Origin of the sequence: Acinetobacter sp. yr461 (assembly GCF_900110445.1) — a bacterium.
In the GTDB taxonomy this organism is placed as follows: domain Bacteria; phylum Pseudomonadota; class Gammaproteobacteria; order Pseudomonadales; family Moraxellaceae; genus Acinetobacter; species Acinetobacter calcoaceticus.
This window is the reverse complement of sequence record NZ_FODU01000014.1, coordinates 1-84,807: the sequence shown is the minus strand read 5'-3', so window position 1 is coordinate 84,807 and position 84,807 is coordinate 1. Positions and strand designations below refer to the sequence as shown.

The 84,807-nt window shown below is 38.9% G+C and carries 78 protein-coding genes, 3 tRNA genes and 1 pseudogene; 52 read left to right on the top strand and 30 right to left on the bottom strand.

The genetic code is table 11. From position 1 onward, the window contains the following. Positions 1 to 19: 19 nt before the first annotated feature. The 7 genes from BMW38_RS16005 to BMW38_RS15975 all read right to left on the bottom strand — a co-directional run bounded on the left by BMW38_RS16005 (position 20) and on the right by BMW38_RS15975 (position 4,944). Positions 20 to 95, bottom strand: a tRNA-Glu gene (locus BMW38_RS16005). 121 nt (positions 96 to 216) lie between these two features. Then, a complete protein-coding gene (locus BMW38_RS16000; protein WP_092709883.1) occupies positions 217 to 1,116 on the bottom strand; it encodes a hypothetical protein in 900 nt (299 codons plus the stop codon). A 119-nt stretch (positions 1,117 to 1,235) separates the two neighbouring features. Continuing rightward, positions 1,236 to 2,657 carry an amino acid permease gene (locus BMW38_RS15995; RefSeq protein ID WP_092709880.1) on the bottom strand — a complete coding sequence of 474 codons (1,422 nt, stop codon included), beginning with the start codon at positions 2,655 to 2,657 and terminating at the stop codon, positions 1,236 to 1,238. 128 nt (positions 2,658 to 2,785) lie between these two features. Next, positions 2,786 to 2,861 (bottom strand) — tRNA-Glu (locus tag BMW38_RS15990). Positions 2,862 to 2,886: 25 nt separating this feature from the next. Next, positions 2,887 to 2,962, bottom strand: a tRNA-Ala gene (locus tag BMW38_RS15985). Positions 2,963 to 3,019: 57 nt separating this feature from the next. Further along, positions 3,020 to 4,528 (bottom strand): glutamate--tRNA ligase, encoded by a 1,509-nt coding sequence (gene gltX / locus BMW38_RS15980; RefSeq protein WP_092709877.1) that lies wholly within the window; start codon positions 4,526 to 4,528, stop codon positions 3,020 to 3,022. Positions 4,529 to 4,644: 116 nt separating this feature from the next. Then, a complete protein-coding gene (locus tag BMW38_RS15975) occupies positions 4,645 to 4,944 on the bottom strand; it encodes a hypothetical protein (protein WP_004639749.1) in 300 nt (99 codons plus the stop codon). A 399-nt stretch (positions 4,945 to 5,343) separates the two neighbouring features. Between BMW38_RS15975 and BMW38_RS15970 the strand changes: the two genes are divergently transcribed. From BMW38_RS15970 to BMW38_RS15930, 9 genes are all read left to right on the top strand, one after another. Continuing rightward, on the top strand, positions 5,344 to 6,342 hold the full coding sequence (locus tag BMW38_RS15970) for a sulfate ABC transporter substrate-binding protein (RefSeq protein WP_092709875.1): 999 nt from the start codon (positions 5,344 to 5,346) through the stop codon (positions 6,340 to 6,342). Between the two features lie 231 nt (positions 6,343 to 6,573). Continuing rightward, the gene (gene rsmH, locus BMW38_RS15965) at positions 6,574 to 7,497 is read left to right on the top strand and encodes a 16S rRNA (cytosine(1402)-N(4))-methyltransferase RsmH (protein WP_092709872.1); all 924 of its coding nucleotides are present in this window, start codon (positions 6,574 to 6,576) and stop codon (positions 7,495 to 7,497) included. After that, complete coding sequence (gene ftsL, locus BMW38_RS15960; RefSeq protein WP_004789835.1) at positions 7,497 to 7,829, top strand: cell division protein FtsL; 333 nt, start codon at positions 7,497 to 7,499, stop codon at positions 7,827 to 7,829. The genes rsmH and ftsL overlap by 1 nt, the downstream gene beginning before the upstream one ends. A gap of 11 nt (positions 7,830 to 7,840) precedes the next feature. Next, entirely contained in the window at positions 7,841 to 9,673 is a 1,833-nt protein-coding gene (gene ftsI, locus BMW38_RS15955) for a penicillin-binding protein PBP3 (RefSeq protein ID WP_045433434.1), read from the top strand. A 3-nt stretch (positions 9,674 to 9,676) separates the two neighbouring features. Further along, positions 9,677 to 11,176, top strand: a complete 1,500-nt coding sequence (locus BMW38_RS15950) for a UDP-N-acetylmuramoyl-L-alanyl-D-glutamate--2,6-diaminopimelate ligase (RefSeq protein WP_092709869.1) — start codon at positions 9,677 to 9,679, stop codon at positions 11,174 to 11,176. Between the two features lie 8 nt (positions 11,177 to 11,184). Further along, positions 11,185 to 12,585, top strand: a complete 1,401-nt coding sequence (murF, locus tag BMW38_RS15945) for a UDP-N-acetylmuramoyl-tripeptide--D-alanyl-D-alanine ligase (protein WP_092709866.1) — start codon at positions 11,185 to 11,187, stop codon at positions 12,583 to 12,585. Beyond that, positions 12,586 to 13,704 carry a phospho-N-acetylmuramoyl-pentapeptide-transferase gene (gene mraY, locus BMW38_RS15940; RefSeq protein WP_092709863.1) on the top strand — a complete coding sequence of 373 codons (1,119 nt, stop codon included), beginning with the start codon at positions 12,586 to 12,588 and terminating at the stop codon, positions 13,702 to 13,704. A 59-nt stretch (positions 13,705 to 13,763) separates the two neighbouring features. Beyond that, the gene (locus BMW38_RS15935) at positions 13,764 to 14,096 is read left to right on the top strand and encodes a DUF7709 family protein (RefSeq protein WP_092709860.1); all 333 of its coding nucleotides are present in this window, start codon (positions 13,764 to 13,766) and stop codon (positions 14,094 to 14,096) included. A 2-nt stretch (positions 14,097 to 14,098) separates the two neighbouring features. Continuing rightward, entirely contained in the window at positions 14,099 to 14,923 is an 825-nt protein-coding gene (locus BMW38_RS15930; RefSeq protein WP_092709857.1) for a putative RNA methyltransferase, read from the top strand. A gap of 53 nt (positions 14,924 to 14,976) precedes the next feature. Here BMW38_RS15930 and ponA read toward each other — a convergent pair whose 3' ends face one another. Further along, positions 14,977 to 17,538 carry a penicillin-binding protein PBP1a gene (gene ponA / locus BMW38_RS15925; RefSeq protein WP_139193547.1) on the bottom strand — a complete coding sequence of 854 codons (2,562 nt, stop codon included), beginning with the start codon at positions 17,536 to 17,538 and terminating at the stop codon, positions 14,977 to 14,979. Between the two features lie 161 nt (positions 17,539 to 17,699). On the opposite strand from ponA, the gene BMW38_RS15920 reads away from it, so the two are divergent. From BMW38_RS15920 to BMW38_RS15830, 18 genes are all read left to right on the top strand, one after another. Beyond that, entirely contained in the window at positions 17,700 to 18,758 is a 1,059-nt protein-coding gene (locus BMW38_RS15920) for a pilus assembly protein PilM (protein ID WP_198496579.1), read from the top strand. Beyond that, complete coding sequence (locus BMW38_RS15915; protein WP_092709851.1) at positions 18,758 to 19,399, top strand: PilN domain-containing protein; 642 nt, start codon at positions 18,758 to 18,760, stop codon at positions 19,397 to 19,399. The genes BMW38_RS15920 and BMW38_RS15915 overlap by 1 nt, the downstream gene beginning before the upstream one ends. Next, a complete protein-coding gene (locus BMW38_RS15910; protein WP_092709848.1) occupies positions 19,396 to 20,145 on the top strand; it encodes a type 4a pilus biogenesis protein PilO in 750 nt (249 codons plus the stop codon). The genes BMW38_RS15915 and BMW38_RS15910 overlap by 4 nt, the downstream gene beginning before the upstream one ends. A gap of 10 nt (positions 20,146 to 20,155) precedes the next feature. Continuing rightward, complete coding sequence (locus tag BMW38_RS15905; protein ID WP_092709845.1) at positions 20,156 to 20,683, top strand: pilus assembly protein PilP; 528 nt, start codon at positions 20,156 to 20,158, stop codon at positions 20,681 to 20,683. A 62-nt stretch (positions 20,684 to 20,745) separates the two neighbouring features. Beyond that, positions 20,746 to 22,899: a type IV pilus secretin PilQ family protein gene (locus BMW38_RS15900; protein WP_092709843.1), complete on the top strand. Its 2,154-nt coding sequence runs from the start codon at positions 20,746 to 20,748 to the stop codon at positions 22,897 to 22,899. An 11-nt stretch (positions 22,900 to 22,910) separates the two neighbouring features. After that, positions 22,911 to 23,480: a shikimate kinase AroK gene (gene aroK, locus BMW38_RS15895; protein ID WP_003653807.1), complete on the top strand. Its 570-nt coding sequence runs from the start codon at positions 22,911 to 22,913 to the stop codon at positions 23,478 to 23,480. Between the two features lie 28 nt (positions 23,481 to 23,508). Next, a complete protein-coding gene (gene aroB / locus BMW38_RS15890; RefSeq protein ID WP_092709839.1) occupies positions 23,509 to 24,591 on the top strand; it encodes a 3-dehydroquinate synthase in 1,083 nt (360 codons plus the stop codon). Positions 24,592 to 24,607: 16 nt separating this feature from the next. Then, positions 24,608 to 25,489, top strand: a complete 882-nt coding sequence (locus BMW38_RS15885) for a hypothetical protein (RefSeq protein WP_092709836.1) — start codon at positions 24,608 to 24,610, stop codon at positions 25,487 to 25,489. 461 nt (positions 25,490 to 25,950) lie between these two features. Then, complete coding sequence (gene gltB, locus BMW38_RS15880) at positions 25,951 to 30,426, top strand: glutamate synthase large subunit (protein ID WP_170834079.1); 4,476 nt, start codon at positions 25,951 to 25,953, stop codon at positions 30,424 to 30,426. A gap of 69 nt (positions 30,427 to 30,495) precedes the next feature. After that, positions 30,496 to 31,917, top strand: coding sequence for a glutamate synthase subunit beta (locus BMW38_RS15875; protein WP_092709830.1), 1,422 nt, complete (start codon positions 30,496 to 30,498; stop codon positions 31,915 to 31,917). A 172-nt stretch (positions 31,918 to 32,089) separates the two neighbouring features. After that, complete coding sequence (locus BMW38_RS15870; protein ID WP_092709827.1) at positions 32,090 to 32,977, top strand: metal-dependent hydrolase; 888 nt, start codon at positions 32,090 to 32,092, stop codon at positions 32,975 to 32,977. Positions 32,978 to 33,105: 128 nt separating this feature from the next. Continuing rightward, positions 33,106 to 33,696, top strand: coding sequence for a LemA family protein (locus BMW38_RS15865; RefSeq protein WP_003653797.1), 591 nt, complete (start codon positions 33,106 to 33,108; stop codon positions 33,694 to 33,696). Between the two features lie 24 nt (positions 33,697 to 33,720). After that, the gene (locus tag BMW38_RS15860; protein ID WP_092709824.1) at positions 33,721 to 34,794 is read left to right on the top strand and encodes a TPM domain-containing protein; all 1,074 of its coding nucleotides are present in this window, start codon (positions 33,721 to 33,723) and stop codon (positions 34,792 to 34,794) included. Further along, positions 34,788 to 35,348, top strand: coding sequence for a TPM domain-containing protein (locus BMW38_RS15855; protein WP_092709821.1), 561 nt, complete (start codon positions 34,788 to 34,790; stop codon positions 35,346 to 35,348). Before BMW38_RS15860 ends, BMW38_RS15855 begins: the two co-directional genes overlap by 7 nt. A gap of 341 nt (positions 35,349 to 35,689) precedes the next feature. Further along, positions 35,690 to 36,169, top strand: coding sequence for a pilin (locus tag BMW38_RS15850; protein ID WP_092709818.1), 480 nt, complete (start codon positions 35,690 to 35,692; stop codon positions 36,167 to 36,169). 88 nt (positions 36,170 to 36,257) lie between these two features. After that, complete coding sequence (tfpZ, locus tag BMW38_RS15845) at positions 36,258 to 36,977, top strand: TfpX/TfpZ family type IV pilin accessory protein (protein ID WP_092709815.1); 720 nt, start codon at positions 36,258 to 36,260, stop codon at positions 36,975 to 36,977. Positions 36,978 to 37,607: 630 nt separating this feature from the next. Then, the gene (locus BMW38_RS15835; protein WP_244524352.1) at positions 37,608 to 37,877 is read left to right on the top strand and encodes a pilin; all 270 of its coding nucleotides are present in this window, start codon (positions 37,608 to 37,610) and stop codon (positions 37,875 to 37,877) included. Between the two features lie 283 nt (positions 37,878 to 38,160). Further along, positions 38,161 to 39,789, top strand: a complete 1,629-nt coding sequence (locus BMW38_RS15830; protein ID WP_092709812.1) for a PglL family O-oligosaccharyltransferase — start codon at positions 38,161 to 38,163, stop codon at positions 39,787 to 39,789. A 43-nt stretch (positions 39,790 to 39,832) separates the two neighbouring features. On the opposite strand, the gene bfr is transcribed toward BMW38_RS15830, so the two are convergent. From bfr to gmk, 7 genes and pseudogenes are all read right to left on the bottom strand, one after another. Beyond that, positions 39,833 to 40,297, bottom strand: a complete 465-nt coding sequence (gene bfr, locus BMW38_RS15825; protein ID WP_005038304.1) for a heteropolymeric bacterioferritin subunit Bfr — start codon at positions 40,295 to 40,297, stop codon at positions 39,833 to 39,835. 245 nt (positions 40,298 to 40,542) lie between these two features. Continuing rightward, a complete protein-coding gene (locus BMW38_RS15820; RefSeq protein WP_004639703.1) occupies positions 40,543 to 40,737 on the bottom strand; it encodes a bacterioferritin-associated ferredoxin in 195 nt (64 codons plus the stop codon). 220 nt (positions 40,738 to 40,957) lie between these two features. Then, positions 40,958 to 41,341 (bottom strand): RidA family protein, encoded by a 384-nt coding sequence (locus BMW38_RS15815; RefSeq protein WP_002116996.1) that lies wholly within the window; start codon positions 41,339 to 41,341, stop codon positions 40,958 to 40,960. Positions 41,342 to 41,484: 143 nt separating this feature from the next. Then, a complete protein-coding gene (locus BMW38_RS15810) occupies positions 41,485 to 43,590 on the bottom strand; it encodes a RelA/SpoT family protein (protein ID WP_005038306.1) in 2,106 nt (701 codons plus the stop codon). Between the two features lie 39 nt (positions 43,591 to 43,629). After that, positions 43,630 to 43,734: pseudogene (locus BMW38_RS19375) on the bottom strand (hypothetical protein). Between the two features lie 65 nt (positions 43,735 to 43,799). After that, a complete protein-coding gene (rpoZ, locus tag BMW38_RS15805) occupies positions 43,800 to 44,078 on the bottom strand; it encodes a DNA-directed RNA polymerase subunit omega (protein ID WP_002116990.1) in 279 nt (92 codons plus the stop codon). 72 nt (positions 44,079 to 44,150) lie between these two features. Beyond that, complete coding sequence (gmk, locus tag BMW38_RS15800; RefSeq protein WP_003653783.1) at positions 44,151 to 44,780, bottom strand: guanylate kinase; 630 nt, start codon at positions 44,778 to 44,780, stop codon at positions 44,151 to 44,153. Between the two features lie 122 nt (positions 44,781 to 44,902). On the opposite strand from gmk, the gene ispH reads away from it, so the two are divergent. The 12 genes from ispH (at position 44,903) to rplS (ending at position 55,992) form a co-directional block, all read left to right on the top strand. After that, the gene (ispH, locus tag BMW38_RS15795; protein ID WP_003653781.1) at positions 44,903 to 45,853 is read left to right on the top strand and encodes a 4-hydroxy-3-methylbut-2-enyl diphosphate reductase; all 951 of its coding nucleotides are present in this window, start codon (positions 44,903 to 44,905) and stop codon (positions 45,851 to 45,853) included. Positions 45,854 to 46,024: 171 nt separating this feature from the next. Further along, the gene (locus tag BMW38_RS15790) at positions 46,025 to 46,498 is read left to right on the top strand and encodes a pilus assembly FimT family protein (RefSeq protein ID WP_092709809.1); all 474 of its coding nucleotides are present in this window, start codon (positions 46,025 to 46,027) and stop codon (positions 46,496 to 46,498) included. Further along, a complete protein-coding gene (gene pilV, locus BMW38_RS15785; RefSeq protein WP_092709806.1) occupies positions 46,492 to 47,052 on the top strand; it encodes a type IV pilus modification protein PilV in 561 nt (186 codons plus the stop codon). Before BMW38_RS15790 ends, pilV begins: the two co-directional genes overlap by 7 nt. Further along, entirely contained in the window at positions 47,052 to 48,053 is a 1,002-nt protein-coding gene (locus BMW38_RS15780) for a PilW family protein (protein WP_092709803.1), read from the top strand. Before pilV ends, BMW38_RS15780 begins: the two co-directional genes overlap by 1 nt. After that, positions 48,050 to 48,859, top strand: a complete 810-nt coding sequence (locus BMW38_RS15775) for a PilX N-terminal domain-containing pilus assembly protein (RefSeq protein ID WP_213031185.1) — start codon at positions 48,050 to 48,052, stop codon at positions 48,857 to 48,859. The genes BMW38_RS15780 and BMW38_RS15775 overlap by 4 nt, the downstream gene beginning before the upstream one ends. Positions 48,860 to 48,870: 11 nt before the next feature. Further along, complete coding sequence (locus BMW38_RS15770; protein WP_213031184.1) at positions 48,871 to 52,722, top strand: PilC/PilY family type IV pilus protein; 3,852 nt, start codon at positions 48,871 to 48,873, stop codon at positions 52,720 to 52,722. Between the two features lie 10 nt (positions 52,723 to 52,732). Next, complete coding sequence (locus tag BMW38_RS15765) at positions 52,733 to 53,215, top strand: type IV pilin protein (protein WP_092709801.1); 483 nt, start codon at positions 52,733 to 52,735, stop codon at positions 53,213 to 53,215. Beyond that, on the top strand, positions 53,212 to 53,637 hold the full coding sequence (locus tag BMW38_RS15760; RefSeq protein WP_092709798.1) for a type IV pilin protein: 426 nt from the start codon (positions 53,212 to 53,214) through the stop codon (positions 53,635 to 53,637). The genes BMW38_RS15765 and BMW38_RS15760 overlap by 4 nt, the downstream gene beginning before the upstream one ends. A gap of 147 nt (positions 53,638 to 53,784) precedes the next feature. Next, complete coding sequence (gene rpsP / locus BMW38_RS15755; protein ID WP_000260334.1) at positions 53,785 to 54,036, top strand: 30S ribosomal protein S16; 252 nt, start codon at positions 53,785 to 53,787, stop codon at positions 54,034 to 54,036. A gap of 21 nt (positions 54,037 to 54,057) precedes the next feature. Continuing rightward, positions 54,058 to 54,606, top strand: a complete 549-nt coding sequence (gene rimM / locus BMW38_RS15750) for a ribosome maturation factor RimM (protein ID WP_003653772.1) — start codon at positions 54,058 to 54,060, stop codon at positions 54,604 to 54,606. Positions 54,607 to 54,648: 42 nt separating this feature from the next. Then, entirely contained in the window at positions 54,649 to 55,404 is a 756-nt protein-coding gene (gene trmD / locus BMW38_RS15745; RefSeq protein ID WP_092709795.1) for a tRNA (guanosine(37)-N1)-methyltransferase TrmD, read from the top strand. Positions 55,405 to 55,623: 219 nt separating this feature from the next. Next, positions 55,624 to 55,992 carry a 50S ribosomal protein L19 gene (gene rplS, locus BMW38_RS15740; RefSeq protein WP_003653770.1) on the top strand — a complete coding sequence of 123 codons (369 nt, stop codon included), beginning with the start codon at positions 55,624 to 55,626 and terminating at the stop codon, positions 55,990 to 55,992. Positions 55,993 to 56,044: 52 nt separating this feature from the next. On the opposite strand, the gene BMW38_RS15735 is transcribed toward rplS, so the two are convergent. Together BMW38_RS15735 and BMW38_RS15730 are read right to left on the bottom strand one after the other, a co-directional pair. Next, positions 56,045 to 56,986 carry a lipase family alpha/beta hydrolase gene (locus tag BMW38_RS15735; RefSeq protein ID WP_092709886.1) on the bottom strand — a complete coding sequence of 314 codons (942 nt, stop codon included), beginning with the start codon at positions 56,984 to 56,986 and terminating at the stop codon, positions 56,045 to 56,047. A 115-nt stretch (positions 56,987 to 57,101) separates the two neighbouring features. After that, positions 57,102 to 58,133, bottom strand: a complete 1,032-nt coding sequence (locus BMW38_RS15730; RefSeq protein WP_092709792.1) for a lipase secretion chaperone — start codon at positions 58,131 to 58,133, stop codon at positions 57,102 to 57,104. Between the two features lie 153 nt (positions 58,134 to 58,286). Here BMW38_RS15730 and truB point away from each other — a divergent pair, with 153 nt between their 5' ends. The 3 genes from truB (at position 58,287) to BMW38_RS15715 (ending at position 60,644) form a co-directional block, all read left to right on the top strand. Beyond that, positions 58,287 to 59,192, top strand: a complete 906-nt coding sequence (gene truB / locus BMW38_RS15725) for a tRNA pseudouridine(55) synthase TruB (protein WP_092709789.1) — start codon at positions 58,287 to 58,289, stop codon at positions 59,190 to 59,192. Between the two features lie 19 nt (positions 59,193 to 59,211). Next, positions 59,212 to 59,988: a sulfite exporter TauE/SafE family protein gene (locus BMW38_RS15720; RefSeq protein WP_092709786.1), complete on the top strand. Its 777-nt coding sequence runs from the start codon at positions 59,212 to 59,214 to the stop codon at positions 59,986 to 59,988. A 212-nt stretch (positions 59,989 to 60,200) separates the two neighbouring features. Next, complete coding sequence (locus BMW38_RS15715; RefSeq protein ID WP_003653765.1) at positions 60,201 to 60,644, top strand: hemerythrin domain-containing protein; 444 nt, start codon at positions 60,201 to 60,203, stop codon at positions 60,642 to 60,644. Positions 60,645 to 60,651: 7 nt separating this feature from the next. Here the strand turns inward: BMW38_RS15715 and BMW38_RS15710 are convergent, their stop codons facing one another. From BMW38_RS15710 to serA, 3 genes are all read right to left on the bottom strand, one after another. Further along, on the bottom strand, positions 60,652 to 61,515 hold the full coding sequence (locus BMW38_RS15710) for an EamA family transporter (protein WP_092709783.1): 864 nt from the start codon (positions 61,513 to 61,515) through the stop codon (positions 60,652 to 60,654). Positions 61,516 to 61,607: 92 nt separating this feature from the next. Continuing rightward, positions 61,608 to 62,492 carry an EamA family transporter gene (locus BMW38_RS15705; protein WP_092709780.1) on the bottom strand — a complete coding sequence of 295 codons (885 nt, stop codon included), beginning with the start codon at positions 62,490 to 62,492 and terminating at the stop codon, positions 61,608 to 61,610. A 98-nt stretch (positions 62,493 to 62,590) separates the two neighbouring features. Then, positions 62,591 to 63,823 carry a phosphoglycerate dehydrogenase gene (gene serA / locus BMW38_RS15700; RefSeq protein ID WP_056482508.1) on the bottom strand — a complete coding sequence of 411 codons (1,233 nt, stop codon included), beginning with the start codon at positions 63,821 to 63,823 and terminating at the stop codon, positions 62,591 to 62,593. Between the two features lie 368 nt (positions 63,824 to 64,191). On the opposite strand from serA, the gene BMW38_RS15695 reads away from it, so the two are divergent. Further along, entirely contained in the window at positions 64,192 to 65,601 is a 1,410-nt protein-coding gene (locus tag BMW38_RS15695; protein WP_005043994.1) for an FAD-binding oxidoreductase, read from the top strand. A 64-nt stretch (positions 65,602 to 65,665) separates the two neighbouring features. Here BMW38_RS15695 and BMW38_RS15690 read toward each other — a convergent pair whose 3' ends face one another. Beyond that, complete coding sequence (locus tag BMW38_RS15690) at positions 65,666 to 66,454, bottom strand: xanthine permease (protein WP_092709777.1); 789 nt, start codon at positions 66,452 to 66,454, stop codon at positions 65,666 to 65,668. A gap of 188 nt (positions 66,455 to 66,642) precedes the next feature. On the opposite strand from BMW38_RS15690, the gene BMW38_RS15685 reads away from it, so the two are divergent. Next, positions 66,643 to 67,011 carry a hypothetical protein gene (locus BMW38_RS15685; RefSeq protein ID WP_092709774.1) on the top strand — a complete coding sequence of 123 codons (369 nt, stop codon included), beginning with the start codon at positions 66,643 to 66,645 and terminating at the stop codon, positions 67,009 to 67,011. A 44-nt stretch (positions 67,012 to 67,055) separates the two neighbouring features. Here BMW38_RS15685 and BMW38_RS15680 read toward each other — a convergent pair whose 3' ends face one another. Together BMW38_RS15680 and BMW38_RS15675 are read right to left on the bottom strand one after the other, a co-directional pair. Then, a complete protein-coding gene (locus BMW38_RS15680; RefSeq protein ID WP_092709771.1) occupies positions 67,056 to 67,370 on the bottom strand; it encodes a putative quinol monooxygenase in 315 nt (104 codons plus the stop codon). Positions 67,371 to 67,383: 13 nt separating this feature from the next. Next, the gene (locus BMW38_RS15675; protein WP_005038353.1) at positions 67,384 to 67,971 is read right to left on the bottom strand and encodes an NAD(P)H-dependent oxidoreductase; all 588 of its coding nucleotides are present in this window, start codon (positions 67,969 to 67,971) and stop codon (positions 67,384 to 67,386) included. 241 nt (positions 67,972 to 68,212) lie between these two features. On the opposite strand from BMW38_RS15675, the gene BMW38_RS15670 reads away from it, so the two are divergent. Beyond that, on the top strand, positions 68,213 to 68,578 hold the full coding sequence (locus tag BMW38_RS15670; RefSeq protein WP_092709768.1) for a hypothetical protein: 366 nt from the start codon (positions 68,213 to 68,215) through the stop codon (positions 68,576 to 68,578). A 362-nt stretch (positions 68,579 to 68,940) separates the two neighbouring features. Next, the gene (locus tag BMW38_RS15665) at positions 68,941 to 70,170 is read left to right on the top strand and encodes a chloramphenicol efflux MFS transporter CraA (protein WP_092709766.1); all 1,230 of its coding nucleotides are present in this window, start codon (positions 68,941 to 68,943) and stop codon (positions 70,168 to 70,170) included. A 38-nt stretch (positions 70,171 to 70,208) separates the two neighbouring features. On the opposite strand, the gene BMW38_RS15660 is transcribed toward BMW38_RS15665, so the two are convergent. The 5 genes from BMW38_RS15660 to BMW38_RS15640 all read right to left on the bottom strand — a co-directional run bounded on the left by BMW38_RS15660 (position 70,209) and on the right by BMW38_RS15640 (position 75,711). Next, entirely contained in the window at positions 70,209 to 70,745 is a 537-nt protein-coding gene (locus BMW38_RS15660) for a hypothetical protein (RefSeq protein WP_092709763.1), read from the bottom strand. Positions 70,746 to 70,770: 25 nt separating this feature from the next. Then, positions 70,771 to 72,921 (bottom strand): YccS family putative transporter, encoded by a 2,151-nt coding sequence (yccS, locus tag BMW38_RS15655; RefSeq protein ID WP_092709759.1) that lies wholly within the window; start codon positions 72,919 to 72,921, stop codon positions 70,771 to 70,773. A 203-nt stretch (positions 72,922 to 73,124) separates the two neighbouring features. Further along, positions 73,125 to 73,700 (bottom strand): superoxide dismutase family protein, encoded by a 576-nt coding sequence (gene sodC, locus BMW38_RS15650; protein WP_045433290.1) that lies wholly within the window; start codon positions 73,698 to 73,700, stop codon positions 73,125 to 73,127. Between the two features lie 123 nt (positions 73,701 to 73,823). Further along, positions 73,824 to 74,942, bottom strand: a complete 1,119-nt coding sequence (locus BMW38_RS15645) for an AI-2E family transporter (protein ID WP_092709756.1) — start codon at positions 74,940 to 74,942, stop codon at positions 73,824 to 73,826. A 124-nt stretch (positions 74,943 to 75,066) separates the two neighbouring features. Next, positions 75,067 to 75,711: a ParA family protein gene (locus BMW38_RS15640; protein WP_003653744.1), complete on the bottom strand. Its 645-nt coding sequence runs from the start codon at positions 75,709 to 75,711 to the stop codon at positions 75,067 to 75,069. A gap of 159 nt (positions 75,712 to 75,870) precedes the next feature. Between BMW38_RS15640 and BMW38_RS15635 the strand changes: the two genes are divergently transcribed. Both BMW38_RS15635 and BMW38_RS15630 read left to right on the top strand, forming a co-directional pair. Further along, positions 75,871 to 76,338 carry a Holliday junction resolvase-like protein gene (locus tag BMW38_RS15635; protein ID WP_004639641.1) on the top strand — a complete coding sequence of 156 codons (468 nt, stop codon included), beginning with the start codon at positions 75,871 to 75,873 and terminating at the stop codon, positions 76,336 to 76,338. A gap of 138 nt (positions 76,339 to 76,476) precedes the next feature. After that, positions 76,477 to 77,040: a hypothetical protein gene (locus tag BMW38_RS15630; RefSeq protein WP_092709753.1), complete on the top strand. Its 564-nt coding sequence runs from the start codon at positions 76,477 to 76,479 to the stop codon at positions 77,038 to 77,040. 51 nt (positions 77,041 to 77,091) lie between these two features. Here the strand turns inward: BMW38_RS15630 and BMW38_RS15625 are convergent, their stop codons facing one another. Beyond that, complete coding sequence (locus BMW38_RS15625) at positions 77,092 to 77,625, bottom strand: hypothetical protein (protein ID WP_092709750.1); 534 nt, start codon at positions 77,623 to 77,625, stop codon at positions 77,092 to 77,094. Between the two features lie 26 nt (positions 77,626 to 77,651). Then, positions 77,652 to 78,440, bottom strand: coding sequence for a class I SAM-dependent methyltransferase (locus tag BMW38_RS15620; protein WP_092709746.1), 789 nt, complete (start codon positions 78,438 to 78,440; stop codon positions 77,652 to 77,654). 127 nt (positions 78,441 to 78,567) lie between these two features. Between BMW38_RS15620 and BMW38_RS15615 the strand changes: the two genes are divergently transcribed. From BMW38_RS15615 to BMW38_RS15600, 4 genes are all read left to right on the top strand, one after another. Further along, entirely contained in the window at positions 78,568 to 79,845 is a 1,278-nt protein-coding gene (locus BMW38_RS15615; RefSeq protein ID WP_092709743.1) for a hypothetical protein, read from the top strand. Between the two features lie 413 nt (positions 79,846 to 80,258). Then, positions 80,259 to 81,692: an amino acid permease gene (locus tag BMW38_RS15610; protein ID WP_004639631.1), complete on the top strand. Its 1,434-nt coding sequence runs from the start codon at positions 80,259 to 80,261 to the stop codon at positions 81,690 to 81,692. Positions 81,693 to 82,722: 1,030 nt separating this feature from the next. Then, complete coding sequence (locus BMW38_RS15605) at positions 82,723 to 83,994, top strand: Glu/Leu/Phe/Val family dehydrogenase (protein ID WP_004639628.1); 1,272 nt, start codon at positions 82,723 to 82,725, stop codon at positions 83,992 to 83,994. Positions 83,995 to 84,130: 136 nt separating this feature from the next. After that, on the top strand, positions 84,131 to 84,807 hold a 677-nt coding region (locus BMW38_RS15600; protein WP_139193546.1), incomplete at its 3' end, for an aminotransferase class III-fold pyridoxal phosphate-dependent enzyme.

The following is an 84,807-nucleotide window of genomic DNA, read 5'->3' as shown; positions in this document are numbered from 1 at the left end:
ATACATCTGAAAAAATTACTGGCGTCCCTACGGGGATTCGAACCCCGGTTACCGCCGTGAAAGGGCGATGTCCTAGGCCTCTAGACGATAGGGACGTTTCAGAGGTGGGCGTATATTAGGTCGATTTAATAAAAGTGTCAAATAGTTTTCTGAATAAATATTAAAAAAAGCTATCAAGCGCTTAAAAATAACTCAAATTGTAGAAAATATATACATTTAGCCCTCTTTTTTCTGAAAAGGTTCAATAATTGCCTTTATCACGGAGGGATGTTGTAAATATCCTAAAATCTCATGTGGCTGGTTAGCGAAGGTAAAAATTTTCTGATTAATAATAGGTGGATCAAAGTTAAAAGGAGCCTCAGATAATGGAAATGCAGTCAGAAAATCATCTTGGGAATAAAAATTAAACCATTCACCGTGAATACAGGGTGGTCTGGCAATTGGGCTCGGGAGCTTACTTTGAATGACGCGAAAAGATAAAGGGGACGCTAAAGTTATAAATCGTTTAACTGAAAATTGATAAGATGGGTCTGAAAATAGCCGATAGGCAATGACTGAGCCGAGAGAGTGCGCAACGACAATATAATCATCATCTTCTCGCATTTTCTTTAAAATTCGCTCATTCACTTCTTGCATAAATTCAGGATTAGATAAGTACATATAAGTTTCAATCAGAAACTGCTGTATCAAACTCTCATGCAATTTTGGAAAGTTGTTTAAAAGAACAACCAATTCTTTGAGTACTCGATCCTTTACGAGTTGAGAGGTCAGATAGAGTCGTTCTGAAAAGCTTTTTTCAGCTTGATCCGTTGATGGCGACAATAAAGGAATAAATGGGGTGTGTTCTTTCGTTGGGGGATTATTCTCATGTAAATGAATAGGTAAATAATTATTTAAAAAAGTTTTAGGTAACAAGGTTGTAAGATCTAATTGATTACTTAATTGATATTTATTCATCAAATCGCCATAAAATGGCATATGAATATGAAGATCGCGTACGTTAACTTTGCAAGGCATTTGCTTTAGACCGAGCTTAAATACTTTTAACCAATGCTCTTTCAATCGATGTGCTGTGTAATTCTGTTGATTCATCCCGTGGATAAATATAATTTTCATTCTATGCAAGGAATTGTTTTTAATATAAATTTTAATTTACAACGGTATGTTATATAAAACCAGTATGTAGACAAAAAAAAGTGTAGCTTTTTGCTACACTTTCATTGAATAAGGATGGTTTAGACTTTATTGCGGTAAAAAATAAAATAGCTGATATAACATAAAGCTGTAAAAATAAGGCAGCCTACAAAACCAGCACGCATTTCAGGGTCTGCTGCCATACTTAAACAGGTAATAAAGCAGAAAATAAAACCTAAAATCGGGACGATAGGAAATAATGGGGCAGCATATTGTAAGTCTTTAACTGTATGGCCAGATTTGTACCATTGGCGACGGAAATTAAATTGACTTAAACAAATGCTCATCCAGACAATAACCATAGTAAATGCTGCAACGCCAAGCAGATTTTTAAAAATAGTCTCTGGGGCAAATTGCTCTGATAACAAGCCTGGAATTGCTCCAAACATTGTTACAACTAAGGCAACAATAGGTGTTCCACTTTTTGAGAGCGTAGCAAATACGCTAGGTAATAATTTTTGTTCTGACAGTGACCACATCATACGTGAAGCGGCATAAAGGCCTGAGTTTGCTGCCGAAAGTAGGGCTGTAATAATTACAAATCTAATAATATCATCCGCATATGGAATGCCAATATAATTAAATACGGTAACGAAAGGGCTACTACTTACGCTTTCACCGCCTAAACCTGCAAGCTGGAAAGGAAGTAAAGCACTAATAACAATAATAGTCCCTACAAAGAAAATAAGAAGACGCCAAATCGCTGCATTAATTGCTTTGGGTACATTTTGAGCCGGATCTTTGGTTTCACCTGCTGCTACGCCAATTAATTCGGTTCCTGAGAAAGCAAAGTTAACAATCAGCATGGTGGTGAAAATAGGAATTAAACCATGCGGGAACCAGCCTTGAGCTGTAAGATTGCTAAATAGTGGTGCAGTTTGGCTACCATGAAAAGGAATTAAACCAAAAATTGCTAATAGGCCCAGTACAATAAAAGCAATAACGGTAATTACTTTAATAAGAGCTAGCCAAAACTCAGACTCAGCAAAAATGCGAGTTGAACTAATATTTAAACCAAAAATAGTGATTGCAAAAACAATTGTCCAGATCCACATTGAAATATGTGGGAACCATTCCTGCATGAGTAATGCTGCGGCTGTGAATTCAGTTCCAAGCGTTGCAGTCCAGGTCAACCAGTACATCCAAGAAATCATATAGCCTGTACTGGGGCTGATATATTTTTTGGCATAGGCACCAAAAGAGCCTGAAACAGGCATATGTACAGCAAGTTCTCCTAGGCAGAGCATGACCATATAAGCGATCGCGCCACCAAGAATATAGGCAATAATTGCGCCAATAGCTCCAGTTTGTGAAATGACTTCCCCTGAACCTAAAAATAAACCAGTTCCGATTGCCCCGCCTAGTGATAGCATAACAAGATGGCGAGTACTCATGGCTCTTTTTAAAGGTGCAGTACTGTTCTGATGCTGATGAGCATCTAGTTGATTGTCAGATGGCTGCATATTACACATTGAGAGAATTAAGAAAGACGCTATTTTAGATAAAATAGACAAATGTGCAATCTAGAAAGAGATAAAGAATAAACAGTAAGGTGACGATAGAGTCTTTTTATAATTTTTAAAGCAGAATATGGCGTCCCTACGGGGATTCGAACCCCGGTTACCGCCGTGAAAGGGCGATGTCCTAGGCCTCTAGACGATAGGGACTTGATGAGGCAAACACAAAGGAGCGTGGTGGAGTCAAGCGGGATCGAACCGCTGACCTCTACAATGCCATTGTAGCGCTCTACCAACTGAGCTATGACCCCAGTTTGTGTGAGCGCAATATTAGGTTGAATGCGCTCACACGTCAACTAAAAAATGAATTAAACTTCGCTAGTTGCTTCATTTTTCGGCAATTTTAAGCTCTCATTGAGTTTTTCCCAATTTTTAACTTCTTTCTTGCTTGGTCCACCCACAATTTCTAAAGCGCGACGTAAACGAGCGAAAGTTAAATCAGGTCCAAGGGTGACCATTGACTGCATTACAGGTGTTGAGCTGGTTGAACCTGCAATTGCGATAAAGAACGCAGGCATGAAATCGCGTAATTTAATCTCCATCTGGTTCGCAAGATCCATCAGAGTTTGGCTAACAGTGTCATTGTTCCATGTAAATTGGCCTTCAAGACGCCATATTGCAAATTGAAGACTTTGACGAACCTGTTCAGAAGTCAATTTTTTACTTTCAAACATTTCTGCTGTGATTTGTGGCATATGGTTAAAATAGAAACCAGCCCAATTTACTGCTTCTGAAAGCAAATTAATACGCGGTTGAATGGCAGCAGCAATATCTTCTAAAGTGCTGCGATCACTCTTCCATGTTAATAAACGGTCTAATAGTTGGCCGGGAGTTAAACCTTTAATCCATTGACCGTTAAGCCAGTTTAATTTTTCAACATCAAAAATCGGACCGCCAAGTGATACACGTTGAATATCAAAGTTATCCATCATGTCTTGTAGCGTAAATACTTCTTTTTCGTCCGGCATTGACCAACCCATACGGCCTAAATAATTTAACAAGGCTTCTGGTAATACACCGATATCACGGTAGTAGTTAATTGATGTCGGGTTTTTACGTTTAGATAATTTTGATTTATCTGGGTTACGTAACAACGGCATGTGGCAAAGTGTCGGCATTTCCCAACCAAAATATTGGTAAAGCAACTGATGCTTTGGTGCAGATGGAAGCCATTCTTCACCGCGCAATACATGAGTGATTTCCATTAAATGGTCATCAACGACATTGGCTAAATGATAAGTTGGTAATCCATCATTTTTAAGAAGAACTTGCATATCGACTTGCGCCCAAGGAATTTCAACTTCCCCGCGTAATAAGTCATTAAATTTACAAATACCTTCTTCAGGTACTTTCATACGGATAACATGTGGTTCGCCCGCTTCCAAGCGACGTGTCACTTCTTCTTGAGAAAGTTTTAACCCACGACCGTCATATTTTGGTGTTTCACCACGTGCTTGTTGTTCTGCACGCATCTGGTCTAGTTCTTCGGCTGTAGCAAAACAATAAAAAGCATGACCTTTTTCAACAAGTTCTAACGCGTATTGCTTATAAATTCCCATACGTTCAGATTGGCGATACGGTGCATGTGGCCCCCCCACATCTGGACCTTCAGACCAATTTAGGCCTAACCAACGCAATGAATCCAAAATCATTTTTTCAGACTCTGGTGTAGAGCGAAGTTGGTCTGTATCTTCAATCCTTAAAATAAATTCTCCGCCATGTTGTTTCGCAAAACACATGTTAAATAAGGCGATGTAGGCGGTGCCGACATGAGGAAAACCAGTAGGGGAAGGTGCAATACGAGTACGAACTTTCATAGGTAATGGGTCAAAATAAAAATTGAAACTATTATAACGAAAAAGCCCAGTATTCTGACGTTTTATTTAACATCAGACTGGGCTAAAACTGAAACGGTGAGGGGGAGTTTCAGAATTTAAGATGCATGTGGCTGGAAGATCGCCTGAACAAAACGTGAAAAACGTTCGTGCTGAGCAGCAAGAAAGTTTTGAGTGGGGGTAACGCGAATTGAATTGAGTACTTTAAGTTCATCATTTGTAGAAGGTAATACAATAGGATTACGTTTCTGCTGATCTAAAGCTTTTTCAATAAGCGAAGTCTGCTTATCTGACCCAGTTTTGTTTGGAGTATCTTTAAGTACTGCAGCTGCAGAAAACTGTGATGCCAAACCCAGCACCAAACTTAAGCTTAACGCTTTTCCATAATGAATTTTCATTATTAATCATCCCCTCTGTTCATTACATTTCATCTATTTTTTGAGTTTAACGAAATGTAAAATTACGGTAATGCTACGATTTAAACATAAATCTTAATAAAAAAGTGGAACTGTGTCACACTTTTTACAAAAATTATCTATATTTTAATCTGGTCGGCCCAAATGTAGGCCATATGTATCCTTTGCGCTTCATTATTTAACAAATTAATGTGTAGATAAAGTGAAGGCCCTCATTAAGTTGTAAGAATAATTACAAAACTTTTCAAAAATGAAATAACTTAGACATCTTAATCTATATATTTTAAAGAGATTAATAAAAAATATATTAATATAAGTAATTGATTGTAAATTATAAAATTAAAAATATAGTAAAACTAAAACCAATGATGGATTTTGTAAATGAAAAAAATATCAATAATGGCTGTAGCGGTGTACTTGGGAATGGCAACAGCAGCTCAGGCAGCTACTTCTTTTTTAAACGTTTCTTATGATCCGACTCGAGAATTTTATCAAGAATATAATCAGGCCTTTGGTAAGTTCTGGAAACAACGCACAGGGCAGGATGTTGAATTTAAACAGTCGCATGGTGGATCTGGTAAACAAGCTCGGGCGGTGGCTACTGGTTTAGAAGCTGATGTTGTAACGTTAGCGTTAGCTAATGATATTGATGAGATTGTGAAAGCAGGCTTTATCCAGCCGAATTGGCAAAAAGAATTTCCGAATAATTCTGCACCTTATACTTCTACAGTGGTATTTCTAGTACGAAAAGGGAATCCGAAAAATATACGTGACTGGAATGACTTAACAAAACCAGGCGTTGAAATTATCACTCCTAACCCTAAAACAGGTGGCGCACCTCGTTGGATCTATTTGTCTGCATGGGGCTATGCCTTAAAGCAACCAGGTGGTAATGATGCTAAAGCTCGTGAGTTAGTTAAAAAACTTTATCATAATGTAAAAGTACTTGATTCGGGCGCACGTGGTTCATTAACAACATTTGCTGAACGTGGAATTGGTGATGTTTTATTATCATGGGAAAACGAAGCTTTATTGGCAACGAAAGGACCTGATAAAGATAAATATGAAATTGTTTACCCATCAATTTCAATTTTGGCAGAGCCATCAGTCGCAATTGTAGATAAAACCGTTGATAAAGATGGGAATCGAACTTTAGCAAAAGGCTATTTGAACTTTTTATATTCACCGTTAGGGCAAGAGCTTGCTGCTAAACATTATTTCCGACCGCGTAATGCTCAAGTGGCTGCTAAATATGCAGCCCAATTCCCAAAAATTAAATTATTTACCATTAATGATGTTTTTGGTGGTTGGGCGAAAGCTCAAAAAACTCACTTTGCTAATGGTGCGATTTTTGATCAGATTTATGATGGTAAACAATAAGAAAACTATTGAAATAGATTATCGTTTTTTAGATTAAAACTGCATTCAATTTATTTATAAGTCGGCAAGCGTGCCCTAAAGGTACGTTTGCCTTTTTATTTTGCTTAAAAAATGCTAACAAAACGGTTTTATCTATGAAAAATTAATATTTTCCTACAAAAAGCAGTTTGGCGTTGGTCATAAACAAGGTGATAATGTGCAGTTACATTTTCACGCTATGATTTAACACCTATGTCGCATATTTCTGTCTTACTTTCCGAGACCATTGAGAGCTTATTGGCAGATCGCACAACTGGGGTGTATATCGATGCAACCTTTGGAAGAGGTGGGCATACCCGTTTATTGCTTTCTAAACTTGATGAAAATGCGCGAGTGTATGCATTTGATAAAGACCCTCAAGCATTGGAAGTTGCTGCTACTTTGGCACAAGAAGATTCAAGATTTACCATCATTCATGCCAGTTTTGCTGATATCAAAGAGAAGATGCAGGAAATTGGTGTGATGAGTGTTGATGGAATTATGGCTGATCTAGGGGTTTCATCTCCTCAACTTGATCAGGCAGAGCGTGGTTTTAGTTTTATGCAAGATGGTCCGTTGGACATGCGAATGGATAATTCTAAGGGCTTAACTGCTGCCGAGTGGTTACTTAAAATTGAAGAAGAACAATTAGCAAATATTATTTATCAATATGGTGAAGAGCGTTATAGTCGACGTATTGCTAAAGCCATTAAACTAGCTGGAAAACTAGAAACGACCGCTCAATTGGCGGAAGTTGTTAAAACTGCTCATCCAAAATGGGAAAAACATAAACATCCAGCGACACGTGCATTTCAGGCTATTCGAATTGCTATTAATAAAGAGCTAGAAGATATTGAACTGTTTTTGCCGCAAGCTGTAGACTTACTAAAACCGGAAGGACGTTTGTCTGTTATTAGTTTCCATTCTCTTGAAGATCGACTGATTAAGCAGTTTATTCAAAAAGAATCTACGTTAGCAGAAGATTTCGGTTGGGGAATGCCTGAGCAGCGGGTAGATACAAGAAGATTAAAGAAAATTTCGCGGGTTCGTGCGAGTGAAGAAGAAGTAAAAGCGAACCCTCGTTCACGTAGTGCATGGCTTCGGGTTGCTGAACGCTTGGAAGAAAAAGGCGCGTAATGAAAAGCAGTGATGAAATCGCAACCACAGAAAACAAAGTGGTGAAAAAAGTTGTTGTGTATACAGTATTGGTGGCGCTTGTTTTTATAAGTGCCATGATGGTGGTATTTCAAGTATTTGAATATCGTCATGATTATAGAGAGCTTAGCTCTTATATGCGTGAACGTGATGATCTCAATGCTGAATGGGGGCGTTTGCTCATTGAGCAACAAACCTTTGGTGCAACAGCACAGATTGGTACGCGTGCTGTAACTCAGCTACGGATGTTTTCTCCACCGGCTGCAGAAACGGTGGTAATTTCTTTACCAATGACCTCAGAGCAAAATAAGTAAGGCCTTGCTGTATGGTAGATAAGCGAACAAAACAAACACGGAAAAAACAGCAGTCTATTTCGGAAAAACCAACTCTTGCATTTGATATGTGGCGGTTTTATCTGCTCTGGGCAGTAGTGCTGCTCTGTTTTGTTGTTTTAATTGCACGTGCATTTTATGTACAAGTAATTAATAAGGATTTTTTACAAAACAAGGCCAATGCCAATATTTTGCGTACTGAGCGTGTGGAAGCCATGCGTGGCGTGATTAGTGATCGCCACGGGGTACCTTTGGCAATTAGTACACCGATCATGAAAATCGTAATGGATCCACGTGATTATTTCGATACGAAGCACTTATATGACCAAATTACAGAAGAATTAAAGAAAGATCCGAATAATCGTAAATTAAAAAGACAATTACCCGATAAAAACTTGAATCTTGATGAGTTGGCGGATGTTGTTGGTTTAGACCGTGCCGATCTTAAAAAACAGATGAATGCACGACCGCGTTCTCGTTATCTGGTTTTGAAAAAAGAAATACCACCGCAACAGGCAGACCTCATTACGAAGGGTAACTTTCAAGGGGTATATGCCGAGAAAACGTATAAGCGTTATTATCCTCAACCACAGCCAAATGCCCAGATTATTGGTTTAACCAACAGTGAAGGCCAAGGGATTGAAGGCTTGGAAATGCAGCTCAATAAACAGCTGTCGGGTGTGGATGGTGAGCAAAAAATTATTCGTGATAAGCGCGGAAACCGTCTAAAAGTTTCAGAGGTTATTCGTGAGGGTGAACCGGGCGAAAACATCACTTTAAGTATTGACTCCCGTTTGCAGTACATTATGTACCGTGAATTAACGGCTGCTGGTGTTGCAAATAACGCTCGCTCGGCAACAGCTATTGCTGTAGATGTTAAAACTGGCGAAATTTTGGCAATGACAAGTTGGCCGTCATATAACCCAAATGACAAAAACGGTTTATCTAATAAAGATGCCATGCGTAACCGCGGTGCGATTGATATGTTCGAACCGGGTTCAACCATGAAGCCATTTACTGTTTCTGCGGCACTGGAAACTGGACAATATACGCCAAATACCATTGTAAACACTTCTCCTGGTTCAATGCGTTTAGGTTGGCATACGATTCGTGATACTCATAATTATGGTGCATTAACTGTAAGTGGCGTGATTATCAAGTCTTCAAACGTGGGTTCTGCAAAAATTGCATTGTCGCTTCCAAAGCAAACATTGCCGAGCTTCTTTAATCGCGCTGGCTTTGGTAAACGTTCGGCTGTGAAGTTCCCGGGTGAAAGCTCAGGTTTGGTGCTACCGGTAAGTAAATTAAATTCTTCCCAAATTGGTACCATGGCTTATGGTTATGGTCTAAATGCGACTATTCTCCAGTTGGCGCAAGGCTATGCAATGCTTGCAAATCATGGCGAGAAAATGCCTTTAAGTCTGCATAAGTTAGATCAGGCACCTAAAGGTGAACAAGTTCTAGCTCCAAAAATTGCCGATCAGGTTTTGCTCATGCTAGAGCAGGTAACTATGCCTGGTGGTACTGCAAAACAAGCTAATATTCCGGGTTATCGTGTTGGTGGTAAAACTGGTACGGCGCATAAACTTCGTGCAGACCGTAAAGGTTATTCAAATAATGAATACCGTGCTTTATTTGCTGGTGTAGCTCCAATTAGTGACCCGCGTTTAGCTGTTATTGTTGTGGTTGAAAACCCGCAAGGCCGTTATTACGGTGGTTTGGTTGCTGCCCCTGTTTTTGCACGCATTATGCAAGAATCATTGCGCTTAATGAACGTACCGCTTGATAAACCCCTTGATACTCCAGAAAACCCTATTCGCAGGTAAGCTATGTCTGTTTCTTTTCAAGAAATTAATCCAGTCGAGATTGATGCACAGTGGTCTAAGCAGCCTTTTCATGGCTTTAGTTTAGACAGCCGTAAAGTTGATTTAGGCCAAATCTTTATCGCCTTGACCAGTTATAGCCAACCTGAAAAAACGCGTATATTTGCTGAGTCAGCTTTAGCCAATGGTGCACTTGCTATCATTAGCGAGACTGAGTTGGGTTTGGAAAATGAGTGGGTATGTCCTGATGTACGTCAGCGCATGGGTGAGTGGCAACAGCGTTATTTGCAGCAGATAGATCCAGTTGCACCAGCACGTATTGTTGCAGTGACAGGCACAAACGGTAAAACGACAATTTCACGTCTAATTGCCGAGTTAATTAGTTCGCAACAACAGCAATGTGCAGTGATGGGAACTACGGGTAATGGTATTTTGCCAGACTTAACACCATCAACGCATACCACACTTGATGCTTTACAATTACAAAATGCGTTACATGACTATGCTAAACAAGGTGCAACTTTTGCGTCTTTGGAAGCAAGCTCACATGGTTTAGAGCAGGGCCGTTTAAATGGTTGTGCTATTGAAATTGCCGTTTATAGCAATTTGAGCCGTGATCATCTGGATTATCATGGCACTTTAGAGGCTTATGCTGAAGCTAAGGCTCTTTTATTCCGCTTCAGCTCTTTAAAAGTGGCTGTTATTAATCTGGATGATGAGTATGCTGCTCTAATGGTAAATGCAGCAAAACAAAATCCTGCTCAGCCAAAGATTCTGACGTACTCGCTTACTCAAAATACAGCAGATTATTATATTAGTGACCTAAGTTACAGTTTGGTAGGGGCGACTTTTAATTTAGTCAGCCAGCAAGGTTCTTTTGCTGTTCAAAGTCCATTATTGGGACATTTCAATGTCGAAAACTTGATTGCAGCACTTATTGCTGCTGAGCAAGCAGGTTTTGATTTAGAAGCATTAGTCGCTTTTGTCCCTCAATTGATTGGTGCACCAGGACGAATGCAGGTCATTCGTGATGGTGAGCGTTTATTTGTTGTGGATTATGCGCATACGCCAGATGCTTTGATTCAGGTACTTAAAACTCTAAAACGTCATGTATCTAATCAACTTTGGGCTGTATTCGGATGTGGTGGAGATCGTGACCGTGGTAAACGTCCACTAATGACTCAAGCCGCTTTAGATGGTGCAAATCCGATTATTTTGACTTCGGATAACCCAAGAACTGAAGACCCTGAACAAATTTTTGCTGATATGAAGCAAGGAATCGATTTTTCAGGGCACCGTATGCATGAAATTCATGACCGCCGTGAAGCAATTAAATTTGTTGCACAGCAGGCTCAGGCTGGTGATATTGTTGTTATTGCTGGTAAAGGTCATGAAAACTATCAAGAAATTAATGGTGTGCGTCACTGGTTTGATGATGTTGTTGAAGTTCAATCAGCCATTGCTGCGCAACACCATACTGTAGACGCTGCTTACCCTGCACAATAGGACAAATTATGCATACTTCAACCACCAGTACCGTGCCTTTGGAACCGTGGACAGCTCAGCAATTACAACAGGCAACACAGGGCTACTGGCATAAAGACCAGATCCCTCAAACTGAAATTAAACGTATTTTGACGGACTCACGTCATGCGGAAGCTGGGGATGTTTTTTTAGCACTTAAGGGTGAACGTTTTGATGCGCACGACTTTGTAGCTCAGGTTGCAGCGAATGGTTGTCAAATCGCAATTGTTGAACGCCCTTTGGATGTAGCTATTGCACAGTTGGTTGTTGCCGACACTCGCTTGGCTCTCGGGCTACTTGGCGCTTATCGTCGTGAGCAAAATACACAACTAAAAGTGATTGCCTTAACAGGAAGTAGTGGCAAAACTACAACCAAAGAAATGCTGGGTAGTATTTTATCGCGCTTAGCACCGACACTAATCACTCGAGGCAATTTAAATAATGACCTCGGTGTACCCATGATGTTGCTTGAACTGAGAAAAGAACATCAGTTTGCTGTTATGGAGCTGGGTGCAAGTCATCAGGGTGAAATTGATTATACTTCTAAGTTGGTTCAGCCGCATGTTGCGGGCATTTTAAATATTGGGACAGCTCATTTGGGTGAATTTGGTGGACGTGAAGGTATTTGCCGCGCTAAATCAGAAATTTATCGTCATATTTTACCAAATGGCGTTGCAATCGTTCCACAACAAGATGACTTTACTACTGAAATTCATAAAGCTGCGCAAGCACATCGCATTTCTACATTTGGTGTAGGGGGTGATATTTATGCAACAGATATTGAATTATTGCCTCAATCAACAAATTTTACTCTACATACGCCGCAAGGGACGAGTACCGTTAAACTCCCCTTTGCAGGTGAGCATAATGTGCAAAATGCCACTGCGGCTGTAGCCTTTGCTTTGGCGCTTGGTATTGGACTTGAAGATATTGTCCAAGGCTTAGAGCAAGCTCAGGGTGCTAAAGGTCGTCTAAACTTTATTCAAAAATCTCCTTACTTATTTATTGATGATACTTACAACGCCAATCCGACTTCTATGCGCGCTGCTGCACAAGTGTTGTTACAGCAACAAGGCATAAAAGTGATGGTAATGGGTGATATTGGTGAGTTGGGAGATAGCAGTTGGCAAGAGCATCAGGATTTAGGCCATGATCTCGCTCAGCTTCCTTTAGATCATATTATTGCAGTTGGGCAGTTTGCTTCAGCCGCTCTCGAGGGTGCAGACTCTCATTCCAATAAAGTGAAAGCATTTCAGACACAAGCTGAGGCGCTTCCATTTCTAATCAATCTAATCCAAACACATCAACCCCAGTCCATGAGTTTCCTGTTTAAAGGTTCTCGCTTTACTCATATGGAAACGTTGATGGCTGATTTGATGGAGAAACTTTAAATGCTGTTATGGTTGTTTGAACAACTTGCGGGCTATCACAGCTCGTTTCAGGTCGTTCGTTATTTAACATTACGTTCTTTACTCAGTGTATTAACGTCCCTGACCATTGGTTTGGTCCTCGGACCGATCATGATTCGTAAATTACAAGCGTTAAAATACGGTCAGGCAGTAAGTTCATTTGCTCCTGAAAATCATGCTAAAAAGATGGGTACACCAACGATGGGCGGGATTTTAATTCTGCTTTCAATTGGGATTAGTACTTTACTCTGGGCTGATTTATCTAACCCTTATGTCTGGATTGTGCTTGGTGTAATGGTTGTGTTCGGTGCTGTAGGTTGGGCAGACGACTGGATTAAAATTCGCTATAAAGACAATGCAGGTTTACCTGCACGTAAGAAGTTTTTCTGGACTTCTGTTGCATCCCTTGGTGCTGGTATTGCGTTATATTTAATTGCAACTCAACAGTCCAATGCAGAACATACTGCAAATATGCTGGATTTATTGATTCCTTTCTTTAAGAATCTTTCAATTCCACTCTCAATTGTTCCTTTAGGCTTGGCATTTATTGTATTTACCTATCTGGTGATTAATGGTGCCTCTAACGCGGTTAACTTAACCGATGGTTTAGATGGCTTGGCGATCATGCCTGTTGTAATGGTAGCTACAGGCTTAGGTGTATTTGCTTACTTGTCTGGTGACATCCGTTTCGCTAACTATTTACATATTCCATATGTAAAATATACCTCTGAGCTTGTTGTGGTCTGTTCTGCCATGATTGGCGCAGGTTTGGCATTTCTTTGGTATAACGCGCACCCTGCCCAAATCTTTATGGGTGATGTTGGCGCTTTAGCTTTAGGCGCGATGCTTGGAACAATTGCTGTCATGGTGCGCCAAGAAATCGTATTTGCGATTATGGGTGGTGTATTTGTAATGGAGGCAGTATCTGTCTTCTTGCAAATTGGATCGCTGCGAATGCGTAATAAACGCGTATTCTTAATGGCGCCGTTGCATCATCACTATGAAAAGCAGGGCTGGAAAGAAACCCAAGTTGTGATTCGTTTTTGGATTATTACAATTATATTAGTAGTTTTAGGTCTAATGACTTTAAAATTGCGATAGATCTTATTTTAGTGTCAATATAAAGCCAGTTCTACTGGCTTTTTTTATTGGAGAGATGAATGACAAAAGTTGCTGGTCTAGACCAATTATCTGTAATTAATCAAAAAGTGGTTGGTGAGGGTGAGGTGTTACCTCAGGTCTTACTTAAAGATGGAAGCCAGGTACAAACAGGAACTGTCGCTACAATGTTGCATAATATTGAATTATATAATGCAGGGCAAAGAGGACAGATTGAAGAGGAATTAAAGATCGCAATTCCAACTTTAGTCAAGGTTGGTCTGTTTGATTTATTTCAAGTAGATGAATGGATTAATGGAACAAATGCAGGGCGTACATTTGTGGGAATGCAGGCAAAGACTTATTTACAGCAAAAAGAACAAGAGAATAATTAAAAGTGACTAAGCAAATTTTAATGTGTCCTGTGTGCCGTCAATCTCTGGATTTAAATGAAAAAACTTGGCGATGTGGACAAGGGCATAGTTATGATGTCGCTAAACAAGGTTATGTCAATTTACATGTTGTGCAACATAAACACAGTAAAAACCCCGGAGATACGCCAGAGTCAGTCGATGCGAGACGAGCTTTTTTACAAGGCGGTTATTACCAACCCTTACAACATGCTGTAGTCGCTTTGTTGAAACAACTCGATGTAAAAACTGTACTTGATATTGGGTGTGGTGAAGGCTATTACACAAGTGCCATGCAGCAAGTGGTTGAGCAATGTGTTGGCGTTGATATTGCAAAAAATGCGGTACAGCGTGCAGCAAAGCTCAATGCTGAAGTGACTTGGGTTGTGGGAACTGGTGCGACTTTACCTGTGCTTGATCAAAGCATGGATGCATGTACCAGTTTGTTTAGCCCAATTCCACAAGCAGAAATTGCACGTGTTTTAAAAGATGATGGCTATTTAATTGTTGTCACGCCTGCCTCTGAACATTTATATGCAATGCGTGAAGCTTTATTTGAACAAGTTAATCCTCACACGCCAGAAAAGTTTGTGGAGCAGTTGCAAGATTTGTTTGAGCTCAAGCAAGAGCAAATTATTGATGCCCCTTTTGTGCTTGATCAGCAGGCCTTAAAAAATCTAATTGCTATGACGCCTTATGCTTATAAAGCTTCTCCCGAACGTCGTTTGCAGTTAGAGCAGCAGTCGCAATTAGAAGTAACGGCCTCTTTTCAAATTTATGTCTTTCAGAAGCGTAATAAAGAAGCTAGCTAATAGACTATTTTTAAAGCGTAAAAAAAGCCATCTAACGATGGCTTTTTTATTATTTATTCAATCTGATTAATCAGATTTTCTAGTTCATCTTTTTCTCGCTTAGGCGCAGGTTCCTGTGAAGGTCTCATGGCCGGAGGTGCAGCTTTTGATGGAATAACAATTTCTTCGCCAGGTAAATCGGCAAAGTCATTGTTATTGTTGAGCTTCGGTTGCGGTGGTGCTGGACGATATAGTGGACGAGCCAATGGTGGAGCCGCACGATAAGTTTTCTTGTCGCTAACTTCTACTACCGCTTGAGTTTTGTCACGTGAAATAGGTGCTTGAGCATCTTTGTCGAGGCGAACCCAAGCTGATGGTGTACCTTCCAATGCTTGACCCATAAAGTTGATCCAGATCGGTAATGCAGCAATACCACCGTACTCACGACGACCTAGTGTCGTCGGTTGGTCAAATCCAACCCACGTCACAGTAACTAACTTGCCATTGAAGCCAGCAAACCATGCGTCTTTTGCATCGTTGGTTGTACCTGTTTTACCGCCTAAGTCATTACGACCAATTTTAAGCGCAGCACGGCCTGTACCATGTTCAATAACGTCTCGTAAAATATTAGCCATGTCATAGGCAGAACTTGATTTTAAAATACGCTGCGCCTGACGATATTCACTGTTCGCTTTATCAGTCTGTTTAAGATTAAGTTGCTTAGCTGCCTTTTCTTTCTGCTCTACATCTTTATTAGTAACTTCAATCACTTCATCATCTGTTGTTGTCGTTTTTTGCTCGTCATCAGTTGTGTCAGGCGCGTTAATACATGGAATACATGCATATTCTGGCTTAGCTTCATAAATCACTTTACCGTATGCATCTTCAATACGTTGAATAAAGTGCGGTTGAATGCGATAGCCGCCATTGGCAAAAGTCGAATATCCCGTTGCCATTTGAATTGGTAAGACTTGAGGAGTACCTAAGGCAATGGTGTAGTTACGTGGAATTTGATCTTCTTGTAAACCAAAATCCATAAATAACTGGCGAGTACGTTCAATTCCGACTGTCTGTAAAAGACGTACAGATACGGTGTTACGAGATAAATACAACGCACGGCGTAATGGAATCATTCCTAAATAACGACCGTCTGAGTTTCTCGGTGTCCACTTACCAATCGTAATAGGACTATCATTAACCATACTGTACGGTGTCATACCGCGCTCTAGTGCCAATGCATAGACAAAAGGTTTAATCGTTGAACCCGGTTGGCGCCAGCCTTGTAAAGCACGGTTAAATTTCGATTGATAGAAGTTATAACCACCTACAATTGCTTCAATTGAGCCGTCATTAGGATTGATTGCAATGAGTTGACCTTGAACTTTTGGAACCTGAACTAAAGACCATGCTGTTTTTGCTTCATTTGGACGTAAGCGAACAATATCTTTAACTTGAACAATTTGAGATGCACGGGAAGGAGCACCACCTACACTATTCGCATTGCGATAGGGACGGGCCCATGACATACCTGACCACTGTACAGTAACTGTTGTGCCATCTTGCATTAATGCTTCAAAAGAGCTGCTATTTACCTTGGTAACTTGTGCAGGGTAGGTGTTGGCATATGCTCTAAATTCACTTAATGGTTTGTCATGTGCTTCAGCACCGCGCCAGCCATGACGACGGTCATAAGCTTCAAGACCATCTTGCACAGATTTTTCAGCAATCGCTTGGCGTTTAGCATTGATGGTTGTATAGACTTTATAGCCAGAATCAATTGCTTGTTCGCCAAAATGTTTTACCAGTTCTGAACGAACCATTTCACCTGCATAAGGGTGAATATTATTTAGATCCCGATTGGGCATATTGAGGTTGATCGGTTCAGCCACAGCTTTTTGGTATTCTGCTTGAGAGATATAACCCAGCTGTAACATACGACCTAAAATCCAGTTACGACGTTCAAGTGCACGCTCTGGATTAACCACAGGGTTGTATTTAGAAGGCGCTTTTGGCAAACCTGCGATCATTGCCATTTGAGCAATGCTTAGCTCATTAATACTTTTGTTGTAATAAATTTTGGCTGCTGCTGCGATACCGTAAGCATTTTTTCCTAAGAAGATTTTATTCACATAGAGACTGAGAATTTCTTCTTTGGATAAATTTTGCTCAATTTTTCGAGCTAAAAAGATCTCGGTTATTTTGCGTTTTAATGTTCTTTCTGGACTCAAATAATAGTTCTTTGCAACCTGCATAGTGATGGTTGAACCACCAGTTTGCACATCAGAACCAGTCACACTTTCACTTAAAGCACGCCCTAAACCCTTAAAACTGATCCCGCTATGTTCAAAGAAAGAAGAGTCTTCTGCTGCTAAAAAGGCATGAATAAAAGCAGGAGGAATTTGTTTGTATTCAACTGGAATAGACAGCTTACCACCATACTCGGCAATCAGTTGATTATCTGATGTGTAGACCTGTAGTGGTTTTAAAAGCGGAGCTTTTTTTAGTGAACTCATTTCTGGGAGCGATGGGGCGATATAGAGATACATGCCATAAAAGCCCATCGGAAGTGAGACTAAGATAATAATAATGATCAAAAAAATTGGACGCACGAAGCCCAAACTGGATAGCTTTTTCATGATAAGTAAGCTTTAATAAGATCGAATACAAACTAATTGTGGTCAGTATAGCCTTTAGACATGCGGATTGTTAGATGAGATATTGTATCCGTGTAAAAATAAAGACCTAGATTATTGGTTTGTAATTTTTTTTGGGGATAAAAAAATAATAGGACAATAGTGTGCTCAGGTTATATCGTAAACCGAATAAGGGGTTAATGGGTGTCGATATTAGTTCGACTTCTGTTAAGTTGTTAGAGCTCTCTGTTAAGAACGGTAAATATTGGGTAGAAAGCTATGCTTTGATGCCTTTACCCGAGAACAGTGTAGTTGAAAAAAATATCTTGAATCCAGAGGCAGTTGCGGAAGCTTTGGAACGGGCGATGAATTTAGCAAATCCCCAAACCAGTAACGCTGCAATTGCTGTTCCAACATCGACGGTTATTCATAAAACCATCGAAATGGATGCAGATATGAATGATGATGAGCGAGAAGTTCAGATTCGATTAGATGCGGAACAGTATATACCGTTCCCTTTGGATGAAGTGAGCCTTGATTTTGAGGTTTTACCAGATCGACTGCCTAATCCAAACCGCGTGAATGTACTTTTAGTTGCAACAAGAACAGAAAATGTTGAAACGCGAGTAGAAGTGCTGGAACTGGTGGACTTAACTCCTAAGCTTGCTGATGTAGAAAGTTATGCTGTCGAGCGTGCTTTTAGTGTATTTGCTGATAGCTTGCCAATGGGTGCAAATACCATTGGTATTTTAGATATCGGCCATACCATGACTACATTATCGGTTATGCAAAGTGGCAAAATCATTTATACCCGTGAACAAGTCTTTGGTGGCAAACAGCTGACTTTGGAAATTCAAAGCCGTTATGGTTTGTCTTTAGAGGAAGCGGGACGGGCTAAAAAAGAGCGCTCTTTACCAGATGATTATGACATCGAAATCTTAGAGCCATTTCTTGATGCTGTAGTGCAGCAAGCAGCTAGATCTCTACAATTTTTCTTCTCTTCATCACAATTCAATGAAATTGACCATATTTTACTCGCTGGTGGGAATGCCAATATTCCTGGGCTTGCTAAATTGTTGCAGCAAAAACTTGGTTACCGTGTGACCATTGCCAATCCGTTTTTACAAATGGGTTTTTCTCCTCAAGTCGATGTTCAAAAAATTGAAAATGATGCTTCTTCGTTAATGGTGGCATGTGGCTTGGCTTTAAGGAGTTTTGATTAATGGCAACAATTAATTTACTCCCTTGGCGTGATGGGCTTAGGGAACAGCGCAAAAAGCAATTTATTATTTTCTGTTTTGGGGTAGTTGTTCTGGGGATCACCACTGTATTTTCTGGGTGGTTTTATTTGAATCAAAAATTAAATGATCAAGAACAAGCTAATCAACTCATCACCAGTACAAACCAGAGTCTAGATCAAAAACTTAAAACCTTAAATGGTCTGCAAGAACAGCGTGACGCTATTATCGAGCGTATGAAACTTATTCAGGGATTACAAAGTCAGCGCCCTGTTGTCGTTCGTTTGGTAGATGAATTGGTACGTGTTACTCCTGCTACAATGTATTTGACTAAATTTAGTCGAACTGGAGATAAATTTACCATTGAAGGTAAAGCGGAAAGTCCAAATACGGTTGCGGAGTTATTACGTAATCTCGAAGGATCATCATGGTATCGCAACGCTTTTATGAACTCTTTCTTAGCGACTGAAGAGAAAAAAGATAAGACTGCGAGTTCGCTGCTTCCTCGAGTGGAAGATAGCTATGGCAGTTTTGTTGTGACTGTTGATTTGGGCGAAATGGGGGTGACTACAACAGATGATACCGCCAATACGTCTGTAAGTACGGATAAGGGGGCGGTTAAATGAGTCCGGATGAACTTCATGAGTTGTCGTTAGAGCAAGCTCCATCTAAGAAAAAAAAGATCACTTTAGAAAAATTTCTTCAGCAATTTAACACACTAGATATGAACAGCTATGGTAGCTGGCCATTATCTGTGAAAATTACTTGCTGGATTTTTATTTTCTTTGCTGTGTTGGCTTTGGGATATTTTGTTGTTATTCAGCCAAAGCTACAAGCAATTGATAATGCACAGGCACAAGAAAGTAATTTGTTGAATGAATTTCGAGAAAAAGATTCAAAATTGCGTAACTTGCAGCAATATCAGCTTCAACTTCAAGAGATGCAAGCAAACTTTAATCAGCAGTTAGAGCAACTGCCAAAAGAAACCGAAATTCCAAGTTTGGTTGAAGATATTAATTTAACTGGGGTGAATTCTGGCCTGAAGTTTAAAAATATCCGTTTAGAAGATGAAGTGAAGCAGGAAATTTTTATTGAACAGCCTATTACGATGGAAGCAACCGGCGATTATCACGCTTTTGGTGCTTTTGTCAGTAGTATTGCGGCATTACCACGTATTGTGACAATGCATGACTTTGTTGTAGAGGCTGCATCTGTTAAAGATAGTAAGTCAGATATTCCTGTACTTAATTATTCTATTAAAGCAAAAACTTATCGCTATATGGGCGCCGCAGAAAATGCTGAACATCCGGAAAACAACGCTTCGGCTTCAGTAGCACCTGTTTCCTCTACTGCTAATACACAGTCGAAATAGGAGCATTACAATGAAACTTAAGCAAATTTCTTTTTCTATTTTGACATGTTTAGTTTTAGTCGGATGTGACTCGAGAATTGACGCTGTAAATCAGCAAATGGCTGATATACGTAACCAGCCACCACAGCAGATAGATCCAGCACCGGTTTTCACACCTGTGCCACAGTTTAATTATGCGGCTCATCAGCTAAAGAGTCCATTTTTACCAAGCTCACTTGCTGCTGAGCTCAAAATTATGGCAGGAAAACGGGTATATCCGAATTTCTCACGTGCACCTCAGCCTTTAGAAAGTTATGCATTAGAATCCTTAAATATGAAAGGAAGCATACGTAATAACCGTGGGCAAGTACTGGCTCTTATCCAATCACCTGATCAGCAAATTGAGCGAGTGCAGGTGGGGAACTATATCGGGATGAATCAAGGGCGTATTACCCATATTGGTCCAACCCAGATTGATCTGGTGGAAATTGTCCCCGATGGGCGCGAAGGCTATGTGGAGAGACCAAGAACCTTAGTGTTAATTGGACCCGCACCCTAAAATTTAGGGAATAACAAAGAAAAAGTATTTTTAAAGATTATTTAATTGGGGATGGTCAGACAATGAATCACGTATTCCGTCAGTTTTCTATGGGGGCTGTAGCCATTGCAGTTATGCAGGTTGCATCTGCACAGGTCAGCATGACCAATATTGTACCGACACAAATTGCAGGTCAGGGTACAGAAATTAGAGTTATGTTTAATGGTTTGCCGCCACAACCACAGGCATATCAACTTGAAAATCCTTCACGTTTGATTTTGGATTTTAATAAAGCTCAGCAGACTTTAACACAGTCAAAAGTGGCAATTGGTACAAATGAAGCGAGTTCGGTCGATGTCAGTTCTGACGATCAGCGCTCACGTTTAACTGTAAATTTAAAAGAGGCGGGTGCGTTTACAACACGCATAGAAGGCAATACTTTTATTTTAAAGATTAATTCAGCTCAAGCAGCTATTAAACCTTTACCAACAAGTACGATGCAACCCCAAGGTGTTTCAAATATTGGCTTTCAGCGTGGTGGTCAAGGTGAAGGGTTAATTGTTATTGATTTATTGGGAAGTAATACCCCTGTTGATGTTCAACAACAAGGCAGCAAAGTTGTAGTGAGAACACTAGGCTCTAAAATTCCCACTCATTTAGCTAAACGCTTAAATGTGAACGATTTTGCGACCCCTGTTTCTACCATCGAATCTTATAATGAAAAAGGCAATGGCGTTATTACGATCCAATCTACTGGTAGCTATGAATATATGGCCTATCAAGCGGAAAATAAACTCACCATTAGCTTAAAGCGTCCACAAGACAAAAACGTAACTTCTTTATATAAGACGCCTAATTACTCTGGTAATAAGCTTTCTCTCGATTTCCAGGATATTGAAGTTCGTAGGGTTCTACAGTTACTTGCCGATTTTACGGGCATTAATATGGTGGCCGCCGATAGTGTTCAGGGTAATATTACTTTGCGCTTGAAAGATGTTCCGTGGGATCAGGCACTTGATATTATTTTAAAAACTAAAAATCTGGATAAACGCAGAAATGGTAACGTTATTTGGATTGCGCCTGTTGCAGAGTTGATTAAGGCTGAAGAGGAAGAAGCTAAGGCTGTTGCTCAAAGTGTCAAACTTGCACCCTTACAAACTGAGTATATTCAACTTAAATATGCGCAAGCTCAGGATATTATGGGTTTAATTACTCAAGGCTCAAATAATAGTAATGGTTTACAACGGACTTCTGCTGGCGGAACATCAACTTCTACTAACTTAAATACGGGTGTTGATAGTTTAGGCAATAATGTTGGGAGTTTGTTGAGTCCACGTGGAACAATTACTCAAGATGATCGAACCAACACCTTAATTATTAATGATACAGCACAGTCGATTGATCAAATTCGTAAAATGATTGATTTGTTGGATGTGCAAGTCAAACAGGTCATGGTTGAGGCGCGAATTGTAAGAGCCTCTACTTCATTCACCAAAGAGCTTGGCGTTAAGTGGGGAATATTATCGCAAGGGATTACCAATAATAACAATTTGTTGGTGGGGGGTAGTGATACGACGCTTTGGAATTTAAGAGAACCAGATGACAAAGGTAAATACACGATTGAACGGCCAGATAATTTAAACGTTGATTTGGGTGTTACCTCAGCCGGAGCCAGTAGCATAGCTTTTAGTTTAATCAGTATGTCTGATTTTATGTTGGATTTAGAGTTGTCAGCATTGCAGGCAGATGGTTATGGTGAAGTGATTTCAACCCCAAAAGTCATGACTGCTGATAAACAACGAGCTAGAGTGGCAACAGGTCAGCAAGTTCCATATCAAACTACAACTAATTCTGCTTCTGGTTCAACTGCCACAACTTCTTTTAAAGATGCACTTTTAAGTTTGGATGTTACGCCAAGTATTACACCTGACGGTAAAATTCAAATGAAATTGGATATTTCAAAAGACTCGGTTGCCGATAGTGCTCCTAATGGCGAGTTAATTTTGAATAAAAATCAGATTAATACCAATGTATTGGTGAATAATGGGGAAACCGTTATTTTGGGTGGAGTATTTGAACAGGCAACTTCTAATTCACAAACCAAAGTTCCTTTCTTGGGAGACCTCCCTGTAGTTGGCCGTTTATTTAGAAAAGATGTGAAATCTGATGATAAACAAGAGTTACTGATTTTCGTTACGCCACGAATTGTTAATGACACTTTGGTGAGAAATCATTAATATATTTTTCAATGAAAGCAATTGAAATAGGTGGCGCCTTGCCAAGCAAAGCGTTTGAAACCCTGCCAAATATTTATTTGGTAGGGCCCATGGGGGCAGGAAAAACAACCGTTGGACGTCATTTAGCCGAACTATTGGGGCGTGAATTTTTAGATAGTGATCATGAAATTGAGCGCAAAACGGGTGCTACTATTCCTTGGATTTTCGAAAAAGAAGGGGAAATTGGATTTCGTACTCGTGAAACCATCGTTTTGAATGAGTTGACTTCTCGTAATGCCTTGGTATTGGCAACTGGCGGTGGTGCCATCACTCAAGCGCCAAATCGTGAGTTTCTAAAGCAGCGCGGTATTGTTGTTTACCTCTACACTCCTGTGGAACTTCAATTACAACGAACGTATCGCGATAAAAACAGACCTCTATTACAAGTTGAAAACCCTGAACAAAAATTGCGTGATTTGTTAAAAACACGTGATCCTTTATATCGTGAAGTTGCTCATTATACGATTGAAACCAATCAGGGCGCTGCTCGTGATCTTGCTCAAAAGATTTTGCAACTTATTTTGTCTAACACGCTAATATAGCCAAACTTACTCGTGGTTTTATAAATTCATGCAAACTTTACATGTTGAATTAGGCGAACGCCGTTACCCTATTTTTATTGGCAGTCAACTTGATCCTAAGCAGTTGCTTGAGCCTTATATTCATGGTCAACAGGTCATGATCGTGAGTAACGAAACGGTCGCTCCTTTATATTTGTCTCATTATCAAGAAGCGTTAAAAAGTTTGGGTAAAACTATAGCTACTTGTATTTTGCCTGATGGTGAACAATATAAAGATATTCAACATTTAAATTTAATTTTTGATGCATTACTTGAAGCTGGTTTTAACCGAGACTGTACGGTTTTAGCTTTAGGCGGTGGTGTTATAGGTGATATGGCTGGCTTCGCCTCAGCATGTTTCCAGCGTGGTGTATATTTTGTTCAGGTTCCTACCACACTTCTTTCACAGGTAGATTCAAGTGTGGGTGGTAAAACTGGAATTAACCATCCACTGGGTAAGAATATGCTTGGCGCATTTCAGCAACCTCAAGTTGTCTTGGCTGATATGGCTCAACTCAACACTTTACCAGATCGTGAGTTGTCTGCTGGATTGTCTGAAGTCATTAAGTATGCCTTGTTAGGTGATGCAGATTTTCTAGTTTGGTTAGAACAAAATATGGATGGGTTGGTTGGTCGAGATGCCAATCTTTTAGCAGAAGCAGTCTATCGTTCATGTGCTCATAAAGCCCGTATTGTTGCAAACGATGAAAAAGAGCAAGGCGAAAGAGCTTTACTCAACTTAGGTCATACGTTTGGTCATGCTATAGAATCTTACCTTGGTTATGGCACTTGGTTGCATGGTGAAGCAGTTGCTACCGGCATGGTCATGGCAGCTGATTTATCGCAGCGTTTAGGCTGGATTTCAAGCGATGATGTGGAGCGTACAAAAAAAATTATTCAACGCGCTAATTTGCCGATATCATGTCCAAAAATTCCATTGGATGAATTCCTTGGATATATGGCACATGATAAAAAAGTCCTCAATGGTCAATTACGTTTAGTGTTGTTAAAGCAACTTGGACAAGCGGTAATTACTAAAGACTTTGATGTTGAACTCATGAAACAAGCTATTTTGGCAAATCAACACGGATAATAAATTAAGGTAACACATGACTGTATCACGTACACTTTGGCAGAATGTTCAACAATATATCTGGTTGGTGGGTGGTATCGTCTGCTTGTTTCTGGCTTTTATTTTCTGGGTAATGACTGATAGTAAGAAGCTTGTCGAAGTTGAAAAAGCAGCCGATTCAGACACACCAGTGCAAATTCAGCCAGAAAAAGTGGCAACAACGGCTAACTTGGGGGCTTTAGCTGATGAAGTTAGGCCTCTTGATTTAACGACTCGGACGGTTGTATCTGGTCAACATGAGGCAGAGTTCCGCGGTACAAAGTTTATTAACGAAAACAAGAAACAATGGACGCTTGAGCTGTTCCGTGCATCTGACGAAGATATTATTAAAAACTTTTTAAAGAATCGTTCAGACCGAAATAAATTTATCTACTTCCGATTAAGTGGAGAAAAGCAATCTGAACAATATGTTTTGACATATGGCGTATTTAAACGTTCTGAAGATACAATTCAGCAGTTAACACAACTGAATCTTAATTTGCCTGAATCAATTAAGCCGCAACCTCAACAATTTTCGACTTATGTGCCACTCGTCAATGACTTAGGTGCGGATGAAATGAAAGGTGGGATTAGCCAAACTTATGAAGTGCGGTTACGCCCAGCTGCCTTACCTAAAATTGATGAGTCTTTGCTTATGGGCGCAGGTGTAAATGGGGCTATAAGTACGCAACCTAAAGTGGCTGCTCCGGCAACAAATTCTACAACTCGGACAACCATTATTCGTCGAGATGCCGAGGGGAATGTTGTAGATGTACACCAGTCTAATTCTGCTGTTGATACTGCTAAAAAGGCTCAACAAAATCGTGCAACTGAAGCTCCTCCAAAAAATGCAACAAATGAGGGCACAAGAGGAAACTAAAGGTAAGAATAATTTGCACAAATATAGTGCAATAATAAGAAATACATATACTCTTTGATCAAGTGTGGTGCATATTTGGTCATTTATTAAAATGATAGCCTGAATAAAACTGATCTATTTTTAATAAATATAAACACTTAGGTTGAAAAAAACATATTGGCATAGTTTTTGCTTTATTCTTGTGCTTATTAATGTACTGCTAACTATTTTGGCGCTCTAAAGAGTGAAGTCTATGCAGAGTCGTGGGGTCGAACTGCTTTAAAAGAGTGCGAAATAAGTCAAAACATTTTTCTAGCAAAAACCAGTGTACGCATTTATGGAACAGCGTATATTGGCTTATCAGCCCAAAATTTTTTTTTGCGAAACATTGAGCTAACTATCGTCCGTAGGCAATATCGCAGAAATAAGTTGTTTGTTTGACGCTCGAAAGAGCCTTATTGAAAGAAGGGTACGCTATGCACATGCCATCGCCTAATACTGTAGCTCCCGCTCAAGGTTTATATCAGCCTGATGAGTTTAAGGATAACTGTGGTTTTGGACTGATTGCCCATATGAGGGGTGAATCAAGTCATCATCTTGTAGAAACCGCGATTCACAGTTTAAGTTGCATGACGCACCGTGGTGGTATTGCCGCAGATGGCAAGACGGGAGATGGGTGCGGCTTATTATTGGCGATGCCAAAGCAATTTTTTCGTGATGAAGCAAAAAAACTGAGTGATATTACACTGAGCGAAGTTTTTGCTGTGGGTACGGTATTTCTAAATATTGATCCGGCATTAGCGCAACATTCTAAAAATATTTTAAATAAAGAAATTGAAGCAGAAGGCTTACGCGTACTGGCTTGGCGTGTTGTGCCTACAAATAACGATGCACTAGGTGAAATTGCACTTCAATCTTTACCTGCTTTTGAACAGGTCATTGTGAACTGTCCAATGGGTGTAACCGAAGTTGAGTTCAACCGTAAGCTATTTTTGGCGCGTCGCCGTGCGGAACAACAATTACAAAAAGATCCGTTATTTTATGTGACTACGCTTTGCTCTACAGTGATCACTTATAAAGGCTTAATGATGCCTGCTGCGATTGCTGAGTTCTATACAGACTTGGCAGACGAACGTTTAAAATCACATATCGTCGTGTTCCATCAACGTTTCTCGACCAACACTTTACCACGTTGGCCGTTGGCTCAGCCTTTCCGTTATCTTGCTCATAATGGTGAAATTAACACCATTACAGCAAACCGTAACTGGTCATTAGCACGTACTCCTAAATTTGAAAATCCATTGTTGCCGGGCTTAACTGAACTTAACCCGATGGTGAACCGTACTGGTTCAGACTCATCAAGCTTAGATAATATGCTTGAGATCTTGGTCGGCGGCGGTATGGATTTATTCCGTGCGTTACGTATGCTCGTACCACCAGCTTGGCAAAACGTAGAAACTTTAGATGCGGACTTACGCGCATTCTATGAGTTCAACTCTAAGCACATGGAAGCTTGGGATGGTCCTGCAGGCTTGGTAATTCAAGATGGTCGTCATGCAATCTGTATGCTTGACCGTAATGGTTTACGTCCTGCACGTTGGGTAATTACCAAAAATGATTACATTACCTTAGCATCTGAAATTGGTGTTTGGGGCTATGAACCTGAAGATGTGGTTTCTAAAGGCCGTGTAGGTCCAGGCCAAATTTTGGTAGTTGATACCTTAACAGGCAAAGTGCTTGATACTAAAGATGTAAACACTCATCTTAAAAACATGCGTCCGTACCGTGAATGGTTGCGTGATCATGCAATTCGCTTAAAGGCTAATCCTGAACTTGAAGAACAATTAGTTGATCAAGGTTTAACTGGCGATGCTTTAAAAGCAGCTCAAAAAATGTTTATGGTGACATTTGAAGAGCGTGACCAGTTATTGCGTCCCATTGCTGAAAGTGGTCAGGAAGCTGTAGGTTCTATGGGTGATGATACGCCAATGGCTGTATTGTCTCGTCAAGTACGTCATGTGACTGATTATTTCCGTCAACAATTTGCACAGGTGACTAACCCTCCAATCGATCCATTACGTGAATCGATTGTAATGTCCCTTGAGACGTGTTTAGGTCGTGAGCAGAATGTATTTGAGCAAGGTCCAGAGCACGCAGATCGAATCATTATTTCGAGCCCTGTTCTGTCTAACTCAAAAATACAGCAAATCCGTAGTATTGATCGTGCAGGCTATGAGTCTGTTGACATCAATTTGAACTATGCTGAAGAAGAGGGTTTGCAAGCGGCGATTACACGTATTTGTGAAGAAGCAGCACAAGCCGTTCGTGATGGTAAAACTTTAATTGTTTTAACTGATAAAAATATTCGCCAAGGTTTCTTGCCTGCAAATGCAGCACTTGCAACAGGTGCGGTACACCATTACCTCATTAAAACTGGTTTGCGTACTGATGCAAACATTATGGTTGAAACTGGTTTTGCACGTGATCCGCACCAATTTGCGGTATTACTTGGTTTCGGTGCAACCGCAGTTTACCCATACCTTGCATATGACGTGATTAATGATTTGATTGCTAAAGGTGAGCTTTTAGGTGATCCAATCCATGCGCAAGCGAACTTCCGTAAAGGGATTGAGAAAGGCTTATTAAAAGTTCTTTCAAAAATGGGTATCTCTACAGTTGCTTCGTATCGTGGCGGTCAGCTTTTTGAAGCAGTAGGTTTGTCATCTGAAGTCGTAGACCAGTGCTTCTTGGGTGTTCCAAGCCGTATTCAGGGTGCAACATTTGCTGACCTTGAAAAAGACCAGAAAAAATTAGCAGCTACAGCATGGTCAAATCGTAAACCGATTGATCAGGGTGGTTTGCTTAAATTCGTATTTGATAAAGAATACCATGCGTTCAACCCAGACGTGATTAACTCATTACATACGGCTGTTCGCTCTGGTAAGTATGAAGACTTTAAAGTATATGCTGAGTTGGTTAACAACCGTCCGGTTGCAACCATTCGTGACTTATTTAAGTTAAAAACAACGAATTCGATTCCGGTTGAGCAAGTTGAATCAGTTGCAGATATCTTGCCTCGTTTTGACTCGGCAGGTATGTCTTTAGGTGCTCTTTCTCCAGAAGCACATGAAGCAATTGCAATCGCGATGAATACGATTGGTGGTCGTTCAAACTCTGGTGAGGGTGGTGAAGATCCTGTTCGCTACGGCACAATTCGTAACTCGAAAATCAAACAGATCGCATCTGGTCGTTTTGGTGTAACACCTGCTTACCTAACTTCTGCTGAAGTATTGCAAATTAAAGTTGCTCAAGGTGCAAAACCAGGTGAAGGCGGTCAGTTACCAGGTGGTAAAGTAAATGGCTTAATTGCACGTTTACGTTACTCTGTACCGGGTGTAACGCTGATTTCACCTCCACCACATCACGATATTTACTCAATTGAAGATTTGTCTCAGTTAATTTTTGACTTGAAACAAGTTAACCCGAAAGCAATGGTGTCAGTAAAACTGGTATCTGAACCGGGTGTGGGTACAATTGCCGCAGGTGTTGCTAAGGCATATGCAGACTTCATTACCATTTCTGGTTATGACGGTGGTACAGCAGCATCTCCACTTTCATCAATTCACCATGCGGGTTCTCCATGGGAGTTAGGTCTGAGTGAAGCGCACCAAGCACTCCGTGTTAATGACTTACGTGGAAAGGTACGGGTACAAACTGATGGTGGTTTAAAAACAGGTCTTGATGTGATCAAGGCAGCAATTTTGGGCGCTGAGAGCTTTGGTTTCGGTTCAACACCAATGATTGCTTTAGGTTGTAAATATCTACGTATTTGTCACTTGAACAACTGTGCAACCGGTGTTGCAACTCAACAAGATCACTTACGTCAAGAGCACTATATTGGCGAGCCAGAAATGCTCATCAATTTCTTCCACTTTATTGCGGAAGAAACGCGTGAATGGTTGGCAGCTTTAGGTGTTTCTTCATTGAAAGACTTAATTGGTCGTGTTGATTTACTTGAAGTATTACCGGGTGAAACTGAAAAGCATGCTCATCTTGATTTAAGTGCATTGTTAACCTCGCATCCATCTGCTGACGGTAAAGCACAGTACTGTGAAGTACAAGGTAATGCACCATTTGATAAAGGTGTATTGGCTGAGAAAATGGTTGCAGAAATGCTTCCTGCAATTGAATCAAGTGCTGGCGGTCAGTTCAACTTTAAAGTTGTGAACTGTGACCGTTCGATCGGTGCTCGTGTATCAGGTGAAATTGCTCGTCGCTACGGCAACTTAGGCATGGAAGTGCATCCTGTTGTAATGAACTTAACTGGTACTGCTGGTCAGTCGCTTGGTGTATGGAACGCTGGTGGTTTACACATCCGTCTTGAAGGTGATGCAAACGACTATGTGGGTAAAGGTATGGCAGGTGGTCGTATCTCAATCTTCCCACCACAAGGTTCGCCTTTCCAAACACAAAACACAGCAATTATTGGTAATACCTGTTTGTATGGTGCAACTGGCGGTAAGCTTTTTGCAGCGGGTACAGCGGGTGAGCGTTTTGCAGTTCGTAACTCTGGTGCATTTGCTGTAATTGAAGGCGCTGGTGATCACTGCTGTGAATATATGACAGGTGGTGTTGTGACTGTACTTGGTAAAGTAGGCCATAACTTTGGTGCGGGCATGACTGGTGGTTTTGCTTATGTACTTGACCTTGACAATGATTTTGTAGATTACTACAACCACGAATTGATTGATTTAAATCGTATTTCAACAGAATCTATGGAAGATCATAAAGAGTTCTTGTTGCGTATTATTGATGAGCATATCAAAGAAACAGGTAGTGCTTGGGCTTATAAAATCCGCAATGAGTTCGATTTCTACAGCCGTAAATTCTGGCTTGTGAAACCAAAGGCTGCTAATTTGCAAACGCTTTTGAAAACAACACAAGCTGATCCACAATAATTCCACGACTGCAACGACATAGGCAGGTGCGGGCAACAGTGAAATCCGCGCCTACCCACGGAGAGAGACATGGCAGAACGCCTAAATAATGACTTTCAATTTCTGGATGTAGCACGCCAAGATCCAGAGAAAAAAGATATTACTGTCCGCAAAGCAGAATTTGTGGAAATTTATAAACCTTTTACATCGGAAACTGTCGCTAATCAGACTCACCGTTGTTTAGGTTGTGGTAACCCATATTGCGAATGGAAATGTCCTGTACATAACTACATTCCAAACTGGTTAAAACTCATCGCTGAAGGCCAAATTTTCCAAGCTGCTGAGCTTTGCCATCAAACCAACACATTACCTGAGGTATGTGGTCGTGTATGTCCACAAGACCGTTTATGTGAAGGTGCTTGTACCTTAAATGATGGTTTTGGTGCCGTGACTATTGGTAATGCTGAAAAATATATTAACGACACAGCCTTTGCTTTAGGTTGGCGTCCAGATATGTCAGGCGTGAAATGGACTGACAAAAAAGTTGCAATCATTGGTGCTGGCCCAGCAGGTCTAGGTTGCGCGGATATTTTAGCTCGTGGTGGTGTCAAGCCAGTTGTATTCGATAAGCGTCCTGAAATTGGTGGCTTACTTACATTCGGTATTCCAGAATTTAAAATGGAAAAAGATGTAATGAAGCGCCGTCGTGAAATTTTCACAGGTATGGGAATCGAATTCCGCTTAAATACTGAAATTGGTACAGATGTCACCATTGATGAATTACTTGCGGAATATGATGCTGTATTCATGGGTATGGGAACTTATACCTACATGAAGGGCGGTTTCCCAGGTGAAGATCTTGCAGGTGTTTATGATGCACTTGATTTCTTGATCTCTAACGTAAATCGTTGCCAAGGTTGGGAAAAAGATCCAAGTGAATACATTAGCTTAGATGGTAAAAAAGTGATTGTACTTGGTGGTGGCGACACTGCGATGGACTGTAACCGTACTTCATTACGTCAAGGCGCTCATGATGTAACGTGTGCATACCGTCGTGATGAAAGCAACATGCCAGGCTCTGCACGTGAAGTAAAAAATGCCTATGAAGAAGGTGTGAAATTCTTGTTCAATCGTCAACCGATCGAAATCGTAGGCGAAAATGGCAAAGTGACAGGCGTTAAAGTCGTAACGACTCAAATGGGTGCACCAGATAGTCGTGGCCGTCGTAGCCCTGAACCAGTTCCAGGTTCTGAAGAAATTTTACCGGCTGATGCTGTTTTACTTGCATTCGGTTTCCGCCCAAGTCCAGCTGACTGGTTTGGTAACGTGAATATTAATCTTGATGGTTCAGGCCGTGTTGTGGCAGCTGAAAAGCAAGAGTTCAAATTCCAGACATCGAACCCGAAAATCTTTGCTGGTGGCGATATGGTGCGTGGTTCAGACCTTGTCGTGACTGCGATTTGGGAAGGCCGCCAAGCTGCTGAAGGAATTTTAGACTACCTCGGTGTTTAAGCTAAAAAACTATTTTTAAAGTTTTTAATAAAGCCTGCTTGATGCAGGCTTTATTTTTACCGCTAGTCACTTTGACGTTTTTGGCAAATACAATAAGCTTTTTTGCCCTTTTTAGCCTTCCAAGCTCGCGACATACTCAAAGCTTCCTTCTTCAATACAATAGGTGTTGAATATGAACATCGCAGGTATGACGGCAGAAAAATCATATTTAAATCGTCGAAAAGCGTTGGGTATTACTGTGCGTCGCCTTGAATTTAATCCTAAGGCGATCAAGCGGCACTATTTCGCGAATTCTCCTCTTATGTCTCACTTTTTAACTGCACTATCTTCAACGTTTCCTGTAGGAGAGCAGTTTTTCGTAAATAGCGTGCGCAATGTACGTGATAAGGTTTCCGATCCACAATTACAGGCTCAAATTGCCGCTTTTATTGGGCAAGAAGCAATGCATTCTAAAGCGCATGATGAGTTTAATGAAGCTTGGCGGCGTGATGATTATAATCTGGACAGTTTCCAAAACTGGCTAAATCAGCGTGATAAATATTTAAGAACGATTCCTCCTAAACTGCAATTGGCCCTTACCTGTGCTTTTGAGCATTTTACTGCTCTACTTGGAGGATATGTTTTACAGCACCCAGAGTTATTAAAAACGTTAGATCAAGATGCACTAAAACTTTGGGTATGGCATGCGATTGAAGAAATTGAGCACCGTTCAGTGGCGTTCGATGTCTATCAGCATGTGTATGGGGATGATCGTATTCGCCGCTTACTCATGCGTAGTGTTACTACAGGATTTGCCAGTATTGCTTTTTATGGAACAACCCGCTTATTTTGGCAGGATAAATGGAATAGCTTACCTAAAATTGGAGGTAATTTATTTGGTTTATATTTGCTGGTTAAAATGCTTGTCCAGCTCATGCCGGAATATTTCGCATATTACAAAAAAGATTTCCATCCAAGTCAAAAGGATTATGGCCGTATGGTTGATTACTGGAAAAGTTCTTTGGCAGATGAATATCGAATGGCAAGTTTTCAACAAGAAAAAGATCAATTATTAAGTTAATGAATAACCGGATTGAAAGATCCGGTTTTTAAATCAATAAAATAAAAGCAACACAATAATGCCAAAATCATCATACAATCGAGGAAAGAGGTTAAAAATATAAAGAAAAACTTGAGGATAATGTGACGATGAAAACATTGAAACAACTCGCGATCGCGACGACACTTGCCAGTACCTTATTGTTTTCAGGGTGTGGCTATAACACTTTACAAGTAAAAGATGAAGCAGTAACGGCAGCTTGGTCTGAAGTTCAAAACCAATATCAACGTCGATCAGATTTAGTACCAAACCTTGTGAATGTTGTAAAAGGTTATGCTAAGCATGAAGAACAAGTATTAACCGAGGTTACACAGGCACGTTCGAATGTTGCTGGTTTGAAGGTTGATAAAGAAGTTCTAGAAGACCCAGCTTTACTTGAAAAATACCAACAGGCTCAAAGTCAATTAACAGGGGCTTTATCTCGTCTGATTGCTGTTTCTGAAAATTATCCAGATTTAAAAGCCAATACCCAATTCCAAGAGCTACAAGTTCAACTAGAAGGAACAGAAAACCGTATTGCTGTGGCTCGTAATCGTTATATTACAACAGTGCAAGACTACAACGGATATGTACGCCAGTTCCCGCAAGCAGTGACTGCAAAAGTAATTGGTATGCATCCAAAAGCCAATTTCTCTGCCGAAGCATCTGCACAGCAGGCACCAAAAGTTTCTTTTGATTAATTTTAAGAATCAAAGGAGTGCTGCATGAGAAATAATATATTGCTTCAGCTTAAGCAAATTAAGGTATTTGTTATTACCTTAATTTTGCTCTGTTGCGTTGTTCTTTTTCAGAGTGCAGCATGGAGTGAGACTAATATTGCAACTGCTACTGATGAAACTGGCACCATTGTAGCGGGCAAAATTATTCAGAAGCAGCAGGCTCAAGCTTCCACTTCTAAAAGTGAACAGTCTGCTTCTGGCGTAGCTCCCCAAGCTCAAGTCGCCAACGATATGGCAGATGGTGAATCGATTCGTGGTTTGCCAACCTTAAATCAGCCTGTTATTGATCAAGCAAATATATTAAGCGAGGCAGAGAAGCAGCAGCTCGACCAAAAAATTCTAAGTTTATATCAACAAGGCAAAGCACAAATCGGTATTGTTATTGTTCCTACAACAGGGCAAGAAGATATCTTTGATTATGCACTACGTGTAGGTGAAAAATGGCAACTTGGTTCAGCGAAGCGCGATAATGGATTGCTCATTGCGGTTGCGGTAAATGACCGCCGTATACAAATTTTAACCGGATATGGCTTAGAGGGCGTATTACCAGATATTGTCTCGAGTCGAATTATTAGAAACCAAATCACACCCTATTTTAAACAAGCCCAATATGCTCAAGGTTTAAATGCAGGCATTGATGAAATCGGAAGAATTCTTAATCTTGATCCAGAAGTCGCTCAGCAAGCTGCTCAAGATTTAAAAGAACGGCAACACCAAGCCGCAGAAGAGCAACAAGCCAAACAAACAACCCTCACAATGGCTCTATTTATTCTTGTTGCCGGAATTGTAGGGTCATTTATTGTAGGACGACCTCTTAGTGCATCTACTGCGGGCGTTGCTGCTGCGGTAGCAGGTTTTGTAAATGGTGCAGGTCTAGTGACTAGCTTATTACTTGGTTTTGGAATCTTCTTTTTACTCATTACCTCAATTGCTCAACTTATTTTACAGGCCATTCTGAGTGGCTCCGGTGGTGGTGGACGTGGAGGAGGCTTCGGTGGCGGAGGCTATGGAGGCGGGGGAGGTCGTTTTGGCGGTGGAGGTGCTTCAGGCTCATGGTAACAACATCAGAAACAACACAAATTATTACTCAGCCAAAAATTGAGGAATCTGTAGAGCCAAGTCTAAAACGCTGGTTTAAACATTTCTGTTACTTGCCAGCCAGTAGCCGTTATTTTTCAAAACAAGATAAGCAGACGATTGCTGATGCGGTACAACAAGCAGAACATGGACATGTTGGCGAAATACAGGTTGTAATTGAAGGCCATATTCCATGTTCACAGGCCTATAGACAAAATACCCGATTGAGAGCGCAACAATTGTTTGCAGAGTTAGGGGTCTGGGACACCGCGTTAAATAGTGGAGTACTACTTTATTTAAACTTATGTGAACGTACAGTAGAAATTATATTTGACCGCGGTATTAGAAATGCCACTAATGATCAAGTCTGGCAACAGATTTGTGATTCTATCGTGCAACAACTTAAACAAAAACAATATCAGCAAGCTGTAGTGATTGGTGTTCATCAAATTGGAGAGGTGATGTCACGTTTTTATGATGAAAACATGCCAGATCAATCGAATGAATTGGGAAATGCCCCGATTATTATTAATTAAATTATTGTCTAAAATTTCTATATCTCATAGTTTTTATTTTTTAAAGGTGATTGACAAAAAATGTCACCTATTTATTTATTTTTAAAGAGAATTTGTTCACAAAACTAATATAAAATTTGATGAGTTTGGTTTACTTTTTATGATCTGTGATAAGTTGTAGTGAAAAGATATATGACAATTTTTGTCAGTTATTTACAGTGATTTTGTATTTAGTAAATTGAAAAATTAGTATAAGTTTTTGTTTTATAAGTAAAATAAAAGTTGGCATGGATGCTGCAATATAGTTAATAGCTGAAAAAGCTTAAATAAAAACATACATACAATCTTTGGGGAAAAAGGCTATGAATGCACAAAAAGGTTTTACATTAATTGAGCTCATGATCGTGGTTGCGATTATCGGTATTTTGGCGGCAATTGCGATTCCTTCTTATCAAAATTATATTGCACGTTCACAAGTAACACGTGTTATGGGTGAAGCAGGTAACATGAAAACAGCAGTTGATAACTGTTTGTTGAATGGCAAGTTAACACTTGGTCAGGCTGGTAATGAGTGCCAATTAGATGCAACTGGTTCTAACCTTCAGACCGGTGCTAAACAGGATGGTTCTACAGCAGTTGCTACAGGTACAGGTGTAGCGCAGGTTACTTCACCATTAGTTACTGCTGCAGCTAACACAATTGTTGCTACATTTGGTAACGGTGCAGCGGGTGATTTACAGACAGGAAGCCAAAATACTTTAACTTGGACGCGTGCGGTTGATGGTACATGGTCTTGTTCTACGACTGTTTTATCAAAATATCGTCCAGCATCTTGTCCATAATTTGGAACTAGAAATAAACAAAACCAGCTATTAAGCTGGTTTTGTTTTTATAGCGTCAATTTTAAATTATGAAATATTTAAGGTTTATATGTCTAGTCGATTAAAATTTTTTTTGGTTCATTTTTCTTGTTCTTTGTTTAGTGCTCTATTATTACTTTTTTGGGTTTTTAAGGTATGGTATCCATATCCATTAGCTCAGGCTTTAGGTGTTACTAATATTGTAATAATGATAGTGATAATAGATTTAATTATTGGGCCAATCTTATGTTTTATTATTTATAAGGTTGAAAAAAAAACATTGAGATTTGATTTGTCAGTGATAATTTTTTTCCAAATTGTCGCATTTTTATTTGGGTTTTATAACTTATCACAAGGTAGACCTGTTTGGCTTGTATATAATCAAGGTAATATTGATTTGGTTCAAAGAGTTGAAATTATTAAGGACGATATGGGGAAGGCTCTACTTAAGTTTCAAAAAATACCTATGTTTGGACCTGAAATTGCTGCGGTCAAAACAATGAATCTTAATGAAATGAATGTAAATAAAGAAAAGGCTAAAGCTATTTCATTTATTCAACAACCTGAAAAATATATTTTACTTAAAGATGAATATGTAAATATTAAAAAAAATATTCATAACATTAATGAATTATATAAAAAAAACCAAAAGAAAAAAATTGATGATTTACTTTTAAAATACCCCAACGCTCAAGGGTGGCTTCCTTTACGGGCTACAACACAGAATATGGTTGTATTAATGAATATTGATAAGGCTCAGATTATGGCGATAGTAGATTTAAAATTTTAGAAATGACTCTAGGTAATAATTAAATTTTAGTTAATTCTTTTAAATTTTAGATTGGTTAACCATAACCAATCTAAAATTATATTCTTATGTGAAAACTGATTTTTTGTATTTTAAAGTTCTCTGGAAAATTCGGATGGAGAGCATTTAAGGCTTACTGCAATGCGATACTGGGAAGGCTTTCACTTAAAAAGCATAAATTTGATATCTTGCTTCTTTCCTAAATTAATCTTAGTTGAACGTCATTGGAGTATTTAAGAAAGAAAAATTTTATCTATCATAGAGCCAGTTCCTTTTGTCGCTTGAAATATGAAATTCTTTCTCCTGCTTTTAGCGAGTGTATTTATTGCACTAGCATGGCTTTTGCCTATTCATTACCGTCCTTGGGTAACATATACAGGTGAGTTATTTGCCTTTTTATCACTCTTAGCACTGGCTGTGCTCTATTTAAAAGAAAAATTAAACTACCTGTTATCCGTTTACCGTTAGTAATCTTGGCGATTGTACCGATGTTACAATACGTCTGGGGTGAATTATTTTTCTTTGATAAAGCATTGCTCAGTATGCTATTTGTCCTCGGCTTTTGGTTAAGTTTTGTACTAGGTTGTAACTTATCCATACAAAAACTAGAGCTTGAAAGCATATTTACCTGATCAACGTATGAAAGAGGGTTTAGGGATTGTTCAGCTTTCTTTTGATGCAATTACACTTGAACAGAAATCAACAACGAAAGGTACAGGTAATATTGTTATTATTTTTAATACTGGTAACTCAGGTATCAAAGGTAAAAAAGTTCAATTACACCATGCAGAAGATGGTACATGGACTTGCGAAACAACTGTTGATGGAAAATATGCTGGGAAGTCATGTAGTGTTGTTACAGCATTAAGGGCTACGTCATAAGTTGCTTTTCAAGAAAAAATGTACTCAATTGAGTGCATTTTTATTGATTATTAGATATTTTCTTTTGTATCTTTTAGAACATAGGCGCTAATCCAAATTGTATGTATTGAAGTTTTATAAAATAAATACAATAGTAAAAATTAAATCCAATGATAAAAATTATTTAAGTTTATTGTCATATGAACAAGTTTCTAAACGGAACGGAAAGATATACATGGAAGCGAATTCTTCCTACTCTCTTCCATGTATAATTCTTTCAAGTTTTAGCCTCTAACCTTTTACTATGCAAGTATTCTTCCTATTCCTCGCTGCAATTCTGTTAGGTTTTGCATGGTTGTCTCCATTTCACTATAGCCCTTGGGTTATGTTTTCAAGTGAAGTGAGTACTTTTGGGGCTGGATTATGTGTATTAGCCGCTCTAATTCAGCAAAATATTAAAATTCCTAGAGCACAACTATTGTTGCTACCATTTACTTTAATTCCAATAGTGCAGTGGGGGGGTGGTTTAGTTTTTGATTTGAGCACAGCTTTATTGAGTTCATTTTACTTGCTAGGTTTTTGGTTTATGGTCTTAGCTGGTTACAACCTGTCTTTAGATCAACAAAAGCGAGATCAAATCTTTTCGGGTTTTAGCTTACTCGTAATTATTGTATCCCTTGCTACTAGTTTCATTGCAATTTGCCAATGGTTGAATATCGAGTCTCATATTCCGTATGTGCTTAAGTTGCTGGGTAATCGTCCTTACGGTAATTTTGGTCAACCCAATAATATGGCAACCTTTTTAATTATTGGATTATTAGGGTGTTTGTATTTATATGAAAAGAACAAAGTAACTATCTGGTTGTTATTGCCTTCAGCACTCATTATTTTATTTACGGTCGCATTGAGTCAGTCAAGAACTTCATGGATAGTTTTTCCATTTTTACTCATCTATTGGGTGATTAAGCAGTTTAAAAAGCAAAAAAGATTTGGACTTGCTCAAGGCTTTTTGTGGTGCTTAACATTTTTTTTAATTGCTGGCTTAATCTTACCCTATATCACTCAATTCATCGAATTCTCTACAAATACAGAGATTACTGAAACGAGTACGTTTGTTGCTCGGGCAGGTTCAGGGCATGAGCGTGTAGGTATGTGGATACAAATATTGCATGCTATAGCTCAGCAACCATGGGCTGGGTATGGGTGGAGCCAAACTAGTGTTGCTGTAGTCGATAGTATTCAATATGGAACTGTACATGTATGGTTTAATAGCGCCCATAATTTATTGCTTGATTTAATTATCTGGAATGGTATTCCATTAGCTGCTGTAATCATTGCTTACTTTGCGTGTTGGTTCCTTTGGTTAAATCAACAGGCTAAAGAAACCATCTCAATTATAGCGATTATGATGGTGTGTGCGGTGTTTATTCATGCCATGTTCGAGTTCCCACAACGCTATGCTTATTTCTTGCTTACCTGTGGTTTTTTACTTGGTATTGTTCAGGCACAGACTCCAGTACTCAAAGGAGTTGTACTTAATAAGCAACTTTTTCGCTTAATATGGATAGTTAGTTTACTGCTTATTATTGCGATTTTACGTGATTACAATGTCTATGTTCTGAATAGTAATTTACTTTATAAGAATAAAAAGCCAAATGCAGAGTTCATGGGAAGCAGTAAAATTTTTGTTTTAACGCAGTTTGAAGAGCGTTTAAAATGGATTGAACTTAATCCAGAAACTAAATTACCTGAAGCTGATTTAGTTGAGTGGGGAAATTCAGTAAAGAATAAAGCGACTCCCTATAATTTACGTAAATATGCAAAATTGCTGGCTTATAATGGAAAAATAGAGCAGGCGCAGCGCCAAATATTAATTTTAAAGCATCTCTATAAGCAAAAAATAACGCTACCAGATTTATTAAAAGAAAAGTAATAAAAAAATCCCCTTGTACTCAAGGGGATTTTTTTATGAGAAATTACATCTGACTCTGGATGTAATTTTCAATGCCAACGTTGCCGATAAGGTCAATCTGAGTATCTAACCAGTCCCAATATTCTTCTTCTTTTTCTAAAATTTCTTGAACGAGATCACGAGTCACATAGTCTTGCTCAGTTTCAGCTAAAGCTACTGCTTGCTGAATCGCTTCTATATTTTCTTTCACTTTACGAATGTCACAGTGTAGAACTTCTTCTGTGTGTTGACCAATGTAAAGTTTACCTAAATGCTGAAGATTAGGTAGGCCTTCTAAAAACAAAATACGTTCAATAATTTTGTCTGCATGCTTCATTTGACGAATTGATTCTTTATATTCGGCAGAACCTAGCTGTTCAATTCCCCAATCATTAAACATGCGTGAATGTAAAAAGTATTGATTAATTGCAGTTAAATGATGATACAGCACTTGGTTAAGCTGATTAATGACATCACGATTGCCTTTCATTGTAGCTACTCCAAAACAATTTCTGCCTTAATCCAATTAAGGCAATCTATAAAACCATTTTAGTGAACAATCATGGATATGGCGAGTAGTTTATGGAACAGCAAATGAAAATCGCAATCAAAAACAACATAATATTAGTACAGGAGAGTTTGCTGCCAAAAAAAACCGCTTGAATGAGGAACTATTAACGTTCCGCAAAAAGCGGTGGAGGAGCTAATAAATACGGTTAAATGGTTATAATTCTTTTAAGCAGCTACGGAAATACGAGCAGCGATTTCTGATAATTCTTCACTAATAATAGCACGTGCTTCTGGTGCACAGCGTCCACAGCAAGTACCGAGATCAAGCAAGTCGCGAATTTCACGATAGCTTTCAGCGCCATTTTCAACAGCGTCTTTAATATCTTGATCGGTAATGCCACGACACAAGCAAACGTACATGGGAGTGATCCCCAAATATAAATGCGATAATTGATATTATTGATAATTATTATCGTTTGTCAATGAAATTCATTTAAAATATCATTTTATTATTATTGGGATTTTGGATAAAAAAATACCACCTAAGCGGAAATCTGAGTGGTGTTCAGATTTTACGCAAGGGTGGTACCTAATTTAGAGCTAAATATTTTTTAATTTCGGGTGTTTAATATTTTGTATCTTATTGATTGATAATAACAATACCATCCATCTCTACTAATGCACCTTTAGGTAGACTAGCTACACCTAATGCTGCACGGGCAGGATACGGTTGAGCAAAATATTCACCCATAATTTGGTTTACAAGTTGGAAATTTGATAAATCGGTTAGGAAAATATTAAGTTTGGCAATGTCTGCAAGTGAACCACCAGCAGCTTCACAAACCGCTTTTAAATTATCAAATACACGGCGAATTTGAGCTTCGATACCTTCTACAAGTTCCATACTGTATGGGTCTAAACCAATCTGCCCTGAGAGATATAGCGTATTGTCTACTAAAATAGCTTGAGAGTATGTGCCGATAGCAGCAGGGGCATTTTCAGTATGAATCACTTGGCGGGACATTCGGTTCTCCTTGATTAAATCTCTTTCCATCATAATCGATGATAGGTTTGGACAAAAGTATCATCGATTTAATTGATTAAGTGAATTTGGAAAGTTTGATTTTGTTAAAGAAACATAAACCTGACCAATAGCTCTTGTAAAGATTAGCTTACTTTTGAAACTTCCATTTGGGGATTAGCAGCATCCAAACGTTCAATACGTGGGAAACCATAATGCATACGTAAGTCACGGATGACTTTTGCAATATGTTTACGGTTGTTCACCACAATATTGACAAAAGTTCTTTGCTCATTTGAATGAACCATCTCTACCCCAGCATTATTTTTACGACATTGATAGATCAGGTCTGATACCTGTTCATCATTCATTGCCATATCTATAGCGAGGTAGGCGGTAAAACGTACATCATCTACATCATCTGCTTTCCATTGAAGCGGCATAATATTTTCAGGATGTAGATGTTGTTCATGTAGCAAGTTATGACAACGGATGCGATGCACAATTAACCCACGACGTGTTAAGTGCCCTTGAATTGGGTCACCTAAAACTGGATTGCAGCAATGCGCATATTTAACGTCGATACCTTCGGTACTCTGAATAAGTCGATCTGAGTTTTCTACTTGAGGGTGTTTGTCATGAGCAAATAGGTGATTAGCCACAAGTTGAGGAAGTAAGTCACCAACCGCAATTTGTTCAAACAATGTATTCTTGTTATCGATATGACGCCACTGCAGTAAATCTAACCAGTCAGCATCAGAGAGATCGCTGATCGAACGATTGAAGAGTTTTAATGCGCGAGAAAGTGCTTGCTCACCCACAAGACGCTGTTCTTCAATTTCCTGATCTTTAAGAACATGTTGTAAAGCACGACGCGCTTTTTGCGTATTAATAAAGCTTAACCAGTCTGGATTTGGTGTTGCTAAAACATCCGTAATAACTTCGATAACCTGACCGCTAATTAATGGTGTAGATAATGGTTTAATCTCACCATCCACTTTTGCACCAACTGCATGGTTACCTAAAAATAAACTTGCTGAATAAGCAAAATCAACTACGGTAGCACCTTGTGGTAACTCATGGAGTTGGCCATGTGGTGTGTAAACCCAAATTTTTTCTTGATGTAAGTAATCTAATAAATCATTGAAGGTTGTTTTTGCACATTCTCCATCGATAAGCGTATTCAGGTTTTGCATAGAGGCCTGAATGGCTGAGCGACAAGTTTGTGGTGCATTTTCACCGAGCACTACCCCAAAACGGGCAGCTTTACGCATAAGCTCAGTTTGAATAGTAAGAGAGAGTGTGGTTTTTTCGCCTTTAAGTTTAATCAGTAAAGATTGGTTGCCACCAGGTAAGGGACGACGGATATGGTCTTGGTATTGGATGACTTGAAAATTTTCTCTTAAAGCATCAACTAAGCGATCACAGTCAGCAATTGTTTGCAAAACGATTTCAAAAGCATGACTATGAGTAAGCTCTTGTAAATCCATCTCATTTTTAACGAAATGGCGTAATAATTCGATATTGTTATTTTTCTTTTTAATGCGACCTTGAATATGATAGTTGTGGAGAAGTTCAGCGAGGTTTTGTTCCCAGATACTTTGATACTTACATCGCTCTGGTTTGGTTTGACGTAGTGCATTTTGCACGTTATCAAACATATCAAGATCAAGATTTTGATAACAAAGATTTTCTAGATTATCGCCCATTTCGTTCATACCGACTAATCTTGCCATTGGCACAAAGATATCAAGAGTTTCTTGAGCAATGCGGGCGCGTTTATCTGGACGTAAAGCACCTAGAGTTGTCATATTATGATAGCGATCGGCTAATTTAATAATAATGACACGTGGGTCCTGTAGGGTCGCTTGCAAGATTTTTCGGAATGAGGCGGCCTTGTTATATTCTTTATCACTTGACTGGCTAAGTTTGGTTACACCGTCAACCAGCTCAGCAACTGTCAGACCGAACTTTTCAGTAATATCTTCTTTTGTATATTGAGTGTCTTCAATAACATCATGCAAAAGTGCTGCCATTAAAGTTTCAGCATCTAAACGCATGTTCGCAAGAATGCAGCTGACAGCGATTGGATGCAGAATGTAGGGTTCACCACTTTTACGTGTAATGCCAGTATGCGCTAGATCGGCAAAATCACAGGCAGCAAGCACTTTCTCGACCTCACTTACCGATAAGTAAGGGTCGATAATCAATTTAAGCTGTTGCTTGGCTTGGCTGACCTCTTCGCCTGGCATAAATCACCCTTTTTCCTAATGCTGAGAAACTAAATCTATCTACTTCTTAATGAAAAGCATATTGCGGAACTTGTCAATTTTTTCATTTGAAAAAGTGTATTTTTTTTTCAATGAAAATAATTGCTTTTTTCAATATATTTAAATTCAAGATAAAGCCAAATAAAAAACCACCGCAGAAAAACGATGGTTTTTTTATGAAACAGAATTAATTAGAAAGAAAAACCTTCTAAATTCAAGCTGTTTGTAGAAAGAGCAAGATCAAGACTAGAAGTTTGATAATCTTGTTCACGTTGTTTAAGAATTTCTTTCGTAACGTGTCCTGCCGCGATTTCGCGCAAAGAAACTACAGTCGGTTTGTCGTTATCCCATTCTACAGTTGGCTCCATGCCTTGACGTGCCAATTGACGAGCACGTTTACTTGCAACGAGCACAAGCTCAAAACGGTTGTCTACATGATCTAAACAATCTTCAACGGTGACGCGTGCCATAAAAGTTCTCGTTTTGGAATGGTGAATTTGAACAGACTAAACAGTATAAAAGGCTTTCGATCCAGACTCAAGTTATTCCTGTTTTGGTTGAGGAGTAATCAAGTCTTGAATTAATGTTTGATGACGTTTTGCTTGCTGGGATAACACTAAACGGTTTGCTGTAATCACAGCTTCAAGCTCATGTAAGGCTTTATTAAAATCATCATTAATAATGATGTAATCAAAGTTCGTGTAATGCTGCATATCTTCAACTGCACAGCTTAAACGATGTTCAATGACGTCAACTGAGTCAGTACCGCGATTAGATAAACGCTGACGTAGGTCAAACTGTGTTGGCGGTAAAATAAATATTTGCTTGGATTCAGGAAAAAGTTTGCGTACTTGCTCTGCACCTTGCCAATCAATTTCAAGTAGAACATCGTGCCCTTGAGCTAACTGTTGTTTTACAGTTGCTTGAGAAGTGCCATAGTAATTACCAAATACTTCAGCGTATTCGATAAAGCCTTCATGGTTTACTTGGTCTAGAAAGTCATCTTTTGTAGTGAAGTGATAGTGAACACCATCTAACTCACCAGGACGTTGACCTCGGGTAGTATGCGAGACTGAAACATGTAAATTGCTTACACGATCAAGCAGGGCTTTCACCAAAGATGTTTTGCCTGTTCCTGATGCAGCAGAAACGACAAACAATAGACCCGACATGATATTTTTCCTGATATGATAAAATATCTTCGCTATTGTAGTGTACCGTGCGTTTAAACTGAATAGTTTTAATTGCAAATATTCAAGAGAAATTCCCCTGTTTTATTAATTTTGAGGCTGTTATGGAAATTGTGTTAGCTAATCCGCGTGGTTTTTGTGCCGGTGTTGATCGAGCCATAGCAATCGTCAATCGGGCTTTAGAATGTTTTAATCCTCCTATTTATGTACGTCATGAAGTTGTACACAATAAATTTGTGGTAGATGACTTACGTCAAAGAGGGGCAGTTTTTGTTGATGAACTAGATCAGGTTCCGGATGACTCAATTGTAATTTTTAGTGCGCACGGTGTTTCAAAAGCTGTTCAGCAAGAAGCGGAGCGCCGAGGCTTAAAAGTGTTTGATGCGACTTGCCCTTTGGTTACCAAAGTTCATATTGAAGTGACTAAATATGCACGTGAAGGTACTGAAGCAATTTTAATTGGTCATGAAGGGCACCCTGAAGTTGAGGGAACAATGGGTCAATATGACAAATTGAAAGGTGGGGATATTTATCTGGTTGAAGATGAAGCGGATGTTGCTGCACTTGCAGTAAGACACCCTGAAAAACTTGCATTTGTAACTCAAACAACTTTATCAATTGATGATACGGCTAAAGTTATTGATGCTTTGCGTGCAAAATTTCCTCATATTCAAGGGCCACGTAAAGACGATATTTGCTACGCAACTCAAAACAGACAAGATGCTGTACGTGATTTGGCTGAACAGTGTGATGTGGTATTGGTTGTTGGTTCACCTAATTCATCAAATTCAAATCGTTTACGCGAGCTTGCAGAGCGTATGGGCAAAGCAGCTTACCTTGTAGATAATGCTGATCAGTTAGAACAGTCATGGTTCAATGATACTTGCAAAATTGGTGTGACAGCGGGTGCTTCAGCGCCGGAAATTCTGATTAAGCAAGTGATTCAACGTTTACAAGACTGGGGCGCGCAAGCACCTAAAGAATTAGATGGACGTGAAGAGAACATAACCTTTAGCCTTCCTAAAGAATTACGCATTCACGTGACTCAAGCATAAAGTGTGACTTATTTAACATACTGATTTTAAAATAGTAAAACAGATAATTGTTGACATGACAGTTATCTGTTTTTTTATACCCTTCATCTGCTTTGTATTTGTTTTGTAAATATAAAAAGTAAAATTTAAATAATAAATAAAAATTTTTAAGTTTATTTGGGGTTTCTGGGGATGAGGGGAATTATTCCGCAAGACGGGTTCACCTTGGTTGAGCTCATGGTAACGATTGCGGTAATGGCTATTATTACGATGACGGCTGCGCCGTCTATGTCGAATTTATTAGAAAGCAAACGACTAGATGAAAATCAACGAGATCTAATCAATACTTTGTCGGAAGCAAAGAGTCAAGCCATACTTGGTCGACAAGACGTTTCTATTAATTTGAATTCAACAGCCTCAAATTCACCAACTTCTTTGAATTGGAAAATTACTTCCAATAACACTCTTGAGCTCAAAAATATAGCTGCTGATGGTACGCAAAGTTCATTAACAGCGACGACTTTAACTTTTAATGCGAATGGAGTGGTAAGTAATATTACCCAAGATACACTTTTATCTATTTGTAATTCAAAAATAAATAAAAAGAAAATTCTTATTTTAACAAAGCTTGGCACATTAATTTTTAAAGCTGAGGAGACATGTTAATGCGGAGCTCTAAGCAAGAAGCCCAAGTTGGGGTTGGTTTATTAGAAGTGTTGGTCGCTTTAATTTTACTTGCAATAGGAGTTTTAGGATATGTTGCCTTGCAAGTTCGGGCTATGGATGCTTCTTCAGAAGCATTAAGTAAATCTCAAGCTATTATGATTATGAGAGGATTAGCAGAAAATATTCGTGTGAATAGTTCTCAAGCTAGTCAATATCCTTTATTTGTCCGTAGTTATAGTAATTATTCATCTACTACCGCAGCTCCTACGTTGTGTTTCAATGCCGCTTGTACACCTTCTCAACTTGCTCAATTTGATGCGTATCAAGCAGCGAGAAATGCTGATCAACTTGGCATGAAAATCACAATGACAAATTGCCCTGGGGTTATAAGCACAATGACCCAGCAGAGGCAATGTCTGTTTGTTTTTTGGGGAAAAACCTCTCCAGTAATTACAACGAATGAAGGAGTCACTAGCGCGGATGTGTCGAGCTGTATGAGTACAAATGGCGTTTATGTCAATAATTCGAATTGTTTAATGATGGAGGCATATTAATGGCTCACTCATTTGTATTATGGAAGCATCGAGGTTTTACATTAATTGAGCTTATGGTTGCATTGGCTTTAGGTCTAATTTTGGTAGCCGCGGCGACTCAATTATTTATTGGTGGACTTCTATCAAGTCATCTACAAAAAGCAAATGCTGAAATACAAGATAGCGGTATTTTTGGCTTGGAGTATATCGCACGTGATATACGCCTTCTAAATTATGGAAATGTAATAAACCCGATATTAACGGATACCACACCTTGGGGTGGTGTTGTTTTAACTGGTTCAACAGCAACCAACAATAACAGTGTTAATTTTGTCCCTAATGTTGGAACAAATACTTATATTGCTGACACATTATTAAGTCGTGGTGCTGGAGATACGATAAGTACAGTTAATAATCACTGGAAAGGCATTTCAAATATACAGAATAGTTCAAACGCTGCTGTGCAAAGCGATCAGCTGACTATTCAATTTATTGCTCCTACTAATATGACCAATTGTGAAGGTGTGAACGTACTTGCAGGGGATTTAATTGTAGAGCGTTATTTTTTACGTCTCGATACGAATGGTAGTTCCCAGCAAGATTATGCACTTGCATGTGACGCAAATACTCCCTCTAGTGTGGCTACGGCACAACCTGCCACCATTTCTGGATTTGGCGATGCAGGTCAAATCGTATTACCACGTATTGATCATTTTCATGTGGTATTTGGTGCAAAAAATGCGGCTGGCAATTTTGCTTATTATACGATTCCCCAATATCGGGCTGCTGCACAGGCTGCTCGAGATGCCACACCATCTATGATGGCACCCAGAATTCTTTCAATACAAATATCAGTTTTAGCTCGTTCTACTAACAATGCTCAAAACAAGGCAATAGATCCCGCGCAATCTTTTCTTATGTTAGATCAAACCGTGCATGCTTCTGATAATACAACTCGATTCTTACGTCGCGTTTATAACGTAACAATTGCTCTGCGCAACGCGATGGGGGAAAGTCTATGACCCATTTAATTCATAAAAGTAAATCTAAGGAAAAAGGGGCAACCCTTATTGTTGTGCTTATTATTTTATTGGTTGTTATTTCTGTAGGTGTTTTAGCAATAAGAGTGGCTATTGTTTCTTTAAAAGTTGCTACAAATAGCCAAGTTAGCCAATTAAATTTTCAGTCATCTGACACGCCTTTAGAACTCATTGTGCAGATGAATCCTACTACCTTAACTAATATTACAAATGTGATTGGTGCCGCGCTTAAAGAGCACGAAAGTAACCCTGGGGCAGAATACAACTTTTGTTATAAGCCTGTTTCTGCAGCAACAAATTTTGCTCAGACCAGAGGCGCAAGTTTACTTCGAGCAGGAAGCGCTAATAATGCAGTCGTCGAAGATGGCGGGGTGGCGGGTTTTTGTGATTTAACAAGTGACTATGGAAGTAATCGCCAAGCGGTGGTTACACAAGTTGCCGTAAGTATTCCAACAGATGCTGCAAGTGATATTCCTGGTTCAAATTTACCACGAGGAACAAATACCTCCGAAGGCACACAACTACCTAAAAGTATGCTGTCTACACAACGTATTCGAGTTATTACCACTGCTTTTTTACCAACCTACGCATCTACCTCTATAGAAACTCTACAAACTGATTGCTTAAGCACGAGTTCAGCGAAAATTAGTGACAATTTTGATACTGCATTAACGGCTAAACAAACATTAGCAGAGTGTTTGGCAAATCATAACGTGCCTTTTAGTACTCAAGTTCAAGAATTTAACTACACCAATAAGCTCACTCAAATTACGGCACCAGATTCATAACGGGGAATATCATGAAAGTAAAATTGAAGAATTTTAAGCCAAATAATTTATGGTATGCCATCTGTTCGAGTTCAGTTGCTTTTACATGGATGGTGGCAAGCTCCGTGGTGCAGGCGAGTGATTTACAAATTTATGCATCGCCTACAGCAGGTAAAAAAACGATTGTGATGATGTTAGATACCTCCGGGAGTATGACATCTAATAGTTATAACGAAAATCGCTTGGCTATGCTTAAAAATGGTATGAATGCTTTTTTAGCCAGCAATAATCCTATTTTAAATGATACTCGTGTGGGCTTAGGTAATTTCTCTGCAAATGGTGATAGTCGAAGTGGGCAAATTTTGGTGGCTGCTGCTCCTTTAGGAGATGCAAGTACTTTAAATACGGTGGGGTCTCAGCGCTATAAATTAAAACAGGCAGTTGCAAATTTATCTGCTGGTGGGTCAACACCTTCAGCACATGCTTATGCAGAAGCTGCTGCTTATTTGATGGGTACATCGACCTATTCAGAGGCGAATTATGCTATTCGGAAAGATAGTTATATAAAGCGTGTGCGAAAATCAGATAATAGAACGGAATACTCATATTGTACGAATTATCGTGATTCACAAATTGATACGGCAAGTTTATGGCAACCTTGTCGCTCTAGTAGTTATTGGAGTAACTGGTCAACCTCTAATCCAGGTGTAGCCACGGCCACGGCGTATGATACTTCGTCTGATTCAAGCTATTCTTATACTTATTACTACACCACTTTTAATTACGCTATAGCAAACGCAGATAGCGGTATTCCAAAATCAAAAACAAATGATACGACAAGTAATCCGAATATTGTTATAGATCGAAATGCCTCTAACTTAAACGCCATTTATCAATCTCCTTTGCCTGCAGTGGCTAATCGTCAAAGTTGTGATGGACAGGGTATTTACTTTTTATCAGATGGTGAGCCGAACAATACAACAAATACACGTTCGGCAACTGTAATGTCGACGGCCTTAGGTAGTACTTTGGGAGCAGATTTTAATTGCTCTGGAGGGCTTTCTAATACTTCATCAGATTCTGGTTGGGCTTGTATGGGGGAGTTTGCGAAACGACTATTTGATAAAACAAAAAACCCTGCCGGAGTTTCTATCCAAACAGCATTTGTTGGTTTTGGTAGTGATTTTTCTAGCTTGAGTTCTTCGGATGTTAAAAATGCCTGCCGTCTAAGTTCGAGAACTCAGGCTGAGCGTAAAAGTGATGATAATTGTTCACCAAATCAACCAAACAATGCAGTTGCTACTCCAGGATATGGAAATGGTGGTTTTTTCCCTACCCAAAGTGCGCAAGGGGTAACGAGTAGTGTTATTACATTTATTAGTAATTTAGATAAAGTCCCTTTAGAGCCTTTAACAACAGGTACAATCTCTGTTCCGTATGATGCGTTAAATCCAAAAAATTTACAGGAATATGGTTATTTACGTGCTTTTGAGCCTAACCCCGCCAATACGTATTTAACATGGAGAGGAAATCTAAAGAAATATCATGTTGTTTTATCGGGAACAAATGCTGGAGCTTTTGAGGCTAATACGGGGGGATTAGTCTACAACGCAAGTGGAGCATTTAGAACGGGTACGAAGGATTACTGGAATAGTTCTAATTATAACGATGGGGGTAAAGTCTTTTTAGGTGGTTCATATTCAAATGTGCCTTTACCCGTTGCGGGGCAATCAGAAGTGTTGGATGGTGGAAATATCATTAGATATTACTATGCAGCACAAAATAAAATTCGCAACTTATTTACCGATGTTTCTGCTGTGGCAACAGATGGTCGCCTCACAAAAATATCGACTACTGGCACTAATTTATTAAAGATTCCAGCGGCTCCTGCTAATGGAACAAATCCTTTTGATAGCGCAAGTAATACAGCAAACTATGTATTAGGGAAATTTGATGCATCAACTGGACAAGATATTTTAAAAGCTTTCCCAGTTAGCTTGAAATTAAAAATATTAAATTATCTAGGTTACTCAACTGATATTAGCGCTACGACTTTACCTTCGTCATTAGTTACGTCGAATGAACCGTATTTATCGATGGGCGGTAGTATCCACTCTTTACCAGTACAGCTTACCTATAATGGAACATTAGATGAAAATGGGAATTTAACATCTGCGCGTGAACAATCCATTCTCTATGGAACGATGGAGGGTGGTCTGCATATTGTGGATGCCTCAACTGGTGTAGAACAAATGGCTTTCGTTCCCGCTGATATATTAAATGATCCCATTGCATCAAAAGCTTTAGTTGTTGGCCAAAGTGATGCCTCAGCTCCTGCTCACGGTATGGATGGGGCTTGGGTATCTGACCCTGCATATAGTATTACTACAACGGGAAGCGGTAGCTCAGCAGTATCAAAAGTAACTGCAAAGCAAATGAATATTTATGGTGGCATGCGAATGGGGGGCAGCAGCTATTATGGCTTAAATGTCTTAAATCCTGCTTCACCTAAGCTTCTCTTTAGAGTAGGAGCAGACCAAACTGATTATAGTCGTATGGGGCAGAGTTGGTCTAAACCTGTACTGGCAAATATACGTTATAACGGGTTTATTAAACGGGTTATGATTGTTGGTGGTGGCTACGACCAATGTTATGAAAACCCGAATATTACCTTGAGCAACTCTTGCTTTACGAATGGAAAAGCAAAAGGGAATGCTGTTTATATTATTGATGCTAAAACTGGGGAGCGCTTATGGTGGACTAGTGATACAGGCTCTAATATAGATAACTCTAATATGAAGCACAGTATTGTTAGTCGTATTAGTACATTAGATCGAGACGCTGATGGTTTGGTAGACCATTTATATTTCGGTGATTTAGGCGGACAAGTCTTCCGTATCGATCTTAATAATAACCAGACAAAAACGAATTCGACTTATAGTAGTTTTGGTATTCGAGTTGTTCGATTAGCCAATTTAGCAACGAATGATTCCACTTATGATAGCTCGAACGATTATACAGGTGGGAATGCGCCGCGTTTTTATGAACCTCCTACAGTTACCATACATGATTATGGCATCCGCACTTTTATTACTGTAGGTATTGCTTCAGGCGACCGTAGTACCCCATTGGATGTTTATCCGCTTACAGGGCGTGAAGGTATGTCACCTAGCACAGCATTAAGCGGACGCCCTGTAAATAATGTCTATGGAATTATCGACAAAGACTTTATTAAAAAGAATCTAATGTCTTTAACTGATAGCCAACTTGAAACAAAAGATATTACTCGATCGACGCTTCGAAAAAATCCACAAATTTTACGATCTGGAGAAACACGAGTAGCACAAATTTTCTTTCCAAATACAGGGACGGGCCAAGGTGGTTGGTATCGCTCACTTTCTAGTACGAGCGGTGGTACAGAGAAAGCCAATAATAGTTTCCGTATTAAAGGTGGACTAAAAGCTTTTGAAGAGCCAATGGCAATTACGGGGACTTTAATTGTGCCTGTTTATGACCCGCAGGGAACAGGCATTGTGGCGGCAGACCCATGTTTACCACGTGTGGTAGGTGAAACGGATCAGCAGACTTACTGTTTACCATTTGGAGCCTGTCTTAATTCTGATGGATCCATTGATCAGAATAAAGAAGATCCTAGCGGGTTTCAAACACAAACAGGTGGTAACTGCCCAGCAGGAGTTTCTGAATGTAATAAAAACGTTATTGGCTCAGGTATCCGTGGCGTAGCATTTGTTCCAAAAAGAGATGAACCTCCAGTGACTAATAGTTGTGGGAAATTACAACTGTCTGGAAACGAGAGTGGAACGGGCGAGTGGCAGTGTACAAGTCATTTAGTTCCTACGCGTTGGTATGAGCGTTATCGCTAAGGGATTATTTATGAATAAATACTATATCCAGCGGTTTAATCAGGGTGTTACCTTGATTGAACTCATGGTTGTCATCGTGATTGTCGCTATTTTTGCTTCGATTGCTATCCCTTCATATCAAGGCTATACCCGTAGAGCGACTGCCTCTGCTGCTAAAGGTGAAATTCTAAAATTGGCAGAACAATTGGAACGGCATAAATCCAAGAACTTTACCTATAGAGGATTTACCACCACATCTGTAACGTTGCCACGGGGTGGTTATACGATTGAAATTAGTGATGACACAACAGCAGGAAATTTATTGACGAATGGTGCTGCAAATGGGCAGACATGGGTCATTAAAGCGACAACAACAGATTCAAGAAACTTTAATTTTATTGCTAAGAATTCAGGTTTGCGTTGCCAAAGTTTAACAGCCACGGCTGTTGATAATGACTGTGGTGGAATAGTCACTTGCAATGTATGTGAAACAAATAGTGAGAATTGGCAATGAAGAATGGTTTTTCCCTGATAGAAACCATGATTGTAGTAGCAATAATTGCAATTTTAGCAGCTATAGCTACACCTTCATATTTGCAATATTTACGTAAAGGATATCGTACAGCTGTTCAATCTGAAATGATGAATATTGCCCAAACATTAGAATCAGAAAAAATAGTTCACAATCGCTATCCATCGAATGCGACTATTACATCGATTTATGGTTCTAGTGTAAGTCCTCAACAAGGCCAGGCCTTATATAACTTGGCTTTTGCTAATATAACTGATTCAAGTTGGGTGTTAACAGCTACGCCTATTTCTACTACTTCTCAAGCTGGTGATGGGATCATTTGTCTTAATGATCAAGGACAAAAATTTTGGGCAAAAGCTGCAACTAATTGTGCGTTATCTACCTCATCAAATTGGCTACAGTAATTTTAAATTCAAAACTGCGGATAACTCAAAATTTAATCTTTCTTTCATGGTGAAAATCACGTAGAATGTTGCCCTCTATGAAAGGGGTTTGAAGTGTTGCCGATGGTCGGCGCAGGGATAATCCGTAAGAATTATAAGGCTTTTATCATGGTTGTTATTCGTTTAGCACGTGGCGGCGCAAAAAAACGTCCATTCTATCAAATCGTTGTGACTGATAGCCGCAATGCACGTGATGGTCGTTTCATCGAGCGTATCGGTTTCTTTAACCCGACAGCACAAGGTCAAGCAGAAAAACTTCGTTTAGATGCAGACCGTTTTGCTCACTGGGTTTCTCAAGGTGCTCAACCTTCTGAACGTGTTGCTTCTTTAGCTGCTCAAGCTAAAAAAGCTACTGCATAATTTTTTTGTAGTAGGTAACCCATGACATCAACACAGAATGTTCCCGAAGATCGTATTCAGATTGGACAGTTACGTTCAGCTTATGGATTGAATGGGTGGCTCTGGGTGTATTCAAATACAGAACCTATGAGCAATATGTTTGACTACCTGCCTTGGTACATTGAGACCAAGGCCGGTTGGCAAACAATAGATGTAAAACGTTGGAAACCACATGGCAAAGGTCTAGTTGTTGCTTTGAAAGGTGTGAGTGATCGCACTGGAGCAGAAAACTTGGTTGGCGCTAATATCTGGGTTGCTAAGTCTCAACTGCCAAAAGCAGATGTAGATGAGTACTACTGGTCAGATTTAAAAGGCTTAACAGTGTTAGGTCTGGATGATGAAGAACAGGAAGTAAACTTAGGTAAAATTCATGAGTTGTTTGAAACTGGAGCCAATGATGTGATGGTGGTACATGCTACCCCAGACAGTATTGATTCAGAAGAACGCATGATTCCTTGGCATAAAGATGTAGTACAACGTGTTGATCTTGAAGCTGGTCGTATTTACGTCAATTGGGGCGTAGATTATTAATCCTTTTAGGATTAATACAGCAGGAAAATAGAGGAGTCTGTGATGTTTTTTGCAGTCATTACGCTTTTTCCTGAAATGTTTGAAGCGATTACAGCCTATGGCATCAGCGGACGTGCGGCAAAACGGGATATTGTACAAGTTACTTGTATTAATCCTCGTGATTTTGCTGAGGGAAACTACAGAAGAGTGGATGAACGTCCATTTGGTGGTGGCCCTGGAATGGTGATGATGGCTGAGCCTTTGGCGAAAGCAATTGCACATGCCAAACAGCTTGCCTCACAAGCAGGACATGTTCATGTTCCTGTAGTGTATATGTCTCCACAAGGCAAAACCTTAAATGAACAGGCAGTACAGCAGTTTGTTGATTACGACGGCTTAATTGTACTGTGTGGACGTTATGAAGGAGTGGATGAACGTTTGATCCAGCAATATGTTGATCAGGAATGGTCAATTGGTGATTATGTTTTATCTGGTGGTGAACTGCCCGCTATGGTGTTACTTGACAGTATTATTCGCCGTTTGCCGAATGTAATGTCAGATGAACAGTCAGCAGTACAAGATTCTTTTGTTGATGGTCTTTTAGATTGTCCACAATATACAAAGCCAGACCATTTTGAGGGGCTGGATGTACCAGAAGTTTTAAAATCTGGACATCATGGCAATATCGAAAAATGGCGCTTTTTGCAGCGGTATCAACGAACTTTAGAACGTCGACCAGAGTTGGCTGAAAAAGTAGAGTTGAATAAGCAGCAGAAAAAATGGCTAAAAGATGCAAAAGGGAATGGTGGTAAGTCTTAACCGCTATTCTCAGGAACGAAAGTTCTGCAAAAATACGAGAAGCAATGCTTCGAGTTAAAGCATGATTCTATTTAATGAATAGTTTTATGTATATTCTAAGGCTCTTTATAGACATATTGTCATAAAGGGAAAGATAAACGGGTTGATATGCGTTTTAGCCTCTATCCCCAGCGGAACCTCAGACCTCTTCTGACTCCGCACATATTGGAGATTCCCACAATGAGTGGTAAACATCCTTTAGTTCAAATTATTGAAAATGCACAGTTAAAAACTGATATTCCTGCTTTTGCTCCTGGTGACACTGTTATTGTCCAAGTTAAAGTAAAAGAAGGTGAGCGTGAGCGTCTTCAGGCATTTGAAGGTGTTGTAATCGCGAAGAAAAACCGTGGTTTAAACTCTGCATTTACAGTTCGTAAAATTTCTAGCGGTGTTGGTGTTGAGCGTGTATTCCAAACTCATTCTCCAATCGTTGCTAAAATCGAAGTGAAACGTCGTGGTGACGTTCGTCGTGCTAAACTTTACTACCTCCGTGACTTGTCTGGTAAAGCTGCACGTATTCGTGAAAAATTACCAGCTCGTAAAGCGTAAGCTTATACCGAGTAAAAAAATGCGCCTTTTGGCGCATTTTTTTGTTTAAAAATTATAGTCCTTGAAGTTTTAATCGGTTTGCATGTTGACGGTAAACCGAGACAGGATCTGAAGCAAAAATAGAGCGTATCCCAAGCACTTGGTTCACCTCATCTAAATGATTCCAGTTGTAATCATCACGAATGGTTTTACCAAATTTGGCGCTGCATCGTGAAACAAGCCCATCATTATCACCAAATGGATCGACCACTAAACTACTGCCTGTAAGGGCAATATCAAATGGATCTAATGGATTTGTTAAAGCTTTATTTCCTGAGAAAGAATACATATAAATGCCTTTGTCTTGATATGCCCCCTCACCGCAAGAAGTAGTTGGCATACCCATAGGAAATTGAGCATTAAACTGAGCTGAACCTTTAGTCGATAAGCTATGAGCACCTGCTAAAGAGTCATGCGGATAACTTGTCGGATCTAGACCTCCTGCCCAAGTAATTGCTGCTGAAAACCAGTTTACTAATGTTGCCACGCCTGCCAGAGGAGTACCCTCAACATTCAGGATGACATCTGCCATTGGTGATCCCTTATGAGGTGCACCAATCGTAGTGAGTGATGCCACTTTTTCTGGCATGATACCAGCCACATAGCGAACCGTTGGCCCCCCGTGGCTATGTCCGATTAAGTTAACTTTAGGCTTACCAGTAATGGCGATAATTTCTTCTACTTGCTGGGCGAGTTGTTCTCCACGCACTTCTGTTGAGTTAAATGGTGAGACTCTTGTTGCCCAGACATTTCCTCCATTACGGGCAAGATCAGGAAGAATTTGGTACCAATAATCGAGACCAAGCGTATCTGTTCCAACTCGGCTAAAGCCTGCCATACCATGGTTAAAAACCAGTGGGTATTTTGTTTGTGCGTAAGATGAATATACGAACGAGCTTTTAACTTGTTCAGCATTTGTTGCATGGGCCACTGAAATACTCAGTCCTGAGAGCATTGCAGCGCAGAAAAACATTAACTTCCTTTTCATTTTTTACTCACTATTTTTATTTTGTATGAAAAGCAGCTTCTTGCTGCTAGTAAATGTTAGCCAGTTCCCAAAAAGGAAAGGCTTAGTAATTAAATGGCAGTTCACCTCCCTGATCATGGACCGTTTCAAAAGTTCGAAGTCTTAGTTGTTCTTGTGATGAATTGAATTGTTGTTGGCGTAACTGTTGAATCGCTTGGTTTTTGGCACTATCGCTCATGTTACTTTTAATAATTTCATCTCTACCATCGAGGTAACTGGTGACTCTTTGTTGCCAAGCATTCCGTTGTGTATCTAAAGTTTCTAATCTTTGAGTCGCCTCGGCTCCAACAAGTGCTGTACGCATTTGCCGAAGTTCTTCTGCTGAACCCTTACGAGCTTTAATTTGTTTGGTCAGCGTATGTAAATCATCAAGTTTGGAGAGTTCTTGTAGGTTTTGTTGCCAGTCTTCTGGAAGTTCTTCAAAACGCTCTTTAAGCTTTCGTGCTTTTTCAATTTCGCTTAAAGAAGAGTCCTCAAGTATCTGCATTCGATCTAGCGTATAGTTTTGATAGATATCTTCGCTCGAGAAGAGTCCTTCAATTTCAGAAGAAGAAAAGAAGCGTTTTCTTATATCTTGGATCGAGCTAAATATCTTTTGAAAATAATTTTTATCTTGTTGTTTTGCTGAAGGTGCTTGGATTTGAGCTAGCTGTTCACGATATTTTAAATAACGGGTCCATAAGTCCATAATCTGTGAGCGAGCTGGCTCTAGATATTGTCCTTGAATAAATTTCCCAAAGTGAATTTTGATTTGTTCTAAATCATTTTCCCCATATTGGGTAATAAAATATTCAAAGCAATCACGGGTTTGACTATTCACGACCAAATGTTGAGAACTATCAATTTTTAACTGACAGTTAACTTCGGTGTCTTGCTGACTTTTACTATGGTACGCATCTTCGTTTAGCGACGAATGATCTGTATGAGGAGATGATGCTAAGTTTTGAGCTTTATTTTCACTCATCTGAGCTGATGTGTTTTTTGAGTCAGGACTTAACCAATATACACATGCAATGAGGCTCAAAATAAAAAATCCGAGCACACACCACAATACCTTCTTCTGCATCCCTTGCATAAAGATATCTTCCTTAAGTTTTAATTTGTTGTTTTTTTACTCGATTATTAATGTGCCATAAAATAAGTGAAAAGGCACCTAAATATTGTGAAAATATCTTGCCGAATTTGCTAACATGTCGGCACTTTTTTCTAGCTTTGTGTTCCAGTAAAAATGACGACAAAAAATCAAAAAATTTCTCGTCGCCATATCAGTGGTGTATTTCTATTAAATAAACCATTAGGGCTCAGTTCAAATGCGGCTTTGCAAAAAGTGCGTTGGTTATATCGCGCCCAAAAAGCAGGTCATACAGGAGCTTTAGATCCTTTGGCGACAGGGTTGCTTCCTATTTGTTTAGGAGAGGCTACCAAGTTCTCACATTATTTGCTGGACTCAACAAAGCGCTACCAAACCACTGTTCGATTGGGGCAAACCACAACGACAGGTGATGTGGAAGGGGAGATTTTACAAGAACGCCCTATTCCTGTTCTGAACCGAGAGCTTATTGAACAAACCTTAGAGAAATTTAGAGGCGATATTCAACAAGTTCCGCCAATGTACTCGGCTTTGAAAAAAGAAGGTAGGCCGTTATATGAGCTTGCTAGAAAAGGTATCGAGATTGAGCGTGAAGCACGTCCAATCACGATTTATGCTTTAGAACTCATTGAATTTACCGAAAATAGTATCACTTTGGATGTAACTTGTTCTAAAGGAACATACATTCGGGTATTAGGTGAAGATATTGGCGAAGCACTTGGCTGCGGTGGGCATTTAACGATGCTAAACCGGACTCAAACCGGACATTTTGAGCTTATTCCGAGTTATACCATTGAATATCTGGAAAGTCTGACAGAAGAGCAAAGAGAAGCTTTATTACTTCCAGTTTATGCTCCAGTTGAACATTTCTTAAAAATTCAGGTGCCTGAAGGGCGTGAAAAATATTTTTGCAACGGTTTAGAAAGCAATATTGAACATTCTGCAGAAGCAGAAGTTTTAGTTTTTTCGGATGAGCGCTGTCTAGGCCTAGCCGAAATTACCGATAAAAAACGGTTGGTACCTAAACGTATCTTAAATTTGTAGTAGATGTAGAGTATAGAGCATGGGTATGGAATGGGATGTTATCCTGAGTTTGATCTTTTTTGCGTTTACTGCGGGAGCGATTGATGCTGCTGTTGGGGGCGGCGGACTTATCCAGATTCCAGGCCTTATGAGTACTTTCCCGACCATGCAGACTGCAACGGTGATTGGTACTAATAAGCTTTCTTCAATTTTTGGTACAGCATCGGCTGCTTATACTTTTGCGAAAAGAGTGAAGTTGCAGTGGAAACTTTTAGCAGTTATTGCCATTTGTGCTTTGATTAGCTCTTTTGCTGGTGCTGCTTGTTTATCCTTAATTCCCCAATCTGTATTGCGTCCTTTCATATTTGTGATGTTGATTGTGATAGCAGTTTATACCTTGGTTAAAAAGAACTTTGGACAGGTCCATACTGAGCAAAAAATTACTAATAAAATGTTGGTTTTGGCAGGGATTGGTAGTTTGGCGATTGGTTTTTACGACGGTATTTTTGGCCCGGGAACGGGAAGTTTCTTTATCTTCTTCTTTATCCGCTTTTTACAAGTCGACTTCTTGCATGCTTCTGCCTTATCCAAAATTGGTAATTTTATGACCAATTTGGCTGCTTTGAGTTTCTTCATTCCAACAGGACACGCTATTTTGCACATTGGCTTAATGATGGCAGTCGCGAATGTATTGGGTTCTATTGTTGGGGTGCGTACCGCGCTTAAATACGGTAGTGGTTTTGTCCGTATTATCTTTTTAATTTTAGTCAGTATCCTGATTTGCCGTTTGGGCTATCAAATGTTTGTAACAGGCTAAATATTTCGAAAAGTATGAACTGATCAGGAGGCAAAGTTCATACTTTTATGTGAACATTTAAAATCATAAATATAAAAATAATTACAGAAGTTTACTAGAAAGAAAACTGTGTAAAAAATAGTCTCATTTTAAGCTACTTAAACATTATAAATTTCAACGTATGATAAGCCTTGAAATAAAAAAGATTTTTTAGCTAAAAAATGAGGAAGAGAATGAATATTTTCGAAGCATTAAGAGAAAGCCATGAAAATCAACGAAACCTTTCTGAACAATTAGTTCAGACACATGGTTTAACCGAAGAAAGAAAAGAATTATTTGATGCATTAAAAAATGAACTTTATGCTCATTCTGTTGCCGAAGACCGTTATTTATATATCCCTTTGATGTTTGATGATGTCGGTTTAGATATTACGAGACATGCTTTATCTGAGCACCATGAAATGGATGAGTTAGTTGAACAGCTCGAAAAAACGGATATGAGTAGCCCAAGCTGGTTAGCAACCGCCAAACAGTTAAGTGAAAAAGTCCATCATCATTTAAAGGAAGAAGAGCATAAGTTTTTTCAACAGGCGGGAAAAATTCTTAAAGACAGTGAAAAAGAAACGCTGGGTAATAAATATTTAAAGGAATATAAAAAGTATAAAAAGCAGCAATAGGATTTAACTATGCTACTTTTTTAGTACTTATTAAAGTAACCCCAATCGATGCTAGCATTACACAAGCTAAAGCCACCCATTGCAGCATGCTGATTTCTTCGTGAAGTAATAAGAAACCCGTTAATGCTGCCAATGCTGGTGCTAAACTCGTGAGGGTACCGTAAGTTAATTTATTAAGTTGTTTGAGTGCCATCAAATCAAGAGCGTATGGAATAGCGGTCGCTAAAATAGCAATAAGCAATGCCTTACCCCAGTACTGCGTCTCAAGTAATGCGGGGGCATTATGCCAGATGCCAATGGGTAGTAAGGTCAGTGCAGATAATCCAATTCCGATGGTTAAAGCATGCATACCGATATTCTGGGTCACAACTTTCTGACCAAAATAAATATAGAAGGCCCAACAAAATCCAGCACCTAGTGCGCATGCAGCACCTACATAGGAAAAGTGGTGTTGCGTTGGGTCTTGCCAAGGCACCATCAGTGCAATACCTAACATCGCAAGTGCGACCCAAATGTAGTCACTCTTTTGTTTAATAGAGAGTAGAGCAAGACCTAATGGTCCAATAAATTCTAAGCCAACTGCGATGCCTTGAGGTAATTTTCCAAGCGACGTATAAAATAAAATATTCATGAGACCTAAAGACGCACAGTACATCAATAAATCACGCCATTTTAAATAGGGTAAGCGCGACCCGATTTTCCATGAGCGGAACATGATAGCGACAATAACCGTTGCAAAGCTCAGCCTTAAAATTGTAACGGTCAGAGGGTCTAATATTGCAATGAGTTGCTTAGCGAATGAAGCACTGATTTGATATGAGACCATCGACAGAATCATATAGAGCACAGCAATAATGGGAAGATTCTGCATAGAAAATACCCTAAGGCCTCATCTAATATTATTTAAAATAAGAATGTTTAATTATAGCGAATACCATGTTCCAACTCGCAGATTGAGTCGATTTAACTGACTGGTTTTTCACGTTCCTGACGTGCTTTTTGGGTAGTTATGGTACAACCGACTGAAGCTGCAATAATTGTTGCAAGTGCTAACCATTGATTCCATAACAAATATTCACCTAAAAAGATAAAGCCAGAAAGTGCAGCAACTGCGGGTTCTAGGCTCATCAATGTTCCAAAACTTAACGGCGTTAAATTACGTAGAGCTAGCATTTCTAAAGAGAATGGTAGTGCACTGGCTAAAATTGCTAAGCCAATAAAATAAAAAAGATAGGGGAGCTCTATAACTTGACCCATTGACCCTGAAAAAAAAGTAATCGGTAGCAATACACATGCACCTACAGTCATTCCTAAACAGACAGTGTGGTTACCTGAAATACCAGAAGGTTTTTGACCCGCAATAATATAAAGCGCCCAACATGCACCAGCACTAACAGCAAATAATACTCCGATCCAATCCAGACTATGAGCCTGATTGAAAGGGAAAAGTAAAATGAGACCAATAATTGCGAAACTGACCCAGACAAAATCATATTTCTGGCGTGCGTGATATAAGGCTACACTTAAGGGGCCAATAAATTCAAAAGCCACTGCAATACCAATCGGTAAGCGTTCAATTGACAGATAAAAAAGCGCATTCATTCCGGCAAGAGCAAATCCATAAGCCAAGATCGCTTTCCAACGAACCTGACTAAAATTAATTCGCCAAATTTGGAAAATAAAGGCAAGAATCATTGCACCTAAACATAGGCGCATTGCGGAGACAGTGAGCACAGGAAAGTTCTGAAACAGAATTTTAGCTAAAGATGCACTGCTTTGTACGCTTAACATAGCGAGAATAAGAAAGCCCAATGCATGTAGCTGAGATTTCTGGTTCGAACTGGACATTTTATTATTTGATCGATTGGTATACTTTTCACATGATAATGTAAATGCCCATAAAAAAGCCACAGACAATGCTGTGGCTTTTAAATTTACAGATCGTATTAGAACAATACGCGCACGCGAATTGTACCTTCAACTTCATGCAACATATCTAAAGCTTCTTGAGAAGCAGAAGCGTCAACGTCCATTACGAGGTAACCGATGTCACCTTTAGTCATGAGTGATTGACCAGAAATGTTGATGCCTTGCTCAGCAAACAAGTTGTTGATTTTAGACAATACACCCGGTACGTTTTTGTGGATGTGCAATAAACGGTGTTGGCCAGCAGTAAGTGGTAACGCGATTTCTGGGAAGTTCACCGCAGAAAGCGTCATACCCTTGTCAGAGTAAGCAACAAATTTCTCTGCAACTTCTAAACCGATGTTTGCTTGCGCTTCCATGGTTGAACCGCCAACGTGAGGAGTTAAAATCACATTGTCTAAGCCACGAAGTGGAGAAACAAACTCTTCACCATTTGCTTTTGGTTCTTTAGGGAATACGTCAACCGCTGCACCAGCAATATGACCAGACTTGATTGCATCTGCTAAATCTTCAATTACTACACATGTACCACGTGCAGCATTTAGGAAGATTGCACCTTCTTTCATTTTTGCAAATTGTGCTTTAGTGAAGAAGTTACGTGTAGATGGAACATCAGGAACATGTAAAGTCACTACATCAGCAGTCGCTAAGAGTTCGTCTAACGAACCAACTTGGCGAGCATTACCCATTGGTAATTTAGTCACTGCATCGTAATAAATCACATGCATACCTAAGCTTTCAGCAAGAACAGAAAGCTGAGAACCGATGGAACCGTAACCTACAATACCTAAAGTTTTGCCACGAGTTTCGAAAGAACCGACAGCAGACTTATCCCAACCACCACGATGACAAGCCGCTGACTTTTCAGGAACACGGCGAAGAAGAAGAATCGTTTGAGCAAGTACAAGTTCTGCAACCGAACGCGTATTTGAATACGGTGCGTTAAATACAGGAATACCACGTGCCATTGCTGCTTTAAGATCAACTTGGTTTGTTCCGATACAGAAACAGCCCACTGCGATCAATTTATTTGCAGCTTCGAAAATTTCTTCAGTCAATTGGGTACGCGAACGAATACCAATAAAGTGAGCATCTTTAACAGCTTCTTTTAGCGCTTCGCCTTCAAGAGCAGTTTTGCGATAGTCAATATTGGTGTAACCCGCAGCGTTTAAAGTATCGACTGCGTTTTGGTGAACGCCTTCTAACAAAAGGAAACGGATTTTATCTTTAGGTAGTGAAAGATGTTGGCTCATTACGGCTCCGCTACAAAGGCCAAATTTGGTGGCGCTATCATAACATAATGGGCGGTGCTATAGATATTTCGTTTACGCCATCGTCTTATGGCAATTTTATCTATATCTAATCACTTCTATTTATGGCTTGTTGATAGTTTTAAAATGTGCTTGTCATTTGAACTTAAAAAATATTGATGCTTTGAAGGTTCATAAAAAGTCATTTATGAAGGTTAAACATGTTTTGTAGTGGCAGTATCTCTATTCTGAACTTTATCGCTTGTGCGGTTACATGTAGAATATAGCTTATGGCTCTGCTCAGTTGAAAACTCTGAGAAATATTATGCCATAGTCCCACCACAGTTTACTTCTTGCTAGGTCTGCAAACGATGAATGCTCCAGTCGCTTTAACACCTGAGTTACTTACCCAATTAACGGCAATCGTCGGTGAAAACCGTATTAAAACCGATGCTGATAGTCTCGAAAACTGGGGTAAAGATCATACCAAGCATTTTAATCCGAACCCATCGGTCATCGTTTTTCCATCGACCACTGAGCAAGTTCAAGCTGTTGTGAAGCTTGCGAACCAGTTTAATATCGCAATTACCCCTTCAGGCGGCCGTACGGGTCTCTCTGCTGGTGCTGTTGCAACGAATGGTGAAATTGTCATTAGTATGGACAAGATGAACCAGATTCTTGAGTTCTTTCCAGCAGATCGTATGGTTCGAGTACAAGCTGGTGTTGTGACTGAACAATTGCAGAATTATGCTGAAGAACAGGGTATGTATTATCCGGTGGACTTTGCGTCAGCGGGTTCTAGCCAGATTGGTGGAAATATCGGAACCAATGCTGGCGGTATTAAAGTCATTAAATACGGCATGACACGTAACTGGGTGCTTGGTTTAACCGTTGTCACTGGTAAAGGTGATATTTTACGTTTAAACAAAGGCATGGTTAAAAATGCAACTGGTTATGCATTACAGCACTTGTTTATTGGTGGCGAAGGTACATTAGGTTTAGTGACTGAAGCAGAAATTAAACTTGAGCGTCAACCGCAAAACTTACAAGTTTTAGTTTTAGGTGTTCCTGATTTTGATGCAGTAATGCCTGTATTACATGCTTTCCAAAAAGATATCGACTTAACTGCATTTGAGTTCTTTGGTGAACTTGCAATGCAAAAAGTTTTAGATCATGGACATGTACAACGGCCATTTGAAACTCAATGTCCGTTCTATGTATTACTTGAGTTTGAAGCACCATATGAGCCGATTCTCGATAAAGCAATGGAAATTTTCGAGCATTGTATGGAGCAGGGTTGGGTACTCGATGGTGTAATGAGCCAGAGCCTTGACCAAGTAGAAAGCTTGTGGCGTTTACGCGAAGATATTTCTGAATCAATCGCGCCGTTCACTCCATATAAAAATGATATTTCAGTATTAATTACTCACGTACCTGCATTTATTCGTGAGATTGATGCAATTGTTCAAGAAAACTATCCTGACTTTGAAATTTGTTGGTTCGGTCATATTGGTGACGGTAACTTGCACTTAAATATTTTAAAACCTGAAAACTTAACCAAAGATGAGTTCTTTGCGAAATGTCAGGTTGTGAATAAATATGTGTTTGATACCGTGAAAAAATACGATGGTTCGATCTCTGCTGAGCATGGCGTAGGTATGACGAAAAAGCCATATTTGGAATATTCACGTTCGCCTGAAGAAATTGAATATATGAAAGCTTTGAAGAAAGTATTTGACCCGAATGGTTTGATGAACCCAGGTAAATTATTTGATCTTTAATGCTTGATTAGATAAAAGAATTTCTGCTAAAAGCGTATCGAAAGATGCGCTTTTTTTTAAATTATTATTTTTTATAAGCTTTCCAACCCGTCAGAATATGATAAATCAGCGGTAAAAGACAAAGAGCAAAGAAGCTACAAAGTCCAATCGCCCACACAGGCAAATTACGTGGATTAGCTAAGAAAAAATAGGAAAAAATAGAATAAGACAACATTGCAAACATCGCCGTTGTACCTAACGGAAGCATCACTCTAAAAATTAAAATGCTAGCAAATGTTTTGTAGGGTTCCATGTTCCGATTGAGGCTATAGGCAATAATCATGAGTAATATATAACCTAAAATAAACAGCATAAATGAGGCTGCTGTAAACAGTAAAATAGTGCGCCAACTCTTTTCTTGCGCGGTGTGATCACCATTCTCATAAACAACAGTAATATGTTCTCCCACTACCGGCATATCGCCAGAGCGGACTGAATTATCTAAAGTTAGAGTTTTGTTTTGATCATCTTTGAACTGAACCTGAGCGGTGTGCATGAGAGTTTGAGTTTTATATTTACGCCCATTGGAATCTGTACGTTCAGTATCGACCCATTCAGAGGTATAGTTCACTACAGTTGCATCGTAACTTGGCTTGGTTGCTAAACCATATATTGCTTGTGAAACCCAATAAGTAAAAGGGAAAAATAAGGCACTAATACTAAAAACGATTGCAAATAAATATGTAAATTCAAATTTACTGCTATTACGATTTTTTGCTAAACGCTTGACCCAAAATTTGGTAAGCACAAATGACCAGACCATTAAAATTGCAATGACTACCAAGAAAACTTGCCCTGCATAAGTCAGTTGCATGGATGATCCTATTTGTTGGATGGAATAGAAATTAATCTTATCAAATCATAATCGCTAAGGTTGGGTGAACAAGATAAATTATTTGATCTTTAAGTGATTACTCATCTTTAGAACTACATAGTTTCTACAGAGTAACCGACAAAGGCATAGCATCATAAAGCTATGGCTTCTGTTTTTTGGTGATAAAAATGCAACGTTTATTTTTAATTTCAGCTCTCTGTGCTGGACTTTTCACTGGGTGTGCGACGACCAGTAAATTAATTCCTTTTGTGGGGTCCGAAACCCCAATGCAACAAGTACTTAAATCTCAACCTGAGATTGCAAAAGAGCACAATAATACCTCAGTTCAGCAAGTGTTTAACCGTGTGGAATCACCAACTGTTTCTCGTATTACTGTCATTCAAACAGGTTTAATGGACGACTCTGTTTCTGCAATTCGAACAGAGTATGCATTTAAATTGGTTGATGAAAAGTGGCAATTGCAAAATAAGCAAAAGAGCTATCAATGTGCGAGAGGTAAAGGCTCTAGAGGTTTCCAAACACAACTTTGTTCTTAAGCAAAAAAAGACGATAAATATATCGTCTTTTTTTATGGGCTAAATTATACGCCACTTTCTAAAATTTTAATTTTCACATCAATTACATCATCTTTAACTGCTGCATGATGGGCTTGCATATGAGGTGTAGCCAAATGTGCTTCAAGATGGGCAACGCTTGCCCATTTTTCTAACATCACAATCGTGTCAGGCTCTTTGGTTTGGAAACTGGCATTTGATATGTGATCAATCAAAGGCTCATAGCCATGGCAACCATTTTCCGCTAAAACAGTAGGAATGATTTTTTGAAAGGCATCCAATACATTTTGGCGATGCTGTCCACCCGATTTAGTACGAATTTCCGCAATAATAGTAAGCATGGATTTTTCCTTATTAAGCTGCTGCAAATACAGAATTTAAGTGGGTTTTATATTCTTCAACATAACTATCAACGTCAGGCATTTTAATCACATCATTGACAATAAAAGTAGGAAGTGTGCTCATTCCTAAAAACTGATTCGCTTTATGAAAAGGTAAATAAACACCATCAACACCTACGCCATGGAAAAACTGATCTGCATCATCAAATGCTTCCATCGGGGCATTCCATGTTAATGACAACATATATTTTTTGTCATGAATTAAACCACCTGAACCGTATTTTTTTGCGGCATCAGAGCGGCTACGACCATCGTTTGCGTAAAGTGAACCGTGACCCACAGTAAATACATCATCAATATATTTTTTTACAGTCCATGGGGCACCCATCCACCAACCTGGCATTTGATAGATCACAACGTCAGCCCATAAGAATTTTTCAACTTCATTTTCTGCATCGTAGTTGCTGTCGGCACGTGTCACTTGAACTTCATGTCCGAGTTCGGTGAGATGTGAGGTTGCCAGTGTGGTTAATGTGTCATTTAATTCACCATTTGAATGTGCAAATTGTTTGGCGCCGTTAATGACTAAAATCTTACTCATGGGAGTTACTCTAATTAAATTCCTAAATTTGAAATCTACTCTACGGAATTTACTCTTATAGAAAAATGCATGAATTGGAAAAATATTCTTGATTAAAAATCAACAATTAAATAGGAATTCGAATTGTGAAATAAATTTAGATGAATAATATCAATAACTTTAATCTTATTTTACAAAGTGCTACGGAAAAACTTATTGGTGAGCTTTAGCATTAAGTTTGAGTAGAGCTAAGAGATTACATATGAAAAAAATGAGTTTGCTGATTGTTTGTAGCTTAGCAGTGCTAACAGCTTGTGCTCCAGCTAAAAATTCTTCTGCTCAACTTGCTGATAGCCCGATTCAAGCAGTATTACTTGATCAACCAGATCTTCTAAATGATGCAAGTAATTTAGACATTTCACAGCAAATGAATGCTGTCGATGATCCCTCTAATGCTCAAGTCACTATTTTACAGACAGATCCTAGCGAAGATGCGATAACAAAAGTTCGTACGGAATATTTATTAAAGCGAGACCAGCAAGTCTGGAAAATTGTGAATAAAAAGCAAACTTATCAATGTATGAAAGGGCAGGAAACCCCAGATTTCCAAGTTAATCCTTGTCCTTAATGGTTAATTTTTATTATAGATGTGGATAACTTTAAGGTTATTCACAATAAAAAAAGTATGGCTGTGGGTAAAAAATAAGATTTAAACTTCTTATAATTGTCCGATTGCTGAGCAATTCAAAAAATGCTATTGTTGCGCTCGGTAATTATGCCAACTGGTAAAAATTATCAAATCTCACGTCATATAATTTTTCTATTCTTAGACACCCTGTGAATACGGTGTTTCACATTCTAAACATGCACTCTCACGGCATATAAAAACTTAATTAAAGATTGATTGACCATACTGTCATCATCATGACTACATTCTATTTTATATGTAGTTGTAGAGACATATGGCCGCTATTTTGAAGTGTACAACTCATGAAAAATATTCAAACGACAACGTTGAACCGTACAACGTTGATGTTTCCTTTGGCCTTAGTGCTATTTGAATTTGCGGTTTACATTGGTAATGACCTTATTCAGCCAGCAATGTTGGCAATCACTGAAGATTTTGGTGTAAGCGCAACTTGGGCACCGTCTTCAATGTCATTTTACCTATTAGGCGGTGCCTCGGTTGCATGGTTACTTGGGCCTTTGTCAGATCGTCTTGGGCGTAAAAAAGTACTTTTGGCTGGTGTCTTATTTTTCGCCTTATGCTGTTTTTTAATTTTATTAACCCGACAAATGGAACACTTTCTGACATTACGCTTTTTACAAGGTATTGGTTTAAGTGTAATTTCAGCAGTGGGTTATGCTGCTATTCAAGAGAGTTTTGCTGAACGTGATGCAATTAAAGTCATGGCACTCATGGCAAATATTTCATTGCTTGCACCTTTGTTGGGACCCGTACTCGGTGCTTTCTTAATTGATTATGTGTCTTGGCACTGGGGCTTTGTCGCCATCGCTATATTGGCATTACTCAGTTGGGTCGGTTTAAAAAAACAAATGCCAAATCAGCAGGTCAGTGTTACCAAGCAACCTTTTAGCTATCTTTTCGATGATTTTAAAAAGGTATTTAGTAATCACCGCTTTTTAGGTTTAAGCCTTGCTTTGCCTTTGGTTGGTATGCCTTTAATGCTCTGGATTGCCTTATCTCCAATTATTTTGGTAGATGAATTGAAGCTAACGAGTGTGCAATATGGTTTAGCTCAATTTCCGGTATTTCTGGGTCTAATTATTGGGAATATTGTTTTAATTAAAATTATTGATCGCCTGTCTTTAGGTAAAACGGTCATGATCGGTTTACCTATCATGCTGATTGGCACACTCATTTTAATATTAGGTGTAGTGTGGCAAACCTATTTAATTCCTTGTTTACTCACAGGCATGACATTAATTTGCTTTGGTGAAGGAATTAGTTTCTCAGTTTTGTACCGCTTTGCACTGATGTCATCTGAAGTATCAAAAGGAACTGTTGCGGCAGCAGTTTCGATGCTGCTTATGATAAGTTTCTTTGCCATGATTGAGTTGGTACGTTATCTCTATACTCAATTTCATTTGTGGGCCTTTGCATTGTCTGCCTTTACATTTATTGCACTCTGGTTTACCCAACCACGAAATGCTTTAAAGCAAGAAATGCAAGAAAGAAAGCTCCAAGGAAATGATTAAAATAAAAATACCGGAATTTATATTCCGGTATTTTTTAATTATTCTTTTAACATTTTTTCCATTTCTTCGCGGTCTGTTTCATAGGTACAACCTAATAATGTCATCGGACTTTTTCCGGTCATTTCTGATAAGTTGAGATTATGATAAATAGTAAAAGAATCTGCTGTTGCTGGTTCTGTCTTGACGGTGCGAACACCTCTAAAAAAAGGTAATGTTTTAAAGTCTGGATGTTGAGGTATATCAAATTTTTTCGAAAGTTGATTAACATTTGCATTTCGGAAAACGGCTACTATGCCTTGACCCGCCAAAGCAATTTCATGAGTTTTAATACCAAATAATTGAATGGGCTGAGCTGTTTTATATAAATAGATGAAAGGCTGTTCTGGATCATCAACTTTTTTAAAACCAAGTGCTGATAAATTTTCATCATATTCAGAAGCAAAATTGGTATAAGTTTCTTGATCTGATTGACACTCTATAATCTTTTTTAAATCATTTATTTCAAATGCATATGATGTGCTACTCAGCAATAAAAAAGTGGCAGAAAGAAATTTATATATCTTTGGAAAGTGCATTTTTATCCTCAATAAAGTGTTATAGCTATTTAATTTCTTGCTCTAAAAGTTTGTCTTTAAGCATCAGTAATTCTGGTAATGTTTCTAATAATAAACTGATTTGTTTTAAGACTAATGTATATTTCTCGGAAAGTTGTTCATGAGTGGTTAGGCCTCGAATTTCTTGCAATGTTTGCTCAATATGTGTGTTGTCGGGTAGTGACTGCCCAAGTACACTTTGACTAAGAATTTGCTGGCAACGCAGTAATAATTGTAAAACTTGTTCTTCATCAATTTTTTGTCGTTGACTGCCTAACGCTGCCACATAGCTGAGTTGACTGTGGCTATAAACCAAATAACGGAAAGCATAATGAATGAGCTCGGGATTAGGGTTGGGCTCGGCACTTAAGCTTGAAATCATGTTCGATAGCTCAATTTGAGCATTATGGGCCGCACGACGAATTCGACGGTACTCTATATCTTGATTTTTGCCATATTGGTATTGCTCCACAATTACATTGAAATAGTCGAGCGTTGCTTTGCTACTTTTCTTAATGTTGTTAGGAATATTGCGAAAATTCCAATCAGGCCATATAAAGCTTACAGCGAGCCATGCAATAAAACAGCCTAATAGCGTATCTATCAGGCGAGGTAAAATAATGCTGTAGCCTGCACCCTTTAAATTAAAAATTAATAGCACCATGAGGGTCGCCATAAGAGTGGCCAAGGCATATTTCTTCTGCCGTAAGTAAAAAAAACAGACTCCGCAAATAATCGTAATGATGAGCTGACCTTCAATACTCGGTACAAAATATAAGATTGGTATTCCTAATAAAACACCGATTAATGTCCCAATTGTTCGAAGCTTAAGGCGGCTTTTGGTCGCAAAATACGTAATCTGACAAACAAATAAACTGGTCAGTAAAATCCAGTAGCCATGCTGAGCAAAGGGTAATAATGAAATGGCATAGCCCGCGGCGAAAACGACGGCAATTCGTATCGCATGTCTGAACAATGCAGATTGAGGGGTAAGCTGTTGCCGAAGTTTCAAGATCAGATCGGAAAATCCTTGAATATCATCATCAAGTAAATTTAAGTGCTCTTGCCTTGTCTGGGTATTATTTTCAGGGAAGGGCTGTGCATATTGCAGTTGTTCAAACTGTTCATGCATTCCTTTTAAATTATCAAAAATGAGTCTTAAATTTTTAACTTCAAAATTTTGTGGATGCTGTTGTATCCAGTCCTTTAAAGAACTCTCTAGGTGATTTAATCCTATCTGGCTTTCTTGCGAAGGCTGAGATGGCCGATTATATAAAATACATTGGGCTAAGTCCTGACAAGCTTGTGCTTGTAGGCGTAGATTTTTTTGGAAACGGAAAATAAGATCACTACGGCTAAAGTTCTGTTGAATATGTTCGTAATGTAAGTAATTAGAGGTGGCTTGCTCGTGAATGTCCCGCGCAAAAAAGTACAGGTTTAGCCAATAGATACTTTTATTACTCACCCGTGAAGCCTTCAGCCGAGTGAGCAGGGAACTGCGTATTTGATTGAGGCTTTGAGCCACTTGTGTGTTTTGTAGGGATAATTCATATAAGAGCTGTTCTACGTTCTCTTTATTGTCGGGATCAAACAAACGTGCTTTTGCTTGAAGTAATCCAGAAATTTCTTTAAAAATTTGTGAGAGTTTATCTTGTAAGGGAAGTGTAGGTTTAATAATAAAAAATAAAATAGAGGTGAAACCGTACCACAAAGCTCCATAAACAAAGTAGGTAGGCTGCTGATACCAATGAGCATATTCTCCTAAACCGAACATGCTATAAATGGAAAGCAAAATAGTGCCAAACGAAATCGTGGCATAACGTTGTCCTAAAGCCCCTAATAAAATGAAAAAAGCGCTAGAAATTGAGAGATAGAGAATAAAGAAAATTTTGTAGGGAGCGAGAAATCCAAGAATGCTACTGACTGTAAAAAATAGCAGGCAGACATAAACCAAGTTACGTAATCGAATACTTAAACGGTCATCAAAGTCGGTTAACGCTGCTGCAATTGCCCCTAAAGTCACAGGAACAATCAGCTCGTTATGGCCTAGCGAAAGCAAACCTAAAGTTGTGCCTGTGAGTACAATCAAAATTTGCAGGCAATAAATTAAAATCGAGTTTGTCTTAAAACTATTAAATATTTGGGTCAAATAATTCACGGCTTTTGTTCTAAATTAGAGAATACGTGAGAAAGCAGTATGTAACTTTAAATTTTTATTACTTCAAAAATATTATTCTTTTTATCTACAAAAGTCAGTCACTTTTTAAGATTTTATTAGGCTTAAACCAAGTTATAGCGATCAATAAATTAACAAAATTGTGGATATCTTTTTAGATACCCACAATTTAATAAACAGATAAATTATTTAATCACGCCACATGCAATTCGTGCTCCGCCACCGCCTAGAGGCAAAGGTGAATCTGAGTAATTGTCGCCACCCGCATGAATCATGATCGCTCGGCCTTGAATATCTGCAAATTTCAATCGAGGTGCGATCACAGCCGTGGTTGCAACACCAGTATTATCGACCACTAAAGCAGGTAGATCGCCTAAATGGCCAGTCGTTGGCGTACCGTGATGAGGAGCTTGGTTAGGATTGTAGTGACTACCAGCAGCTAAAGCAGCACCAGGTTTTCCATCTTTCTCAGCAGGAGCACAAGAGGCATTTTCGTGAATATGGAAACCACGAGTACCGCTAGGTAAGTCAGCTAAAGCAGGGGTAATAATTAAACCTTTGTCGCTATCTTGAAAGCTAATGGTACCTATTTTTTTACCAATACCATTTGCGGTAACTTCATTTACATCAACCACTTTCTTCGTATGCATTGTGGTTAATGAGTGAGCCGTGTCGGATACAGTTTTTGTGACTGAACTACAGCCGACTGCAAAAAAAGCTGTAAGCGCAAACACTGCGCCAATTTTATTAAAAGTCTGCATGGTTGGATGCCCTTATAAATATATATGTCTGATTATTAGATTCAAACAAAGGAAGGCTTAGCCTACAAGTTAATTTAAATAGTCACTTTGTATCTTGAAACATTTTTAAATTAAATACGTATGTCACTCTTTATGATTGGATGATTCATTATCAGAATCATAAATCATGGACGTTTTAGGCATAGGTTCAGGCTCAATAGTTTCATGTAACCATTCACGCCAAATCGCCAGTAAAATGGCTAAAATTACAGGTCCAATAAATAATCCCACTAACCCGAAACTCGCAATACCACCTAACACACCAAACATAATTAATAGGAATGGAATTTTAGTGGCACCAGAAATAACAAGCGGGCGAATCACATTATCTGAGCTACTAACAATTACCACCCCCCATACAATTACACCAATTGCTTCCATAGTTTGTCCCTGAGAGAACAACCATAAGCCGACGCCTAAATAGGAGATTGGAGTACCAAATGGGATGAGAGCCAATAAGAAAGTAGCAATGGTGAGTACCATTGGGTTTGGTACACCCGCTACGAAATAACTTAATCCAGCTAAAACGGCTTGAGCAATTGCAGTTAAACCAACACCGTAGACTACGGCACGAGTCGTTTCAGAAATCGTATCAAGATAGTGATGAACACGAAGGCCTATCACCATTTCTAAAGCTTTGCTCACTTGAGACAAAATCAGTTGTCCATCACGGTAGAAGAAAAAGAGGCTAAATACGGCAAAGCCAAGTTTGACAATATTTTTACTAATTTCACCGAGCAGCACACGACCATAACTTAAATGGCTTTGTACCCAAGCTGCAATGTTCTGAATCGTACTATTAGGATCGTTATTTAACTCATTGAGTGTGCGAGAAATTTCTTTTCCAACAAAAGGAAGATCGCGAATAAAATCAGGAACGCTTAAATGACCCGAAAAAACCTGACGTTGTAAATCAAAATATAAGTTGCGGCCTTCATGCTGCAAAATAAAGATAGCGCATGTAAAAGGTATGCCAACAACCAAAATGACCAGACTAATCATTAGTGTTGCATTTAAAGTATTACGGGTTTCTCCAAAAAAACGCTGAATTCTTAAATAAATAGGCCAAGTCATATAAGCAATGATGGCAGCCCAAAGAACAGGAACAATAAAATATTTCAGGATATTAAATCCTAAAAAAATCAAAATAAAAAACAGCCCAAACAATAAAACGCGCTGTAAATTAGGAGCGTATGGATGCACGAACAATATTTCTCTAATTTTCTACGTAGAATAAAGTCATATTAACTGAAAAATAACCTGAGGCAAATTTTAAGGCCGTAATGTAAAGAACCTTATACAACTCTTTTTAGAAGCTAAAATTCACTTAAAACCACTCAGCTTTGTCTTCAACTAACTTGTTTAGAACGGGTTGCCATTGATCTTGAATACTAATAAAGTTTTTTTGTGGTTTATCAAAAACACTTAAACCCTGCATAGCTAGGCTACCATAAGCACTGCGTTCAGAAATCCATGCAACAGGTTCCTGTTCAATTTTTTCAAAAAACTGTTGAATATCTTTTGAGCTTGCACTGTTCGGTTTTACACGATTAGCAAGAAGTAAAATCTGTACTTTGCCTTTACGAATGCGTTTAATATCTTGTAAATGCTTTAAAAAGCGACGAGTACTGTCTATATCAAAAAATGAAGGTTGAAGTGGAGTAATAATGGCATGAGCTTCGCTGATGAGTTGTTCAGCGTGTTCACCTGAAAGTGCACCAGGTGCATCAATAATTAAATAATCAAGATTTTTTGGTGCATCACCAATTGATTTTTCATGACGCCAGTCGAGGCTCTGAATCGTTGCGACGGTATCAGGGCGCTGTTTTAACCACTGTAAAGCCGATTTTTGGTTATCGGAATCTGCTAATGCTACTTTATATCCTTTTTGTGCCAATGCCGTTGCCAACGTAATGGCCGTCATGGTTTTTCCGCATCCGCCCTTCTGATTTGCAATAAGTATCGTTTTCATAAATCCAATTATTTTCAGCAGCACATTTTGTTTATGTTTTATACCTTAGCATCTTTTTATGAGAAGTAGATGACCGCATTTGACAAAAGTTTAAGCTGTTTCGTTATTTTAGATATGATTAGATCTGCAATGTTGATTTGTGCTTGTTAAGGAAAGTTTATGTCTGTATGGCTTGCCATGCTAATTGGAGCGGGTATTGGTATTATTATCACTACTATTATTTTATCAAATACTCGCAATGGCCGAATTAAGGCTGAATATGAGCAATATATTGCTGAACTTGAATTGGAACACCAACAAGCTCTGACTCAAGCACAAAAGCGAAGCGTGAATACAAGTCGCGCGGTGTTGAAAGGGAAAATGGCAGAACAATTTGCTCCCATTTTGCCAGAATTTCAGTATCTACCGAGCGATGCAAAATTCATGGGTGATCCGGTGGATTATATTATTTTTGATGGATACACCGATTTTCGAGATGGGGATGGAACGGCAGAAGACATTAATATTATTTTACTTGATGTAAAAAGCGGTGGGGCAAGGCTAACCAAAGGCCAACAGGCAATTGCACAAGCTGTGCAACAAGGCAACGTCCGTTTTGAAACTTTAAGAGTGGATTTTGAAGATTAAATTCTAATTTTGAGTGCACAAAAATAGACGAAATTAATCTGTATTGTTACTAAATTCCGATATTTTTTTCATGGCTTGCGACTACTATAAATTGAAGATCTATTTAATTTGATCTAGCAATATTCGAGGTATAAAGCGATGAAAAAACAACGTTTAATGATGGGCTTGCTGGCTGCTATTAGTATGGGTTCAGCATTTGCATCGACCTCAAGTGAATATAATATTGCCCAAGGTTTGAACCCTGTTGAAAAGGACCAGTCTATTTCAGTATTACAGCCTTTTCAGGGGAATTTCAGAATCTTGGGTTCAAAAGTTTATCAAAATGATGAACAAGCTAAATTTTCACCTATTGACTATGCAGTAAGCTGGGGATTGTTTGCTCAGCCTGAAATTGCACGCCATATTTCAGTAAAACAATATGACCGTTATTTAAACTGGAAAATTCCTAAATTACCTGTTCCAGCAGACCAAGCGATGCAAATGGTGTCTAATATGCACATCATTCCTGCGAACCCGCAAATCGCCCAACAAATTAAACAGGTAAAACGTGGAGATCTGGTCTATCTCAAAGGTGACCTTGTCGAAATTAAAGATAAAAACCTAGTCTGGAAATCGTCGCTTACACCAACTGATACAGGTGATGGTGCTTGTGAACTATTTCGTGTGCAATCTATTCATTGGGTTGAAAAGCAAAATATATAATTTAAAAAAGCCTTCATAAATATGAAGGCTTTTTATTAAGGAATGTAGTACTTATTTCTGTTGCGATGCTTTCCAATATTTTAATTGATTTTGTGCTTGTAAATAGTCGGCAAGATCGTTGATCTGCTCATCTTTATTGGCTTGCTTATCACGCAAGTGTTTTTCTTGGTTTTCCCAATATTGGTAGAGTAGGCCTTGTACATAACGGCCTTGTTCAGTTTTTAAATCCAAATCTTTTAACATGGTAAGAGAAGAGCGCACATTATCAAGAGTACGTTGTTGCTCAAACTCTGTAGTGAGGGTTCCAGCTTCATGCATTTTTGCTAATTCGCTTTCCATCTCGTCACTCATTTCTGTAAAGCGGCGGTCATAATCCTCTAGTAGCGCAATATCGTGTGCATCCTCAGCAGTTGCTGGAAAAGTCTTAATAGGTCTTTCATTCAGTTTTTCTAAAACCTGATCGGTAGATGAGGTGGCAGAAGGTTGTTCCGTCTTAACAGGCTCATCCGCTTTTTTACAAGCAGTAAGAAATAGGCTAGAGCAAAGCAAAGACATTAATATGATTTGAGGTGTTTTCTTCTTCATAACTTTCAACCAAACCTATTCACTAATTATTTAACGGGTAACGTACTTTTCTGAAAGTGATATGCATACGTAACATATGGAAAATCAATCTGATCTTGAGGACCTAATCCCGTAAAATCATAAACAATTTTTTCAAACTGTGCTTTGAGTTGTAATTGATCTTTTTCAGTCATTGCGGCAATAAAACTTGTTGAGAGTAATCGTTTGCTCACCACTTGTTCGACACTACCTCGTTGTGACTGTGTAAATGTTTGTAGGCTATCAAACACAAATAAATCCTGCTGTTCAAATACGCGTTTCCACTTTTCACTATGATAACGGGGTGTATCTCCTTCAAGTGGAAGTAGAAAATCAGCTAAAGCTTTGACCCAATCCGTACGCTCATCGCGTTGATTCCAAACCAGCCCTAAATGTCCTTGTGGTTTTAATATCCTATACATTTCTGTTAGGGTATCTATGTTGTCAAACCAATGAAAAGATTGCGCACAAATAATGGCGTCAACTTTATGGTCTGCTACAGGAATAGAGTGACTAAAAGCCTGTAATGTTTTGATATCCGGATAAACGTGTTGAAGCTGCTGTAACATCTCGCCAATTGGCTCAACTGCAATAATATCTGCATGTGTTTGTTTTAAGTAGGGTAAGAATTTGCCAGTACCCGATCCAAGATCGATAACAGTAGAGTTTTCCTGTATTTGGAGGTAATTTTGCAGCCAACTCACTATTTCTGCGGGATAATTAGGCCTAACTTGCTGATACAGTTCAGCAGCTGAGCTGAAGCCTTTTTGAGCGGCAGGATGTAAGGATTGTGTCATATTTTGCGCTTTTTAATCTGACTGGCATCTATAAAATAAGATACTCCGCAATCATAAATTGGCAAAACACCTATTTTGTTTCATTTTTGACGTTGTATGTGGGAGCAAATTTTCTTTCGGTGTGAGCATGGATAAGCAAATTATTTTTGAAGACGAACACATTAGAGCCATTTTTTTACCAGGCGATTCTAATACATTGGTTCTCTCTTTTGGCGATTTGATTACCCGAGCGAGTGGCTTATCTATCAATGCTGAAAAGTCCCTAATTAAATACCAATACAATGTTATTGGGATAATGCCAAAACAAAAATCATGGTTTCCTCAAGCGAGCATGATTGAGCTGGCGAAAACAATTTCGCCTGTTCTTCAGGGTTTTAAAAATATTGTGGGTTATGGCGGTTCGATGGGCGGCTATGCAGCAATCAAATATTCTAATTTATTGAATATGAACCGTGTGATTGCATTTGTGCCTCAATATTCAATTGATCCTGACCATGTTGAAGATCGACGCTATGCTGAGTTTTTTGATGCGGTAGCAAACAAAGACATGCAGATCCAGCTGCAAGATGTGGATGCAGCGCGTGAATATGTCATTGTTTATGACCCTTATTTCTCGATTGACCGCGAACATTACTTAAAAATAAAAGAGCTATTGCCAAGCTTACATACGATTCATTTGCCATTTACTGGTCATGAAGCATTGTCAGTATTAGCAAGTTCAAGTTTATTGCATGATTTTATTGAGCATGAATTTGACGAAATTTATTTCTATCAACAGGTTCGCAAGGTCAAAAAGCAAAGTAAATTTTATTTCCGTAATGTACTTGCACATGTTCTTTCGCATCATGACGACATGTTGTTAAAAATATTACGCCAAAATGATTTTCAGCTAGATGAACGTTATTTTGATAATCCACTTAAACAGGCTATTACCCGTAGTCTTATAAAAGCAAAGCAGGCAACTGAGTTAGACTTCCAAAAACTGGGTATTAAGGTACAACAAACTCAGCAAGAGGTGAGTTATAAAGAGGGATTACAGAATAGCTTTAATTCAATTTTGGTATTCAACCTCATTAACTCAAAGTTTGAGAGTTATGCTCTAGATGTTTTGTTGGCAAATAAGTCTTATTTGATTCCAATTGTGGCTGAACACACTGGTGTAGTGCACATTGAATTAAATAATGAAACTTATTTGTTAGGGATGAATGATCGCAAAGTCATTAAATTGTTCAAGAGCAAAGAGTCTTTAACATCTGACATGAGTCCGTTTGTAATCAAAAAATATTCCGACTTTTTTGCAATTAGCTATAAACAATTAAATTTATCTTGTGATGAACATGGCATATGTGAATTTATAGAAGGTTCAATCAAGCCTACTGAACAACTGATCTCAATCGCCTATTAAACCTTTCTGGTGGTTAAATAAAGCTCAAGTCTAAAGATTTGGGCTTTATTTTTTGCTTAAAAAATATTTTTTCATTAATTTATTTGTATATTAAATTCAAAGTCATTATTTAAATAAATGATGTGTTTGTTTTGTGAATATCTGGCGTATTAAATACAAGCATTATAAATTAGGTGAAAAAATATCATGCTTTTAAATAAATGATCTTTGTATATATATAAAGTAAATAAATGATTAGAGGCTAATTAAAATACAACTATAACTTTAAATTTTAATAAGTGTTTGTTTTTTATTTATATGTTATTTATGTGGTGATAGGTTGTTTAAAATAAGTTCACTATTCAAAGATAATTGCATATTTATTTTTTTATCCTAAAATGATTTTTTACTAAATTGTCGTTACAGTTTTTTATATGCAATCATTAAATTATCGGAATAATGATGCATCGCAACATGGAAGTTCTGCACCTTTGAAACGAGCAATGAGTACTCGACATTTGGTGATGATCTCCCTTGGCGGTGCCATAGGTACAGGTCTTTTTTTAGGTTCTGGTGACGTAATTTCTCAAGCAGGCCCAATTGGCGCAATTATTTCTTATTTTTTGGGTGGTTTAATCGCCTACACCGTAATGCTATGTCTCGGTGAACTTGCCGTTCATGTACCTGAATCGGGTTCTTTTGGAGAATACGCCCGCCGTTATATCGGTCCCGGTACGGGCTATATGATTACTTGGCTGTACTGGTTAACTTGGACTGCCACTTTGGGGACTGAGTTTACTGCTGCGGCTTTACTGGTTCAGGAGTGGTTTCCAACTACCTCTGTTTGGGCTTGGACTCTGTGTTTTGGTGCTCTAGTTTTTATTCTGAATGTGAGTTCAACTCGATTGTTTGCCGAGTCTGAATTTTGGTTGGCACTTGTCAAAGTGATTACGATTATCTGTTTCATTGGTTTAGGGCTGTTGGCAATTTTTGGTTTTATCCCTTACCACGGGCATGAGACAGCGCCATTATTTAGTAATTTGACAGCACATGGTTGGTTCCCTCACGGTTTATTTCCAATTTTTGCAACTATGCTGATCGTTAATTTTGCATTTTCGGGTACAGAGTTAATTGGTGTGGCGGCTGGTGAGACTGAAAACCCTGCAAAGACCGTCCCAAAAGCGATTAATGCAGCCATTTGGCGTCTACTAATTTTCTTTGTTGGTACCATTGTTGTGATTACTTCACTATTGCCATTCGAGCTTGCAGGTTTGAATGCAAACGAAGTAAGTAATAGCCCCTTTGTGACTGTGTTTAATTACATTGGTATTCCTTATGCGGAAGATATTATCCGCTTTGTAATCATTACGGCTTTACTCTCAGCTGCCAATTCTGGTTTATTTGCTGCTTCACGTATGATGTGGTCACTTTCAGTAAAAAACCAATTACCAAAAATATTTTCAAAGCTTACTCCTTCAGGAACACCGATTGTTGCTATTACTGTGACGATGTTTGGTGCAATACCTGGGTTGCTTTCAGAGCAGTTTGCTCCTGAGACGATCTTTAAAAATTTATTGGGTGTTGCAGCGTTTACCATGGTGGTTGTGTGGATTGCAATTTGTGTATCTCAATTTAATTTCCGTAGACAGTGGTATAAATCTGGGAAAACTGCAAAAGATTTACGTTTTGCTGCTCCTTTATTTCCTTTGACTCCAATTGTGGGTGGTCTGTTCTGTGCTGTTACTTGCATTAGTATGGTGGTTGATCCTTCGATGCAAGTTGGCTTTATCTGTTGTATTGTTTTTATTCTTTTATGTTATGCGAGCTACTTCATTTTTTATCACAAGAAAGATGTGGTACAGAGCTAAGCGTTGTATGCTTTCACAAGCGTAGTCTAAAGGTCCCATTTGGGGCCTTTTTTATGGTCTGTAGGAAATTAAAAAGGATGGATTTTATATATTTTTTTTAAAAATGAATTTTTATTTTTAATCAAGGAAACAAATGTTGTTTTATAAATTCACCATTTATCGGATTTTATTAATATTTATTTATTATAAATATTTGATTAAGTCTATGTTTAGTCTTGTTATTTAATAAGGTGGTGTTTTTAGTTTTTTGGAATAGAGGGGTAGAATAGGATTAATATGGATTTAATGTGGAGAATAGATAATTTTTTGATGGTTTTTGAAAAGATTGAATTTCATAACTAATTGTTATTTATAATTAAAAATATTTACATTTTTCATATTTATGGAAGTTTATTTTCTATAAGTTTTTTTTATTAGAGTTAAGGTTTTTTTAATATTTGTTGTTTTTTTATTATAAAAGTCAGTGCGATTTGATTATTTTTTCTCTGCTTATTTATTTTAAAATGTTCTAAATGAGCGTGCTCTGTGCTATATTTATTGGAAGATTTTATATCTATGTTTCGGCTTAATTTTAAGCAGTATGTATGGAAATAATTAATCTGTAGCATTATTGAACAAAGTTTATTTTTAAAAAGACTAATGGAGGGATCTATCGATTAGTCAAAAATAATTTTATGGACTCATGATTTTTGTAAATCATAGTTCTTTTTAACTCCCAAACGGTTATGTCACTTCTTTTGTATTCATATTTCAGCCGGCTGGTTTAGTGGGTTGTAGTTAGTTTTTGCTTTTATAAAGCTATCTTTATAAACAGTAATTTAGACAAAAGAAAACTTGTAAAAGATATCGATATATAAAAGTAGATCATACTTTTAGTATCAACAAATGGAATTTAAAAAGTCTGATGCTTTAGAAGGGCAGAAGATTTGGTAAATAAACTAAGACATTGTTATTGCAAAGTTTTAGTTGCTAAATAATAAAGATTGCAGATTTATCAAATCTGAATCTATGAAGGTATATAGGAAAAAAGATGGCAGATCTTTCATACGTAAATGAACACAGCGATGCTTGGCAAACTTACTTGGCACAAATTGACCGTGTTGCTCCATATTTAGGTCACTTGGAAGAGTATATCGATACTTTAAAACGCCCAAAACGTGCGCTTATTGTAGACGTGCCAATTGTAATGGACGACGGTTCTATCCAGCACTTTGAAGGCTACCGTGTACAACACAACTTGTCTCGTGGCCCTGGTAAAGGCGGTGTTCGTTACCATCCAAATGTTGATTTGAATGAAGTGATGGCGTTGTCTGCATGGATGACAATTAAAACTGCTGTTTTGAACTTGCCATTTGGTGGTGCAAAAGGTGGTATCCGTGTTGATCCGCGTAAATTATCAAATCGTGAATTAGAGCGTTTGACTCGTCGTTATACGACTGAAATCGGTCACATTATCGGGCCTCAAAAAGATATCCCTGCTCCAGACGTTGGTACAAATGCCAATATTATGGGTTGGATGATGGATACTTATTCTACGAGCCAAGGTTACACGGTAACAGGTGTTGTAACTGGTAAACCAGTTCACTTAGGTGGTTCTTTAGGTCGTGTAAAAGCGACTGGTCGTGGTGTATTTGTTACAGGCCGCGAAGTAGCTGCAAAAATCAATTTACCAATTGAAGGCGCAAAAATTGCTATTCAAGGTTTTGGTAACGTTGGTAGTGAAGCTGCGTTCTTATTTGTTGAATCAAAAGCGAAAGTTACACACGTTCAAGACCATACAGGCACTATTTTCAATGCTGACGGTATTGATCTTGAAGCGTTACGTGATCACGTAAATGCAAATCAAGGTGTTGGTGGCTTCGCTGGTGCGCAATCAATTGCTGATGAAGATTTCTGGACAGCAGAAGTTGACATTATTGTTCCTGCTGCATTGGAAGGTCAAATCACTGTTGAACGTGCTGAAAAACTTAAAGCTAAGTTGATTTTAGAAGGCGCAAACGGCCCGACTTATCCTAAAGCTGAAGATGTGTTAGTTGAGCGTGGCATTGTTGTAGTACCTGACGTTGTATGTAACGCCGGCGGTGTAACGGTAAGTTACTTCGAGTGGGTTCAAGACATGGCGAGCTACTTCTGGACCGAAGAAGAAATCAATGAGCGTTTAGACAAATTGATGGTTCAAGCTATGGATGACGTTTGGAATGCAGCGAACAGCAACGCTTGTACTTTACGTACAGCAGCTTACATCTTGGCATGTGAGCGTATTTTAAAAGCTCGTAAAGAGCGCGGTATTTTCCCAGGCTAATCTGCGGAAATTACTTTTAGAAAAAGTGGTCTGAGCAAATACAAAGGATGTTATAGGGTTTATTTGTTCAGTCCCTTTTTCTGAATTATTAAAATTTAAGTGATATCGAATATATTAAATAAATACTGAGGTAAGCATGGAACAGCCAATTTCTGTAACTCGAAGCAACTTTAACGACTGGATGGTTCCAGTTTTTGCACCGGCAAATTTCATTCCTGTACGTGGTGATGGTTCGCGTATCTGGGATCAAGAAAATAAAGAATATATTGATTTTGCAGGCGGGATTGCAGTAAACGCATTAGGTCATGCGCATCCAGTGGCAGTAAATGCTTTAACAGAACAAGCGACAAAACTTTGGCATGTAGGCAATGGTTATACAAATGAACCAGTTCTACGTCTTGCAAAACAACTCACCGAAAATACATTTGCAGACAAGGTTTTCTTCTGTAACTCGGGTGCAGAAGCCAATGAAGCTGCATTAAAACTAGCACGTAAAGTGGGTTTAGACAGCGGTGTTGCTGGCAAAAGTGGCATTGTGGCATTTAAAAATGCTTTCCATGGCCGTACGTTATTTACCGTTTCAGCAGGTGGTCAGCCCAAATATTCACAAGACTTTGCACCACTTCCAAACGGCATTAACCACGTTGCCTTTAATGATTTAGACGCAGCAAAAGCGGTAATTAATGAGCAAACATGTGCGGTTATTGTTGAGCCGATACAAGGTGAAGGCGGCGTTATTCCTGCTGACATCGAATTTTTAAAAGGCTTACGCGCACTGTGTGATGAGTTTGGTGCCTTACTTATTTTTGATGA

Coding starts and splice junctions, on each gene's coding strand:
- BMW38_RS16000 (WP_092709883.1), bottom strand. CDS start 1,116: ATGAAAATTATATTTATCCACGGGATGAATCAACAGAATTACACAGCA.
- BMW38_RS15995 (WP_092709880.1), bottom strand. CDS start 2,657: ATGCAGCCATCTGACAATCAACTAGATGCTCATCAGCATCAGAACAGT.
- gltX (WP_092709877.1), bottom strand. CDS start 4,528: ATGAAAGTTCGTACTCGTATTGCACCTTCCCCTACTGGTTTTCCTCAT.
- BMW38_RS15975 (WP_004639749.1), bottom strand. CDS start 4,944: ATGAAAATTCATTATGGAAAAGCGTTAAGCTTAAGTTTGGTGCTGGGT.
- BMW38_RS15970 (WP_092709875.1), top strand. CDS start 5,344: ATGAAAAAAATATCAATAATGGCTGTAGCGGTGTACTTGGGAATGGCA.
- rsmH (WP_092709872.1), top strand. CDS start 6,574: ATGTCGCATATTTCTGTCTTACTTTCCGAGACCATTGAGAGCTTATTG.
- ftsL (WP_004789835.1), top strand. CDS start 7,497: ATGAAAAGCAGTGATGAAATCGCAACCACAGAAAACAAAGTGGTGAAA.
- ftsI (WP_045433434.1), top strand. CDS start 7,841: ATGGTAGATAAGCGAACAAAACAAACACGGAAAAAACAGCAGTCTATT.
- BMW38_RS15950 (WP_092709869.1), top strand. CDS start 9,677: ATGTCTGTTTCTTTTCAAGAAATTAATCCAGTCGAGATTGATGCACAG.
- murF (WP_092709866.1), top strand. CDS start 11,185: ATGCATACTTCAACCACCAGTACCGTGCCTTTGGAACCGTGGACAGCT.
- mraY (WP_092709863.1), top strand. CDS start 12,586: ATGCTGTTATGGTTGTTTGAACAACTTGCGGGCTATCACAGCTCGTTT.
- BMW38_RS15935 (WP_092709860.1), top strand. CDS start 13,764: ATGACAAAAGTTGCTGGTCTAGACCAATTATCTGTAATTAATCAAAAA.
- ponA (WP_139193547.1), bottom strand. CDS start 17,538: ATGAAAAAGCTATCCAGTTTGGGCTTCGTGCGTCCAATTTTTTTGATC.
- BMW38_RS15915 (WP_092709851.1), top strand. CDS start 18,758: ATGGCAACAATTAATTTACTCCCTTGGCGTGATGGGCTTAGGGAACAG.
- BMW38_RS15910 (WP_092709848.1), top strand. CDS start 19,396: ATGAGTCCGGATGAACTTCATGAGTTGTCGTTAGAGCAAGCTCCATCT.
- BMW38_RS15905 (WP_092709845.1), top strand. CDS start 20,156: ATGAAACTTAAGCAAATTTCTTTTTCTATTTTGACATGTTTAGTTTTA.
- BMW38_RS15900 (WP_092709843.1), top strand. CDS start 20,746: ATGAATCACGTATTCCGTCAGTTTTCTATGGGGGCTGTAGCCATTGCA.
- aroK (WP_003653807.1), top strand. CDS start 22,911: ATGAAAGCAATTGAAATAGGTGGCGCCTTGCCAAGCAAAGCGTTTGAA.
- aroB (WP_092709839.1), top strand. CDS start 23,509: ATGCAAACTTTACATGTTGAATTAGGCGAACGCCGTTACCCTATTTTT.
- BMW38_RS15885 (WP_092709836.1), top strand. CDS start 24,608: ATGACTGTATCACGTACACTTTGGCAGAATGTTCAACAATATATCTGG.
- gltB (WP_170834079.1), top strand. CDS start 25,951: ATGCCATCGCCTAATACTGTAGCTCCCGCTCAAGGTTTATATCAGCCT.
- BMW38_RS15875 (WP_092709830.1), top strand. CDS start 30,496: ATGGCAGAACGCCTAAATAATGACTTTCAATTTCTGGATGTAGCACGC.
- BMW38_RS15870 (WP_092709827.1), top strand. CDS start 32,090: ATGAACATCGCAGGTATGACGGCAGAAAAATCATATTTAAATCGTCGA.
- BMW38_RS15865 (WP_003653797.1), top strand. CDS start 33,106: ATGAAAACATTGAAACAACTCGCGATCGCGACGACACTTGCCAGTACC.
- BMW38_RS15860 (WP_092709824.1), top strand. CDS start 33,721: ATGAGAAATAATATATTGCTTCAGCTTAAGCAAATTAAGGTATTTGTT.
- BMW38_RS15855 (WP_092709821.1), top strand. CDS start 34,788: ATGGTAACAACATCAGAAACAACACAAATTATTACTCAGCCAAAAATT.
- BMW38_RS15850 (WP_092709818.1), top strand. CDS start 35,690: ATGAATGCACAAAAAGGTTTTACATTAATTGAGCTCATGATCGTGGTT.
- tfpZ (WP_092709815.1), top strand. CDS start 36,258: ATGTCTAGTCGATTAAAATTTTTTTTGGTTCATTTTTCTTGTTCTTTG.
- BMW38_RS15830 (WP_092709812.1), top strand. CDS start 38,161: ATGCAAGTATTCTTCCTATTCCTCGCTGCAATTCTGTTAGGTTTTGCA.
- bfr (WP_005038304.1), bottom strand. CDS start 40,297: ATGAAAGGCAATCGTGATGTCATTAATCAGCTTAACCAAGTGCTGTAT.
- BMW38_RS15820 (WP_004639703.1), bottom strand. CDS start 40,737: ATGTACGTTTGCTTGTGTCGTGGCATTACCGATCAAGATATTAAAGAC.
- BMW38_RS15815 (WP_002116996.1), bottom strand. CDS start 41,341: ATGTCCCGCCAAGTGATTCATACTGAAAATGCCCCTGCTGCTATCGGC.
- BMW38_RS15810 (WP_005038306.1), bottom strand. CDS start 43,590: ATGCCAGGCGAAGAGGTCAGCCAAGCCAAGCAACAGCTTAAATTGATT.
- rpoZ (WP_002116990.1), bottom strand. CDS start 44,078: ATGGCACGCGTCACCGTTGAAGATTGTTTAGATCATGTAGACAACCGT.
- gmk (WP_003653783.1), bottom strand. CDS start 44,780: ATGTCGGGTCTATTGTTTGTCGTTTCTGCTGCATCAGGAACAGGCAAA.
- ispH (WP_003653781.1), top strand. CDS start 44,903: ATGGAAATTGTGTTAGCTAATCCGCGTGGTTTTTGTGCCGGTGTTGAT.
- BMW38_RS15790 (WP_092709809.1), top strand. CDS start 46,025: ATGAGGGGAATTATTCCGCAAGACGGGTTCACCTTGGTTGAGCTCATG.
- pilV (WP_092709806.1), top strand. CDS start 46,492: ATGTTAATGCGGAGCTCTAAGCAAGAAGCCCAAGTTGGGGTTGGTTTA.
- BMW38_RS15780 (WP_092709803.1), top strand. CDS start 47,052: ATGGCTCACTCATTTGTATTATGGAAGCATCGAGGTTTTACATTAATT.
- BMW38_RS15775 (WP_213031185.1), top strand. CDS start 48,050: ATGACCCATTTAATTCATAAAAGTAAATCTAAGGAAAAAGGGGCAACC.
- BMW38_RS15770 (WP_213031184.1), top strand. CDS start 48,871: ATGAAAGTAAAATTGAAGAATTTTAAGCCAAATAATTTATGGTATGCC.
- BMW38_RS15765 (WP_092709801.1), top strand. CDS start 52,733: ATGAATAAATACTATATCCAGCGGTTTAATCAGGGTGTTACCTTGATT.
- BMW38_RS15760 (WP_092709798.1), top strand. CDS start 53,212: ATGAAGAATGGTTTTTCCCTGATAGAAACCATGATTGTAGTAGCAATA.
- rpsP (WP_000260334.1), top strand. CDS start 53,785: ATGGTTGTTATTCGTTTAGCACGTGGCGGCGCAAAAAAACGTCCATTC.
- rimM (WP_003653772.1), top strand. CDS start 54,058: ATGACATCAACACAGAATGTTCCCGAAGATCGTATTCAGATTGGACAG.
- trmD (WP_092709795.1), top strand. CDS start 54,649: ATGTTTTTTGCAGTCATTACGCTTTTTCCTGAAATGTTTGAAGCGATT.
- rplS (WP_003653770.1), top strand. CDS start 55,624: ATGAGTGGTAAACATCCTTTAGTTCAAATTATTGAAAATGCACAGTTA.
- BMW38_RS15735 (WP_092709886.1), bottom strand. CDS start 56,986: ATGCTCTCAGGACTGAGTATTTCAGTGGCCCATGCAACAAATGCTGAA.
- BMW38_RS15730 (WP_092709792.1), bottom strand. CDS start 58,133: ATGCAAGGGATGCAGAAGAAGGTATTGTGGTGTGTGCTCGGATTTTTT.
- truB (WP_092709789.1), top strand. CDS start 58,287: ATGACGACAAAAAATCAAAAAATTTCTCGTCGCCATATCAGTGGTGTA.
- BMW38_RS15720 (WP_092709786.1), top strand. CDS start 59,212: ATGGGTATGGAATGGGATGTTATCCTGAGTTTGATCTTTTTTGCGTTT.
- BMW38_RS15715 (WP_003653765.1), top strand. CDS start 60,201: ATGAATATTTTCGAAGCATTAAGAGAAAGCCATGAAAATCAACGAAAC.
- BMW38_RS15710 (WP_092709783.1), bottom strand. CDS start 61,515: ATGCAGAATCTTCCCATTATTGCTGTGCTCTATATGATTCTGTCGATG.
- BMW38_RS15705 (WP_092709780.1), bottom strand. CDS start 62,492: ATGTCCAGTTCGAACCAGAAATCTCAGCTACATGCATTGGGCTTTCTT.
- serA (WP_056482508.1), bottom strand. CDS start 63,823: ATGAGCCAACATCTTTCACTACCTAAAGATAAAATCCGTTTCCTTTTG.
- BMW38_RS15695 (WP_005043994.1), top strand. CDS start 64,192: ATGAATGCTCCAGTCGCTTTAACACCTGAGTTACTTACCCAATTAACG.
- BMW38_RS15690 (WP_092709777.1), bottom strand. CDS start 66,454: ATGCAACTGACTTATGCAGGGCAAGTTTTCTTGGTAGTCATTGCAATT.
- BMW38_RS15685 (WP_092709774.1), top strand. CDS start 66,643: ATGCAACGTTTATTTTTAATTTCAGCTCTCTGTGCTGGACTTTTCACT.
- BMW38_RS15680 (WP_092709771.1), bottom strand. CDS start 67,370: ATGCTTACTATTATTGCGGAAATTCGTACTAAATCGGGTGGACAGCAT.
- BMW38_RS15675 (WP_005038353.1), bottom strand. CDS start 67,971: ATGAGTAAGATTTTAGTCATTAACGGCGCCAAACAATTTGCACATTCA.
- BMW38_RS15670 (WP_092709768.1), top strand. CDS start 68,213: ATGAAAAAAATGAGTTTGCTGATTGTTTGTAGCTTAGCAGTGCTAACA.
- BMW38_RS15665 (WP_092709766.1), top strand. CDS start 68,941: ATGAAAAATATTCAAACGACAACGTTGAACCGTACAACGTTGATGTTT.
- BMW38_RS15660 (WP_092709763.1), bottom strand. CDS start 70,745: ATGCACTTTCCAAAGATATATAAATTTCTTTCTGCCACTTTTTTATTG.
- sodC (WP_045433290.1), bottom strand. CDS start 73,700: ATGCAGACTTTTAATAAAATTGGCGCAGTGTTTGCGCTTACAGCTTTT.
- BMW38_RS15640 (WP_003653744.1), bottom strand. CDS start 75,711: ATGAAAACGATACTTATTGCAAATCAGAAGGGCGGATGCGGAAAAACC.
- BMW38_RS15635 (WP_004639641.1), top strand. CDS start 75,871: ATGTCTGTATGGCTTGCCATGCTAATTGGAGCGGGTATTGGTATTATT.
- BMW38_RS15630 (WP_092709753.1), top strand. CDS start 76,477: ATGAAAAAACAACGTTTAATGATGGGCTTGCTGGCTGCTATTAGTATG.
- BMW38_RS15625 (WP_092709750.1), bottom strand. CDS start 77,625: ATGAAGAAGAAAACACCTCAAATCATATTAATGTCTTTGCTTTGCTCT.
- BMW38_RS15620 (WP_092709746.1), bottom strand. CDS start 78,440: ATGACACAATCCTTACATCCTGCCGCTCAAAAAGGCTTCAGCTCAGCT.
- BMW38_RS15615 (WP_092709743.1), top strand. CDS start 78,568: ATGGATAAGCAAATTATTTTTGAAGACGAACACATTAGAGCCATTTTT.
- BMW38_RS15610 (WP_004639631.1), top strand. CDS start 80,259: ATGCAATCATTAAATTATCGGAATAATGATGCATCGCAACATGGAAGT.
- BMW38_RS15605 (WP_004639628.1), top strand. CDS start 82,723: ATGGCAGATCTTTCATACGTAAATGAACACAGCGATGCTTGGCAAACT.